Here is a 115,343-nt window from a genome sequence, read left to right on the forward strand (position 1 = left end):
TCATCGGCAAGGATCAGTTTGGGATTGTTGACCACGGCGCGGGCGACAGCTACACGTTGCTGTTGACCACCGGATAGCTGTTGTGGGAAGTGATTGCGACGGTGCATGATCTGCACTTTTTCCAAAACTTCTTCTACACGTTTTTTGCGCTCTGCAGCTGGAACATTGGTATAAACCAGCGGAAGTTCCACGTTTTCAAATACAGTTAGCTCATCGATCAAATTGAAGCTCTGGAACACAAAACCGATATTATGTTTGCGAAGATCTGAACGACCACGTTCCTTGAATTTGGCAACTTCGATCTCATTGAACAGATAGCTTCCTTCATCCAAATCATCCAGCAATCCGATGATGTTGAGTAAAGTCGATTTCCCACAGCCGGAAGGTCCCATTACAGCAACAAATTCCCCTTCTTTAACATGAATGTTTAGGTTGTTTAATGCAATGGTTTCCACTTCTTCAGTGCGATAATACTTTTGAAGGTTTGTGATCTTGATCATATTTTTTGTGCTCATGGTTTTTATGTTTTTGTATCCTTAGCGAAATTGCTTTGGACGGTTACTGTTTTATTATTAAACTCGTTTAAATTTTATTGATCTCTTAATGTTTTGGTCGGGTTTGCTATTGCCGCTTTAAATGCTTGTGAACTAATGGTCAATAAGGCAACGACAATTGCCGCCAAGGCGCTGATCACAAAAATAGTCCAGGAAATCTGCACATGATGTACATAGTTGGTTAACCATTTGCTCATAATGATCCAGGCAATTGGAAAGGCAATAATACATGATATTGCCACAAGAATGACAAATTCCCGATTGAGCATCTGGATAAGTCCTGATACCGAAGCCCCCAGTACTTTGCGGATACTGATTTCTTTAGCACGCTGCTCTGTTGCAAATGCGGCGAGGCCAAACAGTCCGAGGCAGGATATAATAATGGACATAATAGCAAATACGCTAGAAAGTCGCTGTACAAAAAGCTCGGCTTGAAATTTAGTGTTGAAGCTATCATCTAAAAATTTATAGTCGAAAGGGAAGCCTGGATTATTTTTCACGATCACCTTTTCGATTTGCTGGATTGCATTTGGTAAATCTATTCCCGCTTTTGTTTTGATGGTCATGATGCCATTATCTCTGTTCATTGGCAGAAACAGCATCGGCTCAGGATCGGCATACACATTGTTATAAACGAAGTTTTTGACGACCCCGGCAATGGTGAGTTTTTCCTCACCGTAACTGATAATGTTACCTGTAACAAGACCATCTTTTTTGATCAATTTTGCAAACGCTTCGTTGATGACAACCGAGGTACTATCACCTACAAAATTTTGATGGAAGTTTCTACCGTCAGAAAGCTTTAAATCCAGAGCTGGAATAAGCCCCTCATCAGCACGTAACATACCAATCAAAATACTGGCATTTGGATCTTTTCCATCCCAGCTGAAGCCCGAACTGTTGGAATAAATATTAAGGATACTCATATCACTGACACCCACTTCTTGGACAACTCCTGTTGCCAGCAGTTGATTTTTAATTAAGGGCAGATGTTTTGCCATATCACCTTGAAGTGCTGTTGTCAATACTTGACTCTTATCGAATCCGAGATCCCTGTTTTTGTTGTGCTGAATCTGTTGGTAAATAATAATGGTGCTGATTATCAATACGACCGAAGCAGAGTATTGAACGACAACCAGTCCTTTTCGTATTAGACTACCGCTGCCTGTTTTTTGCTTTGCACCTTTAATGCTCGAAAGCGGTTTAAATGCGGATAGAAAAAATGCTGGGTAGCTACCTGCAAACAGACCGCACAAGATCGTCACAGCAAGTAAAAAACCGATGTGTAAAGGTTCGAAAATATTGACCTGTAGATCCTGACCGATCATGGTATTGAACGGCCGGATAAAGATATAAATCAATAGAATCGCCATCAGTGACGAGATTGTTGCTAATACGAGCGACTCTCCCAAGAATTGTGCAATCAGGGATTGGCGGCTAGCCCCAACAACTTTGCGCATGCCCACTTCCTTTGCTCTTTTTTCGGATCGGGCAGTTGCCAGATTCATAAAGTTGATGCAGGCAATCAATAGTACGATCCAAGCAATAAAAGTAAATAAGCGAATATTCTTAATACCACCTTCTTTTTCATTTCCGCTGTTGTCAAACTGATTATAAGTAATCCAACGATCCATTGGATAAAGGTAGTTCTGCGAAAAAGTGACTTCACCATTGGTTTTCTTTTTGACAAAATCCAGCATCTGTTTGTTGATCTGGTCTACATTGGCGTTTTCATCAACCTGAACAAGCGTTTGTAAGCCATTGTTCCCCCAAGTTTCCAGCCAATCCTGTCCAGCTTCATATTTCTTAAAAGGGATGAGCCATTGAAAACTAAAACTACTGTTTTTGGGTAAATCCTTGATGACTGCTGTCACGATAAACGGTTCTTTATTATTCGTTTTGACGGTCTTTCCCAATGCCGGGCGGTCCCCAAACAATTTTTTTGCACCTGTCTCCGATAGGATAATATTATTCACTTGGTCGAATGCGCTTTTACGATCACCTTCTAAAAATTCTAAGGACAGTACGTCGGCAATGGAAGCATCAGCATATAGTCCGGTCTGGAATAAATTATTGTCGCCGACAGAAAAGAGCATGGGCGTATCCCAAGTCATACGGACTGCATGTTTAATACCTGGAATCTCTTTCGCTACGCTTTGGGCAAATGGTCCTGGAGTAGATTGAAAAACATAGGTGGCACCATCGTATGTCTGTTTTGATTTGACAATATAGATATCCTTTTTGTTGGCGAAATTATCGTTGTAGCTCAACTGGTTTTCAACCCATAAAAAAATCAACGATGCCGCAGCAATCCCGATCGCCAGCCCAAAAATATTGAGAAAGCTGTAACCTTTGGTTTTCCAAAGGTTGCGGAGAGCGGTTTTAATAAAGTTTTTAATCATAATTATGGTCGTATGATAAAGGCGGTTATCGACAGACCTGATGTTATCGATAACCGCTATATGATGTTACTTTTTAATATTCAGTTCTTGAACCTTATCGTAGGTCTCATAGCTTGATACAATAACTTTATCTCCCGGTTGTAGACCTTTGATGACCTCATAATATTCCGGATTCTGTCTTCCTAGTTGGATATCCACACGGTATGCTGTGCTTCCATTTTTATCCAATTTGAAGATCCAGTTACCACCGGTCTGTTGATAGAATCCTCCTTTTGCAAGTAGTAATGCTTTCGTTTCGTCACTTAAGGCTAAACGTATCTGTAAAGTTTGACCACGACGGATCCCCTTTGGAACATCATTGATAAATTCCATATCAACCTGGAATCGACCATTGGTAACTTGGGTATACACTTTCTTGATACGGAGTTTATAGGTTTTTTCACCAATAGAAAATTCACCTTGTAGATCTGGGAAAATACGGTTGATATAATGTTCGTCAATATCAGCACGCACTTTGAATCCTGTCAAGACGTCGATTTGTCCCAATCGTTCTCCGGCATTTTTGTTTTGACCGATTTCTGCATCGAAGGCTGTCAATTGTCCGTCAACAGGTGCTCTAACGATCAGATCACCAATTTTTCTTTTCATTAGTTCCAATGCGCTCTGTGTACGTTGGTAAGTTTGCTTGTCCTGATTAGTTTTTTGTGCATTGGAGATCTCGTCCTGTTTTAGGATCTGTTTGGTCAAGTTGACTCGCTCTTTTTGATAGTTATATTCGTTCTTTGATTTTTCGAACTCTTGTGTGCCAATGGCTTTTTCAGCAAGTAATTTTCTGTTTAGATTATAGATCCGCTCTGCTTCCCGGTAGGCCTGTTCTACATCAGCCATTTGGTTACGGTTGTTAATAGATGCTTGTTGTGCATTGGTCTGCGCAATTTGAGACTGGGTTAATAAGTTCAGAACTTGCGTTTCTTGTTGTACTAAAGTAAGCTCCTGATCGGTATTGGATAGACGCATAATTGCATCTCCCTTTTTTAAGATAGCCCCATCTTCTACGAACTTTTCTTCCACGCGTCCGCCAACAGAAGCATCGAGGTATATGCTGCTAATAGGAAGCACGGTGCCGTTTATCGGGATAAATTCTTGAAAGTTTCCATTTTTTATTTCGACAATAGAGATGCGGTCAGCTTCAACATTCAGTTTGCTTTTGCCGGAGGTAAAATAAAAGCTGGCGCTGATTAATCCAACTAAGCCAGCAACCCCTACAATAGTCATGATACGTTTGCTATTCCACTTCTTCTTTTCTAAAGGTCTGTCCATAATTTAATATCAATTTTATATGTAACTATGAAAGCTGTGCCAATAATTTAATAGGCTGATTTGTAGTTGTTTATTTTGTATTGTCTCTTGTTTGGTGTTCGATAGCGGACACTTCTTGTACGAAGGCGTACAACTGAAGTTTTTTCACTGTTTAGTGCAGCAACTGAAGCGCTTTGATCAAATATAATCTCAGTTGTGGTGAGGCACATTAGTTCCGGTGGAGCAAACGTTATTCTGTCTACTTAACAACAGGTAGAAATAATGTCACTATTTACCCGATTGATCCCAAAGATTGGCAAAAACAGTTTGTTCAAAAGTCAGGATTTTGATCTATTTAAGTATAGGACAAAGCGATGTATACCGCCATTTTTAACTAATTAATAGCTATTGTATTCGTAGATTACTCGGTGCTTGTTCGGAGCTTGTTCGGTGCTTCTTCGGTACTTCTTCGGTTGTAAGCGAAGAAATACCGAAGAAACACCGAGGAATATCCATAGAATAAACGAATAAATGGTGAACTTGATCTTCATCATGTTCCTATTTATACACTTGTAGATTTTAATTGTCCAACTACGCACACCGACTGTTCATTAACGAACATTTTTGAAAATATGGTTTTTGTATCTATCTGATATTTAATGTTTTTGTTGTTTGGCATGGCGATGGTCAGCAAGAAAATAAAAAATGGATATGAAGAGAGTCTATATATATACGACATTATGCTTTTTATTGAGTTATGCCAAGACGGAGGCGCAGCAGATGGAGCAGCGGCTACCGGAAAAAGTGGCGCAAACAACAGTAACAAGAACCGACGATAAGCAAATTGCCAAGCGGAGCTTAGCTGAGTGTATCCAGTTGGCAATAAAGGCCAATCCAACCTTATTGCAGAATGAACTCGATGTGAAGCGTGCGGAGGTGAATTTAGCCCAGGCTAAAGCGAATAGATTGCCCGATGTAGATGCAAGCCTACAGCATAGTCTGACATCAAGAAGATCTCAGGATAATTCTACCCTTCAATATATTTCATCAAACAATTCAACTGGGAATTTTTCTTTGGACGCAAGTCTGCCAATATTTAGAGGGTTTCGCTTATTTCACGAGATACGGATGCGTGCCGACGCAAAGACCGCAGGTAAATTGACTTTTGATACGCAGATTAATGCCTTAAAACTGGATGTTATTACTGCTTATATCCAAAGTTTGACTGCTCAGGATATATTGCGGCAGTCCGAAATGCAGACTGAGGTAACCCGAGAACAGGTTCGCCGAGCGGAGAGTATGCATAAGGAAGGCGCGATTAATCCCGGAGATTACTTCGATTTGAAAGGACAACTGGCAAATGATATCAATACGATTGAAAATAATAGGCAGTTATTATACAATAGCCGAGTGAAACTCGCGGTCCTATTAAATATGGATGAAAATCAATTGGGCGAATTGGATAATCTGGGAATAAAAGAGAGCGGGCAGCGGTTGGATGCAAAACAGTTGTATGAAATGGCTGTTGGTCAATTGCCGGATATACAGGCGTTGGATTATCGAATCAAAGTGGCGGAACGCGATATCAAGATCGCAAAGTCATACTATTATCCGTCTTTGAGTCTGAGAGCTGGTTTAGGATCCAATTATTCTAAATTGGGTATTCAAGGAACGTATTGGTCCCAAATGCGTAATAACGTCGGAAAGTCTATTTCTTTAAATCTCTCAATTCCCATTTTTAATCATTTGCAGGTATACAACAACGTCCGCCTGGCAAAATTAGATCTACAAGCTGCTAAATTTCAAAAAGAGATTCAACAAAATATTTTACGAGCTGCGACGTCCAATGCCGTTTTTAACTTACAGAACGCAAGCAATATGATTACACAATTGCGTAGTCAAAATGAAAATTACGCCGAATCTTTTCGTATTGCCAAAGTCGTTTTCGAATTAGGAAATAGTAATTCAGTTATATTTTTGACCGCGAAAAATAAATACGATAACAGCCAGATTCAATTGTTGGTAAAACAATACGAATGGCTGCTGCAAAAATATATCAATGATTATTACGCAGGCTCGTTGAATTTATAGTTATCTTAGTATCTTCAATGAAGTCAGGAAGTATGAAAAAAGCATCTATTTTAGTCGTTGATGATGACCAGGATTTATTAACTGCGGCAAGAATCTTGCTTAAACCTAAAGTTAGTCATATTCAAGTTGAACCTAATCCAGAGAATCTTATTGCACATCTGGAGAAGACCGCCTATGATCTAGTGCTTTTAGATATGAATTTTAAAAGTACGATTAATACGGGTAATGAGGGCTTGTATTGGTTGTCTCGAATTAAAGAAAAGTTCCCACAGGTACATGTTATTATGATAACAGCTTATGGAGCTGTTGATCTGGCCGTAAAATCATTGAAGCAGGGAGCTTCGGATTTTGTGGTGAAGCCTTGGGAAAATGAGCAGTTGCTTGCAACGATCGAAAGCGCCCTCGCGGAATCAAAAAATAAAGAAAAGAAAAGTAAAAGCTCCTTGCTCAGCAGTACACACAGTCCTGATATGATTGGTAATTCCATCGTGATGGATGAACTGCAATATAAATTGGAGAAAATTGCCCCTACAGATGCCAATATATTAATATTAGGAGAAAATGGAACCGGTAAAGATCTGATTGCTCAAGCCATTCAGCGAAGATCGCTACGTTCGGACCGGACTTATGTCAAGGTTGACGTGGGAGCATTGACAGAAACATTGTTTGAAAGTGAACTTTTTGGCTATAAAAAGGGCGCATTTACAGATGCGCGTGAAGATCGTCAGGGGCGATTCGAAGCGGCAAACGGAGGGACACTGTTCTTAGATGAAATTGGCAATATCTCCCTGCAGCAACAAGCCAAGTTGTTAACCGTATTGCAGAATAGACAGGTTACACCGTTGGGGTCCTATCAACCTATCCCGGTGGATATACGCTTAATCTCGGCGACCAATGTGCCGTTAAAGCAGCTTGCAGATGAAAGCCGTTTTCGAAAAGACTTAATTTATCGAATCAATACCGTGGAGATTCAAGTACCGCCCTTGCGTGAACGCGGGGAGGATATCAAACTTTTGGCTGAACATTTTCTCGATATCTATTCGAAAAAATATAATAAACGGATAGAAGGTTTTGAGTCGGATGCAGTAAAAAAAATGTTTGCCTATCATTTCCCTGGTAACGTGCGGGAACTCCAATACAGCATCGAGCGCGCAGTTATTATGGCTGATCAGCTTAGTATTGCCGGAAATGACCTCTTTTTCTCACCAATTGAGCAGCAAGTCGATAACCGCGTCACCGAATCTAGCCCCAGCAGTCAAAATTTGGAAGAATTGGAACGTAAAGCGATCAAATCAGCGATTGAGCGTTACAATGGAAATATCAGTAAAGCAGCAAAAGAATTGGGGCTCACGCGGGCAGCACTTTATAGACGTTTGGAGAAATATGATATTTAGTCCATGAGACACGGAAAAATCCTAAACGGAATCAAAATTATCTTACTGTTGGTAGCAGCTTTTGTGAGTGCTTACTTGCTATTAAGACGTGAATACGTACAGGCGGCTTTGATCTTCTGTGTCATGCTTTATCTCGGTTTTAATTTATATGCACAATATAATTTTTTAACGAGGCAATTGATAGAATTTTCCGAGGCGGTCAAATACCGCGATTTTACGAGGCGGTTTTTAGTGAAAAATACCAAATCAGTAGAGGGAAAGCTTTTCCTTGCCTTTAATCAAATCAACGAAACCTATAAGGAGATCAGTATCAAACAGGAAATTCAACATCAATACCTGGATCGTGTGATCAATATGCTGAATTCTGCTATCATATTTTACGAAAGAGATAGCGGCAAGGTCATGTGGGTGAACGATGCATTTAAACAGCTTTTCCATCTACCGCATCTCGGGAATATAGCTGGGTTAAAGAAAAAAAACAGCGATCTATATGAAAAGACCATGCTACTTGAAAATGGACAGCAGCAAATGGAGTCGGTTCAGTCGAGTAAAGGGAAAATTAAATTATTGATCCAAAGTTCAAGCTTTGAGACCCAGGATGCTGTATTTAGGATTGTTGTTTACCAAAATATCAACGAAGCAATCGATGAAACGGAGACAAAGGCCTGGCACAAATTGTTGCGCGTGCTTACACATGAAATTATGAATTCCATTGCGCCTATCAGTTCACTTGCCGAAACTTTGAATGGACGTTTGGATCACTTTAAAGGACATGAGGATATAGAAGATCTGAAAATTGGTATTTCTACCATCAAGCGCCGAAGTGAGGGGCTATTGCATTTTGCCAAAAGTTATCGCATGATAAATAAAGTGGATCAACCTCAGCTTGCACCCATTCAGATTGCACCGCTGTTTGAGCATATCTATCAATTGCTTGAGCCTACACTGATCCAAAAAAATATTGATGTTGATATTATTCTGAAAAATACCCGATTAGTGCTGTCTGCGGATGTTAACTTGATCGAACAGGTTATTATTAACTTAATGTTGAATGCCATCGATGCGGTTAAACATAGGGAAGAGGCTTACATTAGCTTATCTGCGCTAGAGATAGATGGTAGGGTGCAGATTCGGATTGAAGATAATGGGGCAGGAATTCCTGCTGATCTTCAGGAGCAGATCTTTACACCATTTTTTACAACGAAGAAAACGGGGACAGGTGTGGGATTGACTTTAAGTAAGCAAATTATGCTCTTGCACAAAGGGACCATTTTTCTTAACAGTACCGAAGGGCAGGGGAGTGTTTTTGTCCTCCAGTTTTAACATTTTTTTGTCCGGTAACAAAACTTCTTTCTTGTTTTAGTAATCACGTCGGTCGAGCAAATAAAGCGTGATGTTCCATGTGAAAAATCATAAAATTTAGCGATGTTTGCAGCGAAATGAACTACATGCTTAAGTATTGGCGGCATTATTTTGTATCCCATAGTCGCCATGGGACCCATTCTCCTTTTGTTTATAAATTGGTAGACGAAGTGATCTATCAAAAGACATCCAAAGCGAGCGCTTCAGAGTTACCAGCAACTATTCAAAACAAAAGCAAGGTAGAACAAAAAAAGTACGCATTAATGGATCGATTATTAAGAACATTTGCTTACGACAATTTTAACTATTGGGCCGATCGGCCTCAGGAAAGCTATGCTAATCTCCTGCAGCAGCAATGTGGAAGTTATGCCTATCGACATATTTATTATATTGATCGGGAAGATCTTGACCTGAATTTTTTGGGAAATGTTGGCGATAGAGATCTATTCATCATAAACGAACCTCATCAGTCGGAGAAGAGGGAGGCCTATTGGGATAAGATTAAAAAAGATGATCGCGTGGTGGTTACGATCGATTTATATCGCGTTGGTCTGGTTTTCTTTAGGAAAGAACAGCGAAAAGAGAATTTTCTGATTCGGTTTTAGGCTGCTGTTGTTGCTAATGCTTGGTGAGCGATCAGACATCCAGCCACTGCGCCTTTTAGACCTAAAATATTATTTAATGCTTGCAATATTGGATAAGGAGGGAAAAAGGAACAGGTGGATCTCATTAGACGAGAATAAACAAGAGCACCCATAAATTTATGGATGCTCTTGTTCGTTAAAAAGCTTCACTTAAGGACAGATAAAAACCCGACTGCCGTTTTTCTCCGGGTCTTTGTTCACCAAAAGAATAATCAAAGCGTATGCTGCTATTGTGTTCGAGGCTAAAGAAGTAACGTAAACCACCACCGTAACTTGCGACATATCGGCTGCTATTTTCCTTGGAAAAGGTGGATCCGAGTCCTGAAAATCCAACGATACCAAAGCGTGGATGAAAGCGATAGCGCAGTTCAGCCTGTGAGGCAAGATAATTCTTGTCTCGATAACGTCCGAGGTAATAACCGCGCATCATCATGTCTCCACCGAGCTCACGGTAATTGTAAAATGGGACAGTTTTTCCAAATGTGGAACGAAAGATTCCTTGCAGGGCCAATGTGACTTGGTTGTGCAGGGGAATAAAGCCACGGAGATCCACATCGAGGTTTGCCCCCGTAAAATCAGTACTTGTCCATAACTTTGGGGCATAGGCCAGCCGCAATTTTGCATAATACCCCTTTGTTGTATAAGAAACGTTGTCCCTATTGTCAAACAATTGCGAAAGACCTACGAGTAGCTGTTGTCCGCCACGCTTTCCAATCAGATCGGAATGGTTGAAAATGCGATCGGCACTATCGCTTCGAATGGTGAAGTTATCGTATTGAATGTTGACACCCGAATAAAGGAAGTTGCTGATTTTTTTCTCAGCTTCGAGTTTGACGCGAAATAATTTTTGATCAACGCGTTCCTCATCCGCTTTCCAGGTGTCCATACCGATGCCATAATAGTTGAAGGGCCAATTACGGTAGCGTATTTCACTTATTAGATGGTAGTCGTTGTTTTTAGTCCAGAGATCGGTCTGTAGTTTGAAGTTGGACTGGCTATTGGATGTAAAGGTTCCCATGGCCATGACGGTGGAGGTGCGGATTTTGGGATCAGATTTGTCCAGATAAAAGTTATACGCGCTGGCCAGGCCGTATTCTACACCCGTTTCCTGCGCATAACCAACGGCCGGTAAAACCATAAAACTACCGGAACGTGTAGAATCCCTTTCGGAAGAAAGAAATTTTTTACTCAATTTTTGAATAATATTTTGAGCTTTCAATTCGGCCGATCCCATTAAAAGTACCGTAAATAGTACAGAGTATCGGGTAAGTTTTGAAAGTGATTGCGGTAAAATTTGCATGCCCAAAGATAGTATATTAGCCAAATAACCAAAACAGGTAAATATGCAATCAAAAATTATTGTGCTGCATATCAGTATAATTGCCAAAAACTGTCGTTTTTTTTTGATAAATATTTTTGTAAAGTGAGTTTTGTGTCTATCTTTGCATCAGCAAACAAGGGAACAACGGTTCAAAACAACGAAAGTTTGCTTAGTTCTTTAAATGAAAAAAATAAAAAATAAACTTGCAGAAATCAAAAGTAAATTCGATATTTGCACTCGCTGAAAAGGTAGAGATACTTGGTCAGACGTTGATAGAATGTAAGTTTAAATAAAGATATTAGAAGCCTCTTTAGCTCAGCTGGTAGAGCAACTGACTTGTAATCAGTAGGTCATTGGTTCGATTCCGATAAGAGGCTCTAAATGTAACGAAAGTTACAGGTCTGGAGGGGTTCCAGAGCGGTCAAATGGGACGGACTGTAAATCCGTTGCTTCGGCTTCGAAGGTTCGAATCCTTCTCCCTCCACACTTTATTTTAATTAGGGTGTTAGATTTACTCTAGTTTCTAATTATTAAGCGGAAGTAGCTCAGTTGGTAGAGCGATAGCCTTCCAAGCTATAGGTCGCGAGTTCGAACCTCGTCTTCCGCTCAAATTTTTCAAGTATTAAATTTAGTCTCTATCTTCTTTGATAATAATGTATCTAAAGGTGGGGGCATTAATACGTAAATAAGGTTTTTTAGTAAGCCGAAGTAGCTCAGGGGTAGAGCACTTCCTTGGTAAGGAAGAGGTCGTGGGTTCAAATCCCATCTTTGGCTCGTACTTGTGTAAAAGTTAAGCAAGAGTATATAACAAATAGAAATAATTTATAATTACTAATTCGCATAAACATGGCAAAAGAGAAATTTGACCGTAGTAAACCACACTTAAACATTGGTACTATCGGTCACGTTGACCACGGTAAAACTACAACTACAGCTGCTATCACTAAAGTATTGGCTGATAAAGGTTTGTCAGAAGCTCGTTCATTTGATTCAATTGACTCTGCTCCTGAAGAAAAAGAGCGTGGTATCACAATCAATACTGCACACGTAGAATATTCTACAGCTAACCGTCACTATGCACACGTTGACTGTCCAGGTCACGCTGACTACGTTAAGAACATGGTAACTGGTGCTGCTCAAATGGACGGTGCTATCATCGTAGTTGCTGCGACTGATGGTCCTATGCCTCAAACTCGTGAGCACATCTTGTTGGCTCGCCAAGTAGGTGTTCCTGCGTTAGTAGTATTCATGAACAAAACTGACTTAGTTGATGACCCTGAGTTGTTAGACTTAGTTGAAATGGAAGTTCGTGAGTTATTATCATTCTACGAATTCCCTGGTGATGATATCCCTGTAATCAAAGGTTCTGCTTTAGGTGCATTGAACGGTGAGCCTGAGTGGGTTGAGAAAATCATGGAATTAATGGATGCTGTAGATAACTACATTCCAATTCCTCCACGTTTGACTGACTTACCTTTCTTGATGCCAGTAGAAGACGTATTCTCGATCACAGGTCGTGGTACAGTTGCTACAGGTCGTATCGAAAGAGGTGTAATCAACTCTGGTGATCCAGTTGAGATCTTAGGTATGGGTGCTGAGAACTTGAAATCTACAGTAACAGGTGTTGAGATGTTCCGTAAAATCTTAGATTACGGTGAGGCTGGTGATAACGTAGGTTTATTGTTACGTGGTATTGAGAAAACTGATATCAAACGTGGTATGGTTATCTGTAAACCAGGTTCAGTAACTCCTCACGATCATTTCAAAGCTGAGGTTTACGTATTGTCAAAAGCTGAAGGTGGTCGTCACACTCCATTCTTCAACAAATACCGTCCTCAATTCTATTTCCGTACAACTGACGTAACTGGAGAGATCTCTTTACCAGAAGGTACTGAAATGGTTATGCCAGGTGATAACGTTACAATCAGCGTGAAATTAATTTCTGCTATTGCAATGGAAAAAGGTCTACGTTTCGCTATCCGTGAGGGTGGTCGTACAGTAGGTGCTGGTCAGGTAACTGAAATTATCTAGTCTTTAATAAAGATTTAGAATCACATAGAATAAGCTAATCGACTGAGGTTGATTAGCTTATTTTTTCGATAAGCGATTTATCGGAATAGAATAAAAAAAAGTGAAAAAAGATTTGCAGAAAGTGGTTTAAAACACTATATTTGCATCACAAAATAAGAAATACACGGGCATAGTTTAAAGGTAGAACGAAGGTCTCCAAAACCTTTGGTCTGGGTTCGAGTCCTGGTGCCCGTGCTTATAAAAACAGATAAACTAAAATGGCAAAAGTACTTGATTTTTTTAAAGACTCTTATGTAGAGATCACTGAGAAAGTGACTTGGCCTACATGGTCTCAGTTACAAAGTTCAGCTGTTATTGTGCTTGTTGCTTCTCTTCTTATTGCATTGGTTGTCTTTGTAATGGATAAAGCTTCAAGTGTAGGGTTAGAATTCTTGTACGGTATTGCTTCTTAATTTTTCAATCGTATTTATTTATGGCAGATCAAGGTTTAAAGTGGTACGTAGTTCGTGCTGTAAGTGGTAAAGAAAAGAAAGTAAAGCAATATATTGATGCCGAAGTTAGCCGTTTAGGTATTGAACACTTGATTCCTCAAGTGTTGATTCCAATGGAAAAATACTACTTGATGCGCGATGGTAAGAAAGTTGCTAAAGAACGTAACTACTACCCTGGTTATGTTTTATTGGAAGCAGCTCTTGACGGTGAGTTGGAGCACATCATCAAAAATATCAATAGCGTCATTGGTTTCTTGGGAGATAAAGCTGGTAATGCTGTCCCTTTGCGCCAAGCAGAAGTGAATCGTATCTTAGGTAAAGTGGATGAAATGGCCGAACAAGGTGAAACCATAAACGTTCCTTACTATGTGGGTGAAACAGTGAAAGTAAACGATGGTCCTTTCAACGGATTTACTGGAGAGATCGAAGAAGTCCACGAAGATAAAAAGAAATTAATCGTGATGGTGAAAGTCTTCGGTCGTAAGACGCCACTTGAATTAAACTACATGCAAGTAGAAAAAGAGTAAGATTAGTAATTAACGATAGAGAAAAGCTTTTCATGAAAATTGGAAGGCTTTTTTTGTATCTTACTGCAAATGAAAAGGCCAACTATTTATCTATTCGTATTGGTGTATGTGCTGACATTGCTGAGCTGTGCAAATGTCGAGAAGTACAATCGATTTATCGAAACTCCCCTGGCGGTGGAAGCTATGCAGCAAGATATCAACTATGTCGAGCATAACATATGGAAAATGCATCCAGACCTGTTTCTGTATGTGCGGGAAGATCAGTTAAAGGTTAAGTTCGACAGCCTTCGTAGGGCGATCCGCCAACCCTTATTGCCCAATCAGTTTCAGCTGGCATTAGCATCTGTACTGGCCCAGGTTCGGCAGGGACATATGACGCTGAGTCCCCTTATTTCTAAATTTGATCCAAAAGGTAAGGATAAAGTCCGTTATCAAAAAAGTAAAGGTCCCTTTTCACAACTGGGCTTTCATTGGCAGGAAAATACACTCTATCTCTCAAAAAATGGAACGTTAGATTCAAGTTTGGTAGCAGGCTCTAAAATTCTTTCTATTGAGGGTATACAACCACAAAATCTGTACACAAAATATCGTCCAACCTTTACGTCGGACGGCTATAATACGACATTTATAGATCAGGCTTTTGAGCGTTTATTACCGCGGTATTACCAATTGGAACTGGGGTATAAAGATTCTATTTCGGTTTTGTTTTCTTGCGCCGATAGTACATATCAGCGGACTGTGGTCAGAAGGTTTGACAGTGTCGATACAAAGGCTAAATCGGGGGTAACGACCAAGGCTGTGAAAAAAGTGGGCCAACCTGATCAGAAGAAAAGTGATCTAAAAAAGCAGCGTAAAATCTTTGGGTATAATGCCAATCTAAAAAGGATGAGTAAACAGCTCTCTTTTCCTGTCAAAGGCGATAGCAGCGTTGCTTTACTGAAGGTGGTTGATTTTTCGTACGGGCGTCCAAAGGAAGCTTACAGAAGGATTTTTGGTCGGCTGGAGCTTAATTCGGTACAATACCTGATCTTGGATCTTCGTGGCAATTTGGGCGGACGCTTATTCGATGTGAAGGAGCTGTATAGTTATCTGGTAGAGGAGGATAAATTCCAATTTGTTCAGCCAGCAGTAATCAATTCAAAATTCAAGTTGCCGTTCTATCAGATAAAAGGATTGCCGGGCTGGTCTTATCCCATTTTATCACCATTTATTATACCAAGTGCTGTAGTATCCTGGACAAAGAGCTTTTCCAAAGATGGGATAAATTATACCCATCTTACAGGAAGTAAAGTCGAAAAATCAAAAGGCAGTCGCTATCGCGGTGATTTATTTGTACTGATTGATGGCGGGACTTTTTCTGCAGCGAGTTTAATTGCTACAAATCTAAAAGTTGGGAAGCGGGCTGTTTTTGTGGGGGAGGAAACTGGTGGGGCTGCCAATGGAACAGTTGCCGGATCTCTTCCTGTGCTGAAACTTCCAAACTCCCATCTGCGTTGGCGTTTTGGCTTAATGGATGTCAAACCTTATTATCAAGTATCAGAAGAGGGAAGGGGTGTCATGCCGGATGTTCCTGTCGTACGGAGTGTTGATGATGTTGTCAAGGGGAAAGATCCAGTATTGGATAAGGTGTTGAAGTCTATTAAAAAATAAGGCGAAGTGTAATTAAGGATTAGACTTCACCTTGAGATCGTTTCCCTTGAAATAAGGCAATTATTTTCTTTGCAAGAAGTTTGCTATAATGATAGATTAGGCCAAAGATATTTTCTCCTGTTATGTCACTGGCTAAAGCAGGTGGTAAAAGCTCATAGATGGTAATACCAAAATATTCGGCAATCTTGTAAACCTGCTCTACCTTTAGCTTCGTCTCATTGCGTTCTATTTTTGAATAGGCAGCCTGTGATATCTCCAAAACGAATGCAACGGCTTCTTGCGATATCTTGAGACTTTCTCTTTTCTGTCTAATAATTGTTCCGATTTCCTCTCTTGCCATTCTTTTCAATACCAAAATTTAGAAATCCTAATTTAATAAATATAACTTATAGTTGTGAAGTTTTTTGATGTTAAAACTTCTAGTTATAGTCTATAACCCTAGGTTGTGGTGGCTAAGCCACTTTTCCATGAATTTTGAGGAAATAAAAATCAAAATATTATGGAAAAAAAATTGGGAGAAATTAATGTAAGCGAGTTAGATGCAAATGAAGTGTTAGAAATTGGAGGTGGGGGGTCGGAAAGGAAGGATGAGAAGAGAACTAATTTTTGGGAATGGCTAAAAACAGGTCTATTAGGTTAAAGGAAAATTTTGAAAACAGTTTGAATTTCAAGAAAGGATTGAGGCCGAACGATTATTGCTAAAAGTGATCCGGTCAGATAGGCTAAAAGGTGTAATCTTTTGTTGATTTTACTTTTAGGAATTTTTAATAAAAAAAATAATAAAAGCAAAACAGCCAGCCAGTACTGAGCACTATTGTTAATAAAAGGAATAATGAAACTATGTGTTGGTTGTAAAGGAAAATACAAAAAACTGAATCCAAATAAGCCAAATGTGAGGTTAGATGCGCCGATAGACGTGTGGATGAAATTGCCTTTTTCTTGTAGATATTGGAATAAATTTGGAAGTATAATCATCATGATAAATAGCAATGGGGTGACTAGCGATGCGATGGTAATCCCAGATTCTTGCTTTAAATTACCAAATGTATCATATCCCAATCCAAAAATCACAATACAATTAAACAGCAAATGAATCCAATTCCGGTGAATTAATGCAGAGGTAAGCAAAGTATGAATACGCTTACCTCTTGCTATTTCGTAGGGGTGCAGGATCAGCGCGTGGAAAAACGATTTGTTATAAAATCCAATTATGCTGCATATCAATATAATCGGTACGACAATATAGGAATAGGGGGCTTCGGCGAAAGTTGGGAATATGTCGAAAAATTTCATTAACCACTATTAATTTGCGTTGTAAGTTAATTAATAAATTTTAAAATACAACCTCAGGTTGTGGTGGATCAAAAATGTAATATACATTTTTGGATATTGATTAAAAACCAAGATGAAAAGAACAAATATCATATACTTACTGCTGATAGTGGCTATAATTATAGGGTTGATATTATTACCGTTTATCAAAGTGCCTATTTCAATTTCGGCACAGGGAATTGTCAGGCCTGCAATGGAGAACACAAAGATGCTATCCTTGGTCAGTGGCCGTATTATTGACAACCGTGTTGTGGGGAACAATCAGCAGGTAAAACAGGGGGATACACTACTGATCGTTGTTTCCGAAGATCTGGAAAATAAACTGTCCCTGAATAAGGGTTTAACAGATGACTATGCGAGACAAATCGCTGATCTAAAACTTATTCTTGATGGTAGGGCAAAAAGTCTGCAAGGTGGACAATATCAACTGGAATATCTGTCCATGGAACAACGTATGTCCGAAATACAGTCGCAGCTTACCTTAGCACGTCGTGAACTGGACCGAAATAATCAGCTATTCAGCCAAGGGGTGGTGTCCCAAGCGGAACTCGATAAAACACAATATGCTTTTGAGCAACTTGAAAATCAGTTTTTGACGATACGCAAGCAGCAGATGGCGCAATGGAGCGCTAAGTTGGTCGAACTGCGACAGAAATCTCAATCATTGTCCTCCGAGAAGAAGTCAATCTTGATTGATGGTCAAAACTATATTGTTCGTGCGCCTATAACTGGGACGGTGGTCAATTTTAAAGGGTATTAAAAAGGGGGACAGCTCGTACAAGGACAGGATATTCTGGAAATTTCACCGGAGGATCAGCTTATAGCCGAATGTTTGGTGCCAGCCAAATCCATCGGCTATATCAAAAAGGATCAATCGGTCAAATTCCAGATGGATACGTATAATTATAACCAATGGGGATTTCTTTCTGGGACAGTGCATGATATTGACTACAATCTGGTAAGCGACCAACAAAAAGGATCTTATTTTAGGGTCAGATGTCACCTCGATAAAAACTTTCTGAGTCTTCCCAATGGGAATCAGGCCTTTGTAGGAAAGGGAAATACATTCAACGCGCGGTTTTACCTCTTAGACCGTACGTTATGGCAGCTCCTGTTCGATCGGGCCGACGATCTGTTCAATCCAAATCTTGGCGCTAAGACGAGCGCATTATAAAACTTCTTTATTATCTGACAACAGTAAATTTGTAATGAAAAAATCTCCTGTTTGCATTAAGCAGCACGATATCCGTGACTGTGGGGCGGCCTGTCTGGCATCTATTGCGGGCTATTATGGTACACATATTCCTATTGCCAAGATCAGACAATTCTGTCACACCGATACGCGTGGTACCAATGTATTAGGTATGGTTCAAGGACTGCAACAAATGGGTTTTAATGCCAAAGGTGTCAAGGGCGCTATAGATGCCATTCCGCAGATACCTTTACCAGCAATTGCCCATGTTGTGCTCAAAGAGCAGCTCCAACACTATGTGGTAATCTATCAGGTGGAAAAGGATAAAATCACGGTGATGGATCCTGGCTTCGGAAAAGTGGAAAAATATACCTTTGAGGCCTTTCAGAAGATTTGGACTGGGGTGTTGATCTTAATGGAACCCAATGAATATTTTGAACAGAAAAATGAGAAGATCGCTGTTTACAAGCGATTCTGGAATCTGATCCGGCCCCATCGCTCGGTGATCGTTCAGGCATTGGTGGGAGCTGCTGTGTATACGCTACTGGGGCTTTCAACATCGTTTTACATTGAGAAAATTACCGATTATGTACTGGTCGATGGCAATGTGCGCTTATTGAACCTTCTTTCGATCGGTATGTTGGTCATTCTGATTTTTCAGTTGCTCATTGGTACATTGAAAAGTGTCATGGTCTTGCAAACGGGGCAAAGGATTGATAAATATCTGATTTTAGGTTATTATAAACATTTGCTGAGTCTCCCGCAACACTTCTTTGATACAATGAAAGTGGGCGAGATTATATCGCGGGTTAACGATGCAGTCAAAATTCGTGCTTTTATTAATGATATAGCTATACAGGCTGTCGTCAATTTGCTGATTGTGATCTTTTCCTTCGCGCTTATGTTTACCTATTTCTGGAAACTGGCCTTGATCATACTGCTCGTTATCCCTTTTTATCTAGGGGTCTATTGGCTTTCCAATAAACTGAACAAAAAAGTAGAGCGCCGGATGATGGAAGAAGGGGCCGAACTGGAATCTCATCTGGTCGAATCGCTCAATTCGGTCAAGACCATCAAGCAGTTTGGGATTGAAACTTATTTTAATAGCGGTACAGACAATCGGTTTTCGCATTTATTGAAAACCATTTATGCTTCGGTGATGAATGGCTTGTTTTCCAGCACCTCTGGCGAGTTATTGTCGCGGTTATTTACCATTATCCTCTTATGGGCCGGTTCATACTATGTGATCGAACGTACGATCACGCCGGGAGAACTACTCTCATTTTACGCCTTGATCGGTTATTTTACTGGGCCGGTGACACAATTGATCGGCATGAATAAGACACTGCAAAATGCATTGATTGCAGCAGATCGCTTGTTTGAAATTATGGATCTGGAGCGTGAAGAATCAGAAGAGAAATTACAGCTTACTTCGGATCTGGTTGGGGATATCGTCTTTGATAATATACGTTTTTCTTACGGATCACGGGTAGAGGTATTCCGAAATTTTAGTTGCCGGATACAACAAGGCAAGATGACGGCCGTGATCGGGGAGAGTGGAAGCGGGAAGACTACGCTAGGAGCGCTTATTCAGCAGTTGTATCGACTACAGGAGGGCAAGATTTCTATCGGTCAATACGATTTGAACTATATTTCGAAGAGTTCCCTTCGGGAACGCATTGCCATTGTGCCCCAGCAGATTGATCTTTTTTCGGGTAACGTCGTTAGTAATATTGCCGTCGGAGAGGATGTTCCCAATTTTCAGCGGCTGTTGCAGGTAGTCAATGAATTGGACATGATGTCTTTTATTGAAAAGCTTCCAGCTGGTTTTGAAACCCAGCTTGGTGAAAATGGATCCATGCTATCCGGTGGACAGCGACAACGAATTGCCATTGCACGAGCATTATACCGCAATCCGGATATTCTCATTTTAGACGAAGCGACTTCGGCTTTGGATACTTCAACAGAACAGGTAATCCAGCGAGCATTCCGTCGCTTTAAAGATTCGGGTAAGACAATGATTGTGATTGCACATCGGCTGAGTACGATCGCTGAGGCCGATACCATTATGGTGCTTAAAGATGGAGTACTTATCGAACAGGGCGAACATGAGGAATTATTAACCCAAGAGTCTGCTTATAAGGATATGTGGAAAAAGCAATCGATCGTGTTAAACTAACTGTTGTTTTTTATTCAATGATGAAAAATTATCAAAGATGTAGGATAAAGTGCTGGTTTATTTATTTAGCGGTACTGTTATCTACGAATGTACTGGCGCAACGAGCCTGGACTTTACGGGATTGTATTGATTATGCAGTGACTCATAATCTACCGATAAAACAGCAGGATATCAAGGCTGAGATAAAAGTGCTGGATCAGCAAATGGCATTGCGGGAACGCTTGCCAAGTGTGAATGGCTATGCAAATGGGTATACCACTTTTGGATCATCACAGGATGTGTTTGGTACGATTCGGCGCAATGACAATCTGAATAGCAACATGGGGATCAATGCGGAACTGACCCTATATCAATATAACTATTTTCGAAACCAAGCCAAGAAAGCGGCTTCTGAAGCGGAACAGGAACGTGTCGAAAAGGAGATATTGAAAAGGAATCTTACTGTTCAGCTGATGGAAGCCTATCTGCAGACATTGCTGGCTCAGGCACTATTGGTCTCACAGGATTCGGCCATGCAATTTTCACAGCAGTTACTGGATAAAGCCGAGAAAAGTACGGCGGTAGGGGCAACAGCTGTGTCGGTAGTTGCCGAAGCAAAAGCCAATCTGGCGCGAGAGAAACAGCAATACCAACAGTATCACAAAGATCGGCGACAGTCCTTGCTTAAGTTAGCCCAGCTGATGAACTATCCGGACTATAGTAACTTAGAACTGGCTGTCCCAGTAGTGGAGAATGATCTCCTGCAAGGGCATGCTTTTTCGGATTCATCAAGCCTGCGGGAAGAAGCTTTTGTGCATAATCCGGTATTTGCTAAGCTTCGAAGTCAAGCTGTTGGACTTGAGGTCGAGTCCAAGTTGGTTAAAGCAGCGTTATTTCCGACGGTAAAAGGATCCGCTGGTTTGGGGAGCACCTATTTCAATGCTTTTAAAGCGGACAATACGCGATCTTTTTTTGTACAGAGTAAAGACAACTTTGCCCAGCAGCTCGCTGTGACGGTTTCGGTGCCCATCTTCAACAAAAGCAAGACTAAACGTCAGTTGAAGCAGATCGACTTGAACCAGCAAAATATACAATTGGCGATTGATAATGAAAAGTTTGCTCAGCAGCAGATCTTAGATAGGCTATTGCTTGAACTGGAGGAGAACAGAAAGCAATATGGTATTGCGGTAGAAGCGAGCACGGCAACAGCGCAATCTCTAGGTTACACCCTGCGGAGTTTTGAAGCGGGCAAGGCATCGATCTATGATGTCAATACGAGTAAAAGTAATTTGATTAAAGCGGAGTCGGAAACGATCCGCAGCAAATATACTGTAGTGTTCAATCAGCTCATGCTGCGCTATCAGATTTATGGATCGATAAATTAAAATCATTATGAAGCTATTCCAATATATAGACCGGATTAATTTGTTGGACAAGTTGATCCGCCAGAGACGGACGGGAACACAGTCAGAACTAGCAGTCCGCCTCGGGCTTTCTGTGTCACGATTGGCCCGTATTATTGAATATCTTAGAGATATTGGTGCTCCAATTACTTTTGATAGATCGCTTAATACGTATTACTATGAAAAAGACTATTCAATCCAAATCAAGGTAGAGGTTCAGCAGGAAAATATTCATTTGCTGGATTTAAATCAGATGAGGCAAGCAAATGCGGGTGATAATTTTATTTCAAATCATTTTCTGAATGCTTTTTTTGTGCATTGAGCAAAAGTAATTTAGTAGTGTTGATCAATAAAGCAGGAATCCGAAAAGGCTAAGAATAGAGTAGGAAGTAATTTTTTATAAATCAAAAAAATGAATACATTAGATTTAAAAGGTTTCGGTGTTCAGGAAATGGATGCGAAAGAAATGGAAGTAGTTGATGGGGGATGGTGGCAAGCTGCTTTGGGGACATTTTTATATAATGTCGTTGCTGATTGGAGACAAAACGTTGCTGCATTTGAAAGAGGAATAAATGGTGAAGCTTTATAAACTTGTAAATTTATGAACAAAATAGAACTAACAGAATTGACTAATTCTGAGATTATTGAAGTAAACGGTGGAGATGGTATGACAGAAGCTTTTTTTTGGGTTTTAGGTCGATTTTTTCAGGCTCAACAGAGAGATCTAGATGGATCCATTGGTGGCCCTACAGCAATTCATGGGTAATTTAGTGCTTTGAAAATAAAAACTATTTTACGTAAGAACCTAAGTACTTTGCTACTTAGGTTCGTCTTAATTTTGATTTATTGAAACAGAAAATAGAACTTTTAATATTTGGTACTTTACAATCAAGTATTATTTTGATTGTGTTTTTTCTATTGTTTGGCTTGGATATAGCCTCCAATACTATTACCATGTCTGATCAATTTAATATTTTTTTAATTTGTATCTGTACAGCTTTTTTTGAAGAGATTGTCTTTCGGTATTATTTGATTCGCGGGTTGCGTAGATTTTTTGATAAGAAAAAATCAGTACTAATTTCAGCTGTCTTATTTGCTGCATGTCATCTAGGAAATTCTCATTTTACGACCACAGCATTTGTTTCCCATTTTCTAGGTGGTATAATTTATGCATATGCTTATATTCATACAAAATCTATATATTATCCTGTTGGATTACACTTTGGTTGGAATTATATTCAATGGTTATTTTCACTTCCAATGAGTGGAACAACAAAAAGTGGTTTGTATAGTCTTATTTTGCCAACCAATGATTATTGGTTGGGAGGAAATTATGGGATAGAAGGAGGGTTTGCAAGTCTTCTGATTAGGAGTATCTTGTTTGGCGTTATCTTATTTACAGTTTCCAGATATGAAAGAAATGCACACGTGCGTTATGGTTCAAAATAAGTTTAAAAAAGGGAGTGTAACATGAAATTGGAATTATTAAAAAGTTGTGAATATAGGAATTATTCCATTGGATTGAGCTTTAAATTAAGATATTGAAATTATGTTGTTAGTAAAAAGTCGTAAATTGATTATTATATTTGGCTTGGGAATTTTTCTAATTTCGTTGCTTATCGGCGCAATGGTTGCACATAATCAAAAAAATAAAGCTCGTATACAAATTAGCACCATTAAATAATGGTGAATCGCAGACTATAAAAATAAACTACGGTATAAATTTATAGGAGAAAAGCATCTTCTATAAATATAATTTGAAGACACTATTACTTTTTCTATCCTAGTTTAAAGAAAGTAATGGTGTTTTGACTTGTACTATGGGTAATTGAAGAGTAGTTGATGAGAATAATGTGAGAAAATTAATGAATGAAATAATAGATTATTCTGGATTTGTGATTATAAAACGATATTTGATCTGAGAGTCTAGCCTAAATACTTGTGTGATAAATTCTTAACTTCCTTCTAATTCCTTTAGCCCCACCATTGTAATAGAAGACTCTTGGTTTTCTTCATTACTTATGTAATAAGCTGTTTTGTTGCTCTTTTTTCCATAGAAAATTTATTGAAATACAACCACAGGTTGTGGTGTAGATATATCTTAATGTCTATTTTTGGGACGGTAACAAAAATCTAAATCATTATGGAAACTAAAACAATTTTAAAATTTGTGGTAATAATAGCTATTCTGGCATTTTGTGTCTATCTGCTGTCTAATGTCGGCGAACTTATTCGAGGATTTGAAGATGGTTTTAATGCGACCAGAAATAAATAAAAACCTTAAATTTAAACGGATGAAAAAACATTTTATTCTTCTATTACTCTTTTTTATAATCACTTTTAGTGGTTTTGCGCAGGGGAATTCGATGCTGTGGAAAATCTCGGGAAATGGACTTAAACAAGATTCCTATTTGTTTGGTACGATCCACATGTTGTGTCCTGACGATTTTGAGATCAAACAAAAATGTCTGGACGCGCTTAATTCGAGCCAGAAAGTCGTATTTGAAGTGGATCTGTCAAAACCTGAAAATATGGAGGTCCTACAGGCATTTGCCGTACCTGACCCTAGTTTTATTAAAAACTTTACCGATAGCGAAGTGCGTAAAATGGATAGCGTCTTGTTGGCACAGCAGCTTTCAATTAAATTATTGGATCATGTTTCACCGGTAACAATGGCTTCCTTATTTTCAATGAAAGGCTTTAATTGTCCTGATCCAACAAAGTTGAAATCATATGAAATTGAACTATCGGCTCTGGCCTCCGCTCAGGGTAAAACAATTGGCGAACTTGAAACAGCTGATTATCAATTCGGGTTATTGAAAGACTTGATTACGCCAAAGTTATTTATGGACTGGGTATTGCAGTTGGATAAATATCCCGCTCTAACGGCCAAAATGGTCAATGCCTATAAAAATGAAAACCTCAAAGAATTAACTGCATTGATTGAGGATCCTACATGGATGTCTGTCGAACAGAAAGAAAAGCTCTTGACAGGGCGGAATATAAACTGGACAACGATTATTCCGAATTTGATCAAAGACCAGGGTTGCTTTATTGCTGTGGGAGCTGGACACCTGTCTGGTGAAAAGGGCTTGATCTCGTTACTTAGAGCAAAAGGTTATAGCTTGACGGCAATTGATTAGGATTGTTATTTTTTGAGGTAAAGGAAGTATAGTACCTTGATAGGTGGGGATTAAATTGTGTTAGTTGTGTAAAATGAGAGATATTTTTAAAATAATAGAAATACCGAGAAGTAGGAACTTATATTTTCTGTTTATATTCTTTTTGATCGAAGGAATAACAAATTGGGTCGCATATTATATTTTTGGTTGTCTATCTCTAGGTTTTGCTGATATTGAAGAATATCAGCAACAGGGACTGGGATTTGCTTTTGTGTCATTGGTAGTGATAGCGCCAATTTTGGAAACGCTATTGGTCCAAGTGCTAGTTTTAGAGCTGCTGCACAAGCTGAAGATTTCAGCTTCAATGAGCGTCTTGATTGCTGCTATCATTTTTGGCGTATTTCGTTGTTATAATATTTGGTATTTCCTAGCAACTATTATCTCAGTATTTGTATTTGCCTATTATTATATGGCTTTGAGGTCGCAAGGTAAATGGAACAAAATTCTATTGGTAATTGCATTACACGCCTTAGCAAATGTGCTGTCCTTTTTGAGTGCCTACATCTAACGTTCGTTTTTAAACAGTGGTAGCCGCCTATATGAGTTATATTGATTTGAAGTATGTTTACAAAAGATAAAATAAAGGCTATTGGGTATTCGTATCTTCTATTTATCGGAATTGGACTTGTGCTTGCGACGATTATTGGGGCTATCGATACATTTTTAGTCGTCGATTATTATAAAATCCCGAGCCTATTAAATCATGATGTACTAAAGTCTATTAAGGCATTGACCGATAATGGCTTCTATATTATGTTTATAGCTGCTTTTTTTGCACCGACAGTTGAAGAAACAATGTTTCGCCTTTGGTTGTCTTTTGACCCAAAGCATATAGCAATATCTTTTTCTGCTATTTTAACCTATCTGGCTTTCGGCCTTAAGGACTTATTTCACGTAAATTTGAAGGCTATAACTATCATCTTATCTTTTATAGTTATTAGCCTGGTAGCTTATCGAGTTCTGAGAGATAAGCATCCGAAAGAGTATCTTGATAGGTTTATTCCCATTAGAGTTATGGGGTCAATAAGTGCTATTTTATTTGGACTTGTACATATTGCAAACTTTGCGCCTATCAATACGACTATTTGGTTTCTCTATCCAATATATGTGCTTCCTCAGGTAGTTTTAGGGTACTTAATAGTTTTTCTAAGGTTAAAACATGGCTTTATCTATGGATTGGGCTTACATATATTGGTGAACTTTATAGCCGTTCTCATGAAAATATAGGTATAGGAATTATTAGTTGCGCAACAGGAATGGCCAATATAGTAGCTTTTTAGTAGGTTGACTTAAGGAATACATTAATGTATATGAAGATAAAATTTATAGTTGTTCTAATCTGTTTGTTTGCTGGACTATTATGCAAGGCACAGATACAGTTTGTCGGCGTTCAGAATAAGTTGCCAATTCCCTCATTAAATATTTACAATGAAAAGGGGACATTGATTGGATTTACAGATAAAACTGGTGTAACTCAGTTTCTCGATAATGGAGTAAAGAGGCAAAAACTCCCTTTAGTAATTACGGTGCAACATATCTCCTATGAAACCAAAACCTTTTCGTTGGTATCGCTGGACGGTAAACAACTATATTTTTTGGAGCCAAGACCTCAAGTCTTAAAAGAAGTCACTGTTACGGCAAAGCCAAAAGAAGTCGTGGTTTTGAAAGGGTATTTCCGCTCGCTGGAGACATTTGATCATCAGTTTAAGTATTTTTCGGACGGAATTGTAGAGTTTTATATTCCGTTAAAGAAGGGTAAACCTAAATATAGATTGGTTGATTATCGTGTGTTTGTAGATTCTATTGTCGCTAAAGATTATAATGCAAAAATGAGATCTTTCTTCCAGATTCCTAGGATTACGGAAATAGATAATAGAAAATTAGCGGATCGACTGAATGATCTCGTTAAGGAAAACGATAGGTCTAGCCGTATTCGCTTGTTGAAAAAAGGGAATGAGGTGGGGTACCTGACGACAGATGCTGATCGAAGTAATGTTCAATTGTATTTGGATAAGGTGTTGCCAGATACTGTAGTAAATGAAAAACTTTTTAACCTCGAGGCGAAGACATTTCACGAGGTTACAGTCGAAAATTATAATGCAACAGAATTAAACAGTATTACACCTTTCAATTTAACAGCCCTTTACCAAAATATTGTTGCGTCTTTAAAACGCAAAAAGGAATACGGCCATATCCCTTGTGAGATACTTAATGAATTTTATGTCATGGAGAATGAGTATATAACGGAAGAGGAATATAAATCCAATCAAAAGGGCTTGACGAAGAGTATTTACACAACGCCCCAAAAAAGCAATTATAAGATACGATTTTGGGAGAAGTTGGAAGACTATCATATTCCAGCGATCAACGATGGACTGGCAAAACAACTTGGTGAAAACCTCCAATTGATTAATTGATAGTTCGCGTTAAATTTGTCGCTATATAACCACAGGTTGTGGTACAACTATTTCATAATGTCTATTTTTGGAACAGTACTTAAATCTAAATAATTATGGAAATTAAGAAGCTTTTAAAATTTGTAGCGGTAGTAGCGGTGCTTACTTTCATTATTTATGTTATCATGAATAGTAGCGCTCTTATTGAAGCATTTAATGAAGGGTATAATAGAACTAGAAATAAATAAGTAGAATTATAGAAGATTATCGGATACTGTTAATCCCTAATTAATAAAAGACAAATAAAAAGGACTGAAATGAAATATGAAATAAGAATAGGGTTTATTATCGGGATACTAATGATGATTTCTGTTTTGACCAATGCACAAATTAAAGTCATTGATAGCCTAACACAGGAACCTATAAGTGGTGTCAATCTGTATGCGGATAACGGTAGCTTACTTGGTGCAACAAATATAGCCGGAGAAGTTGTGTTGGATTCGTTGAAACAGGAAAAGACCGTTAATCTAACTTTTCAGCATGTTGCCTATAGTAGTTTGATGGTGCCTTTTTCGGAAGTAAAGACGATGGGCAAGATCAAAATGGTTTCCCGCTCAATTAAGATTGATGAAGTCGCGATAGGTGATCGGACCAAGACTGACTATGTTGTTTTAAAAGGGTATTTTCGGAACCTTGCTTCACTTAATAATAAGATGGGATATTTTGTCGATGGTATAATAGCGTATTATATTCCACTAAAGAATAAGAAAGAAAAGGTCCGGTTTATTTTGAAAGAGTACCGGATTTTTGAAAATAAAGTTGCTACGCAGGACCTCGCAGACAAGATGGGAACTTTTTTTTCCTATAACCCAAGCGTGATCAATTTAAAAAGTACTTCGATCGCCTATCAGTTGCCGAAAGGGTTTCGGTTGGAGGTGGATAATGGTCGGCGGTTTATAAAACAGGGGAGTACAAACATGGGTTTTGTACAAGTTTCGAAGGAGAGAAAAGGGCAGGTGTATCTTAATCGGGTAGCGCCGGGGACTGTAATAGATCAGAGGATATTTAAAATACAGGGGCGTCAACATAGTGGCGTAACGATAGAAACGTATGCGAATGTAAATCTGGATAATTTAACAATGGATCATTTGGTCAGTGTCGTTAGGTCAGCTGTTGCTAGCGTTAAGAAAAAGAGCCAAGCTGAATATACTCCGATAGAGTCATATGATGAATTTTATGTGCTTGAAAAGGAATATATCACCAAAGACCAATTTACTGAATACAAAAAGCAATTTGCAAAAAGTATATTTCTGAAAGGAAGCAGTAATTATCGGAACACTTATTGGGATGATCTCGATAGCTACGGAATTCCCGCTTTGCCTAAAGGGATTAAAGATCAATTGGGAAATATTTTAAAAATTAGAGAGTAGCCTTATCGGGGCTTACGGTCGAATTATCAAAAATTGAAACCTAACCCGATGAAATACATGCTATATATGTTGGTTATTAGTGTTTTTTTTTATTGTATTGGTAAATAGTTTTGATGGCTTTTATGCTCGGGGTGAATAGGGCGGTCGGTGATATATTTGAAAAATAAACGAATGGATGCCAGCTTTTTAAAAAAAGTATAAATTCCTGAAAAATTAAAAGTTAGATACTTGCAGGATTCAAATCTTCTTATTAACTTTGCACCTCGGTTGGGGTGTTACGTCCTGGCCGATGAATGTTACGTTATTTGCTTCCAACTTACTAACAGACATTTAACAAAATTAAATTCAAAACAAAATGGCAAAAGAAGTCAGTGCGTTAGTAAAATTACAAGTTAAGGGCGGAGCTGCGAATCCTTCACCTCCAGTAGGACCTGCATTAGGTGCTAAAGGTGTGAATATCATGGATTTCTGTAAGCAGTTTAACGCTCGTACGCAAGACAAACCAGGTCAAGTATTGCCTGTTGTCATTACAGTTTACGCTGATAAATCATTTGATTTTATCATCAAGACTCCACCGGTAGCAGTTCAGTTGAAAGACGCTGCTAAATTAAAAAGTGGGTCTGGCGAGCCTAACCGTAAAAAAGTTGCGGCTATCACTTGGGAACAAGTTGAGACAATCGCTAAAGATAAAATGCCTGATTTAAATGCATTTACTGTAGAGGCTGCTATGAAAATGGTAGCTGGTACAGCACGTAGTATGGGTATTACTGTATCAGGTAATGCTCCTTGGAACAATTAATTAAGAAATCAATTTAAGAAAAGTGGCTAGATTAACAAAAAATCAAAAAGCGGCACTATCCAAAATTGAAGCTGGTAAAGCATACTCTTTGAAAGAAGCTTCGGCTTTAGTTAAAGAAATCTCATTGACCAAATTTGATGCTTCTGTGGATATCGACGTTCGTTTGGGCGTAGATCCTCGTAAAGCAAATCAAATGGTTCGTGGTATTGCAACATTACCTCACGGTACTGGTAAAACTGTTCGTGTTTTAGTTTTATGTACTCCTGATAAGGAAGAAGAAGCTAAAGCGGCAGGTGCAGACTACGTAGGTTTAGATGATTACATCAGCAAAATTGAAGGTGGTTGGACTGACGTTGATATCATTATTACTATGCCTAGTGTTATGGCTAAAGTTGGTAAATTGGGTCGTATTTTAGGTCCAAGAAACTTGATGCCTAACCCTAAAACTGGTACAGTTACAACAGAAGTTGGTAAAGCTGTAACAGATGTAAAAGGTGGTAAGATCGATTTCAAAGTTGACAAAACCGGTATCATCCATACTTCTATTGGTAAAGCGTCGTTCGATGCAGATAAGATATATGATAACGCACTAGAGGTATTACAAACTCTAGCTCGTTTGAAACCATCTGCAGCTAAAGGAACTTACTTTAAAAGTATTCACATTTCCTCAACTATGAGTCCTGGTATTCATATTGAGACTAAATCAGTAGCAGGTATTTAATCATGAGAAAAGAAGAAAAACAAGAAATTGTTCTAGCTTTGGCCGAACAGATTAAATCTTACGGTAACTTCTACATTACCGATACTGCTGAGTTGTCAGTTGAAAAAGTGAATAACATTCGTCGTAAATGTTTTGAACAAGGCATCGAGATTAAAGCTGTGAAAAACACTTTAATCAAGAAAGCATTAATCGAAGCTGGTGTTGATGAAGAAGAAATCTTTGGAACGCTTAAAGGAGCGTCTACAATGATGTTTTCAGAAGTCGCTAATGCGCCTGCGAAATTAATCAAAGAATTGCGTAAATCAGGTGAAAAACCGTTGTTAAAAGCGGCTTTCATTGAAGCAACTGCATTCGTTGGAGATAATCAATTAACTGCATTAGTTAATCTTAAATCTAAAAACGAACTTATTGCGGACGTTATCGCAGCCTTGGAATCTCCTGCGAAAAATGTTATTTCAGCTCTTCAATCAGGAGGAAATACTGTTGCAGGTTTAGTAAAAGCTTTAGAAGAAAGAGGTTAACGAATCCTCTAGAACAGAAACATTCGTTACAATTTAATTAACAATTTTTATAAAGTACATTCAAAAATTCAAAATAAAATGGCAGATTTAAAACAACTTGCTGAACAGTTAGTTAACTTAACAGTAAAAGAAGTTAAAGAATTAGCTGATATCTTAAAAGACGAGTATGGCATCGAGCCTGCTGCTGCTGCTGTTGCTGTAGCTGCTGCTCCAGCTGAAGGTGGTGCTGCTGCTGCAGAAGAGAAAACTTCATTTGACGTTATCTTGAAAGAAGCTGGTGGTCAAAAATTAGCTGTAGTTAAATTGGTTAAAGATTTAGCTGGATTAGGCTTGAAAGAAGCTAAAGATTTAGTTGACGGAGCACCTAAAGAATTAAAAGCTGGTGTATCTAAAGACGAAGCAGAAGCTTTGAAAAAACAATTAGAAGAAGCTGGTGCTGTTGTTGAGATTAAATAATCTCAACTAATTAGCCCGAAAAGGTTTAGACTCTGACGATTTTTCGTCAGAGTCTATTCCTATTTATATCAATACGCCACTATGCTGTGTATATGCTGGGCACAGTGGAAAGGTGGTTTACAGCATAAGTGTAAGCGCAGTTTTTTTAAAACTAAAATTCATATTCCCTTGGCAAACAATAATATTCAACAAGAAAGAATAAACTTTGCGACAAGTAAGAAAGTATTGGAATATCCAGATTTCTTAGATGTGCAATTGGAATCTTTCAAGGAGTTTTTTCAATTAGAAACTACTTCTGACAACCGCCATCAGGAAGGGCTGTTCAAGGTATTCTCGGAAAACTTCCCTATTTCTGATTCAAGAAACATTTTTGTGCTAGAGTTTTTGGATTATTTCATTGATCCACCACGTTATGATATCCAAGAGTGTATCGAGCGCGGCTTGACTTATAGCGTTCCTTTAAAGGCTAAGTTAAAGTTATCTTGTAATGATGAAGAACACGAAGATTTCGAAACTATTGTTCAGGACGTATATTTAGGGACTATCCCTTATATGACTCCTAAAGGTACTTTCGTGGTAAATGGTGCAGAGCGTGTCATCGTATCGCAATTACACCGTTCACCAGGCGTTTTCTTTGGTCAAAGTAGACACACAAATGGTACTAAACTTTATTCTGCAAGGGTAATTCCTTTCAAAGGATCTTGGATCGAATTTGCAACTGACGTAAATAACGTCATGTATGCGTACATCGACCGTAAAAAGAAATTCCCAGTTACGACCTTATTGCGTGCTATCGGTTACGATTCGGATAAAGATATCTTAGAATTGTTCGACTTAGCGGATGAAGTAAAAGTTAGTAAATCTGGTCTTAAAAAATATGTTGGTCGTCGTCTTGCGGCTAGGGTATTGAAAAAATGGGTGGAAGATTTCGTGGATGAGGATACGGGTGAAGTTGTATCTATCGACCGTAACGAAATTATCCTTGAACGTGAAACTGTTCTAGAAGATGATCACATTGATTTAATCATCGAAGCTGGTGTTAAGTCTATTATCTTAGCGAAAGACGATGAGTCAAACAATGCGGACTATTCTATTATATATAACACTTTACAAAAAGATACGTCCAACTCAGAAAAAGAAGCGGTAGAACATATCTATCGTCAATTGCGTAACGCTGAACCACCAGATGAGGAAACCGCTCGTGGTATCATCGATCGTTTATTCTTCTCTGACAAACGTTACGATTTAGGTGATGTAGGTCGTTACCGTATCAATCGTAAGTTGAAGTTGGGAACTCCGGATGATACGAAAGTATTAACCCGTGAGGATATCATTGCGATTGTGAAGTATTTGATCAATTTGATCAACTCTAAAGCTGAAGTAGATGATATTGACCACTTGTCAAACCGTCGTGTACGTACTGTAGGTGAACAATTATATGCTCAATTTGGTGTCGGTTTATCTCGTATGGCCCGTACAATCCGTGAGCGTATGAACATCCGCGATAATGAGGTATTTACGCCTACAGATTTGATTAACGCACGTACACTTTCGTCGGTAATCAATTCGTTCTTCGGTACGAACCAGTTGTCTCAGTTTATGGACCAAACTAACCCTCTTGCTGAAATTACGCACAAGCGTCGTTTGTCAGCTTTAGGTCCAGGTGGTCTTTCTCGTGAGCGTGCAGGTTTCGAGGTTCGTGACGTTCACTATACACACTACGGTCGTCTTTGTACAATTGAAACTCCAGAGGGTCCAAACATCGGTTTGATCTCCTCATTGGCTGTACATGCGAAAATTAACCACTTAGGATTTATCGAAACGCCTTACCGTAAGGTGAAAGATGGGGTTGTTGTGGTCGACGAGCCAGTCGTATATTTATCTGCTGAGGATGAAGATGGTAAAACAATCGCACAAGCGAATGCTTTGTATGATGACAAAGGTAATTTCGAAGATGCGAAAGTGAAAGCCAGATATGAGGGTGACTTCCCAATTATCGAGCCTAATATGCTTGATTATATGGACGTTGCTCCAAACCAAATTACATCTATTGCAGCTTCATTGATTCCTTTCTTGGAACACGATGATGCCAACCGTGCATTGATGGGATCGAACATGCAACGTCAGGCCGTGCCTGTATTGCGTCCACAAGCTCCTATCGTAGGTACTGGTCTTGAAGGTCGTGTAGCGAAAGATTCACGTACATTGATCAATGCGGAAGGTCATGGTGTAGTTGAATATGTAGATGCTGATGAAATCAAAATCCGTTACGACAGAAACGACGATGATCGTCTTGTATCATTCGATGATGATGTCAAAACGTATAAATTGATCAAATTCAAGAAAACCAACCAAAATACATGTATGAACTTGAAGCCTATCGTTAAGAAAGGTCAACGAGTTGAACCAGGACAGGTATTATGTGAAGGTTATGCAACTGAAAATGGTGAATTGGCATTAGGTCGTAACTTGAAAGTAGCGTTCATGCCTTGGCAAGGATATAACTTTGAGGATGCGATTGTAATTTCTGAGCGTGTAGCGAAAGAAGACTGGTTTACTTCTCTTCACATTGAAGAATTCGAACTTGAAGTTCGTGATACAAAACGTGGTGAAGAAGAGTTAACGGCTGATATTCCTAACGTATCTGAAGAAGCGACAAAAGACTTAGACGAAAACGGTATTATCCGTATCGGTGCTGAAGTTGGTGGTGGTGATATCTTAATTGGTAAAATCACACCTAAAGGTGAGTCAGATCCTTCTCCAGAAGAGAAATTATTGCGTGCAATCTTCGGTGATAAAGCTGGTGACGTGAAAGATGCTTCATTGAAAACTCCACCGTCATTAAAAGGTGTTGTTATCGATACGAAGTTATTCTCGCGTGCGAAGAAAATGTCTAAAGAGGTTGAACGTAAAACTTTAGAAAAACTAGAGGTTGCTCACGATAGAGCTGTTAAATCATTGAAAGAGCGTTTGGTTGAAAAATTATTCACTGTAGTGAATGGTAAAACTAGCCAAGGTGTCTACAATGTATATAAAGAGTTGTTGGTTGCTAAAGGTGCTAAGTTTACACAAAAAATCTTAGCTGAATTAGATTACAACAACATCAACCCAATGGGATGGACAACTGACGAAGATAAAAACGAGTTGATCAAAATGGCCCTTCATAATTACAACATCAAAATTAATGAAGAGCTAGGTTCGTTCAAACGTGATAAATTCGCAGTATCTGTCGGTGATGAACTTCCATCAGGAATTGTGCAGATGGCTAAAGTTTACGTTGCTAAAAAACGTAAGTTGAAAGTAGGGGATAAGATGGCCGGTCGTCACGGTAACAAAGGTATCGTTGCACGTATCGTACGTGACGAGGATATGCCATTCTTAGAAGATGGAACACCGGTTGATATCGTGTTGAACCCACTAGGGGTACCTTCACGGATGAACTTGGGACAGATCTACGAAACCGTATTGGGTTGGGCAGGTCAAAAATTGGGTGTGAAATTTGCTACACCTATCTTTGATGGTGCTGAAATGGATCAGGTACAAGATTGGGTTGCGAAAGCTGGCCTACCAAAATCTGGACGTACATACTTGTACAACGGATTGACAGGTGACCGTTTCGATCAACCGACGACAGTGGGTGTAATCTACATGTTGAAATTAGGTCACATGGTTGATGATAAAATGCACGCACGTTCAATCGGTCCGTACTCATTGATCACGCAACAACCTTTGGGTGGTAAAGCGCAATTCGGTGGTCAACGTTTCGGTGAGATGGAGGTTTGGGCATTGGAAGCATTCGGTGCGTCTAACATCCTTCAAGAAATCTTGACTGTGAAATCGGATGACGTGGTTGGTCGTGCCAAAACTTACGAGGCAATCGTAAAAGGTAACAACCTTCCGACACCATCGGTACCAGAATCGTTCAACGTATTGGTACACGAGTTACGTGGATTGGGTCTAGATATCACATTGGATTAATTAAGCAAATAGGGCTTTGAAGGGCTCCAGTCCTTCAAAGCTTCTTTATAAAGCTTTAACTTTTGAATAAGTATGTCTTACAAAAAAGATAATAAAATTAAAAGCAACTTCACTTCGATTACGATAAGCTTGGCTTCTCCAGAAACTATTTTGGAACGCTCAAGTGGTGAAGTTACAAAACCGGAAACGATTAACTATCGTACCTACAAACCAGAACGTGACGGTTTATTCTGTGAGCGCATTTTTGGTCCTGTGAAGGACTACGAATGTCACTGTGGTAAATACAAACGTATCCGTTATAAAGGTATCGTATGTGACCGTTGTGGTGTTGAAGTAACTGAGAAAAAAGTACGTCGTGAGCGTATGGGACACATCAATTTGGTGGTTCCTGTTGCACACATTTGGTACTTCCGTTCTCTTCCTAATAAAATTGGTTATTTATTGGGACTTCCTACCAAGAAATTGGATATGATCATTTACTACGAACGTTATGTGGTTATCCAAGCTGGTATTAAGGAAGAAGATGGTATCAACTTTATGGACTTCTTGACTGAAGAAGAATATTTAGATATTTTAGATACCTTACCAAAAGAAAATCAATATTTAGACGATAACGATCCTCAAAAATTCGTTGCCAAGATGGGTGCTGAGGCGTTAGAAGATTTGTTGAAACGTATTGATTTGGATCAATTGTCATACGATTTACGTCACCAAGCTGCTAACGAAACTTCTCAACAACGTAAAAATGAAGCGTTAAAACGTCTTCATGTGGTTGAGGCTTTCCGTAGTTCACGTGAAAATATCGAGAATCGTCCAGAATGGATGATTGTGAAAATCGTTCCAATCATTCCACCTGAGTTGCGTCCTTTAGTGCCTTTGGATGGTGGTCGTTTTGCGACTTCGGATTTGAATGACTTATACCGTCGTGTGATTATCCGTAACAACCGTCTAAAACGTTTGATCGAAATCAAAGCTCCTGAAGTAATCTTACGTAACGAAAAACGTATGCTTCAAGAAGCGGTAGACTCTTTGTTTGACAACTCACGTAAAGTGAACGCTGTGAAGACAGAAGGTAACCGTGCATTGAAGTCTTTATCTGATATTTTGAAAGGTAAACAAGGTCGTTTCCGTCAAAACTTGTTAGGTAAGCGTGTGGATTATTCGGCTCGTTCGGTAATTGTTGTAGGTCCGCACTTGAAATTACACGAGTGTGGTCTTCCTAAAGATATGGCTGCAGAACTTTACAAACCGTTTATCATCCGTAAGATGATCGAGCGTGGTATTGTAAAAACAGTAAAATCAGCTAAGAAAATCGTTGATCGTAAAGATCCTGTGGTATGGGATATCCTTGAAAATGTATTGAAAGGTCACCCTGTATTGCTAAACCGTGCACCTACGCTTCACCGTTTGGGTATTCAGGCTTTCCAACCTACCTTAGTAGAGGGTAAAGCTATTCAATTACACCCATTAGTGTGTACAGCGTTCAACGCCGATTTTGACGGTGACCAGATGGCAGTCCACTTACCGCTTGGTAATGCTGCAGTTTTGGAAGCCCAAATCTTAATGTTAGGCGCGCACAATATCTTAAACCCTGCGAATGGTTCTCCAATCACAGTACCATCTCAAGACATGGTATTGGGTCTTTACTATATTACTAAAGGCCGTAGAACTGCTGGCGATCACATCGTAAGAGGTCAAGATATGACTTTCTATTCGGCTGAAGAGGTTATCATCGCTTTAAATGAGAAGCAAATTGACCTTCACGCTTGGATTAAAGTAAAAACAAAAGTTAGACAAAAAGATGGTAGCATCGTTGATACCTTATTAGAAACAACTGTAGGTCGTGTGATCTTCAACCAAGTTGTTCCTGACGAAATGGGATTTGTCAATGAATTGCTTACGAAAAAATCTTTGCGTAATATCATCGGTGAAATTGTGAAGACTACGGGTATGGCCCGTGCAGCACAGTTCTTGGATGATATGAAAGAATTGGGATATCAAACAGCCTTCAAAGGTGGTCTTTCGTTCAACTTGGAAGATTTGAACATTCCTGCTGCGAAAGCTGAATTGATTCAACAAGCAACTAACGAGGTTGAAGAAGTAATGAATAACTATAACATGGGTTTCATTACAAACAACGAACGTTACAACCAAATCATCGATATCTGGACGCGTATCAACAACAGATTGACGGCACACGTTATGGATATTCTTTCGAATGATAACCAAGGTTTCAACTCCGTTTACATGATGTTGGATTCTGGGGCCCGTGGTTCGAAAGAGCAGATCCGTCAGTTATGTGGTATGCGTGGTTTGATGGCGAAACCTCAAAAATCAGGTACTTCTGGTGGTGAGATTATCGAAAACCCGATCTTGTCAAACTTTAAAGAAGGTTTGTCTGTATTGGAGTACTTTATCTCTACCCACGGTGCGCGTAAAGGTCTTGCCGATACGGCATTGAAAACAGCGGATGCGGGTTACTTGACTCGTCGTTTACATGACGTAGCGCAAGATATGATCGTTGTGGAGCAAGATTGTGGTGGTTTACGTGGTATTTATACAACAGCATTGAAAGATAATGATGATGTTGTTGAGCCATTGTTCGATCGTATTTTGGGTCGTACACCATTGCATGATGTTCTTCATCCGGATACTGACGAATTGATCGTTTCTGCAAATGAGGATATCACTGAGGAAATTGCCGAAACTATCGAAAAAGCAGGTATCGAAGGAATTGAGATCCGTACGGTATTAACTTGTGAGTCTAAGCGTGGTGTTTGTGCTTGTTGTTACGGACGTAACTTGGCGTCAGGTAAGCGTGTTCAGTTAGGGGAAGCTGTGGGTGTTATCGCCGCTCAATCAATTGGTGAGCCAGGTACACAGTTGACACTTCGTACATTCCACGTGGGTGGTACGGCATCGAACATTGCTGCTGATTCAAGTATCATTTCTAAATACGATGGTAAGATCGAATTTGAAAACGTACGTACAGTTTCGCAAACGAACGATAATGGCACACATCAGGTAGTCTTAGGACGTTCTGGTGAGGTTAAAATCATCGATGCACATAATAAAATTGTTTTCCAACAAAATATCCCTTACGGTTCGCAGTTATTCGTTGAAGATGGCAGCTCCGTGTCTAAAGGTGATAAATTGGTAGAATGGGATCCTTATAACGCGGTAATTATTTCTGAATTTGCTGGTAAGGTGGAGTTTGATGCAATTATTGAAGGTGTTACCTTCCGTGAAGAATCAGATGAGCAAACTGGTCACAAAGAAAAAGTGATTATCGAGACACGTGATAAAACGAAAAACCCATCCATTAAGATTTTAGATAAATCTGGAGAAGTTATCCGTACATACAATATTCCAGTGGGAGCGCACGTTGCTGTTGCCAATGGTGTGACCGTGAAAGAAGGTGGTATCTTAGTTAAGATCCCTCGTTCTACTGGTAAAACGCGAGATATCACGGGTGGTTTACCGCGTGTAACCGAGTTATTCGAAGCACGTAACCCTTCTAACCCTGCTGTAGTAACAGAAATCGACGGTGTGGTAACATTAGGCGGTGTGAAACGCGGTAACCGTGAGATGTCTATCGAGTCTCGTGATGGTCAAATCAAGAAATACTTGGTGCCACTTTCTAAACATATCCTTGTTCAGGATAATGACTTTGTGAAAGCTGGTATGCCATTATCAGATGGTTCGATCTCTCCAGCGGATATCTTGTCGATCAAAGGTCCATCAGCTGTGCAACATTACATTGTAAATGGTATCCAAGAGGTATACCGTCTGCAAGGTGTGAAGATCAACGATAAACACTTCGAAACGATCGTTCACCAAATGATGCAAAAAGTTAACATTGAAGATCCAGGAGATACTCGTTTCTTAGAAAAAGAAGCTGTAAACAAATGGGATTTCATGGAGGAAAATGATTCCTTGTTTGACAAGAAAGTCGTTGTTGACGCAGGAGACTCTAATAGTTTACGTCCGGGACAAATTGTTTCTTTACGTAAATTAAGAGAAGAGAACTCTAGTCTGAAACGCCGTGACTTAAAACTTGTAGAAGTTCGTGAAGCAATTCCAGCGACTTCAAGTCCATTGTTGCAAGGTATCACCAGAGCTTCATTGGGTACAAAATCGTTCATCTCAGCAGCTTCTTTCCAAGAAACTACTAAAGTGTTGAACGAGGCTGCTATCGCAGGTAAACGTGATAACTTATTAGGTTTGAAAGAAAACGTAATCGTTGGTCACTTGATCCCTTCAGGTACAGGTATCCGTCAATACAGCAACTTAATCGTAGGTTCTCGCGAGGAATACGATCAATTGTTGGCTTCGAAAGAAGAAGATTAATCGTTACTCGATTATTTTATATAAAGGTCCAAGTGTATACTTGGACCTTTTTTCGTTTTTATGTACCTCCGGATTACAGTATATTTTCTCCTAATCTTTAGGGATCAGAAAAGGGAATGGGTTGTATTTTCTTATCATTATGGAAATTTATACTGCCGAAATGCTTTATAGCGGAGGTAATTTCCCTTATCGGTATCCGCTAATTGGTGGGAAATGTAAGTCGTTATTGATTGTGGATTTTGTCTTCGTTGCCCTTATATGCCTTTCTTCGGTAGGCTTTTCCTGAAATAATCTCTCAATGTTACAGGTAGTTAAGGGAAAAATGAAAATAATAAGAACAAAAGGCTTGGAAGTTTGTTCCTAAACTCCCTATCTTTGCACCACTCCGCAAGGGAGGGACGGTTACCCCGAAAGAGGGAATCCTAAAAAAAGAAGGGTTTAAGAGAAGTCTGGCAGGATCTAGAATCCCGTTCAGTTTATTTTAAACGCGGAAATCGAAAAAAGGGGAAAGAAAAAAAACTTAAAAAAGTTTTTGGAAGTTCAGAAAAGATTTCTACCTTTGCAGTCCCAACGGAAACGGAGGGAAAAACAAAACGATAAAGAGTGGCGCAATGCCCATCGGAATAAAGCGGATACGGAAGTTGAAGCGACAAAGTTCTTTAAGAAAACACAATCATGTAAGCGTGACGAGTAGACAAACGAAAGTCATGAACAAATTCAAGTAATTCGTTCAATTCGATCCAAGATCAGAGATATAAAAAAGAATTCTGATTATTATAAATAGTTGGAATCAAAAACTTCATTTTACAATGGAGAGTTTGATCCTGGCTCAGGATGAACGCTAGCGGCAGGCCTAATACATGCAAGTCGGACGGGATCCATCGGAGAGCTTGCTCGAAGATGGTGAGAGTGGCGCACGGGTGCGTAACGCGTGAGCAACCTACCTCTATCAGGGGGATAGCCTCTCGAAAGAGAGATTAACACCGCATAACATCAACAGTTCGCATGTTCAGTTGATTAAATATTTATAGGATAGAGATGGGCTCGCGTGACATTAGCTAGTTGGTAGGGTAACGGCTTACCAAGGCGACGATGTCTAGGGGCTCTGAGAGGAGAATCCCCCACACTGGTACTGAGACACGGACCAGACTCCTACGGGAGGCAGCAGTAAGGAATATTGGTCAATGGGCGGAAGCCTGAACCAGCCATGCCGCGTGCAGGATGACTGCCCTATGGGTTGTAAACTGCTTTTGTCCAGGAATAAACCTAGATACGTGTATCTAGCTGAATGTACTGGAAGAATAAGGATCGGCTAACTCCGTGCCAGCAGCCGCGGTAATACGGAGGATCCGAGCGTTATCCGGATTTATTGGGTTTAAAGGGTGCGTAGGCGGCCTATTAAGTCAGGGGTGAAATACGGTGGCTCAACCATCGCAGTGCCTTTGATACTGATGGGCTTGAATCCATTTGAAGTGGGCGGAATAAGACAAGTAGCGGTGAAATGCATAGATATGTCTTAGAACTCCGATTGCGAAGGCAGCTCACTAAGCTGGTATTGACGCTGATGCACGAAAGCGTGGGGATCGAACAGGATTAGATACCCTGGTAGTCCACGCCCTAAACGATGATAACTCGATGTTGGCGATAGACAGCCAGCGTCCAAGCGAAAGCGTTAAGTTATCCACCTGGGGAGTACGCCCGCAAGGGTGAAACTCAAAGGAATTGACGGGGGCCCGCACAAGCGGAGGAGCATGTGGTTTAATTCGATGATACGCGAGGAACCTTACCCGGGCTTGAAAGTTAGTGAAGAGTGCAGAGACGCACTCGTCCTTCGGGACACGAAACTAGGTGCTGCATGGCTGTCGTCAGCTCGTGCCGTGAGGTGTTGGGTTAAGTCCCGCAACGAGCGCAACCCCTATGTTTAGTTGCCAGCATGTAGTGGTGGGGACTCTAAACAGACTGCCTGTGCAAACAGAGAGGAAGGTGGGGACGACGTCAAGTCATCATGGCCCTTACGTCCGGGGCTACACACGTGCTACAATGGATGGTACAGCGGGCAGCTACATAGCAATATGATGCTAATCTCTAAAAGCCATTCACAGTTCGGATTGGGGTCTGCAACTCGACCCCATGAAGTTGGATTCGCTAGTAATCGCGTATCAGCAATGACGCGGTGAATACGTTCCCGGGCCTTGTACACACCGCCCGTCAAGCCATGAAAGTTGGGGGTACCTAAAGCATGTTACCGCAAGGAGCGTGTTAGGGTAAAACCGATAATTGGGGCTAAGTCGTAACAAGGTAGCCGTACCGGAAGGTGCGGCTGGAATACCTCCTTTCTAGAGTATCGAAGATCGGTGCTCGTCACGTTACATATGATTGCAGAAGAAAAAACATCAGAAGAAAGTGCCCGCCCCTAAGGGAGCAGGACCGAGAGAAAGAGATGAACAAGATAAGCTAGTCCCGTAGCTCAGTTGGTTAGAGCACTACACTGATAATGTAGGGGTCAGCAGTTCAAATCTGCTCGGGACTACGAAAACGTTTGGGGAATTAGCTCAGCTGGCTAGAGCACCTGCCTTGCACGCAGGGGGTCAACGGTTCGAATCCGTTATTCTCCACATCTCCGGGGAAGTGTATAGCGATATACTTCATATATACCGGAAAAAGAGTTCTTTGACATATTGAAAGAGAAAAAAAATTACAAGAGAAGACAACAGTATAGAGACAATACGTGTATGTGTCTGATGTAAAGAGGAGACCCTCGGTCAAGGCCGGACGAATCTTTACGTAGCATAGGTGTATATATATCAAAAGCAGCCGCATAGTAGCAAAAGGCTATGCCGGTGAAGAAAGTAAATAAGGGCACACGGGGGATGCCTAGGCTCTCAGAGGCGAAGAAGGACGTGATAAGCTGCGATAAGCTTTGGGGATTGGCAAATGCGACTTGATCCAGAGATTTCCGAATGGGGCAACCTGACTATTTGAAGAATAGTCGTATAAAACGCGAACGCGCTGAACTGAAACATCTAAGTAGGCGTAGGAGAAGAAAATAACAATGATTTCCCAAGTAGTGGCGAGCGAACGGGAAAGAGCCCAAACCGATCATGTTACGGCATGGTCGGGGTTGTAGGACCACGACATTGTACAGCGCTATGAACTGGAAGCAGGTGGGAAACTGCGCGACAAGGGTGAGAGCCCCGTACAGGTAAAGAATGTTGACATAGTGGTATCCTGAGTACCGCGGGACCGGAGAAATCCTGTGGGAATCCACCAGCACCATCTGGTAAGGCTAAATACTCCTGAGAGACCGATAGTGAACCAGTACCGTGAGGGAAAGGTGAAAAGAACCCCGAACAGGGGAGTGAAAAGAACCTGAAACCGTGTGCTTACAAGCGGTTGGAGCAGGCAGGTCCTGTGACAGCGTGCCTTTTGCATAATGAGCCTACGAGTTACTCTTGTCTGGCAAGGTTAAGTCCTTCAGGGACGCAGCCGAAGCGAAAGCGAGTCTTAATAGGGCGCATAGTCAGATGAGGTAGACGCGAAACCTTGTGATCTACCCTTGGGCAGGTTGAAGTTGCAGTAACATGTAATGGAGGACCGAACCGATAAACGTTGAAAAGTTTCCGGATGACCTGAGGGTAGGGGTGAAAGGCCAATCAAACTGGGAAATAGCTCGTACTCCCCGAAATGTTTTTAGGAACAGCGTCGGCGTAGAGTTTGATAGAGGTAGAGCTACCGATTGGGTGCGGGGGAGTCAAATCCTACCAAATCCAGACGAACTCCGAATGCTATCAAATATAGCCGGCAGTGAGGCTTTGGGTGCTAAGGTCCAAGGCCGAGAGGGAAAGAACCCAGACCATCAGCTAAGGTCCCCAAATTCGTTCTAAGTTGAACTAACGAGGTCCGGTTGCCCAGACAGCTAGGATGTTGGCTTGGAAGCAGCCATTCATTTAAAGAGTGCGTAACAGCTCACTAGTCGAGCGGCCGGGCGTGGATAATAAACGGGCATCAAGAACGGTACCGAAGCTATGGATTTGTACTGAAAGATGTACATCTGGTAGGGGAGCATTCCATCGCCGGAGAAGCAGTTTGGCAATGAACTGTGGAGGTTATGGAAAAGCAAATGTAGGCATAAGTAACGATAAGGCGGGTGAGAAACCCGCCCACCGAAAGACCAAGGTTTCCTGATCAACGTTAATCGGATCAGGGTCAGTCGGGACCTAAGGCGCACCCGAAGGGGGCAAGCCGATGGACAACTGGTTAATATTCCAGTACTCTTCATAACTGCGATGTGGTGACGGAGTAGTGACACTGCCGCGAACTGACGGAATAGTTCGTTGAAAGGCGTAGGTATAGGGACGGTAGGCAAATCCGCCGACCCTGCTGAACCCCAATAGTACAGCAAAGCTTCGGTGGCGCTGATAGAGCAGGTAAACAGACTTCCAAGAAAACCCGCTAAGCTTCAGGTTATGAAGACCCGTACCGCAAACCGACACAGGTGGTCGAGGAGAGAATCCTAAGGTGCTCGAGTGAGTCATGGCTAAGGAACTCGGCAAAATGGCCCTGTAACTTCGGGAGAAGGGGCGCTGTCTCGTAAGAGCAGCCGCAGTGAAAAGGCCCAGGCGACTGTTTAACAAAAACATATGGCTTTGCAAAATCGCAAGATGAAGTATAAGGCCTGACACCTGCCCGGTGCTGGAAGGTTAAGAGGGGATGTCATCGCAAGAGAAGCATTGAATCGAAGCCCCAGTAAACGGCGGCCGTAACTATAACGGTCCTAAGGTAGCGAAATTCCTTGTCGGGTAAGTTCCGACCTGCACGAATGGTGTAACGATCTGGGCGCTGTCTCAGCCATGAGCTCGGTGAAATTGTGGTATCGGTGAAGACGCCGATTACCCGCAACGGGACGGAAAGACCCCATGCACCTTCACTATAGCTTAACATTGAGATTGGGTACAGGATGTGTAGGATAGGCGGGAGATGTTGAAGTGGCTTCGCCAGGAGTCATGGAATCAACCTTGAAATACCGCCCTTTCTGTATTCGGTTTCTAACTCCCTTATGGGGAGGACATTGTTTGGTGGGTAGTTTGACTGGGGTGGTCGCCTCCAAAAAGGTAACGGAGGCTTTCAAAGGTAAGCTCAGTACGCTTGGTAACCGTACGTGGAGTGCAATGGCATAAGCTTGCTTGACTGTGAGACCGACAAGTCGAACAGGGTCGAAAGACGGACATAGTGATCCGGTGGTTCTGTATGGAAGGGCCATCGCTCAAAGGATAAAAGGTACGCTGGGGATAACAGGCTGATCTCCCCCAAGAGCTCATATCGACGGGGAGGTTTGGCACCTCGATGTCGGCTCGTCACATCCTGGGGCTGGAGAAGGTCCCAAGGGTTGGGCTGTTCGCCCATTAAAGTGGCACGCGAGCTGGGTTCAGAACGTCGCGAGACAGTTCGGTCCCTATCTGTTGTGGGCGTTGGAAGTTTGAGTGGATCTGACCTTAGTACGAGAGGACCGGGTTGGACAGACCTCTGGTGAACCTGTTATGCCGCCAGGTGTACGGCAGGGTAGCTACGTCTGGAATAGATAAGCGCTGAAAGCATCTAAGTGCGAAACTAGCCACGAGATGAGACTTCCTTATAGGGTCGTAGAAGATGACTACGTTGATAGGCCATAGGTGTAAAGGTTGAGAGACCAAAGCCAAGTGGTACTAATAGCCCGAAGCTTTCTCAAGCAGACAGACACTGTTGTCTTCCTCTTTAATTTTTGAAACATACAGGAAACGAACCTCTTTCAATACATATGTCAGTTGGCATGAAAAACATGATATGAATATCATAGATCATCCAATAAAGATTTTTAGGTGCCTATATCGGCGGTGTCTACCTCTTCCCATTCCGAACAGAGCAGTCAAGCCCGCCAGAGCCGATGGTATTGCCGTAACAGGTGGGAGAGTAGGTCGGTGCCTTTTTTTACACGGAAGCCCTTGCTGGAAACAGTCAAGGGCTTCTTTCGTTTGGATACTTCCATGGCCATAACACTTCCGCCACTACACTTCCTTTCTTTCTACTATCATTCGTATTTCTACGAGATATTAGCTAATTTAGTTGTTATTGCATTGTATTATGATGAAAGTAAAACAGGTATTGGTATTCGGCTTTTTAGTCTTGTTCTTTTTGAAGAATAACCGTTTATATGCACAAAGTAAATCTTTAGACGATGGCGTGTTGCGTATTTTGGCTATTGGTAATAGTTTCTCTGAAGATGCTATTGAACAGAATTTATATGACCTGGCGAAAGCTGGGAAGAAGAAGATTGTGATCGGTAATCTCTATATTGGTGGAGCCCCTTTAAGTTTACATGTAAGTAACGGGAAGGAAGACAAAGCCGCTTATCGCTATCGCAAAATCAATACTGACGGGCAAATGTCTGAAAAGACTAATGCGCGGCTATCTGAGGCGCTGATAGACGAAGCATGGGATTATATCAGTTTTCAACAAGCAAGCCCACTGTCAGGAGATTATGATTCATATGCGAAAGATCTCCCTCCTTTATATGATTACGTAACGAAGCATGTTGCATTTCCTGAAACGAAGTATATTTTACATCAGACTTGGGCCTATCAAAATGGTGCGTCTCATGAAGGCTTTGTCCTTTATAACCGTAGCCAGGATAAAATGTATAACGCTATTGCTCGTACTTCGCAGGAAGTCTTTAATTGGGGTAATTTTGATTTATTGGTTCCGTCGGGGACGGCGGTTCAGAACGCACGTACCAGCTTTCTTGGAGATCATTTGACGCGCGATGGCTATCATCTAAATTTGGATTACGGACGTTTTGTTGCTGCATGTACCTGGTATGAGGCGTTATTCCATGAAAATGTACTGAACAATACATTTTTACCGCTGAAGGTAACCTATGTAGAGGGAGAAATTGCGCGGATGGCAGCACATAAGGCGGTGGAAGCTCCTTATGTCGTTACAGCATTGAATAGCTATCAATTAATGAATTAATATTTATATGCACATCAAAAAGAGCTATTTGATCGAATTGGATCATGAGACGAAAAATACGAGACGTATGCTCGAACTTTACCAGACGATAAATAATTAGATTGGCACCCGCACGATAAATCAATGAGTCCAGACGAATTGGCTTCTCGCGTGGTCGGACTACACAACTGGGGACATCAGGCAATACCAAAAGATGTATTTGATCAAACATATAAAAAAAGGGAATCAAATTTGATTCCCTTTTTTTATATGCTCGATGGTCTAATTATTTAGCCAATTCTTCTGCGATTGCTTTTCCAATTTCAGCTGGAGATTCAACAACACGAATACCACACTCGCGCATGATTTTCATTTTTGCAGCAGCAGTGTCGTCTGCACCGCCAACAATTGCACCAGCGTGTCCCATACGACGTCCTGGAGGCGCTGTTTGACCTGCGATAAATCCAACAACAGGTTTAGTACCGTGTTCTTTGATCCAACGAGCAGCTTCAGCTTCCATTCCACCACCGATCTCACCGATCATGATGATCGCTTCTGTTTCAGGGTCATTCATTAATAATTCAACAGCTTCTTTGGTTGTTGTACCAATGATAGGGTCACCACCAATTCCAATTGCTGTTGTGATACCTAATCCTGCTTTTACAGTTTGATCTACGGCTTCGTAAGTTAAAGTTCCTGATTTAGAAACAACACCTACATTACCTTTTTTGAAGATAAATCCTGGCATGATGCCGATTTTAGCTTCGCCTGCAGTGATGATACCTGGGCAGTTAGGACCGATCAAACGAGAGTTTTTGTCGCTCAAGTAAGATTTTACTTGGATCATATCTTTTGTTGGGATACCTTCTGTAATACAAACAATCACTTCGATACCAGCAGCGGCAGCTTCCATGATCGCATCTGCAGCAAATGCTGGAGGTACAAAAATAATAGAAACATTAGCTCCTGTAGTGTCAACTGCATCTTGCACAGTATTGAATACAGGACGGTCTAAGTGTTGTTGACCACCTTTACCAGGAGTAACACCACCAACTACATTTGTTCCGTACTCAATCATTTGAGTAGCATGGTAAGTACCTTCGTTGCCAGTGAAACCTTGAACGATTACTTTTGAATCTTTATTAACTAATACACTCATTTCTTCTTTAAATTTTGCACACAAATCTACTATTTTGCTTTCTAAAATGGAAGCAATGTGAATAGGAATGTGACCTTTATTGATAAATTTTTAATTGAAATTGCGTTTTTGGATAAAATCCCAAAGAATAATGCCAATTGCGACAGATACATTTAAGGAATGTTTGGTTCCGTATTGGGGGATTTCGATGCAGGTATCAATTTTTTCCATGACATCTTCATCTACTCCATTGACCTCATTTCCAAAAATCAATGCATACTTTTTGTCATTTTCTGGTTTAAACTGATGCAACATAACGCTATCATCTGCTTGCTCGATGGCAATAATGACATACCCTTCTGACCGAAGCTGATCAACAACAGCTGTGGTATCTTTGTGGTATTCCCAAGCAACTGATTGAGTAGCCCCGAGGGCGGTCTTTTCGATTTCGCGATGGGGAGGTGTGCCCGTAATGCCACACAAGTATATTTTTTCAATAGCAAATCCGTCGGCAGTACGGAAGGCTGAGCCCACATTATGCATGCTCCGTACATTGTCCATAACGATTGTGATAGGAGTTTTTTCTTGTTTTTTAAACGATTCAACATCTGTACGTTGAAGTTCATCCATCGATAATTTTTGCATGTCGCAAATATACTAAACCTAAAAAATAAAATAGATTTTGAATATTGAAAATAAGGTGTTATTTTTGCAGTCCGAATTACAAGAAAAAATTGAATAAAAATTAGCTAAAAAAAATGGCAAATCATAAATCAGCGATCAAAAGAATTAGAGCAAACGCTACTAAACGTTTAAGAAACCGTTACCAAGCAAAAACTACACGTAACGCAATCAAAAAATTACGTCACACTACTTCTGCAGAAGAAGCAAAAACATTGTTACCACGCGTAATTTCTATGCTTGATCGTTTGGCAAAGAAAAATGTGATCCACAAGAAAAAAGCTTCTAACAACAAATCTAAGTTAACAAAATTTGTTAACGGTTTAGCGTAAGCTTTTCGTATAGATATAGAGGGGTACAGCTCGCTGTATCCCTTTTCTTTATGTTATATACTTTGGATTTCTCTTTCCAAGCGAATGGTAAATAAAAAAGCATCGATATTCGATGCTTTTTTATTTTAAAACTGACTTGCAGTGTTTTTTATTGTTGCAAATTTGGAAGTAACTCTGCGATGACCTTTTTCAATTTGTTGGGATCTTTCATGTAAGGTTCCAAATCGTAAAGTTCCACCTTTTTGAAATCAATAGGATGACTCTCGCTCTGCAGTGAAATAGTCCCCTTACTTAAAAGCTGACCATCCTTTTTCACTTTAGGATCGAAACCACTTACATTGCCGCCACCAATTTGGGGTTTATTATACTGTAATACGACCTTGTTTTCAAGGATATGTTGCACAAGTGAGTCTCCCAATACCAAGAAATCAGCAGTTACCCATTGATCTCCAGCATAGGTTTTTGATGTTGAGCTGATGCAATGTGGTGTAAATAGTTTATTGTCGATCACAACGTTTGTGCCTGGTGTACAAAGGTTACTTGTAGTCCGTTCGTCCTTGCCATTTCCACCCAGCAGTTGCCCTTCGATCGATATTGGAAAGTCTTGATCAACACCCATGGTATTTGGATCCTGTCCATGTAGCATGGCTCCGCTATTACGCCAAGCCCAACCTTCTCCACCATTTACCTGTTCACCAACAAATCTGTAAGTGACGCGCAATAAATAAGCTGAGAATTCTTTATTGTAGAATAGATGGCCATACTGAAAATTGAAATTATCATAACCATCATATCTTACTTTGAGTAAACCGTCTTCTACACGAAACGTATTTTTATAATTATCCCCAACTTTGTGGTTTCTGATTTTTGGGGTCCAGTTCTTCAAATCTTTCCCATTAAATAACTGAATGGGTTTGGGTTTCTTATCTTGAGATTTGGCAAATAAAGAAGTGCTGAGCAATAAAATTCCAGCACTATAAATGATATGTTTGAATTTCATCCTGAATTAGGTTTATTGACCTAAATTAGGTAAACATTTTTAAATAAGCAATTCTTTTTGTTTGACATATTCGCTTGGACGGATACCGACGACCTTATTGAATGTGTTACTAAACGTGGGGAGGCTATTGTATCCAACTTTGAGAGCAACTTCATTTACACTTAGTTTTTCGTCTAAAAGGAGCTTAAGAGCAGTCAGCATTCTGAGAATCGTGTAGTACTGGATAAAAGACATATTTAATTCTTTTTGAAATAGTCTGGCTAATGTACGTTCACTAATGTTAAATAATCCGGCAAGTTTTTTAAAGCTGACATTTTCCTCTATATTCTCTTCGAGGTAAGTGACGATATCCTTTAATTTCTGATGATTAGGATAGGGCAAGGCTAAAGGAAGCTCATGCAGCGATAATTCCGGCAGGATAAGTTTAAATGCTGTAGCGATACTATATTTAGGTTCTTCGACCGGAAATATATTGCCATTCCAGCGGTTGGTAAACATAATCAGTTCTATCAAAAGATCATTTACTGGATAGATTCCCATTTTGCTGTAGAAGGGTGCGTCATTATTGGTTTTGGGAAAGTACAAATTACGCATAACGACCTCCGGGGTACTTGGATGAATACTATGTTTTATGCCAGCAGGAATCCACAAATAATGTCGGGCAGGTAAAAAATATGATTTTTCCTCTGTCTTAACAAATACGACACCGCCTTCTGTATATAAAAATTGGTCCTTTTCGTGGCAATGTTCGGAAATATGATTCTCTGCAATAATAGCGTGGTGACAGTAAATGCTATCTTCAAATGAGTCTACTTCCGTCATATAATAACGGTTGACATATTTAGCATCTGTCGTTATATCTTGTGTATTCATTTTAACCTATAATACGATGTCACAAAGGTAAGACTTTTTTACTAGACCCCACCTTTACTTCTTGAAAGTGAGTGTATGCTTACGTTAAAATGGTAATTAATCGACCGGAGAGTTAGTCTTTACTTACTTTAGTTTTACCTTTATTATTGTAAGTTGTTTGTTATCAGTGTGATATATATTATCGATCCGTGTGATATAAAATATTTTTTTATTATGATTTGTTGTATATTTTTGATTTGTAGTAAGTTGTGGCTTTTTAGTCTCGTTTGGATAATTTTGTGTCGAATGGTAATAAATATGCAGTTGAAAAAAATGCTAAAATTGTTTGGTTAAGCGGTTGGAAAATATAACAAAGAACTTTACAAATAAGGGAAATATATAGGTTTCAATTTCTTAAGTTTACAATAATGGAATAAAATCAAACTATAACAATATGGCTTACGAAAGAATAAAAGTTCAAAGCTTACATGATAAAGTGATTACAGCGGAAGAAGCTGCTAAGCTATTTCAAAATGGAATGGTCGTTGGATCGAGTGGTTTTACTAAGGCTGGAGACAGTAAGGTTGTGTTACCTGCATTGGCTGAACGTGCAAAAGCGGATCCATTAAAAATAACCCTGATTACTGGGGCTTCGTTGGGACATGGAACAGACGGCAAATTGGCGGAAGCGGGGGCACTATCCAAGCGGATGCCTTTTCAGGTAGATCGTATTTTACGTAATAAAATTAATGCCGGGGATGTGCTGTTTATTGATCAGCATCTAAGCGAAACAGCCGAATTGCTGCACAATAAGAATTTGCCTCAGGTTGATATTGCTGTTTTGGAAGTAGCAGCAATAGAATCAGACGGAAGTATTGTTCCAACGACTTCTGTGGGAAATTCGGCTACTTTTGCTGCATTGGCTAAGCAGGTTATTTTGGAGGTCAATACTGCGATACCGATGACGATTAAAGGCATACATGATATTTACCAAGCAGAAGATTACCCTCGCCGTAATGTTATTCCAATTGTAGCTCCTGAAAATAAAATTGGGCGTAAAACTATTCCTTTGGACGCAAGCAAGGTGGTGGGAATTGTGTTTACGAATGAGCTTGATAGCCCAGCCGATATTGCTGAACCGGATACCAAAACTACAGCGATAGCGAAGCATATTTTACAGTTTTTCGAAAATGAAGTAGAGCTAGGTCATTTGTCAGAAAGCTTGATGCCGCTCCAAGCGGGTATTGGAAAAGTAGCTAACGCTGTTCTGACCGGATTTATACATAGTAAGTTCCGTAATCTAACGATGTTTTCTGAAGTGTTGCAAGATAGCACCTTTGACCTTATCGATGCTGGAAAACTGGATTTTGCTTCTGCTTCTTCAATTACTGTTTCGGAAGAGTGTTATTCAAGAGTGTTCGATCATTTGGATCGATACCGCGATAAAATTGTATTGCGCCCACAGAACATTTCCAATACACCTGGACTGATCAAACGTTTGGGGATTATAGCAATTAATACAGCCATAGAGTTTGATATTTATGGAAACGTAAATTCTACCCATACTTCGGGAACAAATATCATGAACGGTATCGGTGGATCGGGTGACTTTGCACGTAATGCTTACTTGAGCATCTTTGTTACACAGGCAGCCTCTAAAGGGGATGCAATTTCTCACATTGTTCCTATGGTTTCTCACGTAGATCATACCGAACATGATGTCGATATTTTGGTAACAGATTATGGCTTGGCAGATTTACGAGGTTTAGCGCCTCGTGAGCGAGCAAAAGTAATTATTGAGAACTGCGTACATCCAGATTATAAAGAGCAGCTTTTAGATTATTATAACCGCGCTTGCGAAAGGGGAGGGCATACACCACATCTGTTAGAGGAGGCTTTTAGTTGGCATATTAACCTTCGTGAAAACGGAACAATGAAAAAAGATAAGTAATCGAGAGTAAGTAAAGTTACTCATGCACTAGTCATAAAAGAAAGGCGAGGTTTAATGGTAGACTTCGCCTTTCTTGATGTATAACTATCGCAAAGAAAATCACGCATTCATTTTATTGGTTACGATGAGCCATTGTAGCCTCCTGCCGAGTCTGTTTAGCCCCCGATTTGTGGCGATTGAGACCAATCGTAATTTTTGTCCGAAACCATTGTTTGCTTTCTGGCGATTCAATTTCTTTACTGTAGCAAGCAACTACCTTAGGGTGAAACTTTGCGATTGTTTTGGCCCCCCAGCCGATTCCTTTCTTCACATGGAAATCTGTCGTGTTTGATAATGAAATGAGCAGCTTTAACAAAATGTCTACGTATGTGGCTGGCAGTCCCTTTTTTACAGCATAGTGCGTAGCTACACCAATGGTACGAACAATCCATTTATCAGGATGATGCGCTAATTCTTCTAATAATGGTATAGCTTTTTTAGGTGAAGTCAACAGCGCATGGCCAAGTACGCGTTCGCCGATGATATCACAGACGTACCATTGATTGCCCATGGTTATATAGGTGCAGGCTTTATGGATGGATTCTTCAAAGTGTTCGGGGAGACGTTGCTGAAGAATTATTCCCGTTAAAACATAACTTCCCATTTCTGTTGTGGCAATGAGACGATCTGTAAAGTGTAACTGTTCGGCCTCAGGCATGAATAGCATAATTTCCCTGGCCGCAAACTCCAGAAGTGGAAATCGAACTTTCTTATTCAGTAAACACTCTTGTAAGCTTAATATAAGGCATTCAATACCGGATTGCTGTCCTTGCTGTTTCGCCGCTGCGACAATTTCTCGGATCTGTACTTTACTGGTAATTTGGTCCATAGCGCTGCTCGAATCCCTATTCTTGATCTTTATAAATATTCCAATAATTAAAGTCTGTCATTGGGGCATCCGTTATTCCAATAGCGCGCCCCATTGTAACGATCTGTCCCCTATGATATGTTCCGTGGAGGATCAGCTGTTGTATGTATTCATACTTCGTGAAATCGCATTGAAACCATGGTGATTCCACTTTGATATTTTTTTCAAGATCCAACTCAGATAGCTTGTGTACATAACCCACAAGTTGAACTGAATTTCTTCTTAGTGCTTCAAATATTTCTTCTTTTGTGGTTCGCTTTTTTTCAAAATCAAAATCATTGCTTTCTGCAATGTGGCTCCACCAATATTCCTGTGTCTGCAAGATGTGGTTTAAGGTTTTCAAAATGGTCGGGAAGCTTGAAGGTACCTCCTGGTTAAGTTGGTCGTCCGATTTATCAGCCAGCCAATTGATGTATTTATTGACAACCCAGTCGTTATACTCGACACTTTTTGTGATTAAGGTCTTTAAACTCATAATTTCAATCTATAGGATGGTTTTTAATGAAATATTTACTAAATATAAATCCTTTTTGGAAAGAATTTATATTAAATTTCATAGCAGATAGGCTGTTTGATAAGCTGCTTTGAAAGTTTTCATTTTTGTAAAATTGAGGCAGGTATAGCCCTGTACGCTAAGCGTAACTTCTTTGCAATAAATAAAAAGTGTTGTTCATATTTTTTATATTTATTTTGCAATAGCAGAATGGTTTAGCATTTGTCGAATGCGCAAGATACCAATAGAAGATTTGACAGCCGCTTGAGCTTGTTGGATTAACCAATTGTAATAAATATGATAAAAGCAACGCATTGTATTCTTTCTCTACTAGCCATGTTGTTTATGAACATGGGAAACGCCCAAGTTAATAATTTACAGGAATCCAAAAAGGAATTTGATGAACGGATGCATTGGTTTATGGAAGCAAAATATGGAATGTTTATTCATTTTGGGCTTTATAGTCAACTTGGAGGGATGTATAAAGGGAAATTCAACCAAAGGATATGCCGAATGGGGGAATTTGTTGCTCAATATTGGACCTGATGGAAACGGCAACGTGCCGCTTGCGAGTAAGGAAATTTTGTTGAAAGCGGCGGCAGAACGAAAAAAGGACTAATCTAAGCAATATTCGCTGATTATTGACTCATGATAAATATTTTTGAAAAAAGAGTGTTATTTGATCTTACTTATCAACAAATATGAAGACAAAATTCATTTTATTCCTAGTGCTAATAACCATGCTTTTGGGATTTCAGCACCATGTAAAGGCAGATCCACCTTTTCATAAAAAAGGGATGATCAAGGTGACGGTCTTTTATCCAAATGGGCCTGGAAAGACATTTGATTGGGGCTATTATCTTCCAAAACATATTGCGCTTGTCAAAAAAGTTTACGGTAAAGCATTGAAAGGTATAACCATTGATAAAGGACTTTCGGGACGTAGCTCAGCAGAAGGCCCGACGTATTTGGCCATTTGCCATTTGTATTTTGATTCTGTTGCTGCCTATCAGGATCCTTTGAAGGGAAATGGGAAAAAGTTTGCCGAAGATTTTCCAAAGTACACGAATATTACGCCAGCGGTACAGATCAGTGAAGTGATTCAATAGACCGTTCGCTAATTAGGCGAAATGCTAGTATTAGGTGGAATACGATATGATCTATTGAAACACGAAATCTATTGAAACACGAACTAAAAAAGTCGTTTGTGCGTAGCAAACGACTTTATTTTTATTCACTTATCGAGCCTACATAAATGGTTTTAACCTCGATATAGGCTCTAGCAAAAACTACTATGAACGATTAAAATTATGAAGAAATTTCTTATGCTATTTCCAACATTAATATTTACCGGCCTGTCCTGTGTTACTTCGCTTAGCGTTCATGGACAAGAGGCCGGTACTGTCAAACGTATTTATATAAGCACAAAAGGAAATGACCGAAATCGAGGGACCATAGGAAGCCCTTATGCCACAGCTGAAGCCGCATTGCGATCGGTAGAAAAACAGAAACAAGGGAAAAATACACCGGGCATCGAAATCATCTTTATGGCAGGCACCTATCAGCTGGATAAACCGATTGAATTGTCTGCTGGGATATCCGGTACAAGAAGGCAACCCTTGCGGATTAAGGCCGAGGATGGAGCACAAGTTACGCTGAGTGGGGCCAAATCGCTTAACCTTAAATGGAAACAGGGCGATCATGGTATTTGGGAGGCTAAGGTCACAAGAGGAGTAAACTTCCAAAGTCTATATGCTAATGATAAGCATCTTGTCCGGGCACGTTATCCAAACTACGATCCCACAGTCTTGCCATTTCAAGGCTATGCTGCAGATGCATTAAGTCCCGAACGTGTCGCAACCTGGAAAAACCCTAAGGGGGGAATTGTACATGCTTTGCATGCTGGTAGCTGGGGAGGATTCCATTATAAGATTACCGGAAAAGATGGCTTATCAACAGTTACACTTGAAGGTGGACAGCAAAATAATCGTCCCAGCAAAATGCACGAGACCTATCGCTTTGTAGAAAATATCTTTGAAGAACTCGATACCTTTCAGGAGTGGTATTTGGATGAGGAGAAGGCACTGTTATATTATATGCCTGCTAAAGGAGTTGATCCCAACCAGCTGAAGTTTGTAGCACCACAATTGGAAAATCTAATCTATCTTTCAGGTTCATCTTCCAGACCAGTGCATGATATTGAGGTTAGTGGCCTTCGCTTCATGTATGCTGCTCCTACCTTTATGAAAACAAGCGAACCACTCTTACGTAGTGATTGGACGATCTATCGACAGGGAGCCGTAAAGATTGAAGGTGCGGAAAACTGTATCTTCCGCGCGAATGATTTTATCGCTTTGGGCGGCAATGCAATATTTGTTAATAATTACAATCGCGGGGTCAAAATTGAAGGCAACCGGATTGAACAGATCGGTGCCGGAGCGATCAATTTTGTAGGAGATCCAGCGGCGGTTCGCTCACCGGAATTTCGATATGAAAAATTTGTTCCGTTTGACCAAATGGATACCATCAAAGGGCCAAAAACCGATAATTATCCCATGGACTGTGAGGCGAGTGACAATCTGATTCATGACATTGGATTGATCGAAAAACAAGTAGCAGGTGTACAGGTCTCTATGGCTGAATCTTTACGAATTTTGCACAATACCATTTACAATGTGCCTCGAGCAGGTATTAATGTAGGTGATGGTACCTGGGGCGGACATGAGATAGCTTACAATGATGTTTTTAATACAGTCCTGGAAACCAGCGATCATGGAGCCTTCAACTCATGGGGGCGCGACCGATTTTGGCATCCCAATCGAAAGGAGATGGATGAACTGACGGGGAAGCATCCCAATTTAATAGTGTTGGATGCAGTCAAAACAACTAAAATTCATGATAATAGATTTCGCTGTGATCACGGTTGGGATATTGATTTGGACGACGGATCTTCCAACTATGAAATTTACAACAATCTATGTTTAAGTGGGGGACTAAAACTAAGAGAAGGATTTTATCGTAACGTGTATAACAATGTGATGATCAACAATGGTTTTCATCCACATGTCTGGTTTCAGAATAGTCACGATGTTTTCCGTAATAATATCGTGATGGAATCCCATCAGGATATACAGGTCAGGTATTGGGGGCAAGAGGTAGACCATAATATCTACAGAAGGCAGGATGACCTAGACAAAGATCGGGCGAAAGGTATCGAAAAACATGGTCGTGTTATTCAATTGAACTTTATGAATCCTGCCGGTGGCGATTTCCGATTGAAGAACTGGAAAGATCAGGATTTTAAAAATTTTGACATGTTGCATTTCGGAGTTACGAGTAAAAGGCTTAAAACTCTTGCTGCTAGACCTGAAATACCTCAGTTGATCCAATCCGAAGCAAAGGAGCAGGGGAGCAGATGGGCCTGGAAGTCGGGGGTATTTAAATCAGTGGAGACTTTGGGAGAGCAGTCAGCAGCGGGCCTACCCGCGATAAACGGCGTGCTGCTACTTCAGTTGGATGAAAAAGGCAATCTTTATAAAAGCGGTTTGCGTGTCGGTGATGTTGTGCTGAATTACCAGGGCGAGAAAATAGATCAATTAACAGACTTGCAACAAGCGATTAAAAAGCATGTACACGCAGACCAGCCGAAGGTGTTAATTTTTAGAAACCAACAGCAGCAGGAATTAACCCTGCAGCTGGAGCAAATTTTCTATAGGAAGATTGAAATATAGTATTGTACTTTGGCTTGTTGACACGCGATATCACTATTGTGGGGATTTAGCAGTAAAACAAGGCAGTTTTGATAGATCGGTCATCTTATGACGATACTTAGTTTTTGTTTATAATTTTTATTTCCATTAGGACTATTGCGCATCTTGGTCGTCATTATAACAGTGTGTTATCACATAATGAAGTAGACACCTGATATTAAATTCTTATTCGTATTAATTGATGTATAAGGCTGTACAGCACCCATGTGTTGGCAGCCTTATTGATTTCCCATGGAATGGAATTAGCTAGTTAGAATAATGCTGAATGGAAGTGACGGTTTGGTGAATGATGATGTATCGCTATAAAGACATAACCATAGATAGGGCGATGCGGAGTCAATATGGGCTGGCTGTACAAAATTTCTTAAACTGGTTTAAGTTTGGACTGTTTTTGTTCGCTTAAATTTGATTCATATCGTTTATACCATATTTATATAATTTACACCATGTATAATCAACTTTTTGCACGTATAGCTGTATCAACAGCATTTTTGTCTGCTGTTGCAGATCGTTTGGGTCTATGGGGGGCGCCGGGCGCATCACATGTTTCTTGGGGAAATTGGGCCAATTTTGTAGCCTATTCAAATACCCTCAATTTTTTTGTGCCAGTATCCTTCGGTAATATACTTGCTATCGGTGCGACATTATTGGAGGTTATCTTAGCTATCCTGTTGTTGATCGGCTATAAGCTGCGTTTTAGCGCATTAATTGCCGGGATTTTACTGATTAGCTTTGCGATGGTGATGACCTTATCGTTAGGAATTAAATCGACGTTTGATTATTCGGTCTGGGTAGGAGCGGCTGCTTGTTTTTTACTCCGTACAGCTGATAACTTTCCTATAAGCATAGATCGTTATATCGAACTTCGTAAAAAGTAGAGGAATCGGTAAATGAAGGGGCGAAGATTTTCTCGTCTTAGCAATATGTTTCAAAAAGCACAAAAAATGCCGTTAAGCAAAGCGGTTTAACAGCATTTTTTTGATTACATTTCTTTTAAATTTACCTCTTTCTTCTCACCGTCTTTGTCAATGGTGACATGTTTTTCAATATTAGCTTTGTCGACATAAGATGATTTTGCGGTACCATAATTTGTCGTTGAACCTGTATACCCCCAATAGTTATAATAATTGGTGTAGCCCGACACATAGGAGTAGTTGTATGAATTGGTGAAATCGAAGCTGGCCATGATCACGTATGCGCCTGGCATGAGATCTGCAAACTCGAAATGTCCCTCATCATCATACACTTTTGCTTTTTTAACCGCATAGCCAAAATCAGGATCTAATGGAACCTCCTGGACCTTTTTTTGTTTTCGGATCTTTTTATTGACTTCCAGCCATTCTTCATAATAAGCAGAGTTGGCAAACAGCGTAATTTCTGTTCCTTTTGGAGCATATTGCTTTTTGGCAGTATTCACGAGCCCGCCAAGTTTTTTTCCGGAGCTAGATCGTGCGTAAGCCGTCCCGATAATAACACTGTTCCCTTGAGAAATCTGTTGGGCAGACTGTTCTTTGTTGAATCTATTTTTAATAGGTTGATAGTCCAGTTCTTCGTTTACGGTAATTTCCCACTTTCCGTTTCCCATGGACATTTCCCTTTGCCATAATCGGCGATCTTTCTTATCGATGACATAGTTGTAGATGGCTCCGGTACTTTCTTCTAAAAGTGTAACCAGCCAACTGTCGTGTTTGCCCGTTTTTGGGGAACCATAACTGTAGCTTTTTACTTCCTTGATGGTATAGTCTTCGACAAAAATGTCGGAATCACTATTGTAATAAAATTGCGGGATGCGCGCTTTATACCCTAGATCTAAAGGTAAAGTTGAAATCAGATGATCTGTCCAGTTAAAATCTACAAAAGGTCTAGTTGGCTGTAAGTTGATCTTTTTTTCCTTTTTAGTTTTCTTCGAATAATAATTACCTGTAATTGTTTCCCCAAAGTTGAGGCTTACTTTTGTTTCTTTGCCATCGCTGGAATAGCTGATAGACCGAAGTGTTTTTGCGTCAGCGACAGTGGTGCGGATCGAAGTCCAGGCATTGTCTTTCGGAACATAAGTATTGGTTAAAGTCAGCTGATTGTTGGCCGCTACAATATCGTAGGTCAATGATCCTTGTTTGTCCCAAGTGTTATCTTTGACATAATAGACTGTATACAGTGATTTTTCTGGTTTTATATAGTTGGTATTGATATCGCTGCTACCCGGGCTGACGGTCTTTTGACATAATCCTACGGCTGGAAGTAGGCCTACTCCCAAAACAAAGGCATATAATTTCATATATGTGAACTATAGTTAATGAAAAAACAAGTTGTTTTCTTGCTCGATTTATTTATCTAAGATAATAAAAAATATTTTTTTTGCTGGCGATTGTTTGGTTTTGCATCAATAATCTGCCGCTAATAGATGTCTTTTGGGAACGTAAATTTTTTGAAAGAATGAAAAAGGTGTTTTTATGCCATGTAAACAATAAATAGAAGACTAATTGGTTGGTTTTCAGTGTGTATATAAGATAAGAATTTGCGGTATAGCAATAGATATTTCAGGAGCACGGCAATGGAAATGGCATTAATAAAACAAAATTGAGTATATTGTATTAAACATTTAGATAAATAAAGCTAAACAGTTTGGGTAAACTTTGAATAACTAATGGCAAAACTTTTTTTGGTCCGACATGGACAGTCACAATGGAATTTAGAAAATCGCTTTACGGGCTGGCAGGATATCGATATTACCGAATTGGGACAACAGGAAGCTCGGCAGGCGGGCTTGGCGCTGGCAAATGAGCCGATTGATATAGCATATACATCGACGCTAATCAGAGCGCAGCATACGTTAGAGATTATTTTGCATGAAATGGGTAATCCTCACATTCCCATTGTTATCAATGCTGCTTTAAATGAGCGTGGTTATGGAAAGCTGGAAGGATTGAACAAAGCCGAAACGGCGGAAAAATATGGCGCTGAACAAGTGCATATCTGGCGAAGATCTTTTGATGTTCCTCCGCCTGGGGGTGAAAGCCTAAAAGATACATACGAACGTGTTATTCCATATTACGAAGGTTTTATACTACCCAAACTGAAAGAAGGTAAAAATGTACTTATTGTTGCGCATGGCAATAGCCTAAGGGCACTGATCATGTTTTTGGAAAATCTTTCTCCGGAACAGATATTGGAAAGGGAGATTGCTACCGGGCAACCGATCACGTATCAAATTGAAGGATAAGCGCTATACTGATTTCAGGTCTAGCCTAAGTAATCGAGAATTGGTGAAATCGCAGTTTTGAAAACAAAAAATCCTGCCATATGGATGATGAGCAGGATTCTTGTTTTTGTACTTGCGTTATGCTATTTCAAAACGAATTTAAATCCTAACGAAAAACGCGATGGCTCGAAATTGGAGCCATGAGAAAGATTCCACCATGGTTTCCAGTCGAAATGCATGGCTAATGGTGCAGACGGAATTTTGAACTCTAGGCCCAAGGCTGGACGGATTGCAAAATCAGTATGTGTTTTTCCATCTTTCCAATGGTAATCGTCATACCAGTCGTCGTGCCATTTACCATAATCAATAAATGATACTTGTGGACCAACTCCAATATACCATGAAAGACCACGCGATCCAGGAATACGTTTGTTGTATGAATAATCTACGCCGATAACAGTAATATTGTCTCCAAATAATACTTGTGCATTTCCAGCATCATTTCCACCAAAATTGTGTTTTATCTGTGGACCGAATAGGGTTTGACCATCACCTACATCTATGCCAAGACCAATGGCTGTGCGATAAGGAGTTTGTGCGTTTGCTTGCTGATGAGCAGCAAATAGTAGCGTAAAAAGTGTTAGAAAAGGTAGAATTACTTTTTTCATGATAATTTAAAAAAATATAAGTTGTGTGTTTCCGATTAGAAAACTTTCGCTGTTGAAACAAATAGTTTGCCAAAGATTTTTTTAACATTTTGATAAACAATAAATGATATGTAACTACCTCTTTTTTAATAGATTTTTTTTATGGATAATCTAAAAAAAAATCAACTATATATATTAAAGCATTGTTCTTATTATAGAGAGCTGCTTTTTTAAGGTTTGATAGTGCTCAGGCTATTTTTTATGGATGGCTATTATAATTTTAATCGATGCGATCTTATTAAATGTTATACGAGGCAGCATTTAAAATACTACAAAATACAGCAGATGGAGAAACTACAAATTAATAAGGAAAGGATTGAAGAATGGATTGCAGCGGGCTATGATGTTCTTCAAGATGGAAAATTAATAAAAATCGAAGGCGATCTACAGGAATTTTTAAAACAGTTTGCTGATGATACAGCAGATGGGGGACCAAAAACATATCTGTTGAAGGAGCTGCTTACCTGGCCAGAGGAAGATTTAAAAAAAGTAGAAATGGGTTATGGAACAGATGAAAATAGCTGAAGATAAAATTGTACCATTGGATTTTGATTCAGAAGAATTACCTTTTGAAATTCGTGAACTACGTCCCGTTGTATTTAGAGAAGAAACGTCCTATTGGTGTTTACTAGGACCCGATCCGCATCAAGGCATTTTCGGAAACGGCGAAACGGCTTTAGAGGCTTTAGCCGACTGGCTAGAAAATTTACAGGTACGTTTAAAAACTGGAGACGAAAATGATGAAGTAGCGAATTATGCTCGGGAAAGTCTTCGGGCATCGAATCGTGATGTCTGGTAATATTCCGTAGTTATATTAAAAGTCTCCCCATACAGATTGAAAAAAAGTAAAAAGGCCCTTCGAATAGAAAAAGGATAATTTATCGTTATAAGGTATCCTTACTGTGTGTAGTAGCGAAATTTACAGTTCCTGCGTTAATTTAATTGTAACAATATGTTCTCGAAATCCCAAAATGAGCGATAGTAATGAGAAGAAAACTGGGCTTCTTAAAAATGCAGTAAAGACAATTTTATAGCGAATAAACCTGAATAAGATTGCATACTTCTTTTATTTAAAAATCAATTTATCTATGTTTGGTGTAACATGTTAAGTCTGTATGTATTTGACTTTTAACAGTGTTAGGTTTACATCTTGATCTATTTTTCAATTTTCGAACATTTTATTTAAATGTTTGAAAATTGAAAAATATATTACTAACTTTATTTTAGATGAACAAAAAGGAACAGGTCAAAGAAAGAATTGGACAGGCGGCTATGGAGTGTTTCGAGCGTTATGGATTAGAAAAAACAACCTTGGAAGACATTGCTAAAACTGTGGGATTGAACAAAACGTCTCTTTATTATTATTACAAGAACAAAGAGGATATTTTTATTGAAGTAGCAATACGAGAAGGACAATCTTTTATTGATACATTACAAAAAAGTACATTGAAAAAGAAGGGAGTAGAGAATCAGATTTCTTTTTATTTAGAATCGAGATTGAACTATTATACCAATGTGCTCAATATGAATAGGGTGTCTGTCGAATCACTTGATAAGATTTTACCTCGTTTTTTTGAACTATATGATGCAATGATGGTGCAAGAGAAAGCTTTTCTTACTAAGCTCCTTACACAGGCCATTGCACATGAAAAATTGGATCTAACAGATCCTGAAAATATAGCTTCTGTACTTATAAATTTTGCTAATGCATTGAAACATAGTACAGAACAGCAGGCAATACTGAAGCGGCAGGTTGAAATTGACTATGTACAAAGTCTTCGGGATACCAAATTTCTAGTCAGCCTAATTTTTAGAGGGCTCAGAATATAATTCTCGATTGTCCATTTTGGAGAATCAGGGCGGGTAAGGTGAAGCATTGAAGCGATAATAATACGCTAACCAATATAAACATGAAAAAAATTGCCTTATTAATCCAGATTCTCTGTATCTGTGTGCCATTTAGCTTGTCTGCACAACAGATCATCAATGGGCAGGTCAGCAATAGCTCGACATCCGAGCCCGCCTATGCAGTTTCGATCCAGTTAAAAAACGGAAAGGAAGGTACTTTCACGGATGATCGAGGGCGTTTTCAGCTGAAAACAAATAGACCACTACCCATTACACTGTATATTTCTGCTATCGGGTATGAATCGAAAGAAGTTTTGGTGAATAACCTGTCATCTCCATTGCATATTTCTTTGAATTTATCCCCCATTTTGGGACAGGAGGTTGTTGTTTCTGCAAGTAGAACCGTACAGAGTAAACTATCCGCGCCAGTAACAATTGAGCAAATGAGCAGCAAAGACATTCGTAATGCAGCACAATTAAATTACATGGATATGCTTCAAGGCTTGAGAGGAGTCGATGTTACCGTATCCAGTATTGGTTTTACCAGTGTTACAACGCGTGGGTTCAATACCAGTGGGAACACCAACTTTACTCAGATCGTAGACGGGATGGATAATCAGGCGCCTGGACTGAATTTCCCGCTCGGATCGGTCATCGGGCTGACCCAACTTGATGTCGATAATATAGAGGTGCTGTCTGGAGCATCTTCAGCCTTGTATGGGTCGAGGGGATTGAATGGTACGATGGTTGCCACAGGTAAAAATCCGTTTAAATATCAAGGATTAAGCGTGTTGGTGACTCAAGGTGTCAACCATATCAATCATAAAAAGAACAATGATCCTGTGCCTACTTCACCCTATTATGATTGGGCTATACGCTATGCAAAACAAATGGGGAATAAAATTGCTTTCAAGATCAATGGTCAGTATACACAGGCAAAAGATTGGGTAGCGAACGATGAAACCAACAAAAACGGTCCTGGGACAGCGCTTACAGATCCAAACTATAATGGGGTTAACCTGTATGGAGGAGCGACTTCGACAGATATTAATCCCTTTTTGGAAGGTGCACTTCAGGGAAATCCGGAATTGGCTCCCCTAATCGAGCCCCTACTGAAAAATCCAAATTATGTTGCCCGGACTGGATACCCGGAATATGGCTATCTCGATAATAGAGCCAAGCTCTTTAAAATCAATGGTGAATTCCGTTACAAGGTTTCCAACACTATTGAAGCCATAGCTTCAGCCACTTTTGGTACGGGTAATATTGTTTATACCAACGATACGCGTTATCAGCTGAAAGGATTTAAAGTAGGGCAATATCGGCTGGAGCTTCGTGGGGATAAATGGTTTTTCAGAACCTATACGACCCAAGAAAATTCGGGGAGGACACTGGTTGCAGGGCCGACAGCACAATATATCAATGAATCTTGGAAAACAAGCTACGATGGCGAGACAGGTGGTTGGTATCCTGAATATACTGCTGGTCTCTTAAATGCACTTGCTTCAGGTACTTCGCTCGCAGATGCTCATCTAGCGGCGCGCACGTTAGCCGATCAAGGGCGCGCCGAACTTGGAACACCGCTGTTCAATAGACTAAAAGATAGTATCAGCAATACACCCATATCGCAGGGTGGAACGCTGTTTTTGGACCGCAGCAAATTATACAATGCCGAAGCGCAATATAATTTCTCAGATCTTGTAAAATTTATGCAGGTGATTGCAGGTGTCAATTGGCGTTTGTACAATCTAAATTCAAAAAATACACTATTCCCGGATAAGGATAAGCCGATTCATGTAAAAGAGTACAGTGCTTACCTGCAACTCGCCAAAAAAGTATTTGACGATCGCCTTAATATTGCCACTTCATTCCGTTACGATAAGAATACGTTGTTTGCTCAACCAAAGTTAACTTCGCGTGCATCACTGGTGTTTGATCTGTTTCATCAGAACTACCTTCGCCTTTCTTATCAGAATGCGTATAGCTTCCCCTCTAATATACAAGCCTTACAAAATACTTTAAATGGCTACAATAGCTATTCCTCCGGCGGTTCATCGCTGTTGTTGATCGATAATTATCAATTTGATCGCTATCCGCCTTACACCTTGGAAAGCGTGCAGAAATTTCAGCAATCGAACGATCCAACCGTACTTCAGAAATTTAAATTTGATGATATTAAGCCGCAGTCGGTTAATGCTTTCGAACTGGGCTATGCAGCTATGTTGGGCAAGCGGGTGATGATCGATGTGTTGGGGTATTTTTCAACCTGGAAGAATTTTATTGGCTATGCCAATGTTGCCAATACTCCTGGAAGCGACGATTACAATGCTTTAAAAGATCATTCGACCTATGTTCAGTATAATATCGCTTTTAATGGCGGAGAGACCGTAAATACCTACGGATACGCCGCGAGTATTAGTTTGGATCTAGGCCGGAATTTTGTGACCAAGGCCAATTATTATTCTGACTACCTAAAAAATAAGAACAATAGTCAAATTAACAATTTCAATACACCACATTATCACTTTAATCTTGAATTCGCGAATAGTGGCTTTGGAAAAAAACAGGTTTGGTCTTTTAGTACTTCCTTACGTTATAAACCGGGGTACTATTATGTCGTGTCTGGAGGACTTGCCGCAGGTCAAGTGCCAAGCTCAGCGGTAATCGATGCGCAAGTGAGCTATAAATTTGTTAAGGCTCGATCCGGAATTCGTATTGGGGGAACCAATATCACAAACAAGTATTATTCTACAGGAATTGCTAATCCACGTATAGGGGCGGTGTATTATGTCACTTATGCTTATAATATTTTCTAATCAAAAATTAAACAAATCAGACCATGAAAAGATATTTAAAACAATTGATTGGTATTGCGGTTACAGCTTCCTTCCTGTACAGCTGTGCCGACCAATCGAAAGACAGTTACAAAGTCCTTACGTTTACTCCTGGACAAGAAGAGGCTATTGAAGAAGCTTTCCTTTCCATTAAAGATAGCACCAATATCGTGCTAAAAGCTGGAAAATACTCCTTCGATAATCTGAGTATTGCGCAAGTAAATCATATTAAGATTGAAGGCGAGGGCTATGATAAGACAATTATTGATTTTTCCAGTCAGACACAGGGAGGAGAGGGAATCCGGGTTACTGATGTGAAAGGTTTAGCGATTGGGAATATGACCATTCGTGATTCAAAAGGAGATCTATTGAAGATAAACAATAGCCAAGACGTTATCATCTCAAATCTTCATAGTATATGGAGCTCGGCCGATTCTACAAGTGGCGGATATGGGATTTATCCTGTGCTCTGTAAAAATGTGCTTGTTGAGAATTGTTATGCCGAAGGGGCTTCAGATGCAGGTATCTATGTAGGACAGACAAAGGGTGTCATTGTACGGAAATGCAAAGCGGCGAAAAATGTGGCTGGTTGTGAAATTGAAAATACAACAGATGCTGAAGTTTACGATAATGAATTTTATGGAAATACAGCCGGATTTCTGATTTTTGATCTGCCTGAACTTTCACAGCGCGGTGGAAGGGTAAAGGCATATCGCAATAAAATCTATGCTAATAATTTTAAAAATTTTGCCAAAGGTGGGAGTTTCGGAACTTTTTGGGGAGTAGGAAATGCATCACCGGGAAGTGGTATCATTATTCTTTCTACATCAAATATTGAAATTTACGATAATGTTATCGAACAAAATAACACGTCTGCGATTACGATCGCTTCAGGTTTTGCTGTCGATGAAAAAGCTGGAGAACGCATCAATGCAAATTACTCCCCCATACCCACACATGTTAAAATTTATAAAAATACCATTAAGATGGGGGATAAATTCCCGCAGGCAGCTTATGAGCATCGTATCGGTCAATTGATTATTGCTACCGAAGCCCAGTTAAATAGTGTTGAGCCGGATCGGAAAAATAAGCGGATTCCTGCCATATTGTATGACGGTATTACCAGTAATGTGATCACGAACGGTCATACTCAAAACCCGGATTCTATCTGTATCAATCAGCCTGGTGAGAATATGTTTGTAGCGGCAGATTTTAGTCACGCAGGTCAACCAACGATGTGGAAACCCTCAAGTAATGTACAACCTTTTCAATGCAAATAGCTGTGAAACCAACAAAATTTACCTTCGTCTGTACCGGAATATTGAGTGTGATCCTGCTTATGCTGCAACAGAGCTGTCGGCAGGGGCAAAATAAATCATCAGACCATGGGGTTGTATCTTTTGAATTTAAAGAACGATTGTCCGAATACGGCTTTTTTACTGGAAAAATAAATCAATTAGTAGCAAGAGCTGATATCTTGGGCTACGACCTAAGCACGCCTCTATTTTCTGATTATGCCGTTAAAGACCGCTTTATTGTCTTGCCAAAAGGAGGGAAAATAGGCTATACAGAACATGGTCCGTTAGATTTTCCCGACTCAACCATTATTATAAAGAATTTCTCATACATAAATGAAAAAAGGCAAAAAGTGTTGATAGAGACGCGCTTGCTGGTGAAGGATCCAGCTGATCATGCCTGGAAAGTGATGAATTATCTGTGGAATGATGGGCAGACCGATGCGATTAAACATATTCGTGGTGCTAAACTACCGATTACATTGATAGATAATGCGGGCAATAAGCATAGGACAAACTATATGGTACCCAACACCAACGATTGCAAGCGCTGTCATAACAATAGCTCCAAGCTGATGCCCATAGGTCCAAAGGCCCGAAACCTCAATTTTGTGCGATTAGGTGATTCGATCAACCAACTAGCCAAATGGCTTTCCCTTGGCCGGGTGTCCAATATGCCTGAGCTAAAGAAAGTACCGCAATTGCCTATATGGACCGATGAAAACAGATTCAGTTTGGAACAACGGGCAAGAGCCTATTTAGATGTGAACTGTGCGCATTGCCATACCAAAGGGGGAGACGCTTACAATACAGGGCTTTTCCTGGATTATGATGTGAAAATTCCTTCCCACCTTGGTATTGATAAAGCTCCTGTTTCAGCTGGAGGTGGAGCAGGTGGCTTGGATTTTGATGTAATTCCAGGAGATGCCAAGCATTCTATCCTGCTTTATCGGATGAACAGTGTGGAACCCGGTACAGCGATGCCGGAGTTGGCCAGAAGTATAATACATAAAGAAGGTGTGGATCTGATTCGCCAATGGATCGATAATATGCCATCAAAAAAATAGTAATATTGATCTTCAATTGGTATGAACAAAGAGAAGTTAACGGATCAGATAGGTTTAATATTTGAACAGCAGCAGCTTTTTAAATATGAATTACGGTCTAGCAGTGCAGAGGAACGTATAAAGAAACTTTACAAGTTAAGAGCGCTTATTGAGAGTCATGAAGATTTAATCTATGCGGCGCTCGAAAAAGATTTACGGAAGTCACGAAGTGAAGCCGCTATAAGCGAAGTATTATTTATTTACGGTGAAATAGCATTTGCAATACGACATTTACGAAAATGGATGAAGCCTAGACAGGTTGGCCGTTCGATAACCAATTTTCTTGCTAAGAGCACAATTACCTACCAGCCTAAAGGTACGGCACTCATTATATCGCCTTGGAACTACCCTTTTCAGCTCACAATGAGCCCATTGATTTCAGCTATTGCGGCAGGCAATTGTGTGATTTTAAAGCCCTCAGAACATAGTCCATTCACGTCTGCAGTTATTGGCGAGATTTTGACCAAAGGATTTGACCAACGGGAAGTGGCCTGTATTGAAGGTGAACAGCGTGTTTCCGAGGCACTATTGGCGCTTCCCTTTGATCATATATTCTTCACCGGGAGTCCGGCGGTAGGTAAACTGGTTATGCAGGCTGCCTCCCGTAATCTCAGTTCTGTAACTTTGGAGCTTGGTGGAAAATCGCCCGTTATATTAGATGCGACTGCAGATATGGAGATGACTGCCCATAAAGTTGCTTGGGGAAAATTAATCAATGCAGGGCAAACCTGCATTGCGCCAGATTATGTTCTTTTGCCTAAAGATAAGCAGGATGAATTTGTAAACTATTATCTAAAGGCGGTTAAACGTATGTTTTTCACCGAGGATAGACAGCTGGATGGAACAGTTTACGCGAAGATCATTAACGAAAAGCACGCTAATCGTCTTGTTTCATTAATCGCCAAGGCAACAGCATGCGGAGCAAAACTACTTGAAGGGGGACTGTTGGCCAATGACCTGACATTAAGTCCGGCATTGTTGATCGATGTAAAGGCTGACAATCCAATTATGCAGGAAGAAATATTTGGTCCCATACTTCCCGTAGTAACCTATGAAGAGCAAGAAGAGGCGCTAGCACTCATTAATCGTGCTGAAAAACCTTTAGCTTTGTATGTATTTAGCAATAACAAATCTAATATTCAATATATCCTCAAACAGGTATCCTCTGGAGGGGCTTGTGTGAATGATGTTTTGATTCACGTTTCCAATCCGCATTTGCCTTTTGGTGGTGTCAATGGCAGTGGCATGGGCAGTTGTCATGGGCAGTTTGGCTTTAAGGCATTTTCACATGAAAGGGCTGTCATGTTTCAATCTAAATTTTCAGTTTCTACGTTGATTTATCCACCCTATGCTAAAAAGAGCAAAGTTTTTAAATTATTGAAGAAATGGATTTAGTCAATAAAGACAGTGTTTCAATAAAGACAGCTACACGTCCTTTCGTATAGGCTATCCCTGAAAGATTTAGTTGCGATTATTGATCGTCAGTCGTTTGACCCGCAACAGGAGCTCTTCCGGACTAAACGGCTTCACCATAAAATCTGACGCACCAAGATCAAAAGCTTCAATGACGACTTCCTCTTGTCCCATGTTGGAAAGTACAATAACGGGAATTTTTTTCTCGAGTTTTTTTATGGAAGTAAGGACTTCTATCCCCGAAGCAAATGGCATCATAATATCGGTAATGATCAGATCGAGATCCATTGTATTGAGCTTTTCAATTGCATCTTTTCCATTGGTGGTAGTGATAACCTCGTGACCTGCCTTGATCAGTTTGTATTGAACTGTCCGTAATATCAACTCATTATCTTCTGCAATTAAGATGACCATCTTATTTTTATTATTAATATACTACTATAAAGACCATAACAAGTTTAGATGCTATTCCATATCTAACGATAGGTACAGAAATATTTTACAATATGTTTAGTTTTCAGCTTCTGTTTTACATGATCTGAAAACATAGGTAGCAAAGAAGGACTTCAATCGCAAGAAGCTGTCTTGGCATTATTGGAAAAATGATCGTAAAATTGCTTTTGGCTAATATGAAATTCAAAGTCCCAAATGAATTTCTGCGCAAATATAGGATTGTAATAGAAATATTCAATAGAAGAAAAGTATTAGCAGGTAAATTTTATGCTAATATATTGTTTATAAGTTATGTAGCCTTTCTTTTTTGCAAAAAATAAAAACTGCAAATAAGAGATTGTAACATGATGTTACGTGCGAAGGAGATGATCGTTGACAGATGATTTTAACTCCTGAATACAAGAATTATTCATTATATTTAGGTAACCTAGTTCATTCGATATGTCATATAATATTCCCGATAATCTGAAAGGTCTTTCCGCTGCTGAGGTTAATGCCTCTCGCGCTAAATATGGTTGGAATCAATTGAGCGATAATCACAAGAATACCTGGTTTGAACTGCTTGTGGATATTTTGAAGGAGCCTATGCTGATTCTGTTGATTATCATCTCGATGATTTATGTTTTTGTGGGGAATTACGGAGAGGCTGTATTTATGTTTGTCGCTATTGTTGCTGTTACGGCAATTTCTTTTTATCAGGATAATCGTAGCAAAAAAGCGCTGGAGGAATTGGAAAAGCTGAATGAACCATTAAGCACCGTGATTCGAGATGGGAAGGTCAGTGAAATTCCAACACATGAGATTGTTGTGGGGGATCTCTGTATTACTGAGGAAGGTCGAATTATAAACGCTGATGGTCGTATTCTACATAGTAACGATTTTTCTGTCAATGAATCTTCGTTGACGGGGGAGAGTTTTTCCGTCTTTAAGGACAGTAAATCTGAAGATAATCTGGTCTACGGCGGGACGGTTACGGTCTCAGGCCTGGCTGTGTTTGAAGTAACTGAAATCGGTAAAGAGACCCGTGTTGGAAAAATAGGTGAATCGATAAAAAATATCAAGGAAGAAATTTCACCATTGCAGGTGCAAATCCAAAAGTTTGTAAAAGCAATGGCCATTGTCGGTATCCTAATTTTTTTAATCGTATGTGTATACAGTTTTATTGACAGTGGTAATTTAGTGGCGAGCTTGCTCAATGGACTTACTTTGGCCATGTCTGTATTGCCGGAAGAGATTCCTGTTGCGTTTACGACTTTTATGGCGCTTGGCGCATGGAAACTCATGCGGGAAGGGATTATAATCAAAAGAAGCAGTATTGTTGAAACTTTGGGTAGTACAACGGTGATTTGCACAGATAAGACCGGGACCATTACAGAGAATTCCATGCAATTGAAATACCTCTATAATTATGCTACGGATTCATCTTATGATCAGGAAAGGTTTGATGAGTCCGATTTAAGAGAGCTTATCGAATATGCGATGTGGAGCAGCGAGCCTGTGCCTTTTGACCCAATGGAAATTACGTTGCATAAAATATATGAAAAAACGCAAAATCAGGACCTCAGAAAGGAATATGCATTATTTCATGAATATCCTTTAGATGGTAAACCGCCGATGATGACCCATCTTTTCGAAAATACAGGAAAGGATCGGATTATTGCTGCCAAAGGGGCACCGGAGGCTATACTTAGCGTATCGAAGCTGCCCGATAGTGAGAAAGATAAAATTAGGGCTATTGTTAAATCCTATGGAGAGCAGGGCTTTCGTCTATTGGGTGTGGGGAAAGCGAAATTCGAAGGCAATAATTTCCCCGCGAAGCAACAGGATTTTGAGTTCCAATTTTTAGGGTTGACCGTATTTTATGATCCTCCTAAAAAAGGTATTCAGGAAGTATTTCAAGATATTTATGATGCCGGGATTAAAGTCAAAGTAATTACTGGCGACAATGCCGATACGACTAAAGCAATAGCGGCTCAGGCCGGAATTCGTATTTTGACTCCGCCGATCAATGGCAGTGAAATCGTAAATAGATCCGAGGCTGAAATTATGGCGATAGCGGAGCAAACAACTTTATTTACCAGAATGTTTCCGGATGCTAAATTAGCCGTTGTAAATGCCCTTAAAAAGAAAGGCGAGGTTGTGGCGATGCTTGGTGATGGAGTAAATGATGGTCCAGCCTTAAAAGCAGCCCACATTGGCGTTGCTATGGGCAATAAAGGTACTGAAATAGCAAAATCAGCCGCGGCATTGATTATCACAAATGACGATCTACAAAAGTTAATCATTGGTATAGCGGCCGGAAGAAGGATTTACGCAAACATCAAGAAGGCGGTTCAATACATCATTTCTATTCATATCCCCATTATTTTGACCGTATCACTACCTTTGTTTTTAGGCTGGGTATTTCCGCAGATTTTTAGCCCTGTGCATGTGATCTTCCTCGAATTGGTCATGGGGCCCACCTGCTCGATCGTATATGAAAATGAACCTATTGAAAAGGATACGATGAAGCGACCTCCTAGAGCTATGAGCGACACTTTTTTAAGTATAGATGAGCTCGGAATAAGCATTGTTCAAGGTCTGATAATCACTATAGGGATTCTATTTGTTTATCAGTTTACTGTTCAGCAGGGGGGAACTGAGGAAAAAACGAGGGCTATGGTTTTCACTACTTTAATCTTTGCCAATATTTTGTTGAGTTATGCCAACCGATCTTTTCACTATAGTATCCTTGAAAGTTTTAAAAACCGAAACTTGCTGCTCGTGGGTATTTCGATCGCTGTACTTCTATTTTTAGCCGTGATATTATATGTTGCTCCGGTCGCCCAATTTTTTGCTGTAGCAGCCCTGAGCGGATATGAATTGGGGATAGCGCTCTCCGTGGCTGCAGCATCCGTGTTATGGTTTGAGGTCTATAAATTGATCGGGAGAATTGTACGTGCTAAAAAAGTTTGAAGGGACTAGATGGAGATAATCCAAGCATTAAACGAATAGAATTAGGCACAGGTCCAGGAATCTTACTGAATAAATTTCGAAGTAATTCCTCTTTTCTTGATGTAGAAATTCAGCGCTCGCCCTGTCTCTGTAGGTCGATCTGTACTTAATATATCTGCACCGCGATCAATAAATCCGGCATAAACTTGAAAGCCTTTTTTGTCGGCCTGTCTGTCTAAGTTTCCCAGTGTACCCAATATGCACATGATTCCATGGTCATGTAGTACTTTGGTCAATGCTGGGTCTGCTTCACGGGTTCCGACGAAGGCTAACAAGCGATTGTCGGGGATATCTTTTTCATTTAGACGAGCAAGGTCATCCAGATTATTGACTGAGGCCGAAATCATGATGTCGCTAGCCAGACTGTGCACTTTGGCAGCCTGGTTGGCACTATACGTGATGATGACTACGCTAGATTCTGCCCTTTGTTTACGAATAGCATTGATAACGGCTTCATAAGGGACATCATTTTTAATGTCTAAGGTGAAGATTACCTTTCCTTTTCCCCAAGAAAGTGCTTCTTCTAGCGTGGGGATCCTATAGGGCGTTATCTTTTTGTTATTGTCCAATAGACGAAGCTTTTTGAGTTCAGTCAAACTGCTGGAGTTCACAGGCCCTCTGCCGGTGGTTGTTCGGTTTAGCGTATTGTCATGCATTAATATCAGCGCTGAGTCTTTACTGATGCGAACATCACATTCAACAAGGACTGGCTGCAAGCTCGCGTTATAGGAAAACGTTTCGATTGCATTCTCGGGGTATCCAGATGCGGGGCCACCACGATGCAAACTGACCAATGGATAACGATTATCGTCATAGGTCAAAAACTGATATAATTCCTCCACATTTTGGAGCTGTATACGTTTACCCACTGGCAAGCCATCCGTATTGGCTCCGTTACGAAAGCAACTGCTTACGATAAAGCAGATCAATAAAAGGAAGTAGTGGCGTATACGTATATTCATTGTCTATCTATTGTGCTGATTAATCAGATCGGCTAGTGCCTCGACACTGGTATTTAATTGGTCGATTGTCAGATGCGCCTGCGTATAATAAGGTTCTCTTTCGATCAACTTCTCTTCGATAAATAGCCGTAGTTCCTCAGGTGATTTCCCGATTAGAATGGGCCTTTTGTGTAGTTTAGATTGAGAAAGACGGTCAAAAAGTGCTTTGGGTGACATCTGTAAATAGACGGCATATCCATTCGCCCTGATCCATTCCATGTTGTCAAAGAAACAGGGGGCACCACCACCGGTAGATATGACAGCAGCATTCTCAGAAAATTTACGCAATTGCTCGCGTTCTAATGCCCGGAATGCGTCTTCACCATGTTGACTAAAATATTCGGTAATGCTCATGCCAATTTGTTTTACGATCTCCTCATCTGTGTCGATAAAAGGGAGTTCGAGTTTAGTGGCAAGTTTCTTACCCAGGGTAGTTTTTCCACTTCCCATATAACCAATCAAAAATATAGGTTTAGGCATAGGTACTATTTGTCTTTACTTAGAAATTTATCTTCAATGGTTTTGGCATCCGGAAAGTTATTATAGTGCCATTTTCCGACGACGTTACCTCCTTTTAGGAGCAATACACCAGGATTTGCCCTGACCATGCTTTTTAGAGGAATGAGATCGGCATAGAATATCTCCGCAATTAATTGCATTTTATCGCTCAGATATTGGGCATCTTTGGATGCCGAAGCAGTCAATAGCACAACCCGAAGCCCATTATAATCTTTTGTTAATTGGATGGCTGTCTGATTGATCTTTTGGATAGCATCAATATTGGCCGAAGAAAGATCCTTTGCAACGATAACAAGATTGTAATACGGATTAGCAATGATTTCTTGCGTATGGTCTGCTCCGTCGGCATCCGTAATCAATAGATCAGGAATAGGAATATCATATCCCTTTTTGACCAATTTACTCTCGGGTTCACCTATAATTTCCCACGATTCATCTTCCCATAGCTTGTCAGCCATATAGACCTTGTCATTGACCTTTTTTGTTTCACCCGTCTTTTTGTTTTTCATGGTATAGATTTGCTCAAACAAATCGCCTTGTTTGCCTTCAGGAAGCACCATTAATGAAGGTAAGTTGTTACCAACTTTGTAGGGTAAGAAATCAATAAACGGGAGGTAGTTTACGGTATAGATACCAATACCTAAAGAGATAATCGCTGTAATCACAGTAGCAACGAATTGATTGCCTGATCCTTTGATAATTGATCGTAATTGCTTTCGGTTAAAAAATATAATAAGGATCAACGCCAAGAGCACCAGATCTTTAGAAAATGATTGCCAAGGTGTAAGTGGGATGGCATCCCCAAAACAGCCACAAGAGGTCACAACCTCAAAAAATGCCGAATAGAAGGTTAGAAAAGTGAAAAATAGAATCAGTAGAAGCAGGCCCCAGGCAACGGTATTCGCATAGACCCCCAGTAATAACAATGCTCCTAACAAAATTTCAAAACCACAGATTACCACAGCGATGGCAATAGCGTATTCATTAAAAGCTGTGAGATGAAAGACCTCAAAGTATTCCTGAAGCTTATAGCCAAACCCTGTCGGGTCATTTGCTTTAATAAAACCTGAGAATATGAAAAGAAGTCCCGTAAAAATCCGGCAAAATCCTAAAAGATAATTTGTTTTGGTACGCTGCTGCTGTATAGCTGTCATAATCCGATTATTGTTGTGCGATTCCTAATTTAATTAATGCAAAAACTGCGTAATTGAGCATATCCTGATAGTTGGCATGGATGCCTTCAGAGACCAGGGTTTGTCCATCGTTATCCTCAATTTGTTTGACGCGATGTATTTTCATTAAGATCAGATCTGTCATGGAAGAAACACGCATATCGCGCCATGCCTCACCGTAATCGTGGTTTTTGGCAAGCATGAGATCTCTGGTCTCGGTAACCTTTTCTGTATATTTCTGATTCACAAAGGTTGGATCCAAATTTTCTTCACCATCTTCACCCAAATCAATCTGAATCATGGCCATGACACAGTAATTGATAATACCGATATATTCGTCAACAATTCCTTCACCCACTTTGGAAACCTTTTTGATTTCTAGCGTGCGTATACGTTGTGCTTTAATGTAAATCTGATCCGTAATGGAAGATAGGCGCATGATCCGCCATGCCGTTCCATAATCTTTTGTTTTTTTAATAAATAAATCCTGACAATGTTTGATAACACTGTTATATTCCTGAATGGTATCCATATCGTTGATTGAAGAAACTTGATGAGACAAGTTGTGATTACACTACAAATATAATTAGAAAATAATACTTCCAACGGTCAAATGAATGTACAATTTGTGCTTTATTGCTAAAATTTAAACAATAATTTTGGATATTACCACAATTAAAAGTTCGCAGGGGCTAGGGGGCAACAGCATCGTGCAAGTGCATGGCGTGAATTTCTCGTTTCCTATATCCCCAAACGTTTAAATATGGGTAACTTTAGATAAGTTTGATCAGTTTGCAAGGTGTCTTGCCAACTTTGAAGATAGTAAAACTATAAATTCATGGATTTTCAACAACCTGTTATTAGAGAAGTAGAGATCATCCGATATGTTCAGCCATTTCGGGAAGGAGGGTCTTTACCCGCATTAGTCGATGCCGATGACGGCTTTAGTTATGTTATAAAATTTAGAGGGGCAGGTCAGGGACGAAAAGCATTGATCGCGGAATTGATCGGGGGAGAGCTGGCAAGATTGCTCAAATTAAGAGTGCCCGAAATTGTATTTGCGGAGTTGGACGAATCCTTTGGCCGTACAGAACCCGATGAAGAAATTCAGGATCTGCTCAAATTTAGTGTGGGCAAAAACCTGGGACTTCATTTTCTGAGTGGAGCCATCACATTTGACGCGAATGTCGATGCTATCGGCGCGGAAGAAGCATCGAAAATTGTTTGGTTGGATTCACTCTTGATGAATGTAGACCGTACCGTGCGGAATACAAATATGCTGATATGGCATAAAGAACTTTGGTTGATAGACCACGGTGCTTCTTTATATTTTCATCACAGTTGGGATAATTGGGAAGAACAATCCCTAAAACCATTTGTTCAGATTAAAGATCACGTACTGCTCAAAAATGCAAGTATGGTGGAGAAAATAGATCAGGAATACCGTTCCGTTTTTACGGAGGCGGTATTTCGCGGAATATTGGCGGTGGTACCCGATGAATGGCTGGAAGATGCCGAACGTGAGCTCTCTGCAGCCGATGCGCGCGAAGTGTATGTTTCTTTCCTGAAACGGCGTGTAGCCAATTCATCCATTTTTGTAAAACAAATAGAAGATGCCAGAAAAGACCGTATATGAGTATGCTGTGGTACGTTTGATACCACGGGTGGAGCGAGAGGAATTTATCAATGTAGGCGTAGCTCTTTATTGTCGTAAGTATCGTTTTGCGAAGATGGTTTATCTTGTCAATGAACAGAAGGTACGGTTGCTGTGTCCGGATATCGAATTGGAATTGATCGAAAATCATCTTTCATCTTTCCAACGAATCTGCCACGGCGAAAAAGATGCCGGCAAACTTGCTGCGCTGGATATCACCGAACGCTTTCGATGGTTGACCGCGAAGCGGAGTACCCTGATTCAATGTTCGGCATCACATCCCGGATTATGTGAAGACCCCGAAGCAACATTGAAGGAGCTGTTTGAGCGTCTGGTTCTGTAAATTAAAAGATGTGCTTCCTTGATCAGGGGACAATACGTGATGGTCAAAGGGGCTAAGTTTTGATAATAAGGCTTAATCTATCAATATTGTATAGTATATTTGTTGTAATAAACTAGTGAAGATGCATGATTTTTATCAACATATCTATGAACAGCAACTTGCTGTTCTAGAAATGCCTTCTAACAAGAAGATCTGCGGCTGGGCTATCCGAATTGTGGATGTGCTCTTCCCCGAACGAAATTCTAGCGAGATGAAATCGGTCGATGATGTGAAGCTCGCTTTTGAACAATTTGAATTAGAACTGGAGCAGCTCCTGAGCAAATCCAAAGCTTGTCAAAGTTGTAATCATTCGGAAGTAGCGCACAAATTTTTTGAACGGATTCCACAGCTTTATGAATTGATGTGCTGGGATGCGGATGCCTTGATGGATGGGGATCCGGCAGCACAGAATAAAAGAGAAGTCGTACGTACTTATCCCGGTTTCTTTGCCATCTGTATCTTCCGGATGGCCAATGAACTGCATCGCTTGGGTGTTCCTTTGATACCGCGCATATTGACGGAACATGCCCATTCCAAAACAGGTATTGATATCCATCCCGGAGCAACGATAGGCCATCATCTGCATATTGATCATGGCACCGGATTAGTCATCGGTGAAACCTGCACCATTGGTAATTACGTGAAGCTTTATCAGGGTGTAACCTTGGGCGCACTGAGTGTTGATAAGGTGTTTTCCAATGTAAAACGCCACCCGACAATCGGTGATCATGTCATTATCTATTCGGGGGCCACAATCCTCGGTGGTGAAACACACATCGGCCATCATTCGGTCATTGGCGGGAATGTTTGGTTGACAAGTTCTGTAGAGCCTTACACCACCGTATATCATCAGGCCACATCAAAATTTATAGATTCGAAACCAATAATATAGATACCATGGGAAATATCATAGATACCATAGGAAATACGCCTTTAGTCGAGATAACACAATTTCATACAAATCCCAAGGTGCGGATATTTGCGAAAATGGAGGGGAATAATCCTGCTGGTTCAGTGAAAGATCGTGCGGCACTAAATATGATCCGCTCGGCGATGGAACGCGGTGACATTACAAAAGATAGCAAATTGATTGAGGCAACGAGTGGAAATACCGGAATCGCACTGGCTATGATTGCAGGTATATATGGACTTAACCTTGAGCTTGTGATGCCGGCTTCATCAACACGGGAGCGAACACTTACGATGGAGGCTTATGGTGCTAAAGTTACCTTATTGGAATCCATGGAAATATGCCGCGATTATGCAGAAGAAAAGGCCGAAAAAGAAGGTTATTTTATATTGAATCAATTTGCAAATCCGGATAATTACGAAGCGCATATCAAGACAACGGGACCTGAGATCTGGCGTGATACAGACGGAAAGATTACACATTTTGTAAGCGCTATGGGCACTACAGGTACAATTATGGGAAACTCCATCTATCTGAAGGAGAAAAATGCAGCTATTCAGATTGTAGGTTGCCAGCCTACTCCGGAATCCTCGATACCAGGTATACGGCGTTGGCCCGAAGCGTATCTGCCCAAGATTTTTGATCCGAGCAGGGTAGATCGTGTCATCGATATATCCCAACAGGAAGCAACAGAGTTTGCGCGCGAGCTTGTCAAGCGCGAAGGTGTTTTTGCCGGAATGAGTACCGGCGGAGCTTTTGCCGGAGCACTTAAAATTGCAAATGAAATCGAAGCAGGCCTTATTGTCTTTATTGCCTGTGACCGAGGTGATCGTTATTTGAGTTCAGACCTTTTCGGCTAAGTACCCATACAAAAAATACCAAGCCCACTACGGATCTTCGCTGAGTTTTAGCAATCTTTAGTGGGCTTTTCGATGTCTAAGCATCGGCGCCAAAAGTTAGTAGATTACTGTCGGGATCTAAAATCGAAAACTCACGCTGACCCCAAGGCTTCATCTCAAGTTTACCATTCGGATGAATCTCAACGTTATTTTCTTGAAAAGATTGATACAGACAATCAATATCGTCTGTGCGTATATAAATCATACCATAATTTTCTTCGGGTGGAAGTTCTTGGAATTCAAAAAAATGAATTTCAATATGGTCCTTTTTTAGCATCAGGTAACCGTCGTAATCGACTGGTCCACATAATGAAAATCCAAGTTTATGTAGATAAAAATCCTTTGTGATGGTTTTGCTGCGCATAGGCAGTTTGGGATGAACGGCTGTCAGTTTCATCGGAATATAATTATTAAGTTGAGTTTAATCCAAATGTTTAGTAACCCATTTGAAATATAATCATTTATCGCAATATTTTAACGTTCTACCAATGAGGATTATTTCATTTTTATAACGTATTCTTTAGCTATTTTGACTAAAATGTAGTTGTTTATTATAACTAATTGTTATGACTTATTTATAATTGTGTCTTTTAAAATAATTGAGAGTTATTCAATTTTGTGCCAAATCAATGTATCATTGTCATGGACAAAAAAATAAATACGACAATTCGTTATAAGCAGCTGCTCAATCGAAAGATCTCCGTTCGGGAAATCATTTTTATCCTCTTATTTGTATTATGTCTTACCCCATTTGTTTCAGCCCCGCTTGCCTTACTTTTGGGTATTATTGTGGCACAATGGATCGGTCATCCCTTTTTGGCAGTCAATCACAGGGCAACACAGATTTTGTTACAGATTTCTGTCGTTGGACTTGGCTTTGGAATGAATATCGATACGGCTATCCAAACGGGTAAGCAAGGGTTTGTGTTAACCGTTATTTCTATTCTCGGAACATTATCGTTGGGCTATCTATTGGGTAGATTGCTCAAGTTGGAAAAGATAACCGCTTATTTGATTTCTGTCGGCACTGCCATTTGTGGTGGAAGTGCTATTGCGGCGGTTTCACCGACTATAAAAGCCAATGAGAAGCAAGTAAGTGTGGCGCTAGGGACCATATTTGTACTGAATGCCATTGCTTTATTTGTATTTCCTGTTGTCGGTCATTTGCTTGATCTCAGCCAGACGCAATTTGGCTTATGGTGTGCGGTTGCTATACAGGATACCAGTTCTGTCGTTGGTGCAGCAAGTAAGTATGGTAATGAAGCACTACAGGTCGCGACAACCGTAAAATTAACTAGAGCTTTATGGATTATTCCGATCGCCTGTTTAAGTGCTGTAGCATTCAAGACCAAAGGGACGAGCATTAAAATACCATATTTTATTGGTCTATTTGTATTGGCGGTTATCTTAACAAGTTATATCCCTTTTTTTCGGCATATAGGAGGCTATGTCGTTCCTATTTCAAAGATGGGGCTTACCTTAACTTTGTTTTTAATTGGAGCAAGTTTGTCTAGGGAGGTTTTGTTGGCAGTAGGTTTTAAAGCAATACTACAAGGAGTAGTACTGTGGTTGGGATTATCAATACCGGTACTTGTCTATATTTATTTTTGTCTTTAGGCATTTAACGTATACTTCAGCATAATCATATCTTTCAACAGTTGACCATTTTCATAAATAGGCAGCTCATAATTTTCGATGAAAAAATCTTTACGGATAGCGTATTTAACAAAGCCATTTCGTTCATAAAAACGAATTTGAGCCAGACCACAATCTGCGGTACCCACAATCAGGTTAGGGTATTGCTGGTAGTTCTCCTTGATAAAATCAAGTAGTTGACTTCCGAGGCCCATGCCTTGAAACTCTGGTGATACGGCGATGTTTTTAATTTCTAATGTTTCCGTATTGACCGGATATAAACAGAAAACAGCGATAGGTTTTACCATTTCATAGACAACATAAACCATCGATTCGTAGAGGTATTTGTCGATTGCATGAATGGTTTCGTCTGCTAAAAGCAACAAATCATAAGGATAATCCTTATGATTTGTAATAAGTTTTATTTGAAAGCTATTGCGCATGTATAAGAATTCGCTAATGGCCTATAGTCTAATGTTGGAATTAATTGAAATGATATAAAAAGATAACATCACCCATGTAAGCCGGTTTACCACTGTCTTTAATTTTCAATGTAGCTTCAATGGTAACTTTAACAACCCCTCTCAAATTGACCACCGATTTTACTTGTGTATGTAGCTGTACAGCATTGTCAACCAAAACGGGTTGTGCAAAACGTAGGTTTTCAATCCCATAATTGATTTCCATTTTGACATTTCTTACTTCAGCAATTTGTTTCCATAAATAAGGAATGAGGGACAAGGTCAGATAGCCATGGGCAATAGTTGATTTGAAAGGACTATCCGTTTTGGCCTTTTCGCTATCTAAATGAATCCATTGGTGGTCAAGTGTTGCATCCGCAAATTGATTAATTTGTTTTTGATCAATAACATGCCATTGGGATTCGCCTAATGATTTTCCTTCAAAGGCTTTGTACTCTTCATAATTGTTAATTATTGTCATATGTAATCTTTTTATCGCGTTTTGTTGGTATCGTTCCCTGCTTTTAATGGAGAAGGGAAGATGAATTAGTGGCTAAATATAACTATACTTTTAAGAATCCTAAGCATATCCTTTATTTAAAAGATGATCGCATGAAAAGACAAGCTAAGTTCGTTCGTCATTCATTCGATTACCCGAGTTGTGTTGTTGCATAGGTGTTTTCAACGTAGGACCTGAAATTTTCGAGTATGGCCTGCCATCCATTACGCTGCATATCAATTGGATTTTCCGTTTCTGCATCAAAAATTATCGTGATATCTGTAGCAGACTTTTTTGCATTGAAGTTGACTTCTACATGACGGCCATCTGGCATAACGTAGGCTATTTTTTTAAAGGGTTCAAGTGCGGTATAGCTGCCTTCAAAATCAAAGCCCATAGATCCGTCTTTTGCCTCCATGCGGTTTTTGAACTTTCCGCCAATGCGTAAATCATTGATTGAACTTGTACAGTGCCAATCGTCTGAAGCATGGTTCCATTGCATGATATCCTCGGCTGAGTTATATGCATTCCAGATCGTTTCTACGCGTACGTTGATATGGGTTTCAATCTTTATCTGTTCCATATAATGTATGATGTTTTCTAAGTTAATAACAGGAAAATTTGGGTTTTGTTATATCTGTTGTCAGATAATTATCAATATATAATAAAAAGTGTAAAGTTGAAACTTATTTTGGTGCAACCAAATGGTTTTGATTGAGTTTTGTTAACTTTAAGCTATTTAACACTTTAATACGATTTATATGTCCTCCAAATTGCTTTTTATCTTCTTTTTTCTGTTTTCACCGAGTTTAATTTTTGCGCAGCAATATAAAACGACAACCGATGTTGCCTATTGTAAACCTGATGAACCAGATTCTTATAAGAAAGAACGTTGTAAATTGGATATCTATATCCCGACTGATCGTAAAAATTTTGCTACCATTGTATGGTTTCATGGCGGTGGACTAGAGGAGGGAAATAAATTTATTCCACTTGAACTTAAAGAGAAAGGTGTAGCGGTTGTAGCGGTAAATTATCGGCTAAGCCCCAAAGCGAAATCGCCGAGCTATATTGAAGATGCTGCTGAGGCTGTTGCATGGACATTTTCACATATTGCCAGCTATGGTGGAGATCCCTCAAAAATTTATGTGTCGGGGCATTCTGCAGGCGGATACCTGGCTTTAATGGTTGGTTTGGATAAGCATTACCTTCAAAAATTTGGTGTTGATGCAAATAATATAAAAGGGCTGGCGCCGATTAGTGGGCAAACAAATACGCATTATACAATTAAAAAGGAACGTGGTCAATCTATGGTGATCCCTCAGATTGATCAGTTTGCACCACTTTCTTTTGCACGGAAGGATGCACCGCCAATTCTCCTGATCACTGGCGATCAACAATTGGAAATGGCCGCACGGTTTGAGGAAAACGCACATTTGGCGGCGATCTTAAAACAGGTTGGACATACCAAAACCTCGTTGTACCAACTGCAGGGTTTTGATCATGGAGGAGTGTATGCACCCGGCTGTCTGTTGATGCTTAACTGGATCAAAGGACTCGAAAAATAGTTTTTATGTGGTCAGGCCGAGAATCGGAAATACAGCAAATCAAAATATTATAAACAAAATAGGAAATATTACAATTGTACATTCGTAAATTCTACCGAAATTCACCTCCAAAGTAGCACATCTCTACTTATCAAATTTAATCCGTTATGTGGGCAAAACGCAATATCGTATTTATAATCTGTATGCTGGGGCTTTTTTTAGCACCCCATAGGTTATTTGCCTGCCACGAATCGTCCGAAAAGCCAAAACAGGAAGAAAAATCATGTTGTCTTGATGAAAGACAACATGTAAAAGACGTCGGAACAGAAGATTGTTGTAAAGATGAAAGAGCTGAATCGCCAAAATCAGATCACCATGGGGATGACTGTGGTAAACATTGTAGCGAAAAATCATGCCGTACCTCCCTGCAATGTAATCCTATTGTTTCAGTAATCGAAGCTCAGCTTATTTTACCCTTGCATGCTGATGCATTAAACGCTTATGCGCGTTATAAACAACCTTATTGCGCAGATGCCTATTTTTCCATTTGGCAACCTCCTCAGATCGCTTAAAGTTAGACTGATAGCCCATGCTATGTCTTTTTGGATCGGTTTCTCTATCCAAAACCCCGTTTATTTAGCTTATGAAAATCCCTTTGAATCTATCGGATTCAATACGCAGTTACAGTAAATCGCTGTAGAAGGGTTTTTCGTCAGTATTCTTTTATATACTACATATCATAATCATGAGATTAATTTCATTACTTGGTTTGGTAATCCCAGTATTACTATCCACCCAACATACACATGCACAAATTAAAAATGCAAAGACAGCGACTGTAAAGGTTTTTGGAAATACACCGGCTGTTAAAACGATCATTGAAAAAGAAGGTAAGGACGGACAATTTGCTAAAGTTGACTGGAATCAGACAACCAAGCTAGCGGTTGTTACCTACGACTCTTCAAAAACAAGCGCGGATGAAGTCCTTAAGCGTATTGCATTGGCGGGGTTCGACAATGAAAAATTTCTGGCTCCAGATGATGCTTATATTCAATTGGCAAAAGCTGAACAATATGAACGAATCTTAAAACCCGCATTAAAAAATGGTACTGAACATCAGGTCGATCATACGAATCATAGCCAGGGCGTACATACAATAATTCAACCTTCGGCGAATACAAAATCAGCCGATGAAAAGACCGCGTTTGCGCTGTTGACAAATCCTTATTTTGCGCTAAAGGATGCTTTGGTGAAGACAGATGCGGTGGCAGCTGCAGCTCAGGCAGAGGCATTTCAAGCAGCAATCAAAGCTGTCGATATGAATAAACTTAGCCATGATGAACACACGGTATGGATGAAGGTTATGGGTAAGCTGGCAACTGATGCGGCAGGTATAACTAAAAATAAAGATGTGGCTAGGCAACGTGTGGCTTTTGCATCTCTTTCAAATACGTTGTATGAACTTCTGAAGGTGAGTAAAGTGGATGGACCTATTTATTATCAGCATTGCCCCATGTTTAATGAAGGCAAGGGAGCGCATTGGTTAAGTAAGGAGAATGCCGTGAAAAACCCATTCTTTGGTGCACAAATGATCAGTTGTGGAAGTACAGTAGAAACGTTAAACTAATCGGCTACGTTATGAATTATTTCCTAGCTATCCTATCGGTTGTTGTGTTGTCTTTAACGGCCTGTGGTGGTTCACAAACGAATGCCCAAGCTGAAGATCGAATAGTTTTGACTGATCCTGCTATCAATTTGCCCGTACAGTCCGTTCAATACAAGGTAGGCGATCTTGTGCCTACAGCACAAGTTTGTATGGTGAATGATGCTTTTATGGGGAAAAAACAATTGCTGGTCAGACACGAGGGGAAGGATTATTATGGCTGCTGTGAAATGTGTAAAAAGCGTATACCCCAAGAAGCTGCGGTACGTGTAGCCATTGATCCTTTTTCAAAAAAAGAAGTGGATAAGGCGACGGCTTCCATCGCAATTACCGGTGATCAGGGTGAAGTTTCCTATTTTGAAAACGAAGCAAACTATCGAAATTACATTAAAAATTTAAACCTCTAAATACACTTATATTATGAAAAAGTTTATGCCAATTGTGGCGACAGCTTTGATATTCGTTGCATGCAACAATTCAAGATCGAAAAAAACACATGCAGATCATATGGTCGCTGTTGCCGAGGATACCGCGACGATTGCTGTAGACAATGGTAAAGGCGATACCGCTTTGACTAAAGAAGAGGCGGCCGGCGTAAGTAATACGGCTGCAAAAATAGAATCATCCACTGAGAAAGTTAATCTAAAAACAGCTAGCAATCCTTTTGCAGGCTTATACAGTGCCTATTTCGAACTGAAAGATGCATTGGTTAAGGATAATGGAGCGGCTGCACAGGCAACTGCGAAAGGAATCCAGGCCGCCATTGAAAAAGTTAATAGCGAACAATTGGATGCTGTTCAAGGAAAGCTTTGGAAGGAATATCAACGAAAATTGGCTTTCGATACAGAACATATCGCTGGAATTAAGGAAAATGAACATCAGCGGGAGCACTTTGTGACCCTTTCCAAAAATATGTATGTGTTGATGAAATCTGTCAAACCTGAAGTTACGGTCTATTATCAACACTGTCCTATGTATCGTGATGGAAAAGGAGCCAATTGGTTGAGCACACAAAAGAAAATTGAAAATCCTTATCTAGGTCAATCAATGCCCACCTGTGGATCTATCGTAGAAACAATACAATAAAACAATGAAAAGCTTATTCGAAGGACTGCCCAGTTTACATCCGCTATTGGTGCATTTTCCGATTGTACTCTTGTTGATGGCGTTGATTAGTCATATTGGTGCCTTATTGTTAAAAAAACATCGACGTCCTTTCACTGTGCTGACTTTTGGATTGTTGTTATTGGGAACACTTGGAGCGCTTGCTGCAATTCAGACCGCAATCCATATTTCAGGCGATGCCGATGAAGGTGCCTTTGCGGTTTTTGAGATCCACCAACGTTTTGACTGGATCAGCTTTTGGCTTGCAAGTAGTACAACAGTCCTGCATTTTGTTAGTTTGCGGAAAGATACAGGTGCCTGGATAAACTATTTGATATTGATTTTGTTGATAAGTTTATCGGTGACACTATTTATCACAGGACATCACGGGGCTAGACTGGTCTATCAATATGGCGTAGGGCCGATGGGAAATGGAATACTAATCAATTAAATGAATGAACATGCGTAAAAAGAGTAATATATTAACGGTTGTTTTATTATTGATGACACAACTGACAGTGCTGGCCCAGAAAGTGGTTCGTCATGACCTTTATGTACGGGATACCATTGTCAATTATGCCGGCAAATCAAAACGGGCAATCGCTGTAAACGGACAGATTCCGATGCCTACCCTGACTTTTACTGAAGGAGATACGGCGGAAATTGTTGTTCACAATGAGTTAAAGGAGAGTACGTCGCTACATTGGCATGGTATTTTTCTGCCGAACAAAGAAGACGGAGTGCCACACCTGACGCAGGAACCTATAAAGCCGAATTCGACTTATACCTATCGCTTTCCGATAATCCAGCACGGTACACACTGGTATCATTCGCATTCCGGCCTACAGGAACAGATCGGTATGTATGGTAGTCTTATTCTCAACAAGCGTGCAGATGATAAGACTTTCCGCAAAGGAATTGATGATTTACCCACGATTCCGGTCATATTGAGTGAATGGACAAATTATAATCCCAATAACATTCAGCGGATGTTACACACGGCCAACGATTGGGCCGCGATAAAAAAAGGCGCTACGCAATCGTACGTTGAAGCTATTAAAGAAGGGAAGTTTAAGACGAAAGTCACGAATGAATGGAAACGTCAGCTGGCAATGGATGTCAGTGATGTGTATTATGATAAGGTCCTGATGAACGGGGCTCATTCCACGGATTTAAAATCGGTGAATGGTAAAGCTTTGAAAGCAGGAGATAAAGTGCGTTTACGAATTTCCAACGGAGGTGCTTCGTCTTATTTTTGGCTGCGCTATGCCGGTGGCAAAATTACCGTTGTTGCCAATGATGGGAATGATGTGGTACCGGTGGAGGTCGATCGATTAATGATTGCCGTATCGGAGACTTATGATGTCGTTGTAACAATACCAAATGAAGGTACAGCTTACGAATTCATGGCAACAACAGAAGATCGAACGCAATCTGCGAGTTATTTTGTCGGAAATGGCATCAAACAGTTGATTTCTCCACTTCCCCGCCTTAAATATTTTGAAGGCATGAAGATGATGAACGATATGATGAAGATGAATGGGGATCTCAATGATATGGGTATGAAGATGAGTCTGAATCAGATGGATATGAATGTGGTGATGTATCCCGAAATTACAGGTGATGGAAAGAAAAAAGAAGATCACAGTAAACATAGCGGTATGGATCATGGACAAATGAAGATGGAAGAAGATCCCAATCGTTATAATGCCAATGCATTGGGCGATATTGTAACGCTAAACTATGCGATGTTGGAATCTCCTCAAGCGACAGAACTGCCTAAAGAAGCGCCGATACGAGATCTTAAATTTACGCTTACGGGAAATATGAGCCGTTATGTATGGAGCATGGACAATAAAATTCTCTCTGAAACGGATAAGATACCTGTAAAAAAGGGCGAGGTATTGCGCATTTCCATCTATAATAATTCGATGATGCGTCATCCAATACATCTGCATGGCTTTGACTTTAGACTGTTGAATGGAAAAGGATCAAAAGCGCCATTGAAAAATGTGGTGGATATCATGCCAATGGAGACGGATACGATCGAATTCTTAGCAAATGAAGAAGGTGACTGGTTTTTTCATTGCCACATCCTGTATCATATGATGGCTGGGATGAATCGCGTATTTGCTGTGGATGATTATAAAAATCCAAATCTTCCAGACAAAGCCAAAGCCTACAAGGAATTGCAAATGGAAAGTAATATGACCCATTTTATGGCACAAAATGATTTTGCGACCAATGGAAATGACGGTCAGGCCATGTTTCAGAATGCGCGTTGGCAGCTCGGTTCCGAATGGCGATTAGGGTATAACGATATGCATGGCTATGAGGTGGAAACCCACCTGGGAAGATACTTTGGGAAGATGCAATGGTTTATGCCATTTGTAGGTTTTGATTATCGTTATCGCCGTATGGGGCAGGATGAACATGAGAAAAATATCTTTGGGCAGGCCAATAAAAAAGATAGTCGCAAAGCTTTGAGTCTAGGTTTTATGTATACTTTACCTATGTTGGTCAATTTTCAGGCGGAGGTGTATCACGATGGTATTGTCAGATTGCAGCTGATGCGAGAAGATATTCCGATCGCTAGAAGAATCCGTGGTGATTTTATGGTCAACTCGGACCTTGAATATATGGCGGGACTAAATTATGTCATCACGAAAAATATGGCGTTTAGAACGCATTATGATAGTGATATGGGCTTTGGTGTAGGCTTGTCATTAAATTATTAAAGCGTAGATCTTATTTGAGTTAGGGGGCTTTGCAATGCAAAGCCCCCTTTTCTTTTGCCATTAAAAGATAGGATAGATGGAGGAAATCTTCTTAAATGATACAAACTTTATGGGGACTTTATTGGAAATTAAATCGGACTTTAGACGCTTTTATCCGAATGAGGTCCCTATAAGCTCCCTATAAGCTCCCTATAAACTCCCCATTATTTGTTACTTTCTTCTTCACAGTGCTGCCTGTAAAAAGAGGATAGCTTCGATTCTTCTTGCGCAATGGCGAAGCTGTTTTTGGTAGCGGGAATTAAAGAAAAACCCCAGAAATCATTGATTCCTGGGGTTTCATTTTAGTGTGAATTTATGACGACTAAAGTTTTTGATCGCTTAAATCATCCATTTAAATATGCTGGCTCCCCAAGAGAAACCTGCACCAAAGGCGGTTAACATGACTAAATCACCGGTATTTAATTTTTTAATATTTTGCCAGATACATAGTGGGATCGTGGCAGCAATGGTATTTCCTAGGTATTCGATATTACTTAACGCTCTATCTTCTGGTATATTAAGACTACGCCCAACGGCATCAATGATGCGCTGATTAGCCTGATGTGGGATTAACCAATTGATATCTTCAATCTGTAGGTTGTTGCGTTGCAAAACCGTATTGCAGGCATCGCTCATAGACTGCACAGCATGTTTAAATACAGTTTTACCATCTTGTTTCAGGAATCTGTTGTCGTTAACAGGAAGATTGCTGTCGATTGGATACAAAGAACCGCCGGCTTCAATTTTTAAAAATTCTTTTCCCGCTCCATTGCTACATAGATAGGCATCCATAATTCCACCTTCTAAAGATGGCTCAAGCCATATCACACCAGCGCCATCACCGAAAAGAATATTGGTTGAACGGTCTTTTAAATCGACATAAGTACTGATGTTATCGGCTCCGACTACGAGTACATTTTTATAACGTCCAGTCTCAACGAGAGCAGAAGCCATATCTAAGGCATATAAAAATCCAGAGCAAGCAGCATTGACATCAAAAGCCCAAACATTGGTAAGACCTAATTTTTCTAAAATGATATTTGCTGTTGCCGGCATCGGCATATCAGGTGTCGAAGTCGCCACAATTAAGGCATCCACATCGTTCAGATTTTTATGATATTGTGTTGCCAAATCTTGTATAGCTTTTACAGCCATGTCTGATGTGGCAAGATTTTCATCTAAAATTCTCCGCTCCTTAATACCTGTGCGTTTGATAATCCACTCATCGGATGTATCGCAAAACTGCTCTAAATCTGTATTCGATCTTTTATTCGGTGGAATATATCCGCCAATACCAGTTATTGCTGCATATGGCCTGCTGGGTATTCTCTCAGTCATAAATTAATGTACTCTATTCTCTCTCTTTATATAGCTATCCTATTAGGAATTACTCGTGTGTTTTTTGCGCCGTAAAACTACGGTTAATTTATGCGATTAATAAGTGAAAAAATTGATTTTTGACAAAATAATTACGTTTATCAGCATTTTTAACTGTTTTTTACGTATTGCCTATACTAATCTTTTAATCGGTCTTTATGGGGCGGAATTAAATATTGAATGTGCTTGTTTTTTCGAAATTTTAATCTAAAGAAGTTCGTCCAAATTGGAAAATAGTCTAGTTGCTTTTTGTGTTTCAAACCATTACGTGGAGAGTTTTGCCTGTTCCAAAAGTTCAGCCAAAATGACTATTCCTTCTTCGATTAATTCCTCTGATAAGGATCCGTAGCCTAGCCGTATTCCGCCAAAAGCATTTTCTCTGCTGTAGTTTTCGGGATGCGGTATATGTACTGATTTTTCCTTTAATTTTTGGAATAAAAATGCCCAGTCGATTTGATGTTTAAAAGATAGCCAAACCGCCAATCCCCCTTGTGGAGAAGTGTAGTTCACATGATCCTGCAGATGTTTGTCCAATTGGGCGATCATAAAATCACGTTTCCTTTTGTAAAGCTGTGTTGCCTTTCGGATATGTCTACGAATTGTTCCATCCTGAATGAGTTCCAGTACAGCTTGCTCCATAATATTGTCACCTTGGATATCGATGATGTAGCGAAGTTCGGTAATCTGCTGGAGCAACTGCTCGTTTCTCGTTGCAAGATAACCGATACGGAGTGCTCGTGCGACAACTTTGCTCAGCGTACCAATGTATACTGTATTGATCAGCTCCTGCTGTGAAGCGAGCGGATAATAGGGAACTTGTTCAAAATGAAATTCGTAGTCGTAATCATCCTCAATGATCGTAAAGTTATATTGGTTGGATAATGCTATTAATTGTGATCTCCGTTCTTTGTTTAATGTGACAGTGGTTGGATATTGTCGATGTGGGGTAAGGTATAGCGCCTTAATATTGCTCTTTTTCAATAAATGAGGTAGCAATTCTTCAACGATAAGACCATCGGTATCCACGGGAATAGGAATCAATTTCGCACCGGCTTTTTCAAAGATCTTCCAGGCTGAATGGTATCCAGGGGACTCTACAAAGATATAATCATCGTGCTTCAATAGGCATTGAGCGACCAAGTACATGGCCATTTGGCTTCCACGGCTGATACATAGCTTATTTTTATCGATGTGCATGTTGCGTTCGATGTTGAGCATATTGGCGATTTCTTCACGAAAATCTAGATGACCTCGGGGATCGGCATATCCCATCATTTTCCAACGTGCGCTGCGTTTAAAAATTTGGCGATAGGCCCGTCCGAGCTGTTCTACCGGGGCAATCTTACTGTCTGGATTACCGTCATCGAATATTATGCGTGTGGGAGGCTGATGATCAGATAATTCGATCTTTTGTGCAACATATAGGTTCGAGCCATAAGGTAATTGGGCCGCTACAAATATACCTCTACGTGCTTGACTAACCAGCCAGCCTTCGCTCAACAGCAACTGTATGGCGTCAATTACCGTGTTTCGGTTTAATTTTAGTTGGGCTGCAAGAGATCTGCTACTCGGTAAGGCCGTTCCCTTCGGCAATCTACCTGATTGAATATCAGCAGCAATGTTATCCGCTATTTGGATGTAAATCGCTTTTGAAGAGGATCTGTCAATATCTATCGTTAAATTCCAAGGTCTAAGCATGAGCCTGTTGTATCCGGTAATTGTTCAAATATACAATTGTTCTGCAGGATTAAAATACATTTGATAGATGGTGCATGAGCAGTGCTGCGCTATTCTATTTAAGATGAGTTATTTTGTTTATTGCCTGTGTCGGCTGGACTAGGAATAAATAACCATCTTGGACTAGGAATGGAAGGGGATTTAAGTGGATTTTTGAGTTTTACTAATTCTAAGTCATTCATGAAACCATTTCCCGTTTTTGAGAAAGTTGATATTGCGATCGAACGAGCCCTTGGTTGCTTTGTCTATGATAAACAGCAACAGGCCTATCTAGATCTCTATGGTGGTCATGCCGTTATTTCTGTTGGGCATAGCCATCCGCATGTTGTTGAGCAAACTATACAACAGATGAACAAAATAGGATTTTATTCAAATGCAGTTACAAACGATCTTCAGGATCGTTTGGCCCAACGCTTAGGTAATGCCTGTGGCTATCCGACCTATGCTATTTTTTACAGTAATTCGGGAGCTGAAGCAAATGAAAATGCACTGAAGTTAGCTTCGTTCCATACGGGAAGGAGGAAAGTATTGGCGATGTCCAATGCGTTTCATGGGAGAACTTCAGCTGCGGTTGCGGCAACGGATATCCAGTCAATTCGTGCACCAATAAACGAAAGTGAACAATTTGTCTTTACACCTTTCAATGAGATCTCCAGTTTGAAAAAACAATTGGAAACGGAAGAATATTGTGCGGTCATTATTGAACCTATTCAAGGAGTAGGGGGAATTCATCGGGCAAGTCCTAGTTTCTTACAGGAAGTAAGAGCAATCTGCACGAAAACTGGGACTATGCTTATTTTGGATGAAATTCAATGCGGTTATGGGCGCACGGGACTTTTCTTTGCACATCAGCATGCTGGGATAGAAGCCGATCTAATTACTGTGGCCAAAGGGATTGCAAATGGGCTGCCAATGGCGGCGACAATTATTTCGCCTAAAATAAAGCCGGTCATAGGACAATTGGGGACTACTTTTGGCGGCAGTCATGCGGTCTGCGCGGCGGCTCTGGCTGTACTTGAAGTAATTCAAAAGGAGCAATTGATTGATAATGCCGCAGCTGTAGGTGAATTTTTGTTGACAGAATTAAGAAAAATTCATGGCGTGAGTGAAGTTAGGGGGCAAGGTTTGATGATTGGCGTAGAGTTTGAAAACGATATTCGACATCTGCGGAAAGAATTGCTGTTTTCTGAAAAGATTTTTACAGGATATGCAGGACGCTATACGCTCCGTTTATTACCGCCGCTGTGTTTTACCATGCATCATGCGGAGACTTTTTTGAAGAGTCTACGGAAGCTTGTGCTCAAAGATAAACTAGCCCATGCTGTTTCGGGATATTGATTAGCCTCTCTATTGATTTTGTGCAAAGTTTTAATGAAGGATTCTCCAAATTAGCTGTCGCGCTTTGATAAATGTCGTAAAAGAAGTAATTTCACATCTAGCGTATTTAATCAGTAATAGCTTATAATACATTTCATGACAACAACAAAATGTTTGCCTACAGCGGGTTTAGTGAGTATTAAGGAGGATAAATTATTATTAGCGTATAGCAACAATAGAAAGGCATGGTATCTGCCGGGGGGAAAGATTGATGCGGGGGAGGAAGCTCTGCAGTCCCTTCGTCGTGAGATTTTGGAGGAGCTAAATATCAATCTGGATCCGGATAAAATATCCTATTATTGCCATGTTACAGCCCCGGCATATGGGCTTGTGCCAGAGGTTATCATGGAACAAGATTGTTTTTTGTATCCATTAACAGAACAGATCGAACCCAGTAATGAGATTGGCGCCGTTCGTTATTTTTCACACCAAGAGTACCTGGAAGAACCGATCCAGGTCATTGGCGTTTTGCATGTGTTTGACAAGTTGAAGGCTGACGGATTGATTTGAAAAACCCTGTCGCTTCTAGATGCCGTAGCCTTCATTGAGACAGCTTATACCTTTTGTGTCTTTTAAAGGAATAATTTTCTGGCTTTTGGTATCCATGCGCCATGCCTTGACGATTTTGTCGAAATATTCTTTGCTTTCATCGACCCGGCTAATGGCTATAATTTCAATGTTTGGTTTGTCACCTTGCTTGCAGTTGCATAAGCTAAGCTGCTCGTTGGACTTCAGTTTTTGGATATTGATGGTATCCAAAATCTTGTATTTGACTTTACCTTTGCTATCATCGGGTAATAATTCCTCTAAAATACAAACACCATTTTTGGCATTTGTAAAATAGCCGGCAGCAAAGCGATAATCGCCCTGTGCATTCTTGTCGGTTTCAATAAGTGCGCCAGTTGTGTAGGTATAAGATTTTAATTCAGCAATTTCGTTGATCTCACGGAATACTTTCCCATATAAGGGATTTTTCTGATCGTTAACGGTATTGAAACTGGACCAACTGCAGATGGATAGAACCGCAAGGGGTATAATTAGTATGTATCTCATAGTTTTCATCAATTAAAAACGTTATTAAGTTAACAAATCTTTCTGTTAACTTAATAACGTTTTTAATTGAGCACTATTGTGTCGACTGGATTTACTAAAAAACTAATTACGCGTTTACTTAGTCTGTGTTTCTTGCACTTTTTGAGATTCTTTATATACTTTACTGTCCTCGTCATCCATGTCCATATCGAGATCCTCTTCTTTGTATTTTCCCATTTTTAAGTGAAAGTTATCTGGAGTGCCCGTAATTCGCATAGGTATCCCAAAGATTCCAAAAGGAGGTAAGCCCAGTCTAAAACCCAGGTTCATCCGTCCGTCTAAGGTTACTTGACCTTCAAAGCGGGGCCTGAATCCCATCATTTTCATTTTCGTGCGTTCGATGGTCATCACATTATTTTTGATATGGGATTTAATAACAACTTTTTTTACTTCGCCATCCTTCAATTTTTCTTTGGAAGTAGATTGACTAATTCCATTGAGTAGTTTGAAGCCTCTGAACTTAATCTGATTTAGTGTTAAGGATCCCTCGCCGACGATAGAAGGCATTATAGGTTGCATATTGCCATTCAATAGACCACCCAATTTGTAATCCAATGAAACAAGACCATAAGCATTTTTGGCAGAGCTAACCATTTCTCTGAACATCGGTATCTCTTTGTAAGCGCGTTGAATATCAAAGCTGTCGGCTTTCACCGCATAATCGAAACTTGCTCTACGTGGATTTATGGGACGATAACTTCCGTTCATATCTACTTTTAGTCCCGCGAGTTCAAAGTTTGTTTTATTCAGTGTCATCTTACCTTCTTTTACCTGTAGGTCTCCTTTGAAATCTTTGATATTCATTTTGTTATATGATATGGCGTTGACAAGCCCTAAGACCTGAACGTCCAAATTTTTGGGGAGAAGAACCACACCGCTTTCGGAGGAGCTTGCTGTTGTAGACGAACTAGGGCTGGCAAAAACCATGAAATCATCCACATTGATTTTCTTGCTGCTGAGTGTAAATTGACCTTTTAACGGTGCTTGACTACTTGTTGCATAATTAATAATATTGTTGAGATATCCTTTGATGGAAATATCATTCTTAGCATAGGCAACCAGGAATTTATCGAAATTCATTTTCTCCTGATTGAAACTGAAGTTCCCACTTCTAATTGCAATAGGCTGTGGAAGCATGTCGGACTGAACTTGGATATTTCCAATACTTAACCGACCGCTATTTTGGAGTCGGTTATAATGACCATTGGTGGCATCGCTCTGTAAGCCTTTTAAACTGAAATCCGTATAGATAAAGCCATCGACATTGGTACCATCCAATGCAAAGAGTTTATAAATAGGGCCGAGATTGAGCTTACCCTTGGACTGTATGTTGTATTTGATGTTATTGAAGTTCTTGAGGTCTGCATTCAAGAAAAAAGGTTCACCAGCAAATGTAAATGATACCGGTAGAATTTTGACATTCAGATCTCGAAGTGAACCTTTTTCGCTATTGACAAAAGCTTCGACCTGAATATTTTCCATCGGGATAGGATAATCATTTGACTTGATTAACCCATTCTTCATCACGATGGAAGTATTGGTTTCGGGAAAAATGTTTCGTTTGAGATCCACATAACCTTTTGCTATCAGGTTGACATCCACCAATCCGGCCAATTCGACTTGTTTAATTGGGTAGAAATTTTTGATATCTGCTAAATTAAATGATGCCTTTAAATCCGAATTGACTGCAATTTTATTAAAATCTGTTATTGAAATAAATCCTTTTATATAGTTGTTAAGTGCCTGAACAGAAATGTCATGGATTGCTATTGATGCACTTTTTAACTGGCCATCGGGATCCTTTGCTTCTAGACGATAGGCAATTTTGTCCAATCCCTGTGGGAGCTTAGCCAATTTGAATTTACCATCTACGAGTGTATTTTTGATATCAAAAGTAGGAATGGATGCGACGTATTCCTGTTTGCGCTTTTGGAGCCCTATCTTACGAACAGCTTTGGCGTATGTGCCGTCGATTTTTGCGTCAAGATTCCACTTTCCACCGAAAGAAAAATCGGGAAACTGTAGCGAGGCATGGAGTTTATCGAGATTAAGATCACTTTTTATGTTGGCATGCACGGTTACAGGGTGTAAACCCGCAATGTTGCCCTGTGCATTGAAATAGCCTGAAGCAACTTTAAAGTCAAATTGTTTAAGATCAATTTGTAGTGAGTCTGGATTCAGTGCCGGCAAGTCTATCCGTAATTTTGCATTCCAGTCTGTTAGCGGATTGGTGGATTGTTTATACGCGAGAAAGCCATTGTTGACCATGAGCCCAAGTGAAAGATTAGGCATTTTGTTGTTGTCGACAATATAATCACCTTCTAGGTTAACAAAAACCTCAGATGTACCTTTCACGGAGAGGTCATTGATCCAAGAAGCATAGCTATTTGGGACTAATGAAAGTAATTCGGCCAAGGTGCTTTCCTGTGATTTTAATTTAAAATCTAGGTGATAACCATGGGAAATAAAAGACAACAATCCACGGAAACGAACTGGTAATTGATTTATTTTAATATCATTTCGTTCGAAGACGAAGGATAACGTATTGGTATTGATCCGTGTTAGCAAATTGGCATCGATCGACTTTTTGTCCACATATAATTCATTGTCAAAGGAAAATGAAAAGGATTCAATTTTTGCACGTGTGTTCAAGTCAAAAATATTTGACATCAGATCTCCCTTACCCTCATATTCGAGATCTTTTGCCTCTATTTGAAGCGGAATGGAGCGGTCCTCATAATGGAGATTTGTTTTTTCAAGTTTAATTAATTGAAAAGCCAAAGCGCTACTTTCTGCATTATCTTGTGTTTTTGTTGAATCTGACGGGGTGGATTTATAAATAGAATAATTGGCATTTCCCATAGAATCAACCAAGATGTTGATCTTTCCGCTGTTCACGATAAATTTATCGATGACAATTTTAGATTTGAGAAGACTCATAAGGTCCACACCAAAACTGACTTTTTTCGCGGCGAGCAGCGTATCGTATTTAAAAGGCTCTGCCCCTTTTAGTAAGACATCATCCATCGATGCAGTAAGCAAAGGGAATTGATCAAAGAAGGTTAATCTTACTTTTGAATAATTTAACTCACCAGTAATATGCTCGTTTACGAGTGATTTGACCTTGCTATTTACTTCATTTTCGAATATATAGGGAATAGATAATATGCTGATAACGAGTAGTACGACGATGCTTGTAAAAACGATAGCGATACGTTTCACAACTTTTATAAATGTTGCTTTTGACACTTTGTAATTTTTTGTGGTTACAAAAATCAGAAAATTATTATTAATCTTTATTAAATGCGCCATTTATTTTGGTTAGCTCTTGGAATATGTCGTTTTTCATTGACAAAAGGCTGGGTTAGAGCTTTCTTATGAACTTGTTTGCTAAAGCTTTGAAAATTTTGATGTATTTTTGCGCCGTGAAATTTCGATTTAAAAATGCCGAACAGAAAAATAGTATTATCCTGATTGTCTGTTTGTTGTTGCTGCTGCTGGTAGGAGGGGGATTGCTCGGTGTTATCCATCATAAAGTTGATCGTCTTAAGAAAAGAATATTGATCGATTTTTCGGATGAGAATATGTTTCTTGTCAAAAAGCAATTGGAATTGCTACAGCAGGATCTGTACCTTTCTGAGAAAAAAATATTGGAACAACCCACGTTTGATCCAAAGGAAAGTGGTGATTCCTTATTGGTCATTATCCCGGTCGGCCAACCTGATTATATGAGCCATAGGATGCTAACATTGTTACGGACACGAACAATAAATCATCGGTTATATCATATCTATATGGATATTGAAAAGCTGAATGCTTATTTTGCAAAGCTCAATTTCGGAAGGCGGGCTTATTTTGAGATCTATGATGACCGCGGCATCTGTGTTTATTCTCCTGATAATCGAACATGGGGAAAGAGAAATACTTCCGCTGTGTCAAAACAGGGACAAATTGTCAAGTCAGATTTTCTGCAGCTGGACGTGATGGTTAATTCGTATCCCTGTAACATTCTGTTTGTTGGTGGTGAAATCAAGGTGTATGTTCTCTTGTTGAGCATTGAAGAAGAAATCCAGGAACTGTTGACCTATAGTATCTTGCTCGGTGTGGGGTTAATGTTGGTGGCGATGGTATTGATCTATTTTAATGTTATGGAGCGACGCAAGATTCAACAATTGAAATTGCTGGCCTTGAAGCAGGAAAATGAATATACGCAGATGCGTCTCGTACAATTGCGACAACAGATCAATCCACATTTTCTATTCAATACATTTGGGTCGCTTCAGTACCTGATCGGAAAAGACGATGAACTGGCCAAGTCTTTTATTGGAAAGATGACCAAGGTTTATCGTAAAATGTTGCGTACAGATGAGGCAGAATGGTCTACGCTAAGGGAGGAACTGGAATTGGCCAAAGCCTATTTCTTTTTGCAGCAGGTGCGGTTCGGCGCGGCATTGCAGGATATGGATATAAATATTCCAAGAGAATTATTAGAACAGAAAATTCCACGTTTGGGTTTGCAAATGCTGATTGAGAATGCGATAAAGCATACACGTATTTCGAAAGAGAATCCGCTTACTATTCGTTTAATCTATATACCCGAAACCAACCTGCTGGAGGTTAGCAACAACTGGCAGCCAAGACAGGGAGCAGAGCTTGAAGGTGAGGGGTACGGGCTCAATTATTTGTCATCCATCTATAGTTACTATGCCATGGCAGGTTTTCATTTTGGGATAGCGTCGGGGCAATTTATTGTGCGATTACCACTCGCATAATGCTGTATATGAATAATGAAATTGGAGGTGTCTGCGTATTCATGTTTTTATAGTGCGTGTTCATCACTCTGAACGACGTGTTCATCCCTTTATGTGTTATTCTGTACAATATTTTTAACAAATTTGGCTCTTAATCCAGCGGTTTTAGTTTGTGATTAGCCTAATCTTATCCCATAAAATGCCAAGGTCTTTATAAAGTGCAACTTATGATTGACCTCCATGGAATAGATGCAATTACTTTCTGTTACAAAATCCGAAGCTAAAACAGGCTTAGGATCAACAATGGATTTTCGGTTGATGTTACGTCGTCACCAGTGAAAAACAAATAGAATGCCACGAGCTCATTTATGCCTTTGAAAGCGAGCTCAAAAATAATTATTTGATGAAAAACACTTATACTAAGCTAGCCATTGGTCTTTTATTTTCGGCGGGTCTAATGCAATCTTGTTCTATATTGCAAACAGTAGGTTTAAGAAAAAAAGAGACGGTTACTTCTGCCAAAGATTCTACGGCAAAGAAAGATTCTACAGCTGCATACGACAAATTGTTGAAAGATGCGCGTGTGGATAGTGGAATGTTTACTGTGATCCGTAAAGAAAACAACTACTTCTTTGAAATTCCATTGAAAAAGATGGGGCAAGATATATTGTTGATCCAAAAGCTATCTTCTGTACCGTTGGCCTTGAATGAGGCTGGGGTAAACAAAGGGATGAATTATGAAAATAAGGTCATCCGGTTTACACTTCGCAAAGAGAAGAAAGAGGTATGGGTTTCGGAGATTAAGCCGCAGGTTGAAGTCCCTAAAGGTGACGCAATAGCCGCTTCGGTATATGATAATTATCGCCCTTCTTATATTGAATCTTTTAAAATTGAAAGCTATTCAAAAGATTCAAGTGCCGTGGTGATCAAAGTCAACAAAGTATTTGATGGTTCAGAAAAAAGCTTTACGGATGTGTTTACGTCTTTGGGTTTGGGAACTTCACCTAAAACGAGTATATCTACCGTTGAAGACATTAAATCCTATGCGAATAATATCGTTGTGAAGTCTGTATTCTCTACCAAGGTTACTGAAGGTAATGAATCTGTACCGGTTTCTTTAGAAATTACAAGTAACCTTTACGAATTGCCTGAAAATCCTATGGTTGCGCGGTTTGCAGATCCAAGAGTAGGTTTCTTTACTTCACCACGGTGGTATTTTAATGATAAACAACAGGAACTGGATAAGAAAAATCTGGTCAATCGCTGGCGTTTAGAACCGCGTGACGAAGATAAAGCGCGATATCTGAAAGGGGAGTTGGTCGAACCAAAGAAACCGATTGTCTTTTATTTAGATCCGGCGACACCAAAACAGTGGCGACAAGCCATCATCGATGGAGTTCATGATTGGCAGGTTGCCTTTGAAGCAGCTGGTTTCAAAAATGCAATTCTGGCCAAACAACAGCCGGATAGTGTCAAATTTGATCCCGATGATGCCAATGTTTCCTCGATCGTTTATGCCGCATCTGCTCAGGCTAATGCCATGGGACCTTCTGTGGTCGATCCGCGCTCGGGGGAGATCCTTGAAGCCGATGTGATCTGGTGGCACAACGTCATGACGATTTTAAATAGCTGGATGCGTATACAAACAGGTATAGTAGATACATCCGTACGATCCAATGTGTTTTCGGATGAAAAAATGGCACATGCCATTCGCTTTGTTTCTTCCCATGAAATTGGCCATACCTTGGGTCTTATGCATAACATGGGCTCCTCGGCAAGTTTTCCTGTTGATTCATTGCGTAGCAAAAGCTTCACCGCCAAAATGGGGGGGACTGCTCCTTCAATTATGGATTACGCTCGTTTCAATTATGTGGCACAACCCGAAGATGGTGTGGAACAGATCACTCCTGTGATCGGTGCTTACGACAAGTATGCCATTGGCTGGGCTTACCGTTGGTATGGTAAAACGCAACCATGGGATGAAATTCCTTTGTTGAGAAAGGAAATTGACAGCCATGTACATGATCCTATTTACCATTACGGTGAACAGCAAGATTCTAAAAATATCGTCGATCCGCGGGCTCAATCGGAAGATCTTGGTGACGACGCGATGAAAGCTGGTGAATATGGCATGCTGAATCTGCGCCGTATGATGCCTAATATTATTAACTGGACCACTAATGTAGGTGATGATTACTACCGTGCCGGAAAATTATATATGGGGGTCGTCGGTCAATGGTACGCGTATGCAGACCATGTCTTAAATAATATCGGGGGTATATACCTGGAAAATGCTGTTTTGGGTGATCAAAAAGATGCCTATAGCCCAGTACCAAAAGACAAACAAGTGCGTGCTTTGGAATATCTCAAGAAGAATGTCTTTTACATGCCCGAGTGGTTGTTCGTCCCAGAGCTGATGGCGAAAACTTTTCCATTGAAAGATTCTCCAATAGGACCATTTGAGTATGCTCCTTATAACTTACAGCGTGAATTTCAATACGCTATGTTGTATAAACTGGTCAATGATGAACGTTTGCTGCGTATGGTTGAGATGGAAAATCTTTTTGGAAGTAGAAAAGCATGGAGTGCACCTGAGTTTCTAACTTCTGTACGTCAGACGATCTTTGCTAAAACCATCAGTGGACAATCGTTGGATCTTAAGACACGGATGCTACAACAAAACTATGTGGATGTTCTGATGGTATCTACCAATAAATCCATGGAGAAATTAAATGCGAAGAAACTGGCAGGCATTGAGCAACTGGTTGAAGCGACAAAACCTGATCTATGTTTACATCCACAACATGCATCCTCTTCACAAACGGGACTTCGGAATGTACATGTCACTGGCATGATACGCACTTCCGATATGTTGACCTATAAACGTGCTGAACTATATGAGATTTACCAGTTGCTGAAACAAAAGCAGCGGACAGGTGACGCGACTACAAAATCGCATTACATGGATCTTTTACTACGTATTGCAAATACCTTAGAATTAAACTAATATATTAACATCTACCAAAATGAATAAGTTTTTAATACCGTTGACCTTCATGTGTGTGCATGTTGCGCATGCGCAGGAATCCAGGGAACTGAAAGGAAAGGTTCTGGATGCGGTCACGTTAAAACCGGTCGTTGGGGCGACGGTTGTCGTTGAAAGTTCGGCAGTAGCAGAAGATATCGGTGTACCTAATCAGGTGCAGCAGTCGGCCTTGGGTTCATTGACCGATGCGGCTGGTGAATTTCGCTTAAAAGTGCCTAGTAATTTAAAATATGTAACGATTAGCTATGTCGGGTACCAGCGTATTCAGGTGCCGGTATTCCAGGATCATAAAACAATCTTGCTGCAGCCAAGTGGTGAATCCTTGGATGAGGTGATCGTAACAGGTTATACGGATATCAAAAAACGTAAGAATACGACGGCTTACAATAAAATCAATGTAGCAGACATCAAACAGACGGGGGTTGCATCGATCGATGAAATGCTTGCTGGTCAGGTAGCGGGTTTGCAGTTGAGCAATTTTAACGGTGGACCAAATAGTGCACCACAGATCCGTATCCGTGGTACGGTATCGCTGAATGGTACACAGGATCCCTTATGGGTGATTGATGGCTTGCCTATCGAAGGCACTGCAATGCCAAACCGAATAGATAAAGACGATCTTAATAGTTTGACAAATCTTCCTATTGCAGGCATCAACCCCGATGATATTGCCGATATTACCGTTTTGAAAGATGCTGCAGCGACTTCAATCTATGGTGCGAGGGCAGCAAATGGGGTGATTGTAATTACCACAAAAAGGGGTAAACCTGGACCTGCAAAATTACAGGTTTCGGCCAACACCTTTGTAACACAGCGTCCAGACTTTGGTAAACTTAATCTGATGGATGCCAGTGAAAAAATAGATTTCGAACTTTTGATGGCCGACCGTACCGATTTAAATTATCGTACAGATAAGGGGGCTGTTATGCGGATATTAAACAAAGCAAATGCATTGGATGCTTATCGTTCTGGTGGTTTAGCAGCTCTGTCGCCGGAAGTACAACAGTCAATCAATCAATTGCGCACACAACAAACAGACTGGGGGAAAGAATTGTACCGTCAGGCAATTAATCAACAATATTCGGCATCCATCTCTGGTGGTAATGATGGACATCGCTACTATTTGTCCAGTGGTTTTTATGATGAAAAAGGAGCGACAAAAGCGGTAGATCTCCGTCGTTATTCCCTCACGCTAAATAATGACTTTACAATCAACGATCGATTTAAAGCCGGTATTAATTTATTGGGCTCGGTCTCGAATAGACAAAATCCAATTCAAGATCGGGATGCTTTTACGAACCCAAGTTATTATGTGCGTTCAGTCAACCCATATCTTTCTATTTATGATCAATCTGGGAAATTTAACTATGACCCAGATATCGAGGGTTTTGAAAAAGATACCTATATTCCTTTTAATGCAATAGAGGAACGTGAGAATACCAAATATACATTGACGAATAAGGCGTTAAAAGCAATCAGTTATTTAGAATACGCTATTTTACCACAGTTATCCTTGAGAACAGAGCTTGGTTTGCAATTTGATGAAAATAAAACAGAAAAATTTGCTGATCAGGAAAGCTATAATACCCGCAAATTGCGCGCTGCTACACGTTACTATGATGCCGCTAGTAAGACAAATAAGTATTTCTTACCTGTAGGTGGAACGATCGAGAATTCCAATAATAGCGTGTTTCAATACAATTGGAAAACGTACTTAAAATACAATAAAACTTGGAACGATCGCCACGAACTGGAAGTAATGGGCGGAACAGAACTGAGACGGAGCAAGAGTGAGATTGTAACGACTAAAGGCTTTGGATACAACCCGGCCACATTGACGACGCAAACGCTTATCTTTCCAAACAGTACATACCAAAATGATTCAAGGTTCGTGCAATATAGAAAAGGATTTGTGGAAAGTTCTTATGCCTCGTTCTATGGGAATGCAACCTATACATTTGATCGGAAATACAACCTATATGCAAGTATTCGACAAGACGGTTCGAATATGTTTGGTGTAGATCCTAAATACCGCTTTCTTCCGATTTGGTCTATTTCTGGATCATGGAATGTATTGGAAGAAGAGTTTATAAAAGGAAAAACAGCCTTGTCTGATCTCCGAGTGCGGGCCTCTTATGGTACGCAAGGAAATATTGATCGCAATACCTATCCTTTTATTGTTGGATACTATAATAACATTACCATGTTACCAGGTAGTAATGAAGGAACAGTATTTGTCGATATGCCTGCCAATGATAAACTTCGCTGGGAAAAGACACAGTCATATAATGCCGGAATTGATTTGGGCTTATGGAAAAATAGATTAAATATCACTGTTGATTATTATAACAGAAAAAGCACAGACTTGATCGACTATAGCGCAATTCCATTAGAAAATGGTTTCCAAAATGTAAAAGTTAATTGGGCTTCCGCAAGAAATCAAGGTGTTGAATTGACTATCTCAAGCCGTCAAATCCAAACTGATAAATTTTCTTGGTCAACAGATTTTAATATTGCACATAATAACAACAAACTATTAAAGGTGCTGGCTAATCCAAAAGCTTATTCCCTTGAAACACAGGTAGGACGCCCAATTAATGGTTTATATGTGTTGGAAACAGCCGGATTGGATAAAGATGGGGTGATGCAATTTAGAAATCAAGATGGAACGGTTTCAAGCTTTGAGGAGTTCTATGGATTATATGATCCTTGGGCAGAGTTCCTGCCAGGGTATATTTCACAAACCGATATGACAGCTGCAGAATACCGCGCTAAATTTAAATATAAAGGCAGTAAAGATCCTAAGTTTGTTGGCGGTATGACCAACCGTTTCCGTTATGCTAACTTTGATCTTGCGATCTCTGCGGTATTTAATTTGGAACGTTGGGTGACCCGTACACCCACCTATAACCCGGCTTTGGTAGATCGGGGGCAGAATTACACTGTAGATCTGTTGAAGGCGGTTCAAAAGGACGGAAATATGCCCGCATTGGGAAGTATAAGTTCTGAATTAAATAATCGCTGGATGGCCTTTGGTTGGATGGAAAGCAACGATCCGATCAAATCATTCAACCTATATGATATCTGGGCCAAGAAAATGAGTTATGTCCGCATCAATAGTATACGTTTAGGTTACACCTTACCGGCCGCACTAAGCAAAAAAATTGGCGCAGGCAATTTGCGTGTGAATGTAGAAGGACGTAACCTTTTTGTTATCGGTGCTAATTACGACGGGTATTTTGATCCAGAGACCTATGGTAACTATTATGCGCAACCGATCAGTAAATCTTTTGCCTTTGGTCTGTCAGCAAGTTTTTAATTTTTTTAATTGATAATAACATGAAAAAAATAATTTATTTTGGAATGATCATGGCCGCTAGTGCATTGACATCCTGTGATAAATATTTAGATATAAAACCGGTAGGCACTGTCATTCCTGCTTCAGAAAGTGATTTTAGGGGGTTAATGACAAGTAGCTATGCAAACTTTCCTGCACACAAGTCTTATCTATCCCTACGTACGGATGAGTTAGTGTTAGATGAAAGTTCGACCGATGCTGCTAGAACCAAAGATATCTATCTTTGGAATGATCAAAACCCTGATCCGACAACGATTCCTTATCCTTACTTGACATTTTATAGCAGTATTTTTTATACCAATCAGGTCATCAGTACTATTGATGAAAAGTTGGCTAGCAATCCGACGGTGGATCAGATTAAAGGGGAAGCCTATCTGATGCGCGCCTATGCACATTTTGAGTTATTAAATCTTTACAGTGAGGTCTATTCGGCTAATAATGCAGGGCTTCGCGGTGTCTCTTTGTCAACGAAAATTGATTTGGAGCAGCGTTTTGTGCCTGCGACCATTGGAGAGTCTTATGCGCAGATCCTAACTGATATGGAGAAGGGGACTAGTTTATTAACAGTGGATGATCAGGTTAAAGGTGCTAATTATCGCTTTAGCAAACGTGCCGCTTATGCAATGGCCGCACGTGTTCGTTTATATCGTGGAGAATGGCAAGCAGCGGTTGATGCGGCAAAAAAGGCACTCACTATAAACGATAAATTGGTTGACTTGAATGTTGGGGGAAGTCAACTTCCGAATGATTTTGAATCTGCCGAGATGATTATGGCCCTGGAAAAAGTGTCTGTTCCTGAAGTTCGCTCGAGCTCATTTATTTCGTCTTCCTTATTGTCTGCATATTCGGATGGTGACTTGAGGAAAGGTCGTTACTTCCAAAAAAGTGGTGGCGATTTTGTATCTCTCAAAGGTGGAGACAACCGTTTTAACGTGAGTTTTAGAAATGCTGATCTTTATTTGACTTTAGCAGAATGTTATGTACGGTTGGGGAATACTGCAGAAGCGTTGAAATACCTATCTGCTTTAAAGAAAAATAGATTCACAGCAGATGCCTATGCCAAAGAAACTAAGGCTGACGCAAGTTTGTCAACAGCACAGTTGCTAGATGCGGTTTTACTGGAGCGTAAGCGTGAACTGGCGCTAGAGGGATTACGTTGGTATGATCTAAAACGGACGACACGTCCTGCGATCACGCACAGTAGTTTCGGCAGAACGGTAACCCTGCAACAGAACGATCCTCGTTATGTGATACGCTATCCACAGGAAGCAATCAATAATAATCCCGATCTGTTGAAATAATCGATTTTTTTTAAATCCTATATATATTAATCCATTTTCTTTTTAGGAAATGGATTTTTTATTACATTCAACCCATGGGATGGAAAATACTGATTGTCGAAGACGAAGACTGGGCTTTTGTAGGCTTAAAGGAGATGTTGACTGCACTCTATGGAGAAAGCGAACTGATCTTTACCAATGCAAAAGAGGTGCAGGAAGCGGTGGTGACAATCAATAGAAATCAATTCGATCTGATTTTTATGGATATCCACCTGATGGATGGGCTGAGCTTTGAAATTTTTAAGCAGGTATCTATCGATGTGCCGTTGATTTTTACGACTGCTTACGAACAATATGCGTTGGAGGCCTTTCAAAATAAGGGTTATGCCTATCTGTTAAAACCTTTCGACAGCGATGAGTTGACTGAGGTTATGAAACGTATCGAACCGCTACTGCCCAAAGTAGAACCTCGGCTCAAACAGCGTTTTCTAGTGAAATATGGTAATTTTTTAAAGTCGCTGGCCATTGCTGATATTGCTTATTTTATGGCGGAAGACAAAGAGCTGTATGCTGTAGAAAAAGGATCTGGAATTGCATATATTATTGAAGATACCATCACTCATCTCGTTACACAGGTAGATCCAACAGTTTTTTTTCAGATCAATCGTAAATTTCTTGTCCGAATAGATGCGATTCAATCCATGTTAAAAATTAGCCGGAATAGAATTAAATTAGAGTTAATACCCTCAACTCCACCGGGAATTGTAGTCATTGTTAGTGAGGAACGATCTCCGAAGTTTCAAAAATGGCTTGATCAATAATAGTGAGTTAGCTTACTAAATAACTTTTGAAAGCTTAGTTTTTAATTTTAAATATTTCATTTACAGTGTTTTGTGTTTTTATATAACAAAATCTATTAATTCAATAGATTTTGTTATATATTTGCATTCCAATAAAAACTACTTATTCGGTAGATTTTGTTGGAATGCAAGGAGCCACTGTGTTTTTTGTATTTAATCACACTTAACTTATTTAGTAAAGCATTCTTACGATGTACGCAAAACTTAAATACATTCCTATTGCTGCGATAGCATTATCAGGTATTACTATGAACAGGTTGTATGCTCAGCAGCGGGCTATACAAGGAAAAGTTGTTGATGCCAATACCGGTCACCTACTTCCTGGAGTAAATGTTCGCATTTCGGGGCAAAATCAAGGAACCTTAACGAATTCAAAAGGAGAGTTTACAATCAATGTCACAGGTGACGCATTACCTGTATTGGAATTTTCTTTTGTAGGTTATGAATCTCAACAGCTGAAAGCAACAAGTACAAACTTAACATTGTCCTTGAAACCCTCCAGTACAGATTTGGAAGAGGTGGTGGTGGTGGCTTACGGTACTGCCAAACGTACAAACATAACTGGATCGGTCAGTACGGTGAGCAGCAAAGCTATTGAAAATAGACAGGTATCAAATATTACGAAGGCCTTGGAGGGACAGGTACCGGGCTTACAGTCCGTAGCGTCCTCGGGACAGCCAGGTACTGAAGCAGCCATCCGTATTAGGGGTATCGGCTCCATTAATGCCTCTAGTTCACCTCTGATCGTGTTGGATGGTAGTCCTTATGCCGGGGATATCAACTCCATCAATCCGAATGACATTCAGTCTATCTCCGTTTTAAAAGATGCAGCATCAAGTGCACTTTACGGCTCCAGAGGGGCGAATGGTGTGATTATTATTACAACTAAGTCCGGTGTGTCTTCCGACAACACCAAGATTAATCTCAATTTTACACAGGGCTATTCAACCCGTGCAGTCCGTGACTATGATCAGGTATCGACCGATGAATATTTTCAGCTCTATTGGGAAGCTTTGAGAAACAAAAACCTGTCAGATGGCCTTACAGCAGAGCTAGCGGCCTCCAACGCAAGCAAGACCGTATTGACAGATTTAAATATCAATCCGTATGGCAGTCAATACCCGCAGCCGGTCGGAGTAGATGGTAAGTTGGTTGCTGGTGCGAAGACACTATGGGATGACCCATGGACCGACGTATTGCAACGTACTGGAGTGCGTACACAAGCAGACCTAGGATTTAGCGGAGGTAGTGCCAAAAGCACCTATTATATTTCAGGTGGTTATCTGAACGATCAGGGTATAGCGATCGAATCTGGATTTAAGCGGTACAATCTACGCGCAAATATCGACAGTAAGGTGAAATCCTGGTTAAATGTCGGTCTCAATATAGGTGGTAGCAGTACACAACAAAAATATCCGCAGTCTGAAGACAGCAATACGGCTAACATCATAAATTTTACGAGACTGGTGCCATCTTTTTATCCATACTACGAGCGTAATGCGGATGGTTCATATGTGCTTGATGGAGCTGGAAATAAGATTTATGATTTTGGAGAATATCGGCCAAGTGGTGCCACACCACGTAGTAACCTAGCAGCCTCTCTTCCTTTGGATAGGAATGATATCCGTCGGGAAAATCTATCTGCACGAACTTATCTCGAAGTGTTGTTTTCCAAAAATTTAAAATTTAAGTCGACATATAATGTTGATTATATCAATGGGAATACACACGACTATACCAATCCTTTGTTGGGAGATGGTGTGAATACCGGTGGATATGTCTATCGTTCAAATGTTCGTACAGTAGCGCAGACCTGGAATAATTTATTGACTTACGAGAAGCAATTTGGTTTGCATTACCTCAATGTTTTGGCCGGTCAGGAATACTATGATTTTAACAGTAGTAACATCAATGGTAGCAGACAGCAATTTGTGCTCCCTTACTTCGATGAACCTGTTGCTGCTTCACAACTCAATAATTTTACAGGATCTAGTGTTGATTATAGGTTGTTGAGTTTTTTGGGAAGAGCGGAATATAACTATGACAATAAGTATTATTTATCAACTTCGTTGCGTACCGATGGTTCGTCGCGCTTTTCGCCAGCAAAACGTTGGGGAACATTCTGGTCTGTGGGAGGATCATGGAAGCTGAAACAGGAAGAATTTTTGAAGGATAACACAACGATTAATCAGTTGACGGTAAGAGCAAGTTATGGCGGACAAGGAAACGATAATTTAGGTACCTATTATGCTTATAAAGGACTTTATACCATTGCAAATAGTTTGGGTAAAGGCGGAACGTATACCGGTCGGTTGGCTACACCAGATCTAAAATGGGAGTCGAACCTCAATTTGAACGTAGGTGTCGATGTCTCTGCATTTGATAACCGCGTTTCATTGAGTGTGGAGTACTTTAACCGTCGGAGTAAGGATTTGCTGTTTACTATGCCAATGGCTTATTCAACAGGGTATACGGGCTATGATGCAAATATTGGTGCGCTGAAAAATACGGGTGTCGACGTGGATATTCGTACTGTCCCGGTTCGAAATGAAAATTTTAAATGGAATTTAGACGTCAATCTTTCGCATTACAAAAACAAGATTACAGCGTTGCCGAAGGATAACAAGCCGATCATTACAGGGAATAAACTTTTGCGTGTAGGCGGAAGTATCTATGATTTTTATCTGCCGGAATGGGCTGGAGTAAATCCAGAGAACGGTCTGCCGCAATGGTATACTGCTGATAAGGATGGTAATAAAACTGGTGAAAAAACTTCGGAATACAGCAAGGCCGGTAATTTTATTGCCGGGACTTCATTGCCAGATCTTGTCGGTGGGATTCAAAACAGTTTCGCCTACAAAAATTTTGATTTGTCTGCTTTGTTGAGTTTTAGTTTGGGTGGACAGATATTAGATAACGATTATATTCAGCTTATGCATAGTGGTAATAATCCGGGACGTGCTTGGTCCAAGGAGATCCTCGAGCGCTGGACGCCTGAGCATACGCAAACCGATGTGCCCAAATTGACAACTGATAATTTGAATTGGACCTCTTCGTCCACACGTTTTCTTTACAGTGGCACTTATGCACGCCTTAAAAATGTGAGTTTGGGCTATAGATTACCTTCGGATTTATTGAAGCGGATAGGTGTAGAAAAACTTCGTGTCTTTGCAACTGCCGAAAATCTATTGACATTTTATGGTCATCAAGGAATGGATCCAGAACAGACGGTGAATGGGGCGACCTATTTTCGCTATCCGGCAATGCGAACAATATCCGGTGGTATTCAGCTTGTTTTTTAATGCCTTATTGTTAATCTGAGAATTTAAATGAAAATCATGAAACTAAAAATTGTATATATCATATTGGCGCTCTCCTTAATGAATGCATCGTGTAAGGATGCGCTTGAATTGGATCCGACCACTTCTGTGCCCGAAGGTGAAGTATTTAAAAATACCGACAATGTTGCTACGGTGATCAACGGTACCTGGAAGTACTTAAATGATACCTATTTTACTTATGCCAATCCAGGCTATACGGCAGTAATGCGTACAAGTGATGCGATGGGAAGTGATGTTGCGGTGACGACCAAATACGGTTATCGCGATGCGTATGCATTTACCGAATTAACAAACAATCGGTCTAATCGTGTCAATTCTTTTTGGATTATGTTTTATAAAGTGATCGATAATATGAATAACGTGATCGCGAAAGTGGATGGTGCTGAAGGGGCTGTTGAATCTAAGAATGTATTGAAAGGAAAAGCAAAAGCTTTGCGCGCTTTTTCCTATTTGAATTTGGCAACCTTTTATCAATTTAGCTATTTAAAGGATAAAAATGCGAAATCGGTTCCAATTTATACGGAACCAAGTACATTGTCGACTGAAGGAAAACCAAGGTCCACACAGGCAGAAGTGTATGAGCTTATATTGAAAGATCTCAAAGACAGTGAAGGATTATTAGCCTCGGCTGTTATACGTGAAAAATATGAAATAAATATTAATGTTGTGTACGGTCTGCTTGCGAGGACCTATTTGCAAGTAGGCGAATGGAAGTTAGCCGCTGAATATGCCGAAAAAGCAGCGCAGAAGTATAATTTAATGACTCCGTCAGATTATCAGGCCGGTTTTAATGATCTTGGAAATAGTGAGTGGATTTGGGGACATCAGCAGACTAACGAGCAAAATGTGGCAAGTTATACATTTCATTATTTGGATGTGTCGTCAGCTGGATCTTATTACTATAGTTTTATGGCCGATCCTTATTTTAAAGATTTATTCGATACCAGTGATGTGCGTTACGCTTTATTTGAATGGGATAATTTACCCGGTCGGGAAGGTTTCCTACGGTATAAGAAGTTTAAGTTTAAGTCCAATTTAATTGGAGATATTGTATACATGCGTGCTTCTGAAATGGTTTTGATAGCGGCTGAAGGTTATGCAAGAGCTGGTGAAAACGATAAAGCAGTAGCAGCGCTGAATAAATTACGGGCCGCTAGAAACGCTAAACTGTTTTCAGGAAATGATAATGGACAATTAATTGCTTCCATTCTTATTGAAAGACGCAAGGAACTTTGGGGTGAAGGATTTGCTTTGTCGGATATTCTCCGGACTCAGGGAAAGGTTGTGCGTAAGTCCTATCTTGATGCGGAGGGAAAACCAATTCAAGTAGAAATTGTAGGTGCAGACGGTAAGCCTAAGCTTGTTAATGGTCAAGGGCACCGGGTTACTAAATTTCCTAATGGTTCTAATTTTGTTGAAAACAGTCCTTATTATTTATTTGCTATACCATACGAAGAGACGGTTCGAAATCCGAATCTTTAGTATGTTTTTGTTGGTTTGTTATTGAAGAAATCCGGTACACTTCTGTGTATCGGATTTTTTTTTCTCGCGCGACTTTCTTTTTTGGTTGTGTGCTTTGCTTCCTTCTGTTGAAGAATGCTTCCTTTTTTAGTATTTGCGCTGTTCGCACAGCTTCGTGTTTGGATCTTCTCGTTTTAAGGTTGTCGTCTTTTAGTCTTGTATGTAGTATTTTTCAGATGGTTTATCGCATTCCTATAAATTACACAAGAGATGGTGCCGGTAAGTAGGGTAAGGGTTAGTTTTCCACATTATGTTAATAACGCTGTTGAAAACCTGTTTAAAAGAAAAATACAGTTATTAACAGTACTTATTAACATTATGTTGATAACCTTTCTTTTTCTTCTTTTTGCTTTTGTTCATCCAGATGATATATCCTGTGATGGGCAAGGAAGCACAAAAGAGACTGGCGAGGCAAGCGATAATTTTTGTTGTGAGCCCACCGATGCCACCGGTATGAATATCATAGTTAAGTGCACCGAGCTTATCCCCATACTGCAATTCGTTGCTGGATTTGACTGCTGTGAGACTGCTGTCTTTTTTATTATAATAAAGCCAGTCAAATACACCACTTCGTTTTTCATGATGTCTCACCTGTATATCCATTGCTGTTTCGGTTTCTTTTTTTAGTCGGATCGACATCATTTCAGCATCCGGATAATTTGTTAAGGCATACCGCAGCGCATTGTCCTGAAATTTCTTTTCCACAGCGGGCAAGGGTATAGGGGAACTGTGTGTGGAAGAAGCTGTTGGCGACTGCAATAAATTGAATGTTGCGATATAGGTCTTTTTGAAATCCGGAAAAGCAAAAGCGAGCCCCGTAATGGCAAAAATCAATCCGATAAATAAACTGTAAAATCCGATGACATTGTGGAGGTCGTGGTTCAGTCGTTTCCATTTTACTTTGGTATCTAACCAAAAACTGCGCTTGAGATTCTTGCCCTTCCATTTTTTTGGCCACCAAAGAACGATGCCGCTAAGTAAGATAAGGACAAAAATGGTCGTTGACCAGGCGACGATAGGATGGCCATATTGCTTGCCCAAGAGGAGGTTTAGGTGAAGCTGAAGCACCAGTTGAAAGAATTCTGTTTTTGAATTTTCTACTTGCTGTACTTGACCAGTATATGGATTGACGAAAACGCGTTTGTAATAGCGGTAATAATTCCAATGGCCAAATGCTTTTTCGTCCGTTTTTATGGCACGAAATACCCAAGTACGATTTTTCGAAGGATAGAGATCAACCCGCGTGATTTTTTGATTTTTTTCGAGGCTTTTCTGTGCGTTGTAAAGAAGTGTGCTTAAAGGTAGCGGAGTTTTGGAGTGGTTGGTTGTGTCGGAGATAAAATATTTTTCAGGATAAGCCCAGAGCTTGAGCTCATCCTGAAAGGTGTATATGCTACCCGTCAGGCTTAGGATGAATACCACAACTCCGGTGATGATTCCGAGCCATTTATGCAACCAAAGAACGACAGTTTTAAACATATTAGAATTTGTAGTTGATGTTAAATGAGGCCAGCATACCTTGTCCTTTGACGTATTCTTCATTTAAGGCGCGATATTGACTGACAACAGGGTAATAGTTTTTATTGAATAAGTTTTCTACACCCATACCGATAGACCATTGTTTGTTTACTTGGTAGTTTCCGTTTAAGTTAAATAGGTCAACGGCCTTAACGGGGCCTTCGCTGTTTTTGTATACGCCTTTATCGTTTGGAACAAAGCGATCCCGGGATCCGGTATGC

General features: G+C 40.1%; 94 protein-coding genes, 7 tRNA genes, 3 rRNA genes and 1 pseudogene (2 of these 105 only partly in view). 76 read left to right on the top strand and 29 right to left on the bottom strand.

Going from position 1 to position 115,343, the window contains the following annotated elements:
• The 3 genes from ACLCDV_RS04425 to ACLCDV_RS04435 form a co-directional block, all read right to left on the bottom strand.
• On the bottom strand, positions 1–500 hold the 5' portion of the coding sequence (locus tag ACLCDV_RS04425) for an ABC transporter ATP-binding protein (protein ID WP_411973928.1). It extends 178 nt beyond the left edge of the window; only the first 500 of its 678 coding nucleotides appear in the window; its start codon is at positions 498–500; its stop codon lies beyond the left edge, outside the window.
• Between the two features lie 89 nt (positions 501–589).
• Complete coding sequence (locus ACLCDV_RS04430; protein WP_411972992.1) at positions 590–2,956, bottom strand: ABC transporter permease; 2,367 nt, start codon at positions 2,954–2,956, stop codon at positions 590–592.
• 66 nt (positions 2,957–3,022) lie between these two features.
• Entirely contained in the window at positions 3,023–4,276 is a 1,254-nt protein-coding gene (locus ACLCDV_RS04435) for an efflux RND transporter periplasmic adaptor subunit (RefSeq protein ID WP_046672247.1), read from the bottom strand.
• 690 nt (positions 4,277–4,966) lie between these two features.
• Here ACLCDV_RS04435 and ACLCDV_RS04440 point away from each other — a divergent pair.
• The 4 genes from ACLCDV_RS04440 to ACLCDV_RS04455 all read left to right on the top strand — a co-directional run bounded on the left by ACLCDV_RS04440 (position 4,967) and on the right by ACLCDV_RS04455 (position 9,707).
• On the top strand, positions 4,967–6,346 hold the full coding sequence (locus ACLCDV_RS04440; protein WP_411972993.1) for a TolC family protein: 1,380 nt from the start codon (positions 4,967–4,969) through the stop codon (positions 6,344–6,346).
• 32 nt (positions 6,347–6,378) lie between these two features.
• A complete protein-coding gene (locus ACLCDV_RS04445) occupies positions 6,379–7,740 on the top strand; it encodes a sigma-54 dependent transcriptional regulator (RefSeq protein WP_317668313.1) in 1,362 nt (453 codons plus the stop codon).
• Between the two features lie 3 nt (positions 7,741–7,743).
• The gene (locus tag ACLCDV_RS04450; protein ID WP_317668312.1) at positions 7,744–9,063 is read left to right on the top strand and encodes a HAMP domain-containing sensor histidine kinase; all 1,320 of its coding nucleotides are present in this window, start codon (positions 7,744–7,746) and stop codon (positions 9,061–9,063) included.
• 125 nt (positions 9,064–9,188) lie between these two features.
• The gene (locus tag ACLCDV_RS04455) at positions 9,189–9,707 is read left to right on the top strand and encodes a hypothetical protein (protein ID WP_317668311.1); all 519 of its coding nucleotides are present in this window, start codon (positions 9,189–9,191) and stop codon (positions 9,705–9,707) included.
• Between the two features lie 175 nt (positions 9,708–9,882).
• Here ACLCDV_RS04455 and ACLCDV_RS04460 read toward each other — a convergent pair whose 3' ends face one another.
• The gene (locus ACLCDV_RS04460) at positions 9,883–11,046 is read right to left on the bottom strand and encodes a BamA/TamA family outer membrane protein (protein ID WP_317668310.1); all 1,164 of its coding nucleotides are present in this window, start codon (positions 11,044–11,046) and stop codon (positions 9,883–9,885) included.
• 325 nt (positions 11,047–11,371) lie between these two features.
• On the opposite strand from ACLCDV_RS04460, the gene ACLCDV_RS04465 reads away from it, so the two are divergent.
• From ACLCDV_RS04465 to ACLCDV_RS04505, 9 genes are all read left to right on the top strand, one after another.
• A tRNA-Thr gene (locus ACLCDV_RS04465) sits at positions 11,372–11,444 on the top strand.
• A 26-nt stretch (positions 11,445–11,470) separates the two neighbouring features.
• A tRNA-Tyr gene (locus ACLCDV_RS04470) sits at positions 11,471–11,551 on the top strand.
• Between the two features lie 50 nt (positions 11,552–11,601).
• Positions 11,602–11,674 (top strand) — tRNA-Gly (locus tag ACLCDV_RS04475).
• Between the two features lie 95 nt (positions 11,675–11,769).
• A tRNA-Thr gene (locus ACLCDV_RS04480) sits at positions 11,770–11,841 on the top strand.
• A 72-nt stretch (positions 11,842–11,913) separates the two neighbouring features.
• Positions 11,914–13,098, top strand: a complete 1,185-nt coding sequence (tuf, locus tag ACLCDV_RS04485; RefSeq protein ID WP_075991174.1) for an elongation factor Tu — start codon at positions 11,914–11,916, stop codon at positions 13,096–13,098.
• Positions 13,099–13,261: 163 nt separating this feature from the next.
• Positions 13,262–13,332 (top strand) — tRNA-Trp (locus ACLCDV_RS04490).
• Positions 13,333–13,355: 23 nt separating this feature from the next.
• The gene (gene secE, locus ACLCDV_RS04495; RefSeq protein ID WP_028072657.1) at positions 13,356–13,550 is read left to right on the top strand and encodes a preprotein translocase subunit SecE; all 195 of its coding nucleotides are present in this window, start codon (positions 13,356–13,358) and stop codon (positions 13,548–13,550) included.
• A gap of 20 nt (positions 13,551–13,570) precedes the next feature.
• A complete protein-coding gene (nusG, locus tag ACLCDV_RS04500; protein ID WP_046672242.1) occupies positions 13,571–14,116 on the top strand; it encodes a transcription termination/antitermination protein NusG in 546 nt (181 codons plus the stop codon).
• A 69-nt stretch (positions 14,117–14,185) separates the two neighbouring features.
• Positions 14,186–15,766: a S41 family peptidase gene (locus tag ACLCDV_RS04505; protein ID WP_411972994.1), complete on the top strand. Its 1,581-nt coding sequence runs from the start codon at positions 14,186–14,188 to the stop codon at positions 15,764–15,766.
• A gap of 19 nt (positions 15,767–15,785) precedes the next feature.
• On the opposite strand, the gene ACLCDV_RS04510 is transcribed toward ACLCDV_RS04505, so the two are convergent.
• Complete coding sequence (locus tag ACLCDV_RS04510; protein ID WP_120333427.1) at positions 15,786–16,106, bottom strand: helix-turn-helix domain-containing protein; 321 nt, start codon at positions 16,104–16,106, stop codon at positions 15,786–15,788.
• A gap of 159 nt (positions 16,107–16,265) precedes the next feature.
• Between ACLCDV_RS04510 and ACLCDV_RS04515 the strand changes: the two genes are divergently transcribed.
• A complete protein-coding gene (locus tag ACLCDV_RS04515) occupies positions 16,266–16,406 on the top strand; it encodes a hypothetical protein (RefSeq protein ID WP_312331629.1) in 141 nt (46 codons plus the stop codon).
• On the opposite strand, the gene ACLCDV_RS04520 is transcribed toward ACLCDV_RS04515, so the two are convergent.
• Positions 16,403–17,059, bottom strand: a complete 657-nt coding sequence (locus ACLCDV_RS04520; protein WP_411972995.1) for a rhomboid family intramembrane serine protease — start codon at positions 17,057–17,059, stop codon at positions 16,403–16,405. The two genes, ACLCDV_RS04515 and ACLCDV_RS04520, sit on opposite strands and share 4 nt — an antisense overlap.
• Positions 17,060–17,171: 112 nt before the next feature.
• On the opposite strand from ACLCDV_RS04520, the gene ACLCDV_RS04525 reads away from it, so the two are divergent.
• From ACLCDV_RS04525 to ACLCDV_RS04650, 26 genes and pseudogenes are all read left to right on the top strand, one after another.
• On the top strand, positions 17,172–17,858 hold the full coding sequence (locus ACLCDV_RS04525; protein ID WP_411972996.1) for an HlyD family secretion protein: 687 nt from the start codon (positions 17,172–17,174) through the stop codon (positions 17,856–17,858).
• Positions 17,859–17,879: 21 nt separating this feature from the next.
• Positions 17,880–18,272, top strand: a pseudogene (locus ACLCDV_RS04530) (HlyD family secretion protein); the annotation flags it as partial.
• A gap of 34 nt (positions 18,273–18,306) precedes the next feature.
• A complete protein-coding gene (locus tag ACLCDV_RS04535) occupies positions 18,307–20,469 on the top strand; it encodes a peptidase domain-containing ABC transporter (RefSeq protein WP_411972997.1) in 2,163 nt (720 codons plus the stop codon).
• A gap of 17 nt (positions 20,470–20,486) precedes the next feature.
• On the top strand, positions 20,487–21,833 hold the full coding sequence (locus tag ACLCDV_RS04540; RefSeq protein WP_317668305.1) for a TolC family protein: 1,347 nt from the start codon (positions 20,487–20,489) through the stop codon (positions 21,831–21,833).
• Positions 21,834–21,840: 7 nt separating this feature from the next.
• The gene (locus ACLCDV_RS04545; protein ID WP_070566309.1) at positions 21,841–22,173 is read left to right on the top strand and encodes a hypothetical protein; all 333 of its coding nucleotides are present in this window, start codon (positions 21,841–21,843) and stop codon (positions 22,171–22,173) included.
• 90 nt (positions 22,174–22,263) lie between these two features.
• Positions 22,264–22,440 carry a hypothetical protein gene (locus ACLCDV_RS04550; RefSeq protein WP_157625906.1) on the top strand — a complete coding sequence of 59 codons (177 nt, stop codon included), beginning with the start codon at positions 22,264–22,266 and terminating at the stop codon, positions 22,438–22,440.
• Positions 22,441–22,452: 12 nt separating this feature from the next.
• Positions 22,453–22,617, top strand: coding sequence for a hypothetical protein (locus ACLCDV_RS04555; RefSeq protein ID WP_157625908.1), 165 nt, complete (start codon positions 22,453–22,455; stop codon positions 22,615–22,617).
• An 80-nt stretch (positions 22,618–22,697) separates the two neighbouring features.
• On the top strand, positions 22,698–23,300 hold the full coding sequence (locus tag ACLCDV_RS04560) for a CPBP family intramembrane glutamic endopeptidase (RefSeq protein ID WP_317668304.1): 603 nt from the start codon (positions 22,698–22,700) through the stop codon (positions 23,298–23,300).
• Between the two features lie 845 nt (positions 23,301–24,145).
• The gene (locus ACLCDV_RS04565) at positions 24,146–24,994 is read left to right on the top strand and encodes a TraB/GumN family protein (RefSeq protein ID WP_157698365.1); all 849 of its coding nucleotides are present in this window, start codon (positions 24,146–24,148) and stop codon (positions 24,992–24,994) included.
• 73 nt (positions 24,995–25,067) lie between these two features.
• The gene (locus ACLCDV_RS04570; RefSeq protein WP_317668303.1) at positions 25,068–25,541 is read left to right on the top strand and encodes a type II CAAX prenyl endopeptidase Rce1 family protein; all 474 of its coding nucleotides are present in this window, start codon (positions 25,068–25,070) and stop codon (positions 25,539–25,541) included.
• Between the two features lie 53 nt (positions 25,542–25,594).
• Positions 25,595–26,260, top strand: a complete 666-nt coding sequence (locus ACLCDV_RS04575) for a type II CAAX prenyl endopeptidase Rce1 family protein (RefSeq protein WP_411972998.1) — start codon at positions 25,595–25,597, stop codon at positions 26,258–26,260.
• Positions 26,261–26,343: 83 nt separating this feature from the next.
• Positions 26,344–27,450, top strand: a complete 1,107-nt coding sequence (locus ACLCDV_RS04580) for a hypothetical protein (protein WP_317668302.1) — start codon at positions 26,344–26,346, stop codon at positions 27,448–27,450.
• Positions 27,451–27,746: 296 nt separating this feature from the next.
• Complete coding sequence (locus ACLCDV_RS04585) at positions 27,747–28,859, top strand: hypothetical protein (RefSeq protein WP_411972999.1); 1,113 nt, start codon at positions 27,747–27,749, stop codon at positions 28,857–28,859.
• Positions 28,860–29,214: 355 nt separating this feature from the next.
• The gene (rplK, locus tag ACLCDV_RS04590) at positions 29,215–29,658 is read left to right on the top strand and encodes a 50S ribosomal protein L11 (protein ID WP_070566323.1); all 444 of its coding nucleotides are present in this window, start codon (positions 29,215–29,217) and stop codon (positions 29,656–29,658) included.
• A 22-nt stretch (positions 29,659–29,680) separates the two neighbouring features.
• Positions 29,681–30,379 carry a 50S ribosomal protein L1 gene (gene rplA / locus ACLCDV_RS04595; protein WP_046672240.1) on the top strand — a complete coding sequence of 233 codons (699 nt, stop codon included), beginning with the start codon at positions 29,681–29,683 and terminating at the stop codon, positions 30,377–30,379.
• Positions 30,380–30,381: 2 nt separating this feature from the next.
• Positions 30,382–30,900: a 50S ribosomal protein L10 gene (rplJ, locus tag ACLCDV_RS04600; RefSeq protein ID WP_046672239.1), complete on the top strand. Its 519-nt coding sequence runs from the start codon at positions 30,382–30,384 to the stop codon at positions 30,898–30,900.
• A 78-nt stretch (positions 30,901–30,978) separates the two neighbouring features.
• Positions 30,979–31,356: a 50S ribosomal protein L7/L12 gene (rplL, locus tag ACLCDV_RS04605; protein WP_002992785.1), complete on the top strand. Its 378-nt coding sequence runs from the start codon at positions 30,979–30,981 to the stop codon at positions 31,354–31,356.
• Positions 31,357–31,524: 168 nt separating this feature from the next.
• On the top strand, positions 31,525–35,334 hold the full coding sequence (gene rpoB / locus ACLCDV_RS04610; protein ID WP_317668300.1) for a DNA-directed RNA polymerase subunit beta: 3,810 nt from the start codon (positions 31,525–31,527) through the stop codon (positions 35,332–35,334).
• Positions 35,335–35,406: 72 nt separating this feature from the next.
• Positions 35,407–39,684 (top strand): DNA-directed RNA polymerase subunit beta', encoded by a 4,278-nt coding sequence (gene rpoC, locus ACLCDV_RS04615; RefSeq protein WP_294345514.1) that lies wholly within the window; start codon positions 35,407–35,409, stop codon positions 39,682–39,684.
• Positions 39,685–40,216: 532 nt separating this feature from the next.
• Positions 40,217–40,378, top strand: coding sequence for a hypothetical protein (locus ACLCDV_RS04620; protein ID WP_201670127.1), 162 nt, complete (start codon positions 40,217–40,219; stop codon positions 40,376–40,378).
• 112 nt (positions 40,379–40,490) lie between these two features.
• Positions 40,491–42,020, top strand: a 16S ribosomal RNA gene (locus ACLCDV_RS04625).
• A 120-nt stretch (positions 42,021–42,140) separates the two neighbouring features.
• Positions 42,141–42,214 (top strand) — tRNA-Ile (locus ACLCDV_RS04630).
• 11 nt (positions 42,215–42,225) lie between these two features.
• Positions 42,226–42,299: transfer RNA gene (locus ACLCDV_RS04635), tRNA-Ala, on the top strand.
• A 228-nt stretch (positions 42,300–42,527) separates the two neighbouring features.
• Positions 42,528–45,409 (top strand): 23S ribosomal RNA (locus ACLCDV_RS04640).
• 126 nt (positions 45,410–45,535) lie between these two features.
• Positions 45,536–45,647 (top strand): 5S ribosomal RNA (rrf, locus tag ACLCDV_RS04645).
• Together the 16S, 23S and 5S rRNA genes with 2 tRNA genes alongside form the textbook arrangement of a ribosomal RNA operon.
• A gap of 154 nt (positions 45,648–45,801) precedes the next feature.
• On the top strand, positions 45,802–46,689 hold the full coding sequence (locus ACLCDV_RS04650; protein WP_411973000.1) for a DUF4886 domain-containing protein: 888 nt from the start codon (positions 45,802–45,804) through the stop codon (positions 46,687–46,689).
• Positions 46,690–46,954: 265 nt separating this feature from the next.
• On the opposite strand, the gene sucD is transcribed toward ACLCDV_RS04650, so the two are convergent.
• Entirely contained in the window at positions 46,955–47,827 is an 873-nt protein-coding gene (gene sucD / locus ACLCDV_RS04655; RefSeq protein WP_070564656.1) for a succinate--CoA ligase subunit alpha, read from the bottom strand.
• A 90-nt stretch (positions 47,828–47,917) separates the two neighbouring features.
• Complete coding sequence (locus ACLCDV_RS04660) at positions 47,918–48,451, bottom strand: RNA methyltransferase (RefSeq protein ID WP_317668298.1); 534 nt, start codon at positions 48,449–48,451, stop codon at positions 47,918–47,920.
• A 113-nt stretch (positions 48,452–48,564) separates the two neighbouring features.
• On the opposite strand from ACLCDV_RS04660, the gene rpsT reads away from it, so the two are divergent.
• Positions 48,565–48,819 (top strand): 30S ribosomal protein S20, encoded by a 255-nt coding sequence (rpsT, locus tag ACLCDV_RS04665; RefSeq protein ID WP_046671646.1) that lies wholly within the window; start codon positions 48,565–48,567, stop codon positions 48,817–48,819.
• Between the two features lie 148 nt (positions 48,820–48,967).
• Here rpsT and ACLCDV_RS04670 read toward each other — a convergent pair whose 3' ends face one another.
• Both ACLCDV_RS04670 and ACLCDV_RS04675 read right to left on the bottom strand, forming a co-directional pair.
• Positions 48,968–49,819: a DUF1080 domain-containing protein gene (locus tag ACLCDV_RS04670; protein WP_075991192.1), complete on the bottom strand. Its 852-nt coding sequence runs from the start codon at positions 49,817–49,819 to the stop codon at positions 48,968–48,970.
• A gap of 39 nt (positions 49,820–49,858) precedes the next feature.
• Positions 49,859–50,692, bottom strand: coding sequence for an AraC family transcriptional regulator (locus tag ACLCDV_RS04675; RefSeq protein WP_411973001.1), 834 nt, complete (start codon positions 50,690–50,692; stop codon positions 49,859–49,861).
• A 433-nt stretch (positions 50,693–51,125) separates the two neighbouring features.
• Here ACLCDV_RS04675 and ACLCDV_RS04680 point away from each other — a divergent pair, with 433 nt between their 5' ends.
• Entirely contained in the window at positions 51,126–52,622 is a 1,497-nt protein-coding gene (locus ACLCDV_RS04680; RefSeq protein ID WP_411973002.1) for an acetyl-CoA hydrolase/transferase family protein, read from the top strand.
• Between the two features lie 112 nt (positions 52,623–52,734).
• Here ACLCDV_RS04680 and ACLCDV_RS04685 read toward each other — a convergent pair whose 3' ends face one another.
• Together ACLCDV_RS04685 and ACLCDV_RS04690 are read right to left on the bottom strand one after the other, a co-directional pair.
• Positions 52,735–53,490, bottom strand: a complete 756-nt coding sequence (locus ACLCDV_RS04685; RefSeq protein WP_411973003.1) for a DNA alkylation repair protein — start codon at positions 53,488–53,490, stop codon at positions 52,735–52,737.
• 16 nt (positions 53,491–53,506) lie between these two features.
• Complete coding sequence (locus tag ACLCDV_RS04690; RefSeq protein WP_411973004.1) at positions 53,507–54,004, bottom strand: DinB family protein; 498 nt, start codon at positions 54,002–54,004, stop codon at positions 53,507–53,509.
• A 438-nt stretch (positions 54,005–54,442) separates the two neighbouring features.
• Here ACLCDV_RS04690 and ACLCDV_RS04695 point away from each other — a divergent pair, with 438 nt between their 5' ends.
• The 4 genes from ACLCDV_RS04695 to ACLCDV_RS04710 all read left to right on the top strand — a co-directional run bounded on the left by ACLCDV_RS04695 (position 54,443) and on the right by ACLCDV_RS04710 (position 58,670).
• On the top strand, positions 54,443–54,568 hold the full coding sequence (locus tag ACLCDV_RS04695; RefSeq protein WP_411973929.1) for a hypothetical protein: 126 nt from the start codon (positions 54,443–54,445) through the stop codon (positions 54,566–54,568).
• A 155-nt stretch (positions 54,569–54,723) separates the two neighbouring features.
• Positions 54,724–55,131 (top strand): EthD family reductase, encoded by a 408-nt coding sequence (locus ACLCDV_RS04700; RefSeq protein ID WP_411973005.1) that lies wholly within the window; start codon positions 54,724–54,726, stop codon positions 55,129–55,131.
• 201 nt (positions 55,132–55,332) lie between these two features.
• Positions 55,333–57,753 (top strand): PDZ domain-containing protein, encoded by a 2,421-nt coding sequence (locus tag ACLCDV_RS04705; RefSeq protein ID WP_411973006.1) that lies wholly within the window; start codon positions 55,333–55,335, stop codon positions 57,751–57,753.
• Between the two features lie 485 nt (positions 57,754–58,238).
• Positions 58,239–58,670, top strand: coding sequence for a DoxX family membrane protein (locus ACLCDV_RS04710; protein ID WP_317668291.1), 432 nt, complete (start codon positions 58,239–58,241; stop codon positions 58,668–58,670).
• Positions 58,671–58,774: 104 nt separating this feature from the next.
• Here ACLCDV_RS04710 and ACLCDV_RS04715 read toward each other — a convergent pair whose 3' ends face one another.
• Positions 58,775–60,067, bottom strand: coding sequence for a hypothetical protein (locus ACLCDV_RS04715; protein ID WP_411973007.1), 1,293 nt, complete (start codon positions 60,065–60,067; stop codon positions 58,775–58,777).
• Between the two features lie 369 nt (positions 60,068–60,436).
• Between ACLCDV_RS04715 and ACLCDV_RS04720 the strand changes: the two genes are divergently transcribed.
• Positions 60,437–61,012 carry a 2,3-bisphosphoglycerate-dependent phosphoglycerate mutase gene (locus ACLCDV_RS04720; protein WP_411973008.1) on the top strand — a complete coding sequence of 192 codons (576 nt, stop codon included), beginning with the start codon at positions 60,437–60,439 and terminating at the stop codon, positions 61,010–61,012.
• A 122-nt stretch (positions 61,013–61,134) separates the two neighbouring features.
• Here ACLCDV_RS04720 and ACLCDV_RS04725 read toward each other — a convergent pair whose 3' ends face one another.
• Entirely contained in the window at positions 61,135–61,659 is a 525-nt protein-coding gene (locus ACLCDV_RS04725; RefSeq protein ID WP_046671657.1) for a hypothetical protein, read from the bottom strand.
• Between the two features lie 324 nt (positions 61,660–61,983).
• Between ACLCDV_RS04725 and ACLCDV_RS04730 the strand changes: the two genes are divergently transcribed.
• The 7 genes from ACLCDV_RS04730 to ACLCDV_RS04760 all read left to right on the top strand — a co-directional run bounded on the left by ACLCDV_RS04730 (position 61,984) and on the right by ACLCDV_RS04760 (position 70,176).
• Entirely contained in the window at positions 61,984–62,223 is a 240-nt protein-coding gene (locus tag ACLCDV_RS04730; RefSeq protein ID WP_411973009.1) for a hypothetical protein, read from the top strand.
• A complete protein-coding gene (locus tag ACLCDV_RS04735) occupies positions 62,201–62,497 on the top strand; it encodes a hypothetical protein (protein ID WP_411973010.1) in 297 nt (98 codons plus the stop codon). The genes ACLCDV_RS04730 and ACLCDV_RS04735 overlap by 23 nt, the downstream gene beginning before the upstream one ends.
• Before the next feature lie 428 nt (positions 62,498–62,925).
• Positions 62,926–63,528: a TetR/AcrR family transcriptional regulator gene (locus ACLCDV_RS04740; protein ID WP_411973011.1), complete on the top strand. Its 603-nt coding sequence runs from the start codon at positions 62,926–62,928 to the stop codon at positions 63,526–63,528.
• Between the two features lie 80 nt (positions 63,529–63,608).
• Complete coding sequence (locus tag ACLCDV_RS04745) at positions 63,609–66,362, top strand: TonB-dependent receptor (protein ID WP_411973012.1); 2,754 nt, start codon at positions 63,609–63,611, stop codon at positions 66,360–66,362.
• Between the two features lie 23 nt (positions 66,363–66,385).
• Positions 66,386–67,660 carry a parallel beta-helix domain-containing protein gene (locus ACLCDV_RS04750; protein WP_317668284.1) on the top strand — a complete coding sequence of 425 codons (1,275 nt, stop codon included), beginning with the start codon at positions 66,386–66,388 and terminating at the stop codon, positions 67,658–67,660.
• 2 nt (positions 67,661–67,662) lie between these two features.
• Positions 67,663–68,742, top strand: a complete 1,080-nt coding sequence (locus tag ACLCDV_RS04755) for an SO2930 family diheme c-type cytochrome (protein ID WP_411973013.1) — start codon at positions 67,663–67,665, stop codon at positions 68,740–68,742.
• Positions 68,743–68,763: 21 nt separating this feature from the next.
• A complete protein-coding gene (locus ACLCDV_RS04760; protein WP_411973014.1) occupies positions 68,764–70,176 on the top strand; it encodes an aldehyde dehydrogenase family protein in 1,413 nt (470 codons plus the stop codon).
• A 66-nt stretch (positions 70,177–70,242) separates the two neighbouring features.
• Here the strand turns inward: ACLCDV_RS04760 and ACLCDV_RS04765 are convergent, their stop codons facing one another.
• Positions 70,243–70,608, bottom strand: coding sequence for a response regulator (locus ACLCDV_RS04765; RefSeq protein ID WP_317668281.1), 366 nt, complete (start codon positions 70,606–70,608; stop codon positions 70,243–70,245).
• A 480-nt stretch (positions 70,609–71,088) separates the two neighbouring features.
• Between ACLCDV_RS04765 and ACLCDV_RS04770 the strand changes: the two genes are divergently transcribed.
• Positions 71,089–73,602: a cation-translocating P-type ATPase gene (locus ACLCDV_RS04770; RefSeq protein ID WP_411973015.1), complete on the top strand. Its 2,514-nt coding sequence runs from the start codon at positions 71,089–71,091 to the stop codon at positions 73,600–73,602.
• Between the two features lie 62 nt (positions 73,603–73,664).
• Here ACLCDV_RS04770 and ACLCDV_RS04775 read toward each other — a convergent pair whose 3' ends face one another.
• From ACLCDV_RS04775 to ACLCDV_RS04790, 4 genes are read right to left on the bottom strand one after another with little or no spacing between them, the layout of a single operon-like run.
• The gene (locus tag ACLCDV_RS04775; protein ID WP_411973016.1) at positions 73,665–74,603 is read right to left on the bottom strand and encodes a glycerophosphodiester phosphodiesterase family protein; all 939 of its coding nucleotides are present in this window, start codon (positions 74,601–74,603) and stop codon (positions 73,665–73,667) included.
• 3 nt (positions 74,604–74,606) lie between these two features.
• Complete coding sequence (locus ACLCDV_RS04780; protein WP_088160356.1) at positions 74,607–75,122, bottom strand: shikimate kinase; 516 nt, start codon at positions 75,120–75,122, stop codon at positions 74,607–74,609.
• A 5-nt stretch (positions 75,123–75,127) separates the two neighbouring features.
• A complete protein-coding gene (locus ACLCDV_RS04785) occupies positions 75,128–76,315 on the bottom strand; it encodes a BT_3928 family protein (RefSeq protein ID WP_411973017.1) in 1,188 nt (395 codons plus the stop codon).
• Positions 76,316–76,322: 7 nt separating this feature from the next.
• Positions 76,323–76,865: a DUF1599 domain-containing protein gene (locus ACLCDV_RS04790; RefSeq protein ID WP_088163452.1), complete on the bottom strand. Its 543-nt coding sequence runs from the start codon at positions 76,863–76,865 to the stop codon at positions 76,323–76,325.
• Positions 76,866–77,171: 306 nt separating this feature from the next.
• On the opposite strand from ACLCDV_RS04790, the gene ACLCDV_RS04795 reads away from it, so the two are divergent.
• From ACLCDV_RS04795 to cysM, 4 genes are all read left to right on the top strand, one after another.
• Positions 77,172–77,969 (top strand): HipA family kinase, encoded by a 798-nt coding sequence (locus ACLCDV_RS04795; RefSeq protein WP_182982878.1) that lies wholly within the window; start codon positions 77,172–77,174, stop codon positions 77,967–77,969.
• Entirely contained in the window at positions 77,947–78,330 is a 384-nt protein-coding gene (locus ACLCDV_RS04800; protein ID WP_317668278.1) for a DUF3037 domain-containing protein, read from the top strand. Before ACLCDV_RS04795 ends, ACLCDV_RS04800 begins: the two co-directional genes overlap by 23 nt.
• A 121-nt stretch (positions 78,331–78,451) precedes the next feature.
• Positions 78,452–79,261, top strand: a complete 810-nt coding sequence (locus ACLCDV_RS04805; RefSeq protein ID WP_075991214.1) for a serine O-acetyltransferase — start codon at positions 78,452–78,454, stop codon at positions 79,259–79,261.
• 5 nt (positions 79,262–79,266) lie between these two features.
• Positions 79,267–80,139 (top strand): cysteine synthase CysM, encoded by an 873-nt coding sequence (gene cysM, locus ACLCDV_RS04810; RefSeq protein WP_088160358.1) that lies wholly within the window; start codon positions 79,267–79,269, stop codon positions 80,137–80,139.
• Between the two features lie 76 nt (positions 80,140–80,215).
• Here the strand turns inward: cysM and ACLCDV_RS04815 are convergent, their stop codons facing one another.
• The gene (locus ACLCDV_RS04815; RefSeq protein ID WP_336835725.1) at positions 80,216–80,575 is read right to left on the bottom strand and encodes a VOC family protein; all 360 of its coding nucleotides are present in this window, start codon (positions 80,573–80,575) and stop codon (positions 80,216–80,218) included.
• A gap of 245 nt (positions 80,576–80,820) precedes the next feature.
• Here ACLCDV_RS04815 and ACLCDV_RS04820 point away from each other — a divergent pair, with 245 nt between their 5' ends.
• Positions 80,821–81,795, top strand: a complete 975-nt coding sequence (locus tag ACLCDV_RS04820; protein ID WP_411973018.1) for a YeiH family protein — start codon at positions 80,821–80,823, stop codon at positions 81,793–81,795.
• Here the strand turns inward: ACLCDV_RS04820 and ACLCDV_RS04825 are convergent.
• The 3 genes from ACLCDV_RS04825 to ACLCDV_RS04835 all read right to left on the bottom strand — a co-directional run bounded on the left by ACLCDV_RS04825 (position 81,792) and on the right by ACLCDV_RS04835 (position 83,356).
• Complete coding sequence (locus ACLCDV_RS04825) at positions 81,792–82,256, bottom strand: GNAT family N-acetyltransferase (protein WP_088160361.1); 465 nt, start codon at positions 82,254–82,256, stop codon at positions 81,792–81,794. The genes ACLCDV_RS04820 and ACLCDV_RS04825 overlap by 4 nt on opposite strands.
• 40 nt (positions 82,257–82,296) lie before the next feature.
• A complete protein-coding gene (locus ACLCDV_RS04830) occupies positions 82,297–82,755 on the bottom strand; it encodes a MaoC family dehydratase (protein ID WP_411973019.1) in 459 nt (152 codons plus the stop codon).
• Positions 82,756–82,924: 169 nt separating this feature from the next.
• Complete coding sequence (locus ACLCDV_RS04835; protein ID WP_075991220.1) at positions 82,925–83,356, bottom strand: SRPBCC domain-containing protein; 432 nt, start codon at positions 83,354–83,356, stop codon at positions 82,925–82,927.
• 178 nt (positions 83,357–83,534) lie between these two features.
• Between ACLCDV_RS04835 and ACLCDV_RS04840 the strand changes: the two genes are divergently transcribed.
• From ACLCDV_RS04840 to ACLCDV_RS04870, 7 genes are all read left to right on the top strand, one after another.
• A complete protein-coding gene (locus ACLCDV_RS04840) occupies positions 83,535–84,341 on the top strand; it encodes an alpha/beta hydrolase (protein ID WP_336835722.1) in 807 nt (268 codons plus the stop codon).
• A gap of 146 nt (positions 84,342–84,487) precedes the next feature.
• Entirely contained in the window at positions 84,488–84,892 is a 405-nt protein-coding gene (locus ACLCDV_RS04845; protein WP_336835721.1) for a hypothetical protein, read from the top strand.
• A 173-nt stretch (positions 84,893–85,065) separates the two neighbouring features.
• Entirely contained in the window at positions 85,066–85,947 is an 882-nt protein-coding gene (locus tag ACLCDV_RS04850) for a DUF3347 domain-containing protein (RefSeq protein ID WP_317668271.1), read from the top strand.
• 11 nt (positions 85,948–85,958) lie between these two features.
• On the top strand, positions 85,959–86,390 hold the full coding sequence (locus ACLCDV_RS04855) for a hypothetical protein (protein ID WP_411973020.1): 432 nt from the start codon (positions 85,959–85,961) through the stop codon (positions 86,388–86,390).
• A 13-nt stretch (positions 86,391–86,403) separates the two neighbouring features.
• On the top strand, positions 86,404–87,069 hold the full coding sequence (locus ACLCDV_RS04860; protein ID WP_411973021.1) for a DUF3347 domain-containing protein: 666 nt from the start codon (positions 86,404–86,406) through the stop codon (positions 87,067–87,069).
• A gap of 4 nt (positions 87,070–87,073) precedes the next feature.
• Complete coding sequence (locus ACLCDV_RS04865) at positions 87,074–87,538, top strand: DUF2231 domain-containing protein (RefSeq protein WP_411973022.1); 465 nt, start codon at positions 87,074–87,076, stop codon at positions 87,536–87,538.
• A 10-nt stretch (positions 87,539–87,548) separates the two neighbouring features.
• Complete coding sequence (locus ACLCDV_RS04870) at positions 87,549–89,825, top strand: multicopper oxidase family protein (protein ID WP_317668268.1); 2,277 nt, start codon at positions 87,549–87,551, stop codon at positions 89,823–89,825.
• 378 nt (positions 89,826–90,203) lie between these two features.
• On the opposite strand, the gene ACLCDV_RS04875 is transcribed toward ACLCDV_RS04870, so the two are convergent.
• Together ACLCDV_RS04875 and ACLCDV_RS04880 are read right to left on the bottom strand one after the other, a co-directional pair.
• A complete protein-coding gene (locus ACLCDV_RS04875; protein WP_317668267.1) occupies positions 90,204–91,202 on the bottom strand; it encodes a beta-ketoacyl-ACP synthase III in 999 nt (332 codons plus the stop codon).
• A 303-nt stretch (positions 91,203–91,505) separates the two neighbouring features.
• Positions 91,506–92,939: a PLP-dependent aminotransferase family protein gene (locus tag ACLCDV_RS04880; RefSeq protein WP_411973023.1), complete on the bottom strand. Its 1,434-nt coding sequence runs from the start codon at positions 92,937–92,939 to the stop codon at positions 91,506–91,508.
• A gap of 219 nt (positions 92,940–93,158) precedes the next feature.
• Here ACLCDV_RS04880 and ACLCDV_RS04885 point away from each other — a divergent pair, with 219 nt between their 5' ends.
• Entirely contained in the window at positions 93,159–94,316 is a 1,158-nt protein-coding gene (locus tag ACLCDV_RS04885) for an aspartate aminotransferase family protein (protein ID WP_333576744.1), read from the top strand.
• 135 nt (positions 94,317–94,451) lie between these two features.
• Positions 94,452–94,865: an NUDIX domain-containing protein gene (locus tag ACLCDV_RS04890; RefSeq protein ID WP_317668264.1), complete on the top strand. Its 414-nt coding sequence runs from the start codon at positions 94,452–94,454 to the stop codon at positions 94,863–94,865.
• A 15-nt stretch (positions 94,866–94,880) separates the two neighbouring features.
• On the opposite strand, the gene ACLCDV_RS04895 is transcribed toward ACLCDV_RS04890, so the two are convergent.
• Together ACLCDV_RS04895 and ACLCDV_RS04900 are read right to left on the bottom strand one after the other, a co-directional pair.
• Positions 94,881–95,408, bottom strand: a complete 528-nt coding sequence (locus ACLCDV_RS04895) for a hypothetical protein (protein ID WP_411973024.1) — start codon at positions 95,406–95,408, stop codon at positions 94,881–94,883.
• 114 nt (positions 95,409–95,522) lie between these two features.
• Positions 95,523–98,696, bottom strand: a complete 3,174-nt coding sequence (locus tag ACLCDV_RS04900; RefSeq protein WP_411973025.1) for an AsmA-like C-terminal region-containing protein — start codon at positions 98,694–98,696, stop codon at positions 95,523–95,525.
• A gap of 176 nt (positions 98,697–98,872) precedes the next feature.
• Between ACLCDV_RS04900 and ACLCDV_RS04905 the strand changes: the two genes are divergently transcribed.
• The 7 genes from ACLCDV_RS04905 to ACLCDV_RS04935 all read left to right on the top strand — a co-directional run bounded on the left by ACLCDV_RS04905 (position 98,873) and on the right by ACLCDV_RS04935 (position 113,565).
• Positions 98,873–100,219 carry a sensor histidine kinase gene (locus tag ACLCDV_RS04905; RefSeq protein ID WP_411973026.1) on the top strand — a complete coding sequence of 449 codons (1,347 nt, stop codon included), beginning with the start codon at positions 98,873–98,875 and terminating at the stop codon, positions 100,217–100,219.
• Positions 100,220–100,601: 382 nt separating this feature from the next.
• On the top strand, positions 100,602–103,205 hold the full coding sequence (locus ACLCDV_RS04910; RefSeq protein ID WP_411973027.1) for a zinc-dependent metalloprotease: 2,604 nt from the start codon (positions 100,602–100,604) through the stop codon (positions 103,203–103,205).
• 19 nt (positions 103,206–103,224) lie between these two features.
• A complete protein-coding gene (locus ACLCDV_RS04915; RefSeq protein WP_411973028.1) occupies positions 103,225–106,563 on the top strand; it encodes a SusC/RagA family TonB-linked outer membrane protein in 3,339 nt (1,112 codons plus the stop codon).
• Positions 106,564–106,583: 20 nt separating this feature from the next.
• A complete protein-coding gene (locus ACLCDV_RS04920) occupies positions 106,584–107,903 on the top strand; it encodes a RagB/SusD family nutrient uptake outer membrane protein (protein WP_411973029.1) in 1,320 nt (439 codons plus the stop codon).
• A gap of 74 nt (positions 107,904–107,977) precedes the next feature.
• On the top strand, positions 107,978–108,703 hold the full coding sequence (locus tag ACLCDV_RS04925) for a LytTR family DNA-binding domain-containing protein (protein ID WP_317668259.1): 726 nt from the start codon (positions 107,978–107,980) through the stop codon (positions 108,701–108,703).
• Between the two features lie 230 nt (positions 108,704–108,933).
• Positions 108,934–112,044 carry a SusC/RagA family TonB-linked outer membrane protein gene (locus ACLCDV_RS04930; protein ID WP_411973030.1) on the top strand — a complete coding sequence of 1,037 codons (3,111 nt, stop codon included), beginning with the start codon at positions 108,934–108,936 and terminating at the stop codon, positions 112,042–112,044.
• 36 nt (positions 112,045–112,080) lie between these two features.
• Entirely contained in the window at positions 112,081–113,565 is a 1,485-nt protein-coding gene (locus ACLCDV_RS04935) for a RagB/SusD family nutrient uptake outer membrane protein (RefSeq protein ID WP_411973031.1), read from the top strand.
• A gap of 336 nt (positions 113,566–113,901) precedes the next feature.
• Here the strand turns inward: ACLCDV_RS04935 and ACLCDV_RS04940 are convergent, their stop codons facing one another.
• Both ACLCDV_RS04940 and ACLCDV_RS04945 read right to left on the bottom strand, forming a co-directional pair.
• On the bottom strand, positions 113,902–115,083 hold the full coding sequence (locus ACLCDV_RS04940) for a PepSY-associated TM helix domain-containing protein (protein ID WP_411973032.1): 1,182 nt from the start codon (positions 115,081–115,083) through the stop codon (positions 113,902–113,904).
• 1 nt (position 115,084) lies between these two features.
• Positions 115,085–115,343: the 3' end of a TonB-dependent receptor gene (locus ACLCDV_RS04945; protein ID WP_411973033.1), read on the bottom strand. 2,072 nt of this gene lie beyond the right edge of the window; 259 of the gene's 2,331 nt are visible here — the last part of the coding sequence; the start codon falls outside the window, past its right edge; its stop codon occupies positions 115,085–115,087.

Source organism: Sphingobacterium sp. Lzh-3 (assembly GCF_046764375.1).
Taxonomy (GTDB): Bacteria; Bacteroidota; Bacteroidia; order Sphingobacteriales; family Sphingobacteriaceae; genus Sphingobacterium.

Bases quoted from the DNA above. Each gene is read 5' to 3' on its own strand.
- ACLCDV_RS04430 (WP_411972992.1), bottom strand. From the start codon at position 2,956: ATGATTAAAAACTTTATTAAAACCGCTCTCCGCAACCTTTGGAAAACC.
- ACLCDV_RS04435 (WP_046672247.1), bottom strand. From the start codon at position 4,276: ATGGACAGACCTTTAGAAAAGAAGAAGTGGAATAGCAAACGTATCATG.
- ACLCDV_RS04440 (WP_411972993.1), top strand. From the start codon at position 4,967: ATGAAGAGAGTCTATATATATACGACATTATGCTTTTTATTGAGTTAT.
- ACLCDV_RS04445 (WP_317668313.1), top strand. From the start codon at position 6,379: ATGAAAAAAGCATCTATTTTAGTCGTTGATGATGACCAGGATTTATTA.
- ACLCDV_RS04450 (WP_317668312.1), top strand. From the start codon at position 7,744: ATGAGACACGGAAAAATCCTAAACGGAATCAAAATTATCTTACTGTTG.
- ACLCDV_RS04455 (WP_317668311.1), top strand. From the start codon at position 9,189: ATGCTTAAGTATTGGCGGCATTATTTTGTATCCCATAGTCGCCATGGG.
- ACLCDV_RS04460 (WP_317668310.1), bottom strand. From the start codon at position 11,046: ATGCAAATTTTACCGCAATCACTTTCAAAACTTACCCGATACTCTGTA.
- tuf (WP_075991174.1), top strand. From the start codon at position 11,914: ATGGCAAAAGAGAAATTTGACCGTAGTAAACCACACTTAAACATTGGT.
- secE (WP_028072657.1), top strand. From the start codon at position 13,356: ATGGCAAAAGTACTTGATTTTTTTAAAGACTCTTATGTAGAGATCACT.
- nusG (WP_046672242.1), top strand. From the start codon at position 13,571: ATGGCAGATCAAGGTTTAAAGTGGTACGTAGTTCGTGCTGTAAGTGGT.
- ACLCDV_RS04505 (WP_411972994.1), top strand. From the start codon at position 14,186: ATGAAAAGGCCAACTATTTATCTATTCGTATTGGTGTATGTGCTGACA.
- ACLCDV_RS04510 (WP_120333427.1), bottom strand. From the start codon at position 16,106: ATGGCAAGAGAGGAAATCGGAACAATTATTAGACAGAAAAGAGAAAGT.
- ACLCDV_RS04515 (WP_312331629.1), top strand. From the start codon at position 16,266: ATGGAAAAAAAATTGGGAGAAATTAATGTAAGCGAGTTAGATGCAAAT.
- ACLCDV_RS04520 (WP_411972995.1), bottom strand. From the start codon at position 17,059: ATGAAATTTTTCGACATATTCCCAACTTTCGCCGAAGCCCCCTATTCC.
- ACLCDV_RS04525 (WP_411972996.1), top strand. From the start codon at position 17,172: ATGAAAAGAACAAATATCATATACTTACTGCTGATAGTGGCTATAATT.
- ACLCDV_RS04535 (WP_411972997.1), top strand. From the start codon at position 18,307: ATGAAAAAATCTCCTGTTTGCATTAAGCAGCACGATATCCGTGACTGT.
- ACLCDV_RS04540 (WP_317668305.1), top strand. From the start codon at position 20,487: ATGATGAAAAATTATCAAAGATGTAGGATAAAGTGCTGGTTTATTTAT.
- ACLCDV_RS04545 (WP_070566309.1), top strand. From the start codon at position 21,841: ATGAAGCTATTCCAATATATAGACCGGATTAATTTGTTGGACAAGTTG.
- ACLCDV_RS04550 (WP_157625906.1), top strand. From the start codon at position 22,264: ATGAATACATTAGATTTAAAAGGTTTCGGTGTTCAGGAAATGGATGCG.
- ACLCDV_RS04555 (WP_157625908.1), top strand. From the start codon at position 22,453: ATGAACAAAATAGAACTAACAGAATTGACTAATTCTGAGATTATTGAA.
- ACLCDV_RS04565 (WP_157698365.1), top strand. From the start codon at position 24,146: ATGAAAAAACATTTTATTCTTCTATTACTCTTTTTTATAATCACTTTT.
- ACLCDV_RS04570 (WP_317668303.1), top strand. From the start codon at position 25,068: ATGAGAGATATTTTTAAAATAATAGAAATACCGAGAAGTAGGAACTTA.
- ACLCDV_RS04575 (WP_411972998.1), top strand. From the start codon at position 25,595: ATGTTTACAAAAGATAAAATAAAGGCTATTGGGTATTCGTATCTTCTA.
- ACLCDV_RS04580 (WP_317668302.1), top strand. From the start codon at position 26,344: ATGAAGATAAAATTTATAGTTGTTCTAATCTGTTTGTTTGCTGGACTA.
- ACLCDV_RS04585 (WP_411972999.1), top strand. From the start codon at position 27,747: ATGAAATATGAAATAAGAATAGGGTTTATTATCGGGATACTAATGATG.
- rplK (WP_070566323.1), top strand. From the start codon at position 29,215: ATGGCAAAAGAAGTCAGTGCGTTAGTAAAATTACAAGTTAAGGGCGGA.
- rplJ (WP_046672239.1), top strand. From the start codon at position 30,382: ATGAGAAAAGAAGAAAAACAAGAAATTGTTCTAGCTTTGGCCGAACAG.
- rplL (WP_002992785.1), top strand. From the start codon at position 30,979: ATGGCAGATTTAAAACAACTTGCTGAACAGTTAGTTAACTTAACAGTA.
- rpoC (WP_294345514.1), top strand. From the start codon at position 35,407: ATGTCTTACAAAAAAGATAATAAAATTAAAAGCAACTTCACTTCGATT.
- ACLCDV_RS04650 (WP_411973000.1), top strand. From the start codon at position 45,802: ATGATGAAAGTAAAACAGGTATTGGTATTCGGCTTTTTAGTCTTGTTC.
- sucD (WP_070564656.1), bottom strand. From the start codon at position 47,827: ATGAGTGTATTAGTTAATAAAGATTCAAAAGTAATCGTTCAAGGTTTC.
- ACLCDV_RS04660 (WP_317668298.1), bottom strand. From the start codon at position 48,451: ATGCAAAAATTATCGATGGATGAACTTCAACGTACAGATGTTGAATCG.
- rpsT (WP_046671646.1), top strand. From the start codon at position 48,565: ATGGCAAATCATAAATCAGCGATCAAAAGAATTAGAGCAAACGCTACT.
- ACLCDV_RS04670 (WP_075991192.1), bottom strand. From the start codon at position 49,819: ATGAAATTCAAACATATCATTTATAGTGCTGGAATTTTATTGCTCAGC.
- ACLCDV_RS04675 (WP_411973001.1), bottom strand. From the start codon at position 50,692: ATGAATACACAAGATATAACGACAGATGCTAAATATGTCAACCGTTAT.
- ACLCDV_RS04680 (WP_411973002.1), top strand. From the start codon at position 51,126: ATGGCTTACGAAAGAATAAAAGTTCAAAGCTTACATGATAAAGTGATT.
- ACLCDV_RS04685 (WP_411973003.1), bottom strand. From the start codon at position 53,490: ATGGACCAAATTACCAGTAAAGTACAGATCCGAGAAATTGTCGCAGCG.
- ACLCDV_RS04690 (WP_411973004.1), bottom strand. From the start codon at position 54,004: ATGAGTTTAAAGACCTTAATCACAAAAAGTGTCGAGTATAACGACTGG.
- ACLCDV_RS04695 (WP_411973929.1), top strand. From the start codon at position 54,443: ATGGAAGCAAAATATGGAATGTTTATTCATTTTGGGCTTTATAGTCAA.
- ACLCDV_RS04700 (WP_411973005.1), top strand. From the start codon at position 54,724: ATGAAGACAAAATTCATTTTATTCCTAGTGCTAATAACCATGCTTTTG.
- ACLCDV_RS04705 (WP_411973006.1), top strand. From the start codon at position 55,333: ATGAAGAAATTTCTTATGCTATTTCCAACATTAATATTTACCGGCCTG.
- ACLCDV_RS04710 (WP_317668291.1), top strand. From the start codon at position 58,239: ATGTATAATCAACTTTTTGCACGTATAGCTGTATCAACAGCATTTTTG.
- ACLCDV_RS04715 (WP_411973007.1), bottom strand. From the start codon at position 60,067: ATGAAATTATATGCCTTTGTTTTGGGAGTAGGCCTACTTCCAGCCGTA.
- ACLCDV_RS04720 (WP_411973008.1), top strand. From the start codon at position 60,437: ATGGCAAAACTTTTTTTGGTCCGACATGGACAGTCACAATGGAATTTA.
- ACLCDV_RS04725 (WP_046671657.1), bottom strand. From the start codon at position 61,659: ATGAAAAAAGTAATTCTACCTTTTCTAACACTTTTTACGCTACTATTT.
- ACLCDV_RS04730 (WP_411973009.1), top strand. From the start codon at position 61,984: ATGGAGAAACTACAAATTAATAAGGAAAGGATTGAAGAATGGATTGCA.
- ACLCDV_RS04735 (WP_411973010.1), top strand. From the start codon at position 62,201: ATGGAACAGATGAAAATAGCTGAAGATAAAATTGTACCATTGGATTTT.
- ACLCDV_RS04740 (WP_411973011.1), top strand. From the start codon at position 62,926: ATGAACAAAAAGGAACAGGTCAAAGAAAGAATTGGACAGGCGGCTATG.
- ACLCDV_RS04745 (WP_411973012.1), top strand. From the start codon at position 63,609: ATGAAAAAAATTGCCTTATTAATCCAGATTCTCTGTATCTGTGTGCCA.
- ACLCDV_RS04750 (WP_317668284.1), top strand. From the start codon at position 66,386: ATGAAAAGATATTTAAAACAATTGATTGGTATTGCGGTTACAGCTTCC.
- ACLCDV_RS04760 (WP_411973014.1), top strand. From the start codon at position 68,764: ATGAACAAAGAGAAGTTAACGGATCAGATAGGTTTAATATTTGAACAG.
- ACLCDV_RS04765 (WP_317668281.1), bottom strand. From the start codon at position 70,608: ATGGTCATCTTAATTGCAGAAGATAATGAGTTGATATTACGGACAGTT.
- ACLCDV_RS04770 (WP_411973015.1), top strand. From the start codon at position 71,089: ATGTCATATAATATTCCCGATAATCTGAAAGGTCTTTCCGCTGCTGAG.
- ACLCDV_RS04775 (WP_411973016.1), bottom strand. From the start codon at position 74,603: ATGAATATACGTATACGCCACTACTTCCTTTTATTGATCTGCTTTATC.
- ACLCDV_RS04780 (WP_088160356.1), bottom strand. From the start codon at position 75,122: ATGCCTAAACCTATATTTTTGATTGGTTATATGGGAAGTGGAAAAACT.
- ACLCDV_RS04785 (WP_411973017.1), bottom strand. From the start codon at position 76,315: ATGACAGCTATACAGCAGCAGCGTACCAAAACAAATTATCTTTTAGGA.
- ACLCDV_RS04790 (WP_088163452.1), bottom strand. From the start codon at position 76,865: ATGGATACCATTCAGGAATATAACAGTGTTATCAAACATTGTCAGGAT.
- ACLCDV_RS04795 (WP_182982878.1), top strand. From the start codon at position 77,172: ATGGATTTTCAACAACCTGTTATTAGAGAAGTAGAGATCATCCGATAT.
- ACLCDV_RS04800 (WP_317668278.1), top strand. From the start codon at position 77,947: ATGCCAGAAAAGACCGTATATGAGTATGCTGTGGTACGTTTGATACCA.
- ACLCDV_RS04805 (WP_075991214.1), top strand. From the start codon at position 78,452: ATGCATGATTTTTATCAACATATCTATGAACAGCAACTTGCTGTTCTA.
- cysM (WP_088160358.1), top strand. From the start codon at position 79,267: ATGGGAAATATCATAGATACCATAGGAAATACGCCTTTAGTCGAGATA.
- ACLCDV_RS04815 (WP_336835725.1), bottom strand. From the start codon at position 80,575: ATGAAACTGACAGCCGTTCATCCCAAACTGCCTATGCGCAGCAAAACC.
- ACLCDV_RS04820 (WP_411973018.1), top strand. From the start codon at position 80,821: ATGGACAAAAAAATAAATACGACAATTCGTTATAAGCAGCTGCTCAAT.
- ACLCDV_RS04825 (WP_088160361.1), bottom strand. From the start codon at position 82,256: ATGCGCAATAGCTTTCAAATAAAACTTATTACAAATCATAAGGATTAT.
- ACLCDV_RS04830 (WP_411973019.1), bottom strand. From the start codon at position 82,755: ATGACAATAATTAACAATTATGAAGAGTACAAAGCCTTTGAAGGAAAA.
- ACLCDV_RS04835 (WP_075991220.1), bottom strand. From the start codon at position 83,356: ATGGAACAGATAAAGATTGAAACCCATATCAACGTACGCGTAGAAACG.
- ACLCDV_RS04840 (WP_336835722.1), top strand. From the start codon at position 83,535: ATGTCCTCCAAATTGCTTTTTATCTTCTTTTTTCTGTTTTCACCGAGT.
- ACLCDV_RS04845 (WP_336835721.1), top strand. From the start codon at position 84,488: ATGTGGGCAAAACGCAATATCGTATTTATAATCTGTATGCTGGGGCTT.
- ACLCDV_RS04850 (WP_317668271.1), top strand. From the start codon at position 85,066: ATGAGATTAATTTCATTACTTGGTTTGGTAATCCCAGTATTACTATCC.
- ACLCDV_RS04855 (WP_411973020.1), top strand. From the start codon at position 85,959: ATGAATTATTTCCTAGCTATCCTATCGGTTGTTGTGTTGTCTTTAACG.
- ACLCDV_RS04860 (WP_411973021.1), top strand. From the start codon at position 86,404: ATGAAAAAGTTTATGCCAATTGTGGCGACAGCTTTGATATTCGTTGCA.
- ACLCDV_RS04865 (WP_411973022.1), top strand. From the start codon at position 87,074: ATGAAAAGCTTATTCGAAGGACTGCCCAGTTTACATCCGCTATTGGTG.
- ACLCDV_RS04870 (WP_317668268.1), top strand. From the start codon at position 87,549: ATGCGTAAAAAGAGTAATATATTAACGGTTGTTTTATTATTGATGACA.
- ACLCDV_RS04875 (WP_317668267.1), bottom strand. From the start codon at position 91,202: ATGACTGAGAGAATACCCAGCAGGCCATATGCAGCAATAACTGGTATT.
- ACLCDV_RS04880 (WP_411973023.1), bottom strand. From the start codon at position 92,939: ATGCTTAGACCTTGGAATTTAACGATAGATATTGACAGATCCTCTTCA.
- ACLCDV_RS04885 (WP_333576744.1), top strand. From the start codon at position 93,159: ATGAAACCATTTCCCGTTTTTGAGAAAGTTGATATTGCGATCGAACGA.
- ACLCDV_RS04890 (WP_317668264.1), top strand. From the start codon at position 94,452: ATGACAACAACAAAATGTTTGCCTACAGCGGGTTTAGTGAGTATTAAG.
- ACLCDV_RS04895 (WP_411973024.1), bottom strand. From the start codon at position 95,408: ATGAGATACATACTAATTATACCCCTTGCGGTTCTATCCATCTGCAGT.
- ACLCDV_RS04910 (WP_411973027.1), top strand. From the start codon at position 100,602: ATGAAAAACACTTATACTAAGCTAGCCATTGGTCTTTTATTTTCGGCG.
- ACLCDV_RS04915 (WP_411973028.1), top strand. From the start codon at position 103,225: ATGAATAAGTTTTTAATACCGTTGACCTTCATGTGTGTGCATGTTGCG.
- ACLCDV_RS04920 (WP_411973029.1), top strand. From the start codon at position 106,584: ATGAAAAAAATAATTTATTTTGGAATGATCATGGCCGCTAGTGCATTG.
- ACLCDV_RS04925 (WP_317668259.1), top strand. From the start codon at position 107,978: ATGGGATGGAAAATACTGATTGTCGAAGACGAAGACTGGGCTTTTGTA.
- ACLCDV_RS04930 (WP_411973030.1), top strand. From the start codon at position 108,934: ATGTACGCAAAACTTAAATACATTCCTATTGCTGCGATAGCATTATCA.
- ACLCDV_RS04935 (WP_411973031.1), top strand. From the start codon at position 112,081: ATGAAACTAAAAATTGTATATATCATATTGGCGCTCTCCTTAATGAAT.
- ACLCDV_RS04940 (WP_411973032.1), bottom strand. From the start codon at position 115,083: ATGTTTAAAACTGTCGTTCTTTGGTTGCATAAATGGCTCGGAATCATC.